The 113,202-nt window shown below is 65.4% G+C and carries 105 protein-coding genes (1 of these 105 only partly in view); 32 read left to right on the plus strand and 73 right to left on the minus strand.

Annotated elements, in window-relative coordinates; all coding sequences use genetic code 11:
* Window positions 1–236: 236 nt before the first annotated feature.
* The 6 genes from AC3A6F_RS23055 to AC3A6F_RS23080 form a co-directional block, all read right to left on the minus strand.
* Window positions 237–3,059 (minus strand): ATP-binding protein, encoded by a 2,823-nt coding sequence (locus AC3A6F_RS23055; protein ID WP_487685534.1) that lies wholly within the window; start codon window positions 3,057–3,059, stop codon window positions 237–239.
* Between the two features lie 8 nt (window positions 3,060–3,067).
* Window positions 3,068–3,799, minus strand: coding sequence for a hypothetical protein (locus tag AC3A6F_RS23060; protein WP_487685537.1), 732 nt, complete (start codon window positions 3,797–3,799; stop codon window positions 3,068–3,070).
* Window positions 3,796–5,172 (minus strand): hypothetical protein, encoded by a 1,377-nt coding sequence (locus AC3A6F_RS23065; RefSeq protein ID WP_487685540.1) that lies wholly within the window; start codon window positions 5,170–5,172, stop codon window positions 3,796–3,798. Before AC3A6F_RS23065 ends, AC3A6F_RS23060 begins: the two co-directional genes overlap by 4 nt.
* A gap of 188 nt (window positions 5,173–5,360) precedes the next feature.
* Entirely contained in the window at window positions 5,361–6,131 is a 771-nt protein-coding gene (locus AC3A6F_RS23070) for a DUF3108 domain-containing protein (protein ID WP_487685543.1), read from the minus strand.
* A gap of 1 nt (window position 6,132) precedes the next feature.
* Window positions 6,133–7,266, minus strand: a complete 1,134-nt coding sequence (locus AC3A6F_RS23075) for a DUF3108 domain-containing protein (protein WP_487685546.1) — start codon at window positions 7,264–7,266, stop codon at window positions 6,133–6,135.
* A gap of 86 nt (window positions 7,267–7,352) precedes the next feature.
* Window positions 7,353–8,093 carry an SDR family NAD(P)-dependent oxidoreductase gene (locus AC3A6F_RS23080; protein ID WP_320475256.1) on the minus strand — a complete coding sequence of 247 codons (741 nt, stop codon included), beginning with the start codon at window positions 8,091–8,093 and terminating at the stop codon, window positions 7,353–7,355.
* Window positions 8,094–8,238: 145 nt separating this feature from the next.
* On the opposite strand from AC3A6F_RS23080, the gene AC3A6F_RS23085 reads away from it, so the two are divergent.
* Entirely contained in the window at window positions 8,239–8,898 is a 660-nt protein-coding gene (locus AC3A6F_RS23085) for a TetR/AcrR family transcriptional regulator (RefSeq protein ID WP_487685550.1), read from the plus strand.
* Between the two features lie 13 nt (window positions 8,899–8,911).
* Here AC3A6F_RS23085 and AC3A6F_RS23090 read toward each other — a convergent pair whose 3' ends face one another.
* Window positions 8,912–10,441: a GMC oxidoreductase gene (locus tag AC3A6F_RS23090; protein WP_487685553.1), complete on the minus strand. Its 1,530-nt coding sequence runs from the start codon at window positions 10,439–10,441 to the stop codon at window positions 8,912–8,914.
* Window positions 10,442–10,653: 212 nt separating this feature from the next.
* Between AC3A6F_RS23090 and AC3A6F_RS23095 the strand changes: the two genes are divergently transcribed.
* Together AC3A6F_RS23095 and AC3A6F_RS23100 are read left to right on the plus strand one after the other, a co-directional pair.
* Window positions 10,654–11,385, plus strand: a complete 732-nt coding sequence (locus AC3A6F_RS23095) for a PhaM family polyhydroxyalkanoate granule multifunctional regulatory protein (RefSeq protein ID WP_487685556.1) — start codon at window positions 10,654–10,656, stop codon at window positions 11,383–11,385.
* Window positions 11,386–11,486: 101 nt separating this feature from the next.
* The gene (locus tag AC3A6F_RS23100) at window positions 11,487–14,681 is read left to right on the plus strand and encodes a patatin-like phospholipase family protein (RefSeq protein ID WP_487685559.1); all 3,195 of its coding nucleotides are present in this window, start codon (window positions 11,487–11,489) and stop codon (window positions 14,679–14,681) included.
* A gap of 1 nt (window position 14,682) precedes the next feature.
* On the opposite strand, the gene AC3A6F_RS23105 is transcribed toward AC3A6F_RS23100, so the two are convergent.
* Together AC3A6F_RS23105 and AC3A6F_RS23110 are read right to left on the minus strand one after the other, a co-directional pair.
* The gene (locus tag AC3A6F_RS23105) at window positions 14,683–16,065 is read right to left on the minus strand and encodes an MFS transporter (protein ID WP_487685562.1); all 1,383 of its coding nucleotides are present in this window, start codon (window positions 16,063–16,065) and stop codon (window positions 14,683–14,685) included.
* Between the two features lie 7 nt (window positions 16,066–16,072).
* Window positions 16,073–17,086 carry a LacI family DNA-binding transcriptional regulator gene (locus AC3A6F_RS23110; RefSeq protein ID WP_487685565.1) on the minus strand — a complete coding sequence of 338 codons (1,014 nt, stop codon included), beginning with the start codon at window positions 17,084–17,086 and terminating at the stop codon, window positions 16,073–16,075.
* Window positions 17,087–17,391: 305 nt separating this feature from the next.
* Between AC3A6F_RS23110 and AC3A6F_RS23115 the strand changes: the two genes are divergently transcribed.
* The 6 genes from AC3A6F_RS23115 to AC3A6F_RS23140 all read left to right on the plus strand — a co-directional run bounded on the left by AC3A6F_RS23115 (window position 17,392) and on the right by AC3A6F_RS23140 (window position 27,790).
* On the plus strand, window positions 17,392–20,277 hold the full coding sequence (locus AC3A6F_RS23115; RefSeq protein WP_487685568.1) for a TonB-dependent receptor: 2,886 nt from the start codon (window positions 17,392–17,394) through the stop codon (window positions 20,275–20,277).
* 5 nt (window positions 20,278–20,282) lie between these two features.
* Window positions 20,283–21,617: a BNR repeat-containing protein gene (locus AC3A6F_RS23120; protein WP_487685571.1), complete on the plus strand. Its 1,335-nt coding sequence runs from the start codon at window positions 20,283–20,285 to the stop codon at window positions 21,615–21,617.
* Between the two features lie 8 nt (window positions 21,618–21,625).
* Window positions 21,626–22,783 (plus strand): glycoside hydrolase family 88/105 protein, encoded by a 1,158-nt coding sequence (locus tag AC3A6F_RS23125; RefSeq protein ID WP_487685573.1) that lies wholly within the window; start codon window positions 21,626–21,628, stop codon window positions 22,781–22,783.
* The gene (locus AC3A6F_RS23130; RefSeq protein ID WP_487685576.1) at window positions 22,780–25,140 is read left to right on the plus strand and encodes a beta-galactosidase; all 2,361 of its coding nucleotides are present in this window, start codon (window positions 22,780–22,782) and stop codon (window positions 25,138–25,140) included. Before AC3A6F_RS23125 ends, AC3A6F_RS23130 begins: the two co-directional genes overlap by 4 nt.
* A 27-nt stretch (window positions 25,141–25,167) precedes the next feature.
* Window positions 25,168–26,424, plus strand: coding sequence for a DUF2264 domain-containing protein (locus tag AC3A6F_RS23135; protein ID WP_487685578.1), 1,257 nt, complete (start codon window positions 25,168–25,170; stop codon window positions 26,422–26,424).
* A 103-nt stretch (window positions 26,425–26,527) separates the two neighbouring features.
* Complete coding sequence (locus AC3A6F_RS23140) at window positions 26,528–27,790, plus strand: EAL domain-containing protein (protein WP_487685581.1); 1,263 nt, start codon at window positions 26,528–26,530, stop codon at window positions 27,788–27,790.
* On the opposite strand, the gene AC3A6F_RS23145 is transcribed toward AC3A6F_RS23140, so the two are convergent.
* The 7 genes from AC3A6F_RS23145 to soxR form a co-directional block, all read right to left on the minus strand.
* On the minus strand, window positions 27,699–28,283 hold the full coding sequence (locus AC3A6F_RS23145; RefSeq protein WP_487685584.1) for a hypothetical protein: 585 nt from the start codon (window positions 28,281–28,283) through the stop codon (window positions 27,699–27,701). The genes AC3A6F_RS23140 and AC3A6F_RS23145 overlap by 92 nt on opposite strands.
* Before the next feature lie 71 nt (window positions 28,284–28,354).
* Window positions 28,355–30,145, minus strand: coding sequence for a tetratricopeptide repeat protein (locus AC3A6F_RS23150; protein ID WP_487685587.1), 1,791 nt, complete (start codon window positions 30,143–30,145; stop codon window positions 28,355–28,357).
* Window positions 30,142–30,843 (minus strand): sensor histidine kinase, encoded by a 702-nt coding sequence (locus AC3A6F_RS23155; protein WP_487685590.1) that lies wholly within the window; start codon window positions 30,841–30,843, stop codon window positions 30,142–30,144. Before AC3A6F_RS23155 ends, AC3A6F_RS23150 begins: the two co-directional genes overlap by 4 nt.
* Window positions 30,844–30,954: 111 nt before the next feature.
* Complete coding sequence (mnmC1, locus tag AC3A6F_RS23160) at window positions 30,955–32,625, minus strand: FAD-dependent 5-carboxymethylaminomethyl-2-thiouridine(34) oxidoreductase MnmC1 (RefSeq protein ID WP_487685593.1); 1,671 nt, start codon at window positions 32,623–32,625, stop codon at window positions 30,955–30,957.
* A gap of 3 nt (window positions 32,626–32,628) precedes the next feature.
* Entirely contained in the window at window positions 32,629–33,195 is a 567-nt protein-coding gene (locus AC3A6F_RS23165; RefSeq protein WP_487685596.1) for a DNA-3-methyladenine glycosylase I, read from the minus strand.
* The gene (locus AC3A6F_RS23170) at window positions 33,192–33,455 is read right to left on the minus strand and encodes an antitoxin Xre/MbcA/ParS toxin-binding domain-containing protein (protein ID WP_487685599.1); all 264 of its coding nucleotides are present in this window, start codon (window positions 33,453–33,455) and stop codon (window positions 33,192–33,194) included. Before AC3A6F_RS23170 ends, AC3A6F_RS23165 begins: the two co-directional genes overlap by 4 nt.
* A complete protein-coding gene (soxR, locus tag AC3A6F_RS23175; RefSeq protein WP_487685602.1) occupies window positions 33,452–33,952 on the minus strand; it encodes a redox-sensitive transcriptional activator SoxR in 501 nt (166 codons plus the stop codon). Before soxR ends, AC3A6F_RS23170 begins: the two co-directional genes overlap by 4 nt.
* A gap of 69 nt (window positions 33,953–34,021) precedes the next feature.
* On the opposite strand from soxR, the gene AC3A6F_RS23180 reads away from it, so the two are divergent.
* Window positions 34,022–34,432: an antibiotic biosynthesis monooxygenase family protein gene (locus tag AC3A6F_RS23180; protein WP_487685605.1), complete on the plus strand. Its 411-nt coding sequence runs from the start codon at window positions 34,022–34,024 to the stop codon at window positions 34,430–34,432.
* 13 nt (window positions 34,433–34,445) lie between these two features.
* Here the strand turns inward: AC3A6F_RS23180 and AC3A6F_RS23185 are convergent, their stop codons facing one another.
* On the minus strand, window positions 34,446–35,786 hold the full coding sequence (locus tag AC3A6F_RS23185) for an MFS transporter (protein ID WP_487685608.1): 1,341 nt from the start codon (window positions 35,784–35,786) through the stop codon (window positions 34,446–34,448).
* A 151-nt stretch (window positions 35,787–35,937) separates the two neighbouring features.
* Between AC3A6F_RS23185 and AC3A6F_RS23190 the strand changes: the two genes are divergently transcribed.
* On the plus strand, window positions 35,938–38,067 hold the full coding sequence (locus AC3A6F_RS23190) for a sensor histidine kinase (RefSeq protein ID WP_487685611.1): 2,130 nt from the start codon (window positions 35,938–35,940) through the stop codon (window positions 38,065–38,067).
* A gap of 10 nt (window positions 38,068–38,077) precedes the next feature.
* Entirely contained in the window at window positions 38,078–38,677 is a 600-nt protein-coding gene (locus AC3A6F_RS23195; protein ID WP_320475233.1) for a response regulator transcription factor, read from the plus strand.
* A gap of 18 nt (window positions 38,678–38,695) precedes the next feature.
* On the opposite strand, the gene pdxR is transcribed toward AC3A6F_RS23195, so the two are convergent.
* On the minus strand, window positions 38,696–40,234 hold the full coding sequence (gene pdxR, locus AC3A6F_RS23200) for a MocR-like pyridoxine biosynthesis transcription factor PdxR (RefSeq protein WP_487685614.1): 1,539 nt from the start codon (window positions 40,232–40,234) through the stop codon (window positions 38,696–38,698).
* A 74-nt stretch (window positions 40,235–40,308) separates the two neighbouring features.
* Here pdxR and AC3A6F_RS23205 point away from each other — a divergent pair, with 74 nt between their 5' ends.
* Window positions 40,309–40,857, plus strand: coding sequence for an FMN-binding negative transcriptional regulator (locus tag AC3A6F_RS23205; protein ID WP_487685617.1), 549 nt, complete (start codon window positions 40,309–40,311; stop codon window positions 40,855–40,857).
* A 21-nt stretch (window positions 40,858–40,878) separates the two neighbouring features.
* Here the strand turns inward: AC3A6F_RS23205 and AC3A6F_RS23210 are convergent, their stop codons facing one another.
* The 3 genes from AC3A6F_RS23210 to AC3A6F_RS23220 all read right to left on the minus strand — a co-directional run bounded on the left by AC3A6F_RS23210 (window position 40,879) and on the right by AC3A6F_RS23220 (window position 44,045).
* Complete coding sequence (locus AC3A6F_RS23210; RefSeq protein ID WP_487685620.1) at window positions 40,879–41,523, minus strand: DUF4142 domain-containing protein; 645 nt, start codon at window positions 41,521–41,523, stop codon at window positions 40,879–40,881.
* A gap of 125 nt (window positions 41,524–41,648) precedes the next feature.
* On the minus strand, window positions 41,649–43,310 hold the full coding sequence (locus tag AC3A6F_RS23215) for an acid phosphatase (RefSeq protein ID WP_487685623.1): 1,662 nt from the start codon (window positions 43,308–43,310) through the stop codon (window positions 41,649–41,651).
* A 264-nt stretch (window positions 43,311–43,574) separates the two neighbouring features.
* Window positions 43,575–44,045, minus strand: a complete 471-nt coding sequence (locus tag AC3A6F_RS23220) for a GyrI-like domain-containing protein (RefSeq protein ID WP_487685626.1) — start codon at window positions 44,043–44,045, stop codon at window positions 43,575–43,577.
* Between the two features lie 103 nt (window positions 44,046–44,148).
* On the opposite strand from AC3A6F_RS23220, the gene AC3A6F_RS23225 reads away from it, so the two are divergent.
* Both AC3A6F_RS23225 and AC3A6F_RS23230 read left to right on the plus strand, forming a co-directional pair.
* Window positions 44,149–44,736: an O-methyltransferase gene (locus AC3A6F_RS23225; protein ID WP_487685629.1), complete on the plus strand. Its 588-nt coding sequence runs from the start codon at window positions 44,149–44,151 to the stop codon at window positions 44,734–44,736.
* A 109-nt stretch (window positions 44,737–44,845) separates the two neighbouring features.
* Window positions 44,846–45,475, plus strand: coding sequence for a head GIN domain-containing protein (locus AC3A6F_RS23230; protein ID WP_487685631.1), 630 nt, complete (start codon window positions 44,846–44,848; stop codon window positions 45,473–45,475).
* 8 nt (window positions 45,476–45,483) lie between these two features.
* On the opposite strand, the gene AC3A6F_RS23235 is transcribed toward AC3A6F_RS23230, so the two are convergent.
* The 8 genes from AC3A6F_RS23235 to AC3A6F_RS23270 all read right to left on the minus strand — a co-directional run bounded on the left by AC3A6F_RS23235 (window position 45,484) and on the right by AC3A6F_RS23270 (window position 53,112).
* A complete protein-coding gene (locus AC3A6F_RS23235; RefSeq protein ID WP_487685634.1) occupies window positions 45,484–45,810 on the minus strand; it encodes a DUF4326 domain-containing protein in 327 nt (108 codons plus the stop codon).
* A 48-nt stretch (window positions 45,811–45,858) separates the two neighbouring features.
* Window positions 45,859–46,179 (minus strand): ArsR/SmtB family transcription factor, encoded by a 321-nt coding sequence (locus AC3A6F_RS23240; protein WP_109345315.1) that lies wholly within the window; start codon window positions 46,177–46,179, stop codon window positions 45,859–45,861.
* Window positions 46,180–46,310: 131 nt separating this feature from the next.
* Window positions 46,311–46,460 (minus strand): cytochrome bd-I oxidase subunit CydX, encoded by a 150-nt coding sequence (gene cydX / locus AC3A6F_RS23245; RefSeq protein ID WP_487685638.1) that lies wholly within the window; start codon window positions 46,458–46,460, stop codon window positions 46,311–46,313.
* A 23-nt stretch (window positions 46,461–46,483) separates the two neighbouring features.
* Window positions 46,484–47,641 (minus strand): cytochrome d ubiquinol oxidase subunit II, encoded by a 1,158-nt coding sequence (gene cydB / locus AC3A6F_RS23250; RefSeq protein WP_487685641.1) that lies wholly within the window; start codon window positions 47,639–47,641, stop codon window positions 46,484–46,486.
* 4 nt (window positions 47,642–47,645) lie between these two features.
* Window positions 47,646–49,256: a cytochrome ubiquinol oxidase subunit I gene (locus AC3A6F_RS23255; protein WP_487685644.1), complete on the minus strand. Its 1,611-nt coding sequence runs from the start codon at window positions 49,254–49,256 to the stop codon at window positions 47,646–47,648.
* Window positions 49,257–49,294: 38 nt separating this feature from the next.
* Complete coding sequence (locus AC3A6F_RS23260; protein WP_487685647.1) at window positions 49,295–50,971, minus strand: amino acid ABC transporter ATP-binding/permease protein; 1,677 nt, start codon at window positions 50,969–50,971, stop codon at window positions 49,295–49,297.
* Window positions 50,968–52,653 carry a thiol reductant ABC exporter subunit CydD gene (gene cydD, locus AC3A6F_RS23265; RefSeq protein ID WP_487685650.1) on the minus strand — a complete coding sequence of 562 codons (1,686 nt, stop codon included), beginning with the start codon at window positions 52,651–52,653 and terminating at the stop codon, window positions 50,968–50,970. Before cydD ends, AC3A6F_RS23260 begins: the two co-directional genes overlap by 4 nt.
* 63 nt (window positions 52,654–52,716) lie before the next feature.
* Window positions 52,717–53,112: a DUF2946 family protein gene (locus tag AC3A6F_RS23270; protein WP_487685653.1), complete on the minus strand. Its 396-nt coding sequence runs from the start codon at window positions 53,110–53,112 to the stop codon at window positions 52,717–52,719.
* Between the two features lie 259 nt (window positions 53,113–53,371).
* Between AC3A6F_RS23270 and AC3A6F_RS23275 the strand changes: the two genes are divergently transcribed.
* Window positions 53,372–53,935: a GbsR/MarR family transcriptional regulator gene (locus AC3A6F_RS23275; protein WP_487685655.1), complete on the plus strand. Its 564-nt coding sequence runs from the start codon at window positions 53,372–53,374 to the stop codon at window positions 53,933–53,935.
* Between the two features lie 84 nt (window positions 53,936–54,019).
* Entirely contained in the window at window positions 54,020–54,592 is a 573-nt protein-coding gene (locus AC3A6F_RS23280) for a hypothetical protein (protein ID WP_487685658.1), read from the plus strand.
* Window positions 54,593–54,755: 163 nt separating this feature from the next.
* Here the strand turns inward: AC3A6F_RS23280 and AC3A6F_RS23285 are convergent, their stop codons facing one another.
* The 3 genes from AC3A6F_RS23285 to AC3A6F_RS23295 are packed head-to-tail and all read right to left on the minus strand — an operon-like array spanning window position 54,756 to window position 56,714.
* The gene (locus tag AC3A6F_RS23285; protein WP_487685867.1) at window positions 54,756–55,313 is read right to left on the minus strand and encodes an RNA-guided endonuclease InsQ/TnpB family protein; all 558 of its coding nucleotides are present in this window, start codon (window positions 55,311–55,313) and stop codon (window positions 54,756–54,758) included.
* Window positions 55,223–56,104 (minus strand): RNA-guided endonuclease InsQ/TnpB family protein, encoded by an 882-nt coding sequence (locus AC3A6F_RS23290; protein ID WP_487685661.1) that lies wholly within the window; start codon window positions 56,102–56,104, stop codon window positions 55,223–55,225. The genes AC3A6F_RS23285 and AC3A6F_RS23290 overlap by 91 nt, the downstream gene beginning before the upstream one ends.
* Complete coding sequence (locus AC3A6F_RS23295; protein ID WP_487685664.1) at window positions 56,076–56,714, minus strand: IS607 family transposase; 639 nt, start codon at window positions 56,712–56,714, stop codon at window positions 56,076–56,078. The genes AC3A6F_RS23290 and AC3A6F_RS23295 overlap by 29 nt, the downstream gene beginning before the upstream one ends.
* A gap of 69 nt (window positions 56,715–56,783) precedes the next feature.
* Between AC3A6F_RS23295 and AC3A6F_RS23300 the strand changes: the two genes are divergently transcribed.
* On the plus strand, window positions 56,784–57,635 hold the full coding sequence (locus AC3A6F_RS23300) for a LysR family transcriptional regulator (protein ID WP_487685870.1): 852 nt from the start codon (window positions 56,784–56,786) through the stop codon (window positions 57,633–57,635).
* Window positions 57,636–57,644: 9 nt separating this feature from the next.
* Here AC3A6F_RS23300 and AC3A6F_RS23305 read toward each other — a convergent pair whose 3' ends face one another.
* The gene (locus tag AC3A6F_RS23305) at window positions 57,645–58,226 is read right to left on the minus strand and encodes a DUF6036 family nucleotidyltransferase (RefSeq protein WP_487685667.1); all 582 of its coding nucleotides are present in this window, start codon (window positions 58,224–58,226) and stop codon (window positions 57,645–57,647) included.
* Window positions 58,220–58,819 carry a hypothetical protein gene (locus AC3A6F_RS23310; protein WP_487685670.1) on the minus strand — a complete coding sequence of 200 codons (600 nt, stop codon included), beginning with the start codon at window positions 58,817–58,819 and terminating at the stop codon, window positions 58,220–58,222. Before AC3A6F_RS23310 ends, AC3A6F_RS23305 begins: the two co-directional genes overlap by 7 nt.
* Window positions 58,820–58,970: 151 nt before the next feature.
* On the opposite strand from AC3A6F_RS23310, the gene AC3A6F_RS23315 reads away from it, so the two are divergent.
* Window positions 58,971–59,522: a DUF1905 domain-containing protein gene (locus tag AC3A6F_RS23315; RefSeq protein WP_487685672.1), complete on the plus strand. Its 552-nt coding sequence runs from the start codon at window positions 58,971–58,973 to the stop codon at window positions 59,520–59,522.
* Here the strand turns inward: AC3A6F_RS23315 and AC3A6F_RS23320 are convergent.
* From AC3A6F_RS23320 to AC3A6F_RS23415, 20 genes are all read right to left on the minus strand, one after another.
* Window positions 59,519–60,103, minus strand: a complete 585-nt coding sequence (locus tag AC3A6F_RS23320; protein ID WP_487685675.1) for a hypothetical protein — start codon at window positions 60,101–60,103, stop codon at window positions 59,519–59,521. The genes AC3A6F_RS23315 and AC3A6F_RS23320 overlap by 4 nt on opposite strands.
* Window positions 60,104–60,197: 94 nt before the next feature.
* Window positions 60,198–60,704, minus strand: coding sequence for a hypothetical protein (locus AC3A6F_RS23325; protein ID WP_487685678.1), 507 nt, complete (start codon window positions 60,702–60,704; stop codon window positions 60,198–60,200).
* A 91-nt stretch (window positions 60,705–60,795) separates the two neighbouring features.
* On the minus strand, window positions 60,796–61,569 hold the full coding sequence (locus tag AC3A6F_RS23330; protein ID WP_487685681.1) for an enoyl-CoA hydratase: 774 nt from the start codon (window positions 61,567–61,569) through the stop codon (window positions 60,796–60,798).
* 150 nt (window positions 61,570–61,719) lie between these two features.
* Window positions 61,720–62,916 carry an acetyl-CoA C-acyltransferase gene (locus AC3A6F_RS23335; protein WP_487685684.1) on the minus strand — a complete coding sequence of 399 codons (1,197 nt, stop codon included), beginning with the start codon at window positions 62,914–62,916 and terminating at the stop codon, window positions 61,720–61,722.
* Between the two features lie 24 nt (window positions 62,917–62,940).
* The gene (locus AC3A6F_RS23340; protein ID WP_487685687.1) at window positions 62,941–65,337 is read right to left on the minus strand and encodes a 3-hydroxyacyl-CoA dehydrogenase/enoyl-CoA hydratase family protein; all 2,397 of its coding nucleotides are present in this window, start codon (window positions 65,335–65,337) and stop codon (window positions 62,941–62,943) included.
* 128 nt (window positions 65,338–65,465) lie between these two features.
* Window positions 65,466–67,256 carry an acyl-CoA dehydrogenase C-terminal domain-containing protein gene (locus tag AC3A6F_RS23345; RefSeq protein WP_147936671.1) on the minus strand — a complete coding sequence of 597 codons (1,791 nt, stop codon included), beginning with the start codon at window positions 67,254–67,256 and terminating at the stop codon, window positions 65,466–65,468.
* 47 nt (window positions 67,257–67,303) lie between these two features.
* Complete coding sequence (locus AC3A6F_RS23350; protein ID WP_320475208.1) at window positions 67,304–67,921, minus strand: TetR/AcrR family transcriptional regulator; 618 nt, start codon at window positions 67,919–67,921, stop codon at window positions 67,304–67,306.
* 267 nt (window positions 67,922–68,188) lie between these two features.
* Entirely contained in the window at window positions 68,189–68,572 is a 384-nt protein-coding gene (locus AC3A6F_RS23355; protein ID WP_487685691.1) for an RNA-binding S4 domain-containing protein, read from the minus strand.
* 18 nt (window positions 68,573–68,590) lie between these two features.
* Window positions 68,591–69,751 carry a cardiolipin synthase ClsB gene (clsB, locus tag AC3A6F_RS23360; protein ID WP_487685696.1) on the minus strand — a complete coding sequence of 387 codons (1,161 nt, stop codon included), beginning with the start codon at window positions 69,749–69,751 and terminating at the stop codon, window positions 68,591–68,593.
* Window positions 69,739–70,569, minus strand: coding sequence for an endonuclease/exonuclease/phosphatase family protein (locus tag AC3A6F_RS23365; protein WP_487685699.1), 831 nt, complete (start codon window positions 70,567–70,569; stop codon window positions 69,739–69,741). Before AC3A6F_RS23365 ends, clsB begins: the two co-directional genes overlap by 13 nt.
* A gap of 138 nt (window positions 70,570–70,707) precedes the next feature.
* A complete protein-coding gene (locus AC3A6F_RS23370; RefSeq protein ID WP_487685702.1) occupies window positions 70,708–70,917 on the minus strand; it encodes a hypothetical protein in 210 nt (69 codons plus the stop codon).
* A gap of 360 nt (window positions 70,918–71,277) precedes the next feature.
* On the minus strand, window positions 71,278–71,730 hold the full coding sequence (gene nudB / locus AC3A6F_RS23375; RefSeq protein WP_487685705.1) for a dihydroneopterin triphosphate diphosphatase: 453 nt from the start codon (window positions 71,728–71,730) through the stop codon (window positions 71,278–71,280).
* A 76-nt stretch (window positions 71,731–71,806) separates the two neighbouring features.
* Window positions 71,807–73,609, minus strand: coding sequence for an aspartate--tRNA ligase (gene aspS / locus AC3A6F_RS23380; protein ID WP_123069693.1), 1,803 nt, complete (start codon window positions 73,607–73,609; stop codon window positions 71,807–71,809).
* Between the two features lie 69 nt (window positions 73,610–73,678).
* The gene (locus AC3A6F_RS23385) at window positions 73,679–74,302 is read right to left on the minus strand and encodes a DUF502 domain-containing protein (protein WP_487685708.1); all 624 of its coding nucleotides are present in this window, start codon (window positions 74,300–74,302) and stop codon (window positions 73,679–73,681) included.
* A gap of 49 nt (window positions 74,303–74,351) precedes the next feature.
* Window positions 74,352–74,681 (minus strand): FmdB family zinc ribbon protein, encoded by a 330-nt coding sequence (locus AC3A6F_RS23390; RefSeq protein ID WP_487685711.1) that lies wholly within the window; start codon window positions 74,679–74,681, stop codon window positions 74,352–74,354.
* 402 nt (window positions 74,682–75,083) lie between these two features.
* Window positions 75,084–76,646: a ubiquinone biosynthesis regulatory protein kinase UbiB gene (gene ubiB, locus AC3A6F_RS23395; protein ID WP_487685713.1), complete on the minus strand. Its 1,563-nt coding sequence runs from the start codon at window positions 76,644–76,646 to the stop codon at window positions 75,084–75,086.
* On the minus strand, window positions 76,643–77,320 hold the full coding sequence (locus AC3A6F_RS23400) for a ubiquinone biosynthesis accessory factor UbiJ (protein WP_487685716.1): 678 nt from the start codon (window positions 77,318–77,320) through the stop codon (window positions 76,643–76,645). Before AC3A6F_RS23400 ends, ubiB begins: the two co-directional genes overlap by 4 nt.
* Before the next feature lie 130 nt (window positions 77,321–77,450).
* Entirely contained in the window at window positions 77,451–78,434 is a 984-nt protein-coding gene (locus AC3A6F_RS23405; protein WP_487685719.1) for a Tim44 domain-containing protein, read from the minus strand.
* A 22-nt stretch (window positions 78,435–78,456) separates the two neighbouring features.
* Window positions 78,457–79,191: a bifunctional demethylmenaquinone methyltransferase/2-methoxy-6-polyprenyl-1,4-benzoquinol methylase UbiE gene (ubiE, locus tag AC3A6F_RS23410; RefSeq protein WP_320475198.1), complete on the minus strand. Its 735-nt coding sequence runs from the start codon at window positions 79,189–79,191 to the stop codon at window positions 78,457–78,459.
* 49 nt (window positions 79,192–79,240) lie between these two features.
* Complete coding sequence (locus tag AC3A6F_RS23415) at window positions 79,241–80,209, minus strand: IS1595 family transposase (RefSeq protein ID WP_487685723.1); 969 nt, start codon at window positions 80,207–80,209, stop codon at window positions 79,241–79,243.
* 542 nt (window positions 80,210–80,751) lie between these two features.
* On the opposite strand from AC3A6F_RS23415, the gene AC3A6F_RS23420 reads away from it, so the two are divergent.
* From AC3A6F_RS23420 to AC3A6F_RS23450, 7 genes are all read left to right on the plus strand, one after another.
* Window positions 80,752–82,092 carry a sigma-54 dependent transcriptional regulator gene (locus AC3A6F_RS23420; protein WP_487685726.1) on the plus strand — a complete coding sequence of 447 codons (1,341 nt, stop codon included), beginning with the start codon at window positions 80,752–80,754 and terminating at the stop codon, window positions 82,090–82,092.
* A 378-nt stretch (window positions 82,093–82,470) separates the two neighbouring features.
* Window positions 82,471–84,696: a hypothetical protein gene (locus tag AC3A6F_RS23425; protein ID WP_487685729.1), complete on the plus strand. Its 2,226-nt coding sequence runs from the start codon at window positions 82,471–82,473 to the stop codon at window positions 84,694–84,696.
* Between the two features lie 103 nt (window positions 84,697–84,799).
* Window positions 84,800–85,201, plus strand: coding sequence for a hypothetical protein (locus tag AC3A6F_RS23430; RefSeq protein ID WP_123070777.1), 402 nt, complete (start codon window positions 84,800–84,802; stop codon window positions 85,199–85,201).
* A gap of 7 nt (window positions 85,202–85,208) precedes the next feature.
* Window positions 85,209–85,883: a C39 family peptidase gene (locus AC3A6F_RS23435; RefSeq protein WP_487685732.1), complete on the plus strand. Its 675-nt coding sequence runs from the start codon at window positions 85,209–85,211 to the stop codon at window positions 85,881–85,883.
* A 12-nt stretch (window positions 85,884–85,895) separates the two neighbouring features.
* Entirely contained in the window at window positions 85,896–86,411 is a 516-nt protein-coding gene (locus tag AC3A6F_RS23440) for a hypothetical protein (protein WP_487685735.1), read from the plus strand.
* A gap of 32 nt (window positions 86,412–86,443) precedes the next feature.
* Window positions 86,444–87,967: a hypothetical protein gene (locus tag AC3A6F_RS23445; protein WP_487685738.1), complete on the plus strand. Its 1,524-nt coding sequence runs from the start codon at window positions 86,444–86,446 to the stop codon at window positions 87,965–87,967.
* 193 nt (window positions 87,968–88,160) lie between these two features.
* Entirely contained in the window at window positions 88,161–88,367 is a 207-nt protein-coding gene (locus AC3A6F_RS23450; RefSeq protein ID WP_183554103.1) for a cold-shock protein, read from the plus strand.
* An 89-nt stretch (window positions 88,368–88,456) separates the two neighbouring features.
* On the opposite strand, the gene AC3A6F_RS23455 is transcribed toward AC3A6F_RS23450, so the two are convergent.
* The 6 genes from AC3A6F_RS23455 to AC3A6F_RS23480 all read right to left on the minus strand — a co-directional run bounded on the left by AC3A6F_RS23455 (window position 88,457) and on the right by AC3A6F_RS23480 (window position 95,228).
* The gene (locus AC3A6F_RS23455) at window positions 88,457–88,897 is read right to left on the minus strand and encodes a gamma-butyrobetaine hydroxylase family protein (protein ID WP_487685741.1); all 441 of its coding nucleotides are present in this window, start codon (window positions 88,895–88,897) and stop codon (window positions 88,457–88,459) included.
* A 19-nt stretch (window positions 88,898–88,916) separates the two neighbouring features.
* A complete protein-coding gene (locus AC3A6F_RS23460) occupies window positions 88,917–89,348 on the minus strand; it encodes an HIT family protein (protein ID WP_487685744.1) in 432 nt (143 codons plus the stop codon).
* Window positions 89,345–93,355: a DUF3683 domain-containing protein gene (locus AC3A6F_RS23465; RefSeq protein WP_487685747.1), complete on the minus strand. Its 4,011-nt coding sequence runs from the start codon at window positions 93,353–93,355 to the stop codon at window positions 89,345–89,347. Before AC3A6F_RS23465 ends, AC3A6F_RS23460 begins: the two co-directional genes overlap by 4 nt.
* A 198-nt stretch (window positions 93,356–93,553) precedes the next feature.
* Window positions 93,554–94,147: a flavin reductase family protein gene (locus tag AC3A6F_RS23470; protein ID WP_487685750.1), complete on the minus strand. Its 594-nt coding sequence runs from the start codon at window positions 94,145–94,147 to the stop codon at window positions 93,554–93,556.
* A gap of 225 nt (window positions 94,148–94,372) precedes the next feature.
* Window positions 94,373–94,681, minus strand: a complete 309-nt coding sequence (locus AC3A6F_RS23475; RefSeq protein ID WP_487685752.1) for a DUF1272 domain-containing protein — start codon at window positions 94,679–94,681, stop codon at window positions 94,373–94,375.
* Between the two features lie 43 nt (window positions 94,682–94,724).
* Window positions 94,725–95,228 (minus strand): YqaA family protein, encoded by a 504-nt coding sequence (locus tag AC3A6F_RS23480; RefSeq protein ID WP_005663301.1) that lies wholly within the window; start codon window positions 95,226–95,228, stop codon window positions 94,725–94,727.
* Between the two features lie 195 nt (window positions 95,229–95,423).
* On the opposite strand from AC3A6F_RS23480, the gene ilvA reads away from it, so the two are divergent.
* From ilvA to rapZ, 5 genes are all read left to right on the plus strand, one after another.
* Window positions 95,424–96,962 (plus strand): threonine ammonia-lyase, biosynthetic, encoded by a 1,539-nt coding sequence (ilvA, locus tag AC3A6F_RS23485; RefSeq protein WP_487685755.1) that lies wholly within the window; start codon window positions 95,424–95,426, stop codon window positions 96,960–96,962.
* Window positions 96,963–97,167: 205 nt separating this feature from the next.
* Window positions 97,168–97,995: an NADPH-dependent 7-cyano-7-deazaguanine reductase QueF gene (gene queF / locus AC3A6F_RS23490; protein ID WP_487685758.1), complete on the plus strand. Its 828-nt coding sequence runs from the start codon at window positions 97,168–97,170 to the stop codon at window positions 97,993–97,995.
* Between the two features lie 365 nt (window positions 97,996–98,360).
* A complete protein-coding gene (locus AC3A6F_RS23495) occupies window positions 98,361–98,843 on the plus strand; it encodes a PTS sugar transporter subunit IIA (RefSeq protein ID WP_109345354.1) in 483 nt (160 codons plus the stop codon).
* Window positions 98,844–98,906: 63 nt separating this feature from the next.
* The gene (gene hprK, locus AC3A6F_RS23500) at window positions 98,907–99,842 is read left to right on the plus strand and encodes an HPr(Ser) kinase/phosphatase (protein ID WP_005663306.1); all 936 of its coding nucleotides are present in this window, start codon (window positions 98,907–98,909) and stop codon (window positions 99,840–99,842) included.
* A gap of 80 nt (window positions 99,843–99,922) precedes the next feature.
* Entirely contained in the window at window positions 99,923–100,801 is an 879-nt protein-coding gene (gene rapZ, locus AC3A6F_RS23505) for an RNase adapter RapZ (RefSeq protein WP_487685763.1), read from the plus strand.
* A gap of 163 nt (window positions 100,802–100,964) precedes the next feature.
* Here the strand turns inward: rapZ and AC3A6F_RS23510 are convergent, their stop codons facing one another.
* From AC3A6F_RS23510 to AC3A6F_RS23550, 9 genes are all read right to left on the minus strand, one after another.
* Window positions 100,965–102,035: a DUF5694 domain-containing protein gene (locus AC3A6F_RS23510; RefSeq protein WP_487685766.1), complete on the minus strand. Its 1,071-nt coding sequence runs from the start codon at window positions 102,033–102,035 to the stop codon at window positions 100,965–100,967.
* A gap of 84 nt (window positions 102,036–102,119) precedes the next feature.
* On the minus strand, window positions 102,120–103,205 hold the full coding sequence (locus tag AC3A6F_RS23515) for an enoyl-CoA hydratase/isomerase family protein (protein WP_487685769.1): 1,086 nt from the start codon (window positions 103,203–103,205) through the stop codon (window positions 102,120–102,122).
* A 125-nt stretch (window positions 103,206–103,330) separates the two neighbouring features.
* Window positions 103,331–103,690, minus strand: a complete 360-nt coding sequence (hpf, locus tag AC3A6F_RS23520) for a ribosome hibernation-promoting factor, HPF/YfiA family (RefSeq protein ID WP_123068957.1) — start codon at window positions 103,688–103,690, stop codon at window positions 103,331–103,333.
* 75 nt (window positions 103,691–103,765) lie between these two features.
* Window positions 103,766–105,244, minus strand: coding sequence for an RNA polymerase factor sigma-54 (locus tag AC3A6F_RS23525; protein WP_487685772.1), 1,479 nt, complete (start codon window positions 105,242–105,244; stop codon window positions 103,766–103,768).
* Window positions 105,245–105,255: 11 nt separating this feature from the next.
* Complete coding sequence (gene lptB, locus AC3A6F_RS23530) at window positions 105,256–106,023, minus strand: LPS export ABC transporter ATP-binding protein (protein ID WP_320473403.1); 768 nt, start codon at window positions 106,021–106,023, stop codon at window positions 105,256–105,258.
* Window positions 106,020–106,568, minus strand: a complete 549-nt coding sequence (gene lptA, locus AC3A6F_RS23535; protein ID WP_487685776.1) for a lipopolysaccharide transport periplasmic protein LptA — start codon at window positions 106,566–106,568, stop codon at window positions 106,020–106,022. The genes lptB and lptA overlap by 4 nt, the downstream gene beginning before the upstream one ends.
* Before the next feature lie 41 nt (window positions 106,569–106,609).
* A complete protein-coding gene (gene lptC / locus AC3A6F_RS23540; RefSeq protein WP_487685779.1) occupies window positions 106,610–107,218 on the minus strand; it encodes an LPS export ABC transporter periplasmic protein LptC in 609 nt (202 codons plus the stop codon).
* Between the two features lie 11 nt (window positions 107,219–107,229).
* On the minus strand, window positions 107,230–107,781 hold the full coding sequence (locus tag AC3A6F_RS23545) for a KdsC family phosphatase (RefSeq protein WP_487685782.1): 552 nt from the start codon (window positions 107,779–107,781) through the stop codon (window positions 107,230–107,232).
* Complete coding sequence (locus AC3A6F_RS23550; RefSeq protein ID WP_487685783.1) at window positions 107,781–108,779, minus strand: KpsF/GutQ family sugar-phosphate isomerase; 999 nt, start codon at window positions 108,777–108,779, stop codon at window positions 107,781–107,783. Before AC3A6F_RS23550 ends, AC3A6F_RS23545 begins: the two co-directional genes overlap by 1 nt.
* A 156-nt stretch (window positions 108,780–108,935) precedes the next feature.
* Between AC3A6F_RS23550 and AC3A6F_RS23555 the strand changes: the two genes are divergently transcribed.
* Window positions 108,936–109,082: a hypothetical protein gene (locus tag AC3A6F_RS23555; protein ID WP_487685786.1), complete on the plus strand. Its 147-nt coding sequence runs from the start codon at window positions 108,936–108,938 to the stop codon at window positions 109,080–109,082.
* 175 nt (window positions 109,083–109,257) lie between these two features.
* Here AC3A6F_RS23555 and AC3A6F_RS23560 read toward each other — a convergent pair whose 3' ends face one another.
* From AC3A6F_RS23560 to AC3A6F_RS23575, 4 genes are all read right to left on the minus strand, one after another.
* Window positions 109,258–110,499: an RNA-guided endonuclease InsQ/TnpB family protein gene (locus tag AC3A6F_RS23560; RefSeq protein ID WP_487685788.1), complete on the minus strand. Its 1,242-nt coding sequence runs from the start codon at window positions 110,497–110,499 to the stop codon at window positions 109,258–109,260.
* Between the two features lie 281 nt (window positions 110,500–110,780).
* A complete protein-coding gene (locus tag AC3A6F_RS23565) occupies window positions 110,781–111,899 on the minus strand; it encodes a GGDEF domain-containing protein (protein ID WP_487685790.1) in 1,119 nt (372 codons plus the stop codon).
* 161 nt (window positions 111,900–112,060) lie between these two features.
* Window positions 112,061–112,906 carry an MOSC domain-containing protein gene (locus tag AC3A6F_RS23570; protein ID WP_487685793.1) on the minus strand — a complete coding sequence of 282 codons (846 nt, stop codon included), beginning with the start codon at window positions 112,904–112,906 and terminating at the stop codon, window positions 112,061–112,063.
* A gap of 98 nt (window positions 112,907–113,004) precedes the next feature.
* Window positions 113,005–113,202 carry the final stretch of a DEAD/DEAH box helicase gene (locus AC3A6F_RS23575; protein ID WP_487685795.1) on the minus strand. 2,901 nt of this gene lie beyond the right edge of the window, so 198 of the gene's 3,099 nt are visible here — the last part of the coding sequence; the start codon falls outside the window, past its right edge; the stop codon is at window positions 113,005–113,007.

The following is a 113,202-nucleotide window of genomic DNA, read 5'->3' on the forward strand; positions in this document are numbered from 1 at the left end:
TGAACTGCTTCGTGCGTTTAACCATCTACCCCTCGAAAGTGGACAATAGCTGTCCGACTTTCTTGTGGCAGTTCACTGCGCGGGAACGACGTTGTTTTGCGTGGCGGGCGGGATACGCGGCTATTTTGGACACGTACATAAGCACGTCCTTCCCGCGAAGGCGGGAACCCAAGTCCGTAGCCCACCACGAACGCGCTTAATGACGAAAAAGGGATCCACCACGGATCCCTTTTTCATTACGCGGCCTTCGCCTCGTCCTTCCTTCGCTGCAGCACGAAGATCGGCTGCGCCCACTGCATGTCCTTCTTCTTCTTGCTCGTGATGAGCGTGAGTTCCGAAGGATCGTAGACGTCGGTGTTGTGCGTCAGCGGCGTCGTCATCAGGTACTGGGCGTCGGTGTTCTTCAGGAACTCGCCGACCAGCTGGATGTTGCGAATGTCCAGGTGGGCGAACGGTTCGTCGATGAACACGAAGCCGCCCGAACCTTCTTCCGATTTCAACAGGCCGATCAGCAGCACCAGCGACTTCATCACCTGCTGGCCGCCCGAGGCTTCGCCGTCGTTCATCCCGATCTGGTCCTTGCCGTCGAACTTGAAGCGCACGTGCAGGCCGGCCTGGGACAGCTGCACATCGTCGTTCTCCAGCCGCACCGGGTCGGCCTGGACGTCGATGCCGGCCAGCGAACCCAGTTCGCGGATGTTCTTGGTATAGGTCTTGATCGTGTAGCGCAGGCGCTCGATATACGCCCCGCGCGCATTGCCGGTGGCCTCGATCGCGCGGTTGTTCTGGTAGCGGCGCTCTTCGGTCTCGCTCTGGCGGCTTTCCAGCTGCTCGTGCAGGCGCGCATACTGGTCGATCACGGTCGGATCCAGTTCCCAGTCCTCGCGCGCCAGCGAATGCTCGAGCGAACCGAGGCGCAGGTTGACCTGGTGCGCGTTCTGGTGCTTGGCCACCAGATCGCCGCGCCAGCTGGGGTTCTTCCAGGCGCCCGGCACCGCGCGCCAGCCGCGGCGCATCTCCAGCAGCGCCTTGGCGTGCTCGCTGCGCTGCTCGATCTGGCGGCGATGGTTCAGGCGCATGCCGGCTTCGGCTTCCGACAGCGCCATGCGGGCGTTCTGCCATACGGTGTCGGCGCGGGTGCGGTTCACCGTCGCGTTCTTGCTCAGGGTCTGCAGCTCGCCCAGGCGCGCGCCGACTTCCAGGCGCTCGGCCTTGAGCGGAGTGAGCGCGCGCACAGCTTCCTCGAATTCCTCCTGGCGCGCCGACAATTCCTTGGCGGCGTCGACGCCGGCGATGCGCGCCTTCAGGCCGCCCACTTCGGCGGCCAGCTTCGAGATCGCGAGGGTCAGCTCGTCTTCGCGCTTTTCCAGCGCCGGCATCAGCTTCTGGATTGCTTCCAGGCGCTGGGTCTTGCCCGCCGCGCCGAAGCGGTAACGCGAGGCCTCGACGAACAGCGAGCGGCCGCCGCGGCGTTCGCGGTGGTAGGCGTCCGGCGTGATCCATTCGTCCGAACGGCTCTTGAAGCCTTCGTCGACCGAGTCGACGCGCTCGATGCGTTCCAGCTGGTCGATCAGCCAGCCCGGCGCCTTGCCCGAGAAACGCACCACCGACAGCAGGCTGTCGTCCTTCACCACCGGCGCGTTGACGCAATCGGGCACGATGAAGTGGCGATAGCGCTCCTTCTCGGCCAGGCGGTAGGCCGCCGGCGCATCTTTCGCATTCTCCAGCAGCACCACCGAGGCATAGCCGCCCAGCACGCCCTCAACCGCGCCCTGCCACTTCGGATCGGTCACCTCGACGATGTCCGACAGCATGGCGTGGGCGATGCCCTCGTCGCGCAGCGCGCGGCGCATCAGGCGCTGCGCTTCCGGCTCCGGCATCGAGGTCTTGCCCTGCAGCGCGGAGATGGTCGCCATCTCGCCCGCGATCTTGCTCGCTACCCCCTCGCGCGCGCTCTTCTGGCGCGCCAGCTCGGCTTCTTTCTCCTCGAGCTGCTTGGCCACTTCGGCGATGTCTGCGCCGGCATCCGCCGACAGCTTTTGCAACCGGTCGCGCTGCTCGAGCAGGCTTTCCAGTGGCTTCAGGCGCGTGTTCACCTCGGACAGGCGCTTGGCCAGTTCGCCGGCTTCAAGCTCGAGTTCGGTTTCCTGCTTCTGCGCGTCGGTGAGCGCGCGCTGCTGCGCCGCCAGCTGGCTGCGCTTCTCGGCCAGTTGGCCGTCGGCCTGCACCAGCGGCTTCTTCGCCTCGCGCAGCATACGGCTGTTGCTGGCGGCCTTTTCGCGCGCCTCGTGGTACTGCAGCGCCGGCAGCACTTCTTCGTGCAGCTCGCGCTTTTCCTTGTTCAGGTCGGACCACTGGTGGTGGTTGGCCACGCGCAGGCGCAGCCCCTCGAGGTTGGTGCGCGAGGTCTCGAGTTCGGTCTCGAACCGTTTCAGCTCGACCTCGGTGTCGCGCTGGTGGCGCTTGGCTTCGTCGTAGGCGTCCAGCACTTCCTTGTCGCCGAAGACCTGGAACACCAGGTCCAGCAACTGGCGCGGCGCATATTCGCACAGTTTATCGGTCTCGCCCTGCTCCAGCGCGAGCACCTTCGACATCGCCGGCGACAGGCCGGCCGAGGCCAGGCGCTTGCGGTAATTCTCGACGCCCAGCCAGTCGGTGGCTTCGGTCACTTCCTCGATCTCGACGTTACCGGGTCGCATCAGGTACTGGCGCTTCCAGTCGCCGCCATTCTTCTGCACCTGGCAGAACAGGGTCACCTCGTCGTCCGAGAAGAAGCCCGAATGACGGAACGGCCGGTTCGACAGCTGGCGTCCGACCGGCTTGTTGTCGACCACGGCGCGCAGCCAGGCGCTTTGCTGGCCCGAGTGGCGCGCATAGTGTTTATACGTGCGGCCCATCGAGCAATCGAGGCCGAACAGAGTGCGCATCGCGTCGAGCAGCGTGGTCTTGCCCGAGCCGTTCTGGCCGGCGATCGTGATGATCTTGGCGTCCAGCGGGATGTTCTTGATCCGCTGCCAGTAATCCCAGTGGACCAGTTCGAGTGATTTAATGTGGAACATCGGCTATCTCAGTTCGGGGTATCGGTTGCATCGTCGGCCGCATCGGTAGACTCGACCGCGACCGCATCGTTGGCGGCTTCCGCGTCGACGGCCACCTTGCGCGGAGCGGCGGCCAGCGGCGCGCGCTTGAAGACTTCGGACAGCGCGCCGTTGATGATGCGCTCCTTGAGCACGTCGGTGTCCATCATCAGGTCCAGCAGCGGGCCTTCCAGGATCACGTCGCCGCGCCGTTCGATGAAGCCCAGCTTGGACAGCACGCCCAGGTTCATGTCCATGCGGGTCTTCTTGCCGAGTTTATCGCCGAAGTCCGACAGCAGCGCGGTGTACGAGATGCCGATCGACGCGTCTTCGGCGCGCGGGATCGGCGTGTCCTTCTCGAACATATCGTTCTGGTCGTCGTCCACCGTGGTGTGGGTTTCCTGGCGCTCGCGCTTGGGCAGGATGATCTGGGCCCACAACACCACCAGCAAGGCCACGCCGTCGCGGGTCAGGCCGAAGTTATTGTTCTGCCAGATGTCCTTGGCGCCGAAGATCTTCGGCTCGACGTTGCGGTGCAGGGCCACGGTCACGTGGTCGGCATACACGTTGTCGAGCAGTTTGAGGCCGGATTCGAGCAGGCGCTTGTCGACTTCGGCGCGGAACTGGTCGTCCGACAGCGCGCGCTTGACCATCTTGTCGTCGCGGCGCAGGGTCTGGTGCGTCAGCAGGCGCGCGATCAGGATTTGTGCATCGTCATTCATGTGGGCGTGCCGTCCGAAGGGAGATCTGGATTGATGGAGAGGGTCGCGATCGACATGGCCGCCACTTCGGGGTCGTCGAGTTCGATCAACTGGTCCTGGGCCTCGAAGGAGAGCGGCAGGCGCGCCAGGTCGGCGGTCGCGCCCTGCAGGCTGGCCTCGGACGCGTCGCCCAAGAGCGGCAGCAGCGAGGCGCGGTAGGACGCCAGCGCGAAGCTGGCCGGCAGCAGCGATTCATGCAGCTGCACCCGGCGCGGGCCGACTTCCGAGAATTCGGGGAAGTTGCCCAGGTTGGCGAAGTCGGCCAGCTTGTTGATCCAGTCGTTCAGCTCGACCATCATGGCCGGGTTGTCGTTGATCGTCAGCGGCGCGTCCTGGCCGCTCGGCAGGCCTTTCGGGCCGGTCGAGATCACGCGTTCGGCCAAGAGCTCGGTCTCGGCCACGTCGATCATCTCGGCCGGGGTACCGAACAGCGGCGTCACCGGGCGGTCGATCGCGCTTGATGCCAGGCTGGCCAGGTCTTCATGGGCCAGCAGCCAGCGCTTGACGTCGGTGGTCGACAGGCCGGACTGGCCCAGGTGCACGCGCTGGCGCTCGATCTGGTTCAGCGCGCGAGAGAACATGCCCTGCATATTGAGCAGCGCGCTCTGGGCCCGGCCGATGGCCTGGGCCGCTCGGTGCGTAGCGGAATCGGCCCGCTCGTCCGAGGTGATGGCGCGCAGGATGACGGAGCCCTTCTCCACCCAGTCGCAGGCCATATGCCACTTGGCCTGCGAGGTGCGCAGGCGAAATTCTGAGCCGGAGGCGATCGCGTCGCGGAATTCCTCGGTCAGCTCGATCAGGCGGCCCAGCAAATGCTTCAGCTGGTCGACGGTCACGCCGCCGACCGCCTGGGCGCCGGCCACCTGCGACAGCAGGAAGCCCATCTCGGCGTCGTCGTCTTCTGGCTTACCCAGCGCCAGCAGGGTCTCGAGCGCGGACAGGACGTTGCGCGCCAGCGGCGTGATGCGGTACACCGCGGCCGGGGCGTCCCAGGCCAGCAGGCCGTGGCCGCGCAGGCGGTTGAGCACCGTCTCCAGGCTCTCCGGAATCAGATAGGCCAGCTTCTGGTTGATGTCGGCGCGCGAAAACGCCGAGCTGGCGGTGTCGCCGGCCAGTTCGCGCAAGACGAGCAGGCGCACCAGCACGCCATCCTGGGTGCCGTGGAACAGGGCCGTGAAGGCCGACAGCATCGGCTGGGCACGCTTGAGGTGGAAGACCTGCTCGATTTCGTCGGGAGCGACGCCTTCCTGGAAGTGTGCTTGCAGCGGATCAAGTTCCGGCGCTATGGCCGGGGAGTCGGCAGCGAGGGCCGCGCCGGCAAGGGGATCGATCATCGTTGTTACCAGTCTCTCGTGCGCGGTCGAGACGGGCCTGCGCTGACAATATTGACAATATTGTCATGCACGTACTTACAGGCCCGACCGGCTTCGCGGGGGCGTCAGTATAACAGGCTGGACTGGGCGATTGATGATTGCCGGCCCCGACCGGGGGCCGGCAATTGCGGGAAAGACACAGATGTGACTTATGGTTTAGCAATACTCTTCAGCGTTTGTTCGATGGTTTCCTTGTCGCCTTCCGTGAAGCGGATCTTGACCGGATACCATTCGTGTTCCGGCGCCAGCCACACCTCGATGCTCTGGTCGCGGCTGCCCGGCAGCGCTTCGCGGCTGACCAGCACGGCATCGACCTGGCCCAGCCCCGTCTTGACCTTCTCGCGCTTGACCACCTTGAAGGTCCAGGCCTCGGCGCTGCTGCGGCCGGCCACGAAGAACGGCCATTCCGAACCCGGCTTGAACTTGTCGCCGGCGGCGCGCGCGACGGCCGCCAATTGCCAGGTGATCGACACACGGTCCTGTTCGCCGCCCTTGAGCGGGTAGGTCTTGTCGCCTTCCGAGAAACTCATGACTTTTTCGCCACGGTCGAAGGTGATCGAGGTCGGATCCTTGCGCATCCGCTTTTCGGAAAATTCCGCCGGGGCCAGACCAAACTCGTCGATGGCGCCCTGGCTGCGGTTGTCGAGCAGGGTGCCGAGGATGGCCACACGCGACTCGACCTGCAGGTCATATTTGCCGTCGCCGGCGCGCCAGGCGACGGTGGCGTCGCCCTTGAGCGACAGGCCGCGCTGGCGTGCGCTCAGGTCATACTGCAGGTCGGCCGATGGCGGCAATTCGAAGGCGCGCTTGATGGATGGATGCGCCGCAGCCGATGGATTTGCGGACTGGGCGGCGGTGCTGCCCAGGGCGAGTGCCAGCGTGCATGCGACGCCGGCTTTTCGAATGTTGTCTAGAAGCATATCAAAATCCTGAATGGTTCAAGACGATATTATTCACTGTTTGCGTGGTTACTGCTCCATTGGCCTCAGTATTGCGAATCCGCACTGGGTACCAGCCGTGTTGCGGGGCCAGCCAGATGTCGAGTGTCGACTTGTAGGAGCCGGGCTGCGGCGGGCGCGTCAGGTGCCAGGTTTGCAGCTTGCCGAGCCTGGTGTCGATCTCTTCCTGCCCCACCACATTGAACCGGTAAACGGCGGCGTCGCGGTCTTCGCCGACAAAGATGTCGATATCGCCGCTCAGTTGCTTGGGATCGCCGCGCGCGATCGCCGACAGCTGCAGCGGGACGCTGGCCTTGTCCTGGGCGCCGGGCACCAGCGGATAGGCCGCCTGCGACGCCGAAAAAGTCACTTTGTTCTCGCCCCAGTTGAAATGGGTGGCCGTGAGCGAACGGCCGCGCCGCTTTTCCGTCATCTTGATCGGCGCGAAGCCGGCGGCGGCCACCGCGCCCTCGCTGTGCAAGACCACCAGGTTGACCCGCGTAAATACCACCCGAATGCCGGCCTCGACCTGGATCTTGTAGGTATCGTCGTTCAGTTGCCAGGCCAACAAGGCCTCGCCCGACCATTCGGCGCCGTCCTTGTCGGTACGGGCGACGTCCAGCGTGATCGAGGCCGGGGGCGGCATGTCGACCTTGTAGCGGCGCATCTCGTGAACGACGGGGGCGGCCGGCTCGGCGGGCGCCGGCGCTTCCGGGGCTGGCGTTGGCGCCGGTGCAGCGGGTGGCGGCGCCGGCACGGGGGAAGCGGGCTCCCCGCCGCTTCCCCCGGCGACGCCATCGACCGCGCCGGGTTCCATCCCGACGGTGAAGCTGCCCGCCTGGGCCGGCATGCCAAGTTCGACCGGCAGAATCACGGGCAAGGGCAGCGGCGCCGCATCCGGCACCGGCAAGGGCGCGGGCGGTGGCGGTGCCGGCGGCGCGGCGGCCGGCAAGACTTGCGCCAGGATCGTCGCCGCCCCGCCTTCGCCCTGGCCCTGGCGCGGCAACTCCAGGTTAACGTCGAGCAGCACGCTCAGCACGATCCAGTGCAGCAATACGACCAGGGCGACCGGCAGCAGCCGGCGGCGACGCGGAAGTAAGAGTGGTGCGGATTGCATATCCGCTAGTGTAGCGCGAGCAAGGCCCGCGCTGCACGGCGCCTGGATCTTCCTTTCTTAGAACCTACCGGGATAGGTTCTTAAGGTCAGGTGATCGCCCCGCCGTCGACGGTGAGCACGGCGCCGGTGATCTGGCGCGCCGCCGGACTGGCCAGGAAGGCCACTGCCGCCGCCACGTCGCGCGGCTCGCCGAAGCGTCCCAGCGGGATCAGCGACTTCTGGAATTCGGCGAAGTCGCCATTGGCCGGGTTCATCTCGGTGTCGGTCGAACCCGGCTGCACCAGGTTGACGGTGATGTCGCGCGCGCCCAGTTCGCGCGCCAGGCCGCTGGTGAAGGTCTTGAGCGCGGCCTTGGTCAGGAAATACACGGTGGCCCCCTCGCCGACGATGCGGTCGGCGCCGGCTGAGCCGATATTGACGATGCGACCGCCCTGGCCCAGGTGCGGGATGGCCGCCTGCGCCGCCAGGATCGGACCGCGCACGTTCACGTCCAGCAGGGCGTCGATATCGTCCACGGCGATGTCGGCGATCGGCGCATAGCGGGCGATGGCGGCGTTATTGACCAGGATGTCCAGGCCACCCAGCGCCCGCGCCGCTTCGTCGACGGCGCGCCTGATCGCGGCCGGGTCGGCGCTGTCGGCCTGGATCGCGACCGCCTTGCGGCCGCGGCCTTCGATGGTGCGCACGACTTCCTGGGCCCGCTCGGCCGAACGCTCGTAGGTGATCGCCACGTCGGCGCCCTGTTCCGCCAGTTCGAGGGCGATCGCGGCGCCGATGCCGCGCGATGCGCCGGTGACGATGGCGCGTTTTCCTTGCAAGCTGCTCATGACATTTCCTTTATGTGTTGATCGATACAGAAATAGTAGATGGCCCGGCGGCGTGCTGTCAATTGATTTTTTAGTGATCGACACATATATTGTTAAACGACGTGCGGCGTTGTCCCGACCCGCAGCCGGACATATACTGTGCGCGATGCAAACGCCCGACCACCCTCTCCACGACGAAGCGGCTGCCCCAGCGCCGGCGACGCGCGCCCGCGGCCGGCCACGCGCCTTCGACCGCGAAGCCGCCTTATCGAAGGCGATGCGCCTGTTCTGGCAAAAGGGATATGAGGCCACTTCGCTCACCGACCTCACCGCCGCGATGGGCATCGCCTCGCCAAGCCTGTACGCGGCCTTCGGCTCCAAGGAGGCTTTGTTTGTCGAAGCCCTGAACCATTACGGCGCCACCTATGCCTGGGGCTGGAAGAACTTCCTCGATGCGGCGACCGCGCGCGACGCGGTCCAGGCATGGCTGATGGATTCCGCCGCCTTCCTGACCGGCGGCATCGAGGACGTTCCGCTCGGCTGCATGGCGACCCTGTCGGTGATCGGCGCCGCGGGCCACCCGGAATTGTGCGAACAGACGCGCACTGCGCGCGCCTCGCCGCGGGCGGTCGTCAGGAACCGCCTCGAGCAGGGCGCCGCGAACGGCGAGATTCCGGCCTCGGTCGACCTGGACGCCCTCGCCCGCTTCGTGCACATTGTCCAGAACGGGATGTCGCTCCACGCGCGCGACGGCGCCAGCCGCGCCGAACTGGAGGCGGCGGTCCAGGTGGCCATGCGCAGCTGGGACGCCCTGGTCGCAGGCTAGCGGCGCCGAGGATTTAACTCAATGCTGTCAAATGGCTGCCAAGACGGTGGCCCAGCGCGCAGATGGTCAGCGATGGATTGACGCTGCCGGCGGTCGGGAACACCGAACCGTCGCTCACCCACACGTTCTCGAAGCCGAATACCTTCAGGTTGGGGTCGACGACACCGTGTTGCGGCGTCCTCGCCATGCGCGCCGTGCCGAGGTGGTGGGCGGCCGAGGCACAGGTATCGCGCCAGCCCGTCATCGGGTCGGCCCGGCAACCGCTTACCTCGCCATGCCCGCGAAAGCCGGCCATCAGCAGCTCGTGATACTGCGTAAACATCTCGATGTCCTGCCTGGAGAGCTGCCAGTGCACGCGCGCGATCGGCATGCCGTAGCGGTCGCGCCCGTGCTCGGAGAGGCTGACCTGGCTGTCCGGGTTCGGCAGTTGTTCCGTCATGAAGAACAGGTCGCCGTGGTGCGAGCGCAGTCCCAGCGGCAGCTTCTGGTGCGCGATGCGCCACAGGATGTAGGGATGGCGCACCAGCGAGGCCACATGCGACAGGCCGATGTCGCGCGGCCCGCGCACGCCGAGAAAGGACATCACCGCCTTGTTCGGCACCGGACGCCGGTTGATGCCCTTGCGGATGAACATGGCATGGTTGGGCAGGCGGTGCGCCTGCTGGAATTCGCTGCTGAGCATGAGCCCCGGGAAGACCTGGATGTCTTCCTTGCTTGCCCTGGCGCGCGCTTTCGGCTTGCCGGCCAGCGGCTGGCGGAACGTGACTTGCGACAGGTAGCCGGCGGGATGGTCGATCAGATTGCGCCCGAGCCACCAGGACGGCTGCTGCGCCATGCCATCCTGGCCGAGCGAATTGAGCAAGAGGCGCGGCGTCTCGAGCGCGCCCGCCGCGATCACGAAGCGGTTCGCCCTGACTTCGAAGCGCTGCGCGCCGCTGCCCACGACAAGGGCGTGTGTACGTCCATGCCGTTGCCGCAGCTGCAGTGCGGTGCTGTTGTACACGCAGCGCGCCATGCCGTTGCGGCACCATTCGCGCAAGACCGGCTTGCCCCTGAACGGCGGCGACCGGTAGCGGTAAGCCTTGGAAGCGAGCATATTGGCCATGCCCAGCGCCATGCCGCCGTGGTGGGCGGCCGATTCCTGCGGCATGTCCTGGCCGCCGCACAGGAAGTCCAGCGCCACCGCATACCAGGGATCGAGATCGCCGCGCGTGATGGCCCAGCCGCTGTGGGGAATCCAGGGGCGCTCGAGAAAATCCTCGTCGTCGAGCGGCGCGCACACGCCATGCCAGAACGCGGTGCCGCCGCCCACTTCGAGCCCGCGGCTGGTCGAGATGCCGAAAGGGCGGCCGACGCTTTCGATGCGCACCGAAGGCGCATCGCGGCGCGACGCCGTGATCGGCCCGGTTTCGATGAACAGCACGTCGCGGCCGGCGCGCACCAGGGGATGGGCGGCGGAAATCGCCCCCATGCCGGTGCCGACGATGCAGATGTCGGCCTGGAGTGTCGTGTCTGGTGCTAACTGCCGGCCATCGATGAGCATCGGATTCACCACGGAAAGTTGATTACCAAAAGGCAATTTTGTGCAGCGCAACTTTTCCATCGTAACGTAAAGACGATATTTGCTCAATAGACAATATTCTCGATAGTCGAGCCAGCCTTGGTGCCAGCGCAAACTCTGCCCGGTCCCATTCGCTGCATGGCCTGCAAAGACGTAATCTGCTACGCTTGCCGCACAAACAACGGAGACCGCTCATGCTGAATCAGCCCATGCCTGGAATGACCGACACGCTCGAATTCGTCAAGAACCTGTGGGGCGGCATGAACATCCCCGGCGCCATGCCCGGGATGGGCGGCATGCCCATGCCGGGCGCCGGCCTGTCGGTGGAAGACCTGGACAAGAAGATCGCCGACCTGAAGGCGGTCGAGTCCTGGCTCAACCTCAACCTGGGCATGCTGCGCGGCTCGATCCAGGCGTTGGAGATTCAGCGCGGCACCCTGGCCACGCTCAAGGCGATGGGCGACAGCATGGCCCAGGCCATGAGCCAGACCGGCGCCGCCAGCGACGCCGCCATCGCGCCGTTCGCGCAATTCTTCACCCAGGCGGCGCAGGCCGCCGCGCCAGCCGCCGCCAGGCCCGCGGACAGCGCCGCGCCACCGCCGGCGCCATCCGCGGCCGCGCCCGACACCCCGGCTCCGCCACCAGGCACCGAGGCATCGGCCGCGGCCATGCCGGCCGCCGTCGCCTGGTGGAATCTATTGCAGGACCAGTTCCGCCAGGCCGTGGCCAGCGCCATGCCGCCAGACAACGCCAATCCCGACAAGGCCGGCGGCTCGCCGCCCGACGGCGGTGGCGACAACCCCGCAGCCGGCGCCGCTGCTTCCGCCAAGCCATCCGCCGCAGGCCAATCCACCAACGCCCAGAACGCCAACGGCACTCCGGCCCCGGGCCGGCGCAGCACGCGCGGCAAGACCGACAAGGCCTGACGCTTGATCCAAACGGTGGCGCTCGCCTCCAAACCGTGCTGAACTGACACGGCGGCCCGGCCTGCCCGGCCCGGCCGCTTCCCCGTCCAGCCGGAGGAGCCATGCTGCCGAGCGACCTGACCCACCTGACGCCGTCGCAGGTCGACGACCTGCGGCGCAAGCTCGCCGCCGCCGGCTGCGATCCGCCACCCGGCGCGCGCACCGTGGCCGAACTACGGGACGCCTTCTCCCTGCTGCGCAAGCGCCACGGCCTGGCGCCGTCGGACAAGATCGACGGCGACCTGCTGCGCTGCCTCGACACAGCCGCCGGCCATCTGTTCGGCGAAGTGCTGCGCGACGAACTCGACATGCTGCGCCCAGAGGCGACAGACGCGCGCGGCGCCGCGCTCGACGCCGCCCTGCCGCCCGAGCGCGAGCGCCTGTTGCAGCGCGCCCACGGCGGCATGCTGGTCGGCCTGGCCCTGTCCGGCGGCGGCGTGCGCAGCGCCACCTTCAGCCTGGGCGCCCTGCAGGCGCTGGCGCGCTGCGGCCTGCTGCGCCACATCGACTACCTGTCCACCGTGTCCGGCGGCGGCTTTGTCGGCGGCTGGTTGTCGAAATGCCTGCATGCCAACGGCGGCGACATCGGCAAGGTGGAAGCCATGCTGGCGCCGCAGGCCGGCAACGGGGAGGCGCCCGAGCTGCGCTTCCTGCGCCAGTACAGCAACTACCTGTCGCCGCAGGGCGGCATGTTCAGCGCCGACACCTGGACCCTGGTCGGCACCTATGTGCGCAACACGGGCCTGAACCTGGCCATGCTGGTGGCCTGGATGTGCGCCCTGTTGCTGCTGCCGCGCTTTGCCGTCTGGGCCGTGCACCGCGTGGTCGCACCGGGCGGGCCATGGATGCACCTGGCCGACATCGCCTGGATCGTCGGCGTGCTGCTGTTCCTGTTCGCCGTGTTCTGCATCGCGCTGTCGATCTCGAGCAAGCCGGAAAGCTCGCGCGGGATGCGCCGCTTTCCGCTGTCGCAGGGCGCGGTCCTGTGGTGCATCAACCTGCCCCTGCTGCTGGCGGGCTTCCTCGGCAGCCTGGGGCTATGGCGCCACGGCGGGGCGGCGCCGTCGACCTTCTTCCCAAGCCAGCTCGAAGGCCGCTGGCACTGGCTGCTGGCCCCGGGCCTGGTGTATTTCATCGTCTGGGCCTGCGGCTGGTACCTGGCCCACGATCGCTCCAGTCCCTACCGCCGCACCGGCTATACAGTGTGCGCCGCCGGCGCCGCCAGCGTGCTGCTGGTGCTGCTGGAAGCCGGCCGCGCCTTCGCCCCCGGGATCCTGGCGCTGCTGCGGGTCGACGCCGCCCGCTTGTCGCTGCTGCTGTGCGCGGCGGTCGGCCTGCTGCTGGTGCTGGCCGGCTGGCTGGCCATCTACACGCGGCTGCACGCCGACCCGCCGCTGCGCGACCTCACCCGCGCCGAACTGGGCGAAGGCCTGTCGCACTTCCTGTGCGCGATGGGCGCGCTCACCCTCGGCACCCTGCTGCTGCTGGGCGGGATGGCGGTGCTGCCCGATCCCGCCGGCCAGCGCGTGCTGAACGACGCGATCGCGCTCGCCACCTTCGGCATGCCGCTCATGATGGTGCTGTTCGCCGCCACCATGACCCTGATGATCGGCCTGGTCGGCCGCCTGTACAGCGACGCCAGCCGCGAATGGTGGAGCCGGCAAGGCGCCTGGACCGCGATCTTCGCCCTCCTGTGGTTGACCGTGTACGCCACCTGCTTTTACATTCCTCCCTTGTTGCACTGGGCCTGGCTGACCTACGAGCCGTGGTCGAACCTGGGCACCCTGCTCGGCTGGCTGGCGATGACCGCCTTCGGACTCAAGGCCGGCAGCAGCATGTCGACCGGCGCGCGAGGCGCCCCGGACCCGAAGCTCGAACTGGTCGCGCGGCTGGCGCCCTATGTGTTCACGGTCGGGATCTTCGCCCTCTTGAGCAGCCTGGTGCAGGCCACGGTGGCGCTGCCGAAGGTCGCCTGTCCCAAGTCCGAGCTGACGTGCGTGCTGCGCGCCCATGCCGACGCCACCCTGGCCACGGACGGCGCGACCCTGCTGCTGGCCTTCGGCGCCTTCCTGGGCGCGGCCCTGCTGCTCGGCTGGCGGGTCGACATCAACAAGTTCTCGCTGTATATGCTGTACCGCAACCGGGTGGTGCGGGCCTGGTTCGGCGCCGGCAACCGCACGCGCCAGCCGCATCCCTTCACCGGCTTCGACCCCAACGACGACATGCTGCTGGCCGAGCTGCGCTACGGGCGGCCTTACCCGATCGTGAACACCGCGCTGAACCTGGTCAGCGGCGCCGAGCTGGCCTGGCAGACGCGGCGCACCGCCTCGTTCGCCTTCACGCCGCGCTGGTGCGGTTATGAGCAAGCCAGCGCGGTGCCCGGCAGCGCGGGCGCGCCAGCGGGCTGCTACCGGCCGACCGAGCAGTATGCTTCGCGCTCCGGCGTCGGCCTGGACGACGACGCCGGCGTGCGGCTCGGGATGGCGGTGGCCTTGTCCGGCGCCGCCGCCAGCCCGAATATGGGCGCGCACTCGTCGCCGCCGCTGAACTTCCTGATGACGATGTTCAACGTGCGCCTGGGGCGCTGGTGCCCGAATCCCGCGCGCCGCGCCTGGACCAGCGCCTCGCCGCCGATCGGCCTGTTCAGCCTCTTGTCGGAGCTATTCGGCCAGCTCGATGCCGACGCGGCCTACGTCCACCTGACCGACGGCGGCCACTTCGACAACCTCGGCATCTACGAGCTGGTGCGGCGCCGCTGCCGGCTGGTGATCGCGGTCGACGTCGGCAGCGATCGTTATCTTGCGTTCGAAGACCTGGGCAATGCGATCCGGCGCTGCGCCACCGACCTGCACGTGCGCATCGACCTCGATGTCTCGCGCCTGGCGGCCGACGGCGACAAGGGCATGTGCGGCGCCAGCTGTGCGGCCGGCAGCATCCGCTACAGCCTGGCCGACCGCGGCGCAGCCGACGGCGTGCTCCTGTACGTCAAGCCGGCCATCGTCGGCACCGAGAACGCCGACCTGCTCAACTACCGCAAGCTCCATCCCGACTATCCGCACGAAAGCATCGCCGACCAGTGGTTCGACGAAGCCCAGTTCGAGAGCTACCGCGCGTTGGGCGACCACATCGTCGACTGCGCGCTGAACGAGGCGGCGCGCGCCACCATGGGCGCCAACGGTGAGCAGGATATCGGGGCGCTGTGCGCGCAGCTGCTGCAGCGGCATGGACCGGGCGCGCGTGATCGCTTGGGCGCGTGAGTCAGCCCGCCGATGTTGGTTCCTGCAGCGGTGCGCCTGCCGGCGCCGTATGCGCCGTCAGCACCCGCCCGAGGCAGGCCAGCGCCAGCAGCGAGAACAGCGCGGCGCTGCCCAGGGTCAGGCGGTAATCGTGGCCCGAGTGGTCGAGCAAAGGCCCGATGCAGCTGGCCACCAGGATGTTGGCGAAGGCGACCAGGATGTCCTTGCTCGCGTTGTAGCGCACGAACTCCTCGCGCGGGAACAGCGCCAGCGGCATCGCCGCCGCGGCGGTGAAATAGGCGCCCGAGCAGATCACGTGGGCCACGTAGAACGGGCGGAAACTGGCCGCGCCGTCGACCAGCAGCCAGCCGCCCAGCGCGATCGCGAAGTACAGCGCCATCATGGCGGCGGCCACGCGCACCGCGCCGCGCCGGTCGACCAGCCAGCCGATGACGAAGGCGCTGGCGATCGACACCGCATAGGCCAGCGCGGTCAGCTCGCCCAGTTCCGCCTTCGACAGCCCCAGGTCGAGCGCATAGTGCAGCGAAAAGGTATTGAAGGGGACGAAGGTGACGGCGGCCAGCATGAAGGCGCCGAAGATCCACAGGTAGCGGCGCTGGGCGCAGCACAGGCGCAGCTGGGTGCGCGCCAGCGCCAGCCGTCCGCCCGCCGCTGCAGCGGCAGCGTCGTCACGCGCGACAGGCGCCGGCGGCGGGTAGTGCCCCTCGCGCACCATCAGGCACATGAGCGGTATCGTCAGGCCGAAGATCAGGGCGATGGCCACCAGGATCTCGGCCAGCCAGGCTTCGCTCAGCGCGAACAGCGTCATGTTGAAGCCGATCGCCACGCCCAGGCCGACGACCCGCACCGCGGCATAGAAGCGACCGGCCAGCCCGAACGGAATGACATCGGCCACCAGTCCGGCGAATAGCGCCATGGTGGTCATAGCGGCGGCGTCGAACACGGTCCAGAACAGGCAGAACAAGCCCAGTTCGAGCGCGGAGAGGCCCGGCGACCAGGCGCCCAGCAGCGCGTGCGCGCCGGCCGCGAATGCAGGCGCCAGGGCCACGCACAGCATGGCGGCGGTGGCCAGCGGCGCGCTGACTACCAGGTAAGGACGGCGCCGTCCCCAGCGGCTGCGGCTGCGGTCCGACCTCAACCCGATCGCCGGCACCACCAGCAGGCTGATAAGCGCCGGCACGGTCGACAGCAGCATGGCGACGGCGGTGTCCGAGGCGCCGTGGTTGCGCAGCACGACCAGCCCGATCGGGCCGGCCCAGCGCTCGCGCACCGCGATCCCGAGCGCCCCCACCAGCAGCCAACCGACCAGCACGCACAAGCCCCAGGCGCCATAGCGCAGCGTGCCGGCCTGCCAGCTTGCGCTCTCGAGGGCGGCGCGCCGCATCCTGGATCTACGTCGGCGCGGGGCCGGTCGAGTCGCGCACCACCAGCTCGGTGGCGAAGGCGATGCGCTCGGCACTGGGCGGGCGGCCTTCGATCATCTCGACCACCTCCTGCACCGCGCGCTCGGCCAGCGCCTCGTAGGGCTGGTGCATCGTGGTCAGGCGCGGGAACACGTGGCTGGCGGTCGAGATGTCGTCGAAGCCGACCACCGAGACGTCGGCCGGCACCTTCAGGCCGCGGCTGGCGACGGCGTCGATGGCGCCGAAGGCCATCTCGTCGTTGGCGGCGAAAATGGCGGTGGGCGGCGCCTCCAGCTCGAGCAGGCGGCGGGTGGCGGCAAAGCCCCCGGGCTGGTTGAAGGCGCCGTCCACCACCAGCGCCGCGTCGACGGCGATGCCGGCCGCCGCCAGGGCCTCGGCATAACCGCGTTCGCGCTCGGCGCTCTGGCCGGTGCGCTTGGTGCCGGCGATGAAGGCGATGCGGCGGTGGCCCAGACCGATCAGGTGCTCGACCGCGCGCCGCGCGCCGATGCGGTTTTCCAGCACGATGGTGGGCAGCGCCAGCTGGCGCGCATCGAAGAACACCAGCGCGCAATTGAGCTGCTGGCGCTCGACCACGTCCAGGAAACGGTCGTCGGCGGTCGGCATCAGCAGCAGCAGGCCGTCGCACAACTTGCTGAGCGTGGCGCAGGTGGTCATCCGGTCCGGGCTGTCGAAGCGATCGGCGTTGAACAGCAGCAGGTCGTAGTCGCGTTTTCTCGCCTGCTCGCCGATGGCGCGCACCAGCTCGTGCAGCACCACGGGGCCGTAGTTGTTCATGAACACGCCGATCAGCTTGCTCTTGTCGCCGCGCATCCGGCGCGCCAGCATGTCCGGCGTGTAGTTCAGCTGGGCCGCGGCCGCCATGATGCGCTCGCGCGCCGCGTCCGACACATAGCCGGTGCCGCGGATCGCGCGCGAGGCGGTGATCGGCGCGACGCCGGCCAGGCGGGCGACCTCGCTCAATTTGCTGGCTTTGGCCATGGGTCTCCTTCAATCGATCATGTTGTTGAGTGTTTGCAGTAACTCAACACTAACCTGTGGTTACGATACCACGTCGAGCTCGGCTAATTCCAGAGATTTTTCAGCAAAATCAGGCGCTTATCCTTCAGGTACGGCAGCTAACCCATCCTTGTTGAGTATTTACGAAGCACATGGTAACGTAACCATACGGTTGTCATATAAGAGCAGCGATGGTCGGCGACCGGTGCTTCATCTTCAGCCGCACGTGCCGAGCACGGCGGCCCGACATTACAAGCGAACCTCGAAGTTCGCGGTCAGGAGACACTATGCAGAAGAAGATTTTGGCCGCGGCGCTGCCGCTGGCTTTGGCCGCCGCATACATGACACCCGCGCTGGCACAGCAGGCGCCCACCACGCCCGACGCCACCACCTCGGACACCCCCGCCACCGCGGAACCACCACCGGCCGACAGCACGGCCGCGCCCACCACCGTGGTGGTCACGGGCTTTCGTTCCAGCCTGCAGAAGGCCCTCAACCTCAAGCAGCAGGCGATCGGCGTGCGCGATTCGATCGTCGCCGAGGACATCGGCAAATTCCCCGAGGCGAACGTGGCCGAATCGCTGCAGCGCGTTCCCGGCGTGATCCTGAACCGCGACGACAGTTCGGGCGAAGGCCAGCGCATCTCGATCCGCGGCCTGCCCACCGAGTATTCGGTGACGACCCTGAACGGCGCGCCGGTCAACACCACGTCCACCAGCACCATCGGCAGCGCCGCGCGCGGCTTCAACTACGACGTGTTCGCGTCCGAACTGTTCGGCCGGGTCGACTTCTACAAGTCGCCATTGGCCGAACTGACCGAGGGAGGCATGGGCGGCATCGTCGACCTGCAGACCCCGCGCCCGTTCGACAGTCCCAAGCGCACCATCCGCTACGCGGTCTCGGGCGCCTACAACACCAGCGCCAAGGAAGCCGATCCGACCGGCTTCGCGCTGTATTCGAACACCTGGGGTCCGTGGGGCTTCCTGGCCGGCGTGGCCCACTCGAAGGCGGTCAACAACCGCTCCGGCTTCGAAGCCACCGGCGGCTACAACAGTTCGGCCAACGGCAGCCGCAATCCCGTGCTGGGCAACTTCGCCCTGGCCCTCGACTACGACGACCCGCGCGCCAACCTGTCGGGCTACTCCCGCGAACAGATCGACAACGCGCTGCTGCCGCGCATCTACCGTTACTACGGCTCGCAGAACCGGCGCAGCCGCGACGGCCTGGTGAGCTCCCTGCAGTTCAAGCAGGGCGGCCTGAACCTGAGCCTGGACGGCCTGTACTCGCGCCTGGAGAACAGCCGCGACGAGCTCTATTACGGCCTCCTGATCCGCAACACCCGCACCACCAATCGCAACGCGCCGCCGGGAACCAACGGCCACAACGGCCTGGTGCCGATCGACGTGAAGATCGATCCCGGGTCGAACCTCCTGACCGGCACCTTCGGCAACACCTCGTACAGCAGCGGCGTGACCTATGGCGAAGACAAGACCGAGTTCGGCTACCTGGCGCTCAACGGCCGCTGGGAAGCACGCCCGGGGCTGGTGGTGACCGGCCAGGTGAGCGCCAACAACAGCAAGGCCACCAGCTATTCGGACACCCTGTCGGGCCAGATCTTCGGCGTCGACACGACCATCGACTATGGCGCCGACCACGTCTACCCGTCGATGTCCTCGCCGATCGACTACACCGACCCGGCCAATTTCAGCGGCTTCGACGTCACCACCGGGTGGACTCGCGAGCGCGACAAGGGCCGCCAGGCGCGCCTGGTGGTGGACTACGACTACGACCTGTTTGGCGGCTGGACCGGGCGCCTCAAGACCGGCCTGGTCTACGTCGACACCAGCAAGGACGTCGAAAAACGCAATGCCGGCGCCGCCATGAAGGCCAAGATGGTCGGCCTGGGCGACGCCAGCGTGCGCGCCAATATGGTCTCGGTGTTGCCGATCCCCGACCTGGACATGGGCCCCGGCTGGCCGAGCCGCTTCGGCACCTTCACCCGCGACTATGCGTTCTCGACCTACGATCCGGTCGCCTTCAACACGAGCGAAGCGTTCACGCCGGCGCAGAGCTTCGGCGCGGCCGAGAAGGTCAGCACCGGCTTCGTCCAGTCCGATTTCAAGGGCGACGTGCTGGGGCGCGAGCTGCGCCTGAACGCCGGCGTACGCTGGTCGCAGACGAAGCTCGACATCGACAACTTCAAGCGCAGCGGCAGCGGCAACACCTACCAGCCGAACAGCGAACAGGGCAAGTACACCAATGTGCTGCCGGCCGTCAGCGCGGCCTGGGACCTGAACGACGAGCTGATCTTCCGCACCTCGTGGGGCAAGACCATCAGCCGCGCCTCGCTGTCGATCATCGCGGCCCAGACCGTGATCCCGAACGCCTTCGACAATACTGCGACCGCCGGCAACCCGAACCTCAAGCCCCAGCAGTCGAAGAACTTCGACACCAGCCTGGAATGGTATTTCAAGCCGGGCAGCCTGCTGTCGGCGGCCTACTTCAAGAAGAAGCTGACCGACGCCACGGTGTCGACCACCACCAACACCACCTTCGGCGCGCTTGGCCTGCCCGACACCGCGCTCGGGGCGATCTTCCAGGACCCGAGCGGCCGGGTCGACCCGAACCTGCCGATGGTGCTGCGCACCTACAGCAACGCCGGCGAACAGACGCTCAAAGGCTACGAGCTGGCCTACCAGCAGGACTTCACCTTCCTGCCCGATCCGTTCAAGGGCTTCGGCGCGCTGGCCAGCTATACCCACATTGATCCCTTCAACAGCATGCGCTGGATCACCAAGGCCGGCAAGGAGATCGAGGTCAACTCGGTGCCCAAGTACGCCTACAGCGTCACCACCTACTATGAACGCGGCCCGCTCGCGATGCGCCTGTCCTACAACTACAAGGACCGCTCGCTGCATGGCGACAACCCTCGGAACAACGGCGACGACCTGATACGCTGGCGCGCCGCGCGCGGCTACCTGGACGGCACCATCAGCTACAAGCTGTCCGAGAACCTGGAGCTGCGCCTGGATGCGCTGAACCTGACCGACACCCTGAACTACGACTACTTCGAGGACGCCAACGGCCAGTACGGCAGCGGCAAGCACACGCGGATGGACTACGCGAAGTACGACGGGCGCACGTTCAAGATCGGCATCCGCGGCAAGCTGTGATGCGGATGACCGGCTTTATGTATCGCTGCAGCGGGATCGTGGCCGGCGCTGTCCTGCTGCATGGCTGCGCCGCTGGTCCCGCAGTTGGTCCAACCTTGAGCCAGGTCGGCCCCGGCTGGGCCGGCAACTCGGTCAACGCCGTGGTGTTTCGCAAGAACGCCCTGGCCAGCGACGGCGCGCACCAGTACATCGCCTACTACGATGGCGCCGGCCAGGTCGTGCTGGGCAAGCGCCGTCTCGGCGGCGACGCCTGGGAACTGCGCCAGACCGCATGGCGCGGCAATGTGCGCGACGCCCACAACGCGATCAGCATCATGGTCGATGGCGAAGGCGTGCTGCACATGGCCTGGGACCAGCACAACAACCCGCTGAACTATGCGCGCGGCGTCGCCCCCGGCAGCCTAAAATTGCAAAGGGCGCCGATGCTGGGGCGCGACGAAGCGTCGCTGTCGTATCCGGAGTTCTTCCGCATGCCGGATGGCGGCCTGCTGTTCCTGTACCGCGACGGCGGTTCGGGACGCGGCAACCTGGTCGCCAACCGCTACGATCCGGCCACCGGCTGGCGCCGCGCGGCCGACAATCTGATCAGCGGCGAGAGGCTGCGCAACGCCTACTGGCAGGCTGGCGTGGATGGCCTCGGCGTCATCCACCTGTCCTGGGTCTGGCGCGAATCGCCCGACGTCGCCAGCAACCACGACATGGCCTATGCGCGCTCGCGCGACGGCGGCGCGAGCTGGGAAGACAGCAACGGCAAGCCCTATTCGCTACCGATCACCGCCGCCAGCGCCGAGTACGCGGCGCGCATCCCGCAGAACAGCGACTTGATCAACCAGACCTCGATGGCCTTCGATGCCCGGGGCCGGCCCTATATCGCCAGCTACTGGAGGACAAAGGACAGCGCCGTGCCCCAGTACCGCGTGCTGTACCGGCGCGACGAAGGCTGGCGCCGGCTCGACCTGGACTTTCGCAAGACCGCCTTTTCGCTCGCCGGCATGGGCACCAAGGCGATCCCGATCGCGCGCCCGCAGCTGCTGATCGACCAGCGCGGCGCCAACCCATCCGGCCTCATCGTGTTTCGCGACAGCGAGCGCGGCGAACGCGTGTCGGTGGTGCGCATCCCCGGCTTCGACGCGCCGCGCTGGTCGGTGCACGACCTGACTGACAGCCCCGTCGGCGCCTGGGAACCGAGCTACGACACCGAGTTGTGGCGGCGCCAGGGCGAGCTGCACCTATACCTGCAGGCGGTGCGGCAAGTCGATGGCGAAGGGCTGGCCGACGTGCCGCCCTCCACCGTGCAGGTCTTGCAGTGGCGACCCGCAAGCGACACTCACATTCCATGAAAGACGACATGACGAGACGACTCTACCTCAAGCTTGCCCTGGCCACGCTGGTCACCCTCGCCGGCGGCTGCGCCAGCATTGGTGGTCAAGCGCCAACACGGGCCGACGTCCTGGCCGACCTGACCCGCGCCAACGATTACTGGCAACGCAACCACGCCCCGCAACAGTGGGCGTTCTGGGACGTCGCCGCCTACCACACCGGCAATATGGCGGCCTATGCGCTCACCCGCAACGAGGCTTACCGCGATTACTCGACCGCCTGGGCCGAGCACAATCGCTGGCGCGGTGCGGACTCGGATAAGCGGGCCGATTGGAAGTACAGCTACGGCGAAACCCAGGAATATGTCCTGTTCGGCGACTGGCAGACCTGCTTCCAGACCTATGTCGACCTGTACGAACTCGATGGCCGCAAGGACCCGCGCCGCATCGCCCGTGCGCGCGAGGTCATGGAATACCAGATGAGCACTTCCAACCGCGATTACTGGTGGTGGGCCGACGGCATCTATATGGTGATGCCCGCGATGACGAAGCTGTACAAGGCCACGGGCGAGCAGCGCTACCTCGACAAGCTGCAAGAGTACTTCACGTATGCCGACCAGCTGATGTACGATCCGGACGCGGGCCTGTACTACCGCGACGCCAAGTACATCTACCCCAAGCACAAGTCGGCCAACGGCGGCAAGGACTTCTGGGCGCGCGGCGATGGCTGGGTGTTCGCCGCCCTGGCCAAGACGCTGGCCGACCTGCCGCCCGATAATCCAAGCAGGCCCCTGCTGACCGAGCGCTTCCGCCGCATGGCGGCGGCCCTCAAGCCGCTGCAGCAGGACGATGGCTACTGGACCCGCAGCCTGCTCGACCCGGGCCATGCACCGGGCCCGGAGAGCAGCGGCACCGCCTTCTTCACCTATGCCTACGCCTGGGGCATCAACAACGGCTACCTCGACCGCGCCGCGTATGCGCCGACGGCCCTGCGCGGCTGGAGCTTCCTGAGCCGGGTCGCGCTGCAGGCCGATGGGCGAGTCGGCTACGTGCAGCCGATCGGCGAGCGCGCGATCCCCGGCCAGGTCGTGAACCAGGACTCGACCGCGCCCTTCGGCGTCGGCGCTTTCCTGCTGGCGGCGAGCGAGATCGCGAGTCTGGTCGATAACGCGGGAGGCAAGCGATGACGCCTACGCTGCCTCGCCGGCGCCTGCTGCAGGGCGCCGCAGCCAGTTCCGCGCTGGCGCTCTTGCCAGCTCAGATCCAGGCTGCCGCCTCGCCCCGCTTCACGATCGGCCGCGAAGACTTTCTGCTGGACGGCAAACCGCTGCAGATCCGCTGCGGCGAGATGCATTTTTCGCGCGTGCCGCGCGAGTACTGGGCGCACCGCCTCAAGACCATCAAGGCAATGGGCCTGAACAGCGTCTGCGCCTACCTGTTCTGGAATTACCATGAGTGGCGCGAAGGCCAGTTCGACTGGGCCGGCCAGCGCGATGCCGCCGAATTCTGCCGGCTGGCGCAGCAGGAAGGCCTGTGGGTGATCCTGCGCCCCGGCCCGTATGCCTGCGCCGAATGGGAGATGGGCGGCCTGCCATGGTGGCTGCTCAAGCAGCAGGGCGATGCCTTCCTGCGCTCCACCAGCGAGGCCTTCCTGGCGCCGTCGCGGCGCTGGCTGCGCGAGGTTGGCCGCGTGCTCGGTGGGCAGCAGGTGACGCGCGGCGGCCCGATCCTGATGGTGCAGGTCGAGAACGAGTATGGCTTCTACGGCGAGGACCTGGACTATATGCGCGCGCTGCGCCAGGCCGTGCTGGACGCCGGCTTCGACGTCCCGCTATTCCAGTGCAACCCGACCAATGCGGTGGCCAAGACCCACATCCCCGAGCTGTATTCGGTGGCGAACTTCGGCAGTAATCCCGAGGCCGGCTTCAAGGCGCTGGCCGAGGTGCAGCAAGGGCCGCTGATGTGCGGCGAATACTATTCCGGCTGGTTCGACACCTGGGGCGCGCCGCACCGCCGCGGCGGCGTCGAGAACGCCGTGGCCGACATCAAGACGATGCTGGCGGCGAACGGCTCGTTCAGCCTCTATATGGCGCACGGCGGCACGACCTTCGGCCTGTGGGGCGGCTGTGACCGGCCGTTCCGGCCCGACACCACCAGCTATGACTACGACGCCCCGATCAGCGAGGCCGGCTGGATCGGCGCCAAGTTCGAGGCCTACCGCGCCGCGATGACGCCGTTCCTGGCTCCAGGTGAGGCCTTGCCGCAGCCGCCGGCGCCGATGCCGGTGATGACGATCCCCGCCTTCGCCCTGAACGAAACCGCGCCATTGAGCGCAAGTCTGCCGGAGCGCACGATCCGCGACGCGTCGCCGCGCCCGATCGAAGAATACGACATTAGCCGCGGCATCGTCGCCTACCGAGTCACCTTGCCGGCCGGCCCGGCCGGGGTGCTGGCCGCCGCCAAGGTACGTGACCTGGCCTGGGTGCGGGTCGACGGCAAGCTGGTGGGCACGATGGACACGCGCCACCGCCGCTTCAAGGTATCGATCCCGGCGCGCAGCAAGCCGGCGACCGTCGAGATCCTGCTGTACACGATCGCGCGCGTGAACTTCGGGGTCGAGATCCACGACCGCAAGGGCATGCATGGCCCGGTCACCTTCACGCCCAACGGCGGCGAGGCCCAGGCGCTGGAAAACTGGGAGATCCGCGCCATCGACTTCGATGCCGAAGGCGTGCTGCCGCCGCTGGCGTTCAAGCGCGGCCGCAGCAAGGATGCGGCGTTCTGGCGCGGCAGCTTCGACACGAGCGCCACCCATGACACCTTCCTCGACATGTCGGGCTGGGGCCAGGGCATCGTCTGGATCAACGGCCGCTGCCTGGGCCGCTACTGGAGCATCGGGCCGACCCAGACCATGTACCTGCCGGGACCGTGGATCAGGCGCGGCCGCAACCAGGTGGTCGTGCTCGACCTGACCGGCCCGCGCGAGGCGCGCATCGCCGGCCTCGCCAAGCCGATCCTCGACCAGTTGCACCGCGAGCGCGACCTCGAACGCCCTCCCAGCAGCGTCAGGCTGCAGCTCGATGGCGTGCAGCCCGCGCACGAAGGCGCGTTCGCGCCCGGCTCCGCGACCCAGGACGTGCGCTTCGCGGCGCCGCTGCGGGCGCGCCAATTCTGCCTCGAGTCGCTCGACGCCTTCGACGGCAAGCCCTACGCCGCGGTGGCCGAACTGGCGCTGCTGGACAAGAGCGGCAAGACGATCGAGCAATCCGCCTGGACCATCGCCTGGGTCGACAGCGAAGAAGCGCACAAGGAAGATGGCGGCGCGCTCAATGCGATCAATGGCCAGAACAGCGACTACTGGCACACGGCCTACAGCGGCCCGGGCGCCGGCACGGCACACCCGCACCGGCTGGTGATCGACCTCGGCAAGGACGTCGAGGTGGCCGGCCTGCGCTACGTGCCGCGCCAGGGCAAGGACGACGTGACGGGCCGCATCCGCCGCTATCGCGCCTATGCCGGCGAGCGGCTGGCCGGCGAGCCCTGAATACTCACATAACGACAAGGAGACGCAATGCAAAGAAGGGATTTCATCGGCAGCCTGGCGGCAGGCGCCGCACTGGGCGGCCTGGCTGCGCCCGCGATGGCCGCGACCCCATCCACCGCGAGCGGTGGCGACCGCGCGTACACGGCCGGCCTGCTGCAAAAGATGGCCGAACCGGTGCTGTCGAATATGTCGCGCGGCGAACTGAAAAAGAACTTCAAGCTCGAGGTGAGCCCGAGCTCGGATGGACGCGACAACAACGTCGCCTACCTGGAAGCCTTCGGCCGGCTGATCGCCGGCGCGGCGCCGTGGCTGGCCTTGCCCGACGACGCCAGCGCCGAAGGCAAGACCCGTGCGCGCCTGCGCCAGATGGCCTTGCAGAGCTATGTGCATTCGGTCGACCCGAAAAGCCCCGATTATCTGACCTGGCGCGGCCACGGCCAGGCGCTGGTCGACTCGGCCTACTTCACCAATGCGCTGATGCGCGCGCCGAAAGCGCTGTGGGAGCCGCTCGACACGACCACCAAGCAACGCATCGTCGCCGAGATCAAGGGCCTGCGCCGGATCGAGCCGCCCTTCATCAACTGGCTGCTGTTCGCGGCGATGAACGAGGCCTGGCTGCTGTCGATCGGCGAGGAGGCCGATCCGCTGCGCACCAATGTCGCGATCCGCAAGGTCAACGAATGGTATGTGGGCGACGGCTGGATCAAGGACGGCGAATCGTTCCACTTCGATTACTACAGCTCCTTCGTGATGTACCCGATGCTGCTCGAGATCCTCGAGGTGCTCGAACGGCATGATGCGCCGTTCTGGAACGGCAAGCCGGCCGAGCTGCGCGCCCAGGCCCTGAAACGCACTCAGCGCTATTGCGAGCATCTGGAGCGCTTCATCTCGCCGCAAGGGACCTTCCCGCCGATCGGCCGCTCGCTGACCTACCGCAGCGCAGCCTTCCAGCCGCTGGCCCTGCTGGCCTGGCGCAAGCAGTTGCCGCCGACCCTGCCCGAGGGCCAGGTGCGCGCGGCGATGCAGGCGATGCACAAGGCCTTGTACACCGCCCCGGACAACTTCACCAGGGACGGCTATCTCACCATCGGCTTCGCCGGCCACCAGCCGGAGCTGGGCGACTGGTATTCCAACAGCGGCAGCATGTACATCGCCTCCGCCAGCTTCCTGGCGCTGGGCCTGCCGGCCGACGATTCCTACTGGACCAGCCCGGCCCAGGACTGGACCCAGAAAAAGGCCTTCAGCGGCGCCAGATTCCGCAAGGACTACCCGGTCGATTATTGAGGAAAGAGCGCAGCGTCCTCCCGCCGATGGCAGAAGGCGCAGCGCTTGACCGCCTGGCGGCTTCGGCGGATAACATCGATATGGAACGTCCACGGGAAATGCCATGTCGATCGTCAGTAGAGAGGAGATTGCCGGTGCGCTGCGTCGGCGGGAGTTCGTCCTGTACTACCAGCCCAAGATATCGCTGACCAGCAACCGCATCGTCGGCGCCGAGGCGCTGGTGCGCTGGCAGCGCCCCGACGGCACGCTGCTGCCGGCATCGGCCTTCATCGGCGCCATCGAGCGCGCCGGCCTGCTCAAGAGCCTGACCCGGCGGCTGCTGCCGCAACTGGTGCATGATCTGGTGCATGAGCTGGTCGACAGCGACCTGGCGCAGCAGCTCCAGGTGTCGTTCAACGTGTGCTCCTGCGACCTCGAAAACAGCACGCTGACAAGCATGATCCTCGACGCCATCGTGCGCGGCGGGCTGCCGCCGGCGGCGCTCGAACTCGAGATCACCGAGACGCAAGCGCTGCAGGCCGCGCCCTGCGTGCTGTACAACGTCCAGGCGCTGACCGAGGCCGGCGTCGGCCTGGCGATGGACGGCTATGGCATCGGCTACTCGAGCATCGATACGCTGAGCCAGTGGCCGTTCACGACGATCAAGCTGGACCAGGGCATCGTGGTGCGGATGCTCGACTCGCCCAAGAACGCGACCATCGTCCGTTCCTCGATCCGCCTCGGCCACGAACTCGGCCTGGAAGTGGTCGCGGAAGGCGTCGAAACGCTCGCGCAGCACGATTTTCTGGTGGAAGCCGGCTGCGGCGTGGCCCAGGGCTTTTTGATCAGCCGCGCCCTTCCCCTGGCGGGCTTCAAGGCATTCTGCGCCGCCGCCGGCAAGTGCCGCGGCCTGCCGGTCGGCCTGGTGCACATGGCGATCGTCGACCACGTGCAGTGGCGACGCCAATTGGCCAGCTTCGCGATCCGGCGCGCCGCCCTGCCACCCGATGCGCCGTTGCGCCAGTCGGCCGGCCACCCGACCCTGTGCGTCACCAAGTGCGCCCTCGGTCGCTGGTACCTGAGCGAAGGCCGCTATTTCGCGGGCACGCCCACCTACCACGCGCTCGATGCGCCGCACCGCAGGCTGCACGAGATCGGCGCCAGCATCGTCGAGCGCGTCCGGGCCGGCGCCGGCCAGGTCGACATCGCGCCCCTGATGCGCGAACTCAAGCAGGTGTCGCTGGTCCTGATCGGGCTGCTGGAAGATATCGAGGATGCCGGCTTCGAAAGCCTGTTCACGCCGGCGGCAACCACGCCCGCCAGCAGGCACCGAGCTGTTCCCGTAGTGCCGGTGGCAACGCCTGCGCCGCTGCACGAAAGGTCGTGACCTCGGGCGCCGCGGCATGGGTGCCGGATGCGATCGCGGCGTCCCACTGCACACCGTAGCGGGCAAACAGCGCGCCAAAGGCCGCGTGGTCGAAGCCATGCTGCGCCACCATCCGGTCGAGCGTACGAAAAGCCTCTTCCACCGCTCCGGGCCAGAGCGCCACGCCAACCACGGCTGGCCGCTCGCCGTACTGGGCGATGCGGTGGGCGGTTCCGGGAGTCACCAGCGCCGCCTGGCCCGCCCGCAAGACGGCATGCGCTCGAGCGCCGGCGCGCAAGGTCAGTTCTCCCGCCAGCGCGACCACCAGCTTGGATTCACGCGCATGCGACAAAGGAAAGTTCACTGCGCGCAGCGGCAAGGCGAAGCGCAGCGCCGTTCCCGCGCCGCCGATCTGCCGTTGCGGCACATCGATGTGCACCGGATAGCCGCCCGGGTACAGCAGCAACTGGTTTGCAGCGCTCGCGGCCATGATCGCCCCTGATGGAATGGTCATGCCATTCTAGAGGCGATCGGTCCCGGCGAAAACACCACCCTCGTCAACACAGTATTGCGCCGTACGGAATGTCAGGCCTTGGGCGCTGCAGCCTCTTTTTCTTGCGCAGGTTCGGCGGACGCCGGCTGTGGCTCCGGCTTCGGCTGCAAGGCACCCAGCTGCTCCATCAGCTGCGCGAAGCGCTGCTGGCCCGGCTGCAGCCGGTCGACGTGCTCCAGCACCTGCCGGGCTTCGAGCTCGAGCTCGGGCTCGTAGCCGCGCTGCTGCATGTGCGAGATCAGGATCTGCACCGCGTTGAACAGCACCCGGACGTTGTCCGGCAGCCGCTCGCGCGCCTTGCGCATCCATTTGACGGCGTCGGGCAGCTTGCCGGTCTTCCACAGCACCACGCCCTGGTTCATCAGGTCCACCGCCTCCTTGCGCGCGGTACGGATGATAAGCGCGCCCTCATCGGGCAGGCGCGCGCGGTCGAAGATCCTCTGCACCTCGTCCTGCAGCAGCGTGTTGTCGTGGTTGTTGCGGATGACGTGGGCCAGCACCTCGTTCGGCGTGCCCTTGACGCCGACCGCGAACAGCAGGGTCGCCATCTCGATGCAGATCGCGGTGCCGGGCCGCCCCGGATCGGCCTGCAGCATCCCATCGAGCTCGTCGCCGGCACGCCGCGCGTTCAGGTAATCGCCGCTCTCGTGATAGACGTGGCCTTCGGTGATCTTCGCGCGCAGCACGATGTGTTCGTGCTCGCTGCCGAATTCGCGCTGGGCCAGCAGCAGCAGCTGCAGCGCATCCTTGGTGTTGCCCTTCAGGCCGCACACGCGCGCCAGGCCCAGGTAATCGTCGGGCGCCTTGCGGATCGAATACTCGCCGATCACCAGGCATTTGCGGAAGGCCTTCTCGGCCATCGGCACATTCCCCAGGCGTAGCGCGGCCTGGCCCAGGTGGCGCTGGCGCGGCACCGAATTGGGCGACAGCTTGGCCGCGCGCTCGAGCACCGCGGCCGCCTCTTCGTGCTGGCCCATGCCCTGGTAGGCGCGGGCCAGCTGGTCGTAGGCGTCGATGTAGTGGCGGTTCTCGGCGATCACGGTCTGGAACATCTGGCGCGCCTGCTCGAAGTCGCCGTCGGCCATGCGGATCTTGCCCAGGCCCGCGCGCGCCCAATGGTATTCGCGCTGGGCCAGCACTTGCTCGTACACTTCGCGCGCGCGCGCCGGCTGGCCGCTTTGCTCCAGCATGCGCGCCTTCATGCGCAGCAGCTCGATCACGTGCACCCGGTTGGCGGCGATCTGCTCGTCGCACAGGCGCGCCGCGCGCAGGTAATCCTTTTCGATGAAGGCCTGGTCGATCAGGCGGAAGATCTGCTTGCGGCGCCACACGCGGTTCAGGCGCGTGAGCAGCACGCCTTCGGTGATCGGTTTCACCAGATAGGCGTCCGGCTGGTGCTCGGCCGCGCCCATCACCGATTCCACGCTCTTTTCGGCCGAGACCATCACGAACACCGACGACGGCATCAACAAATGGCGCAGGCGCGCTTCTTCCAGCACCTGCTGGCCATTCTTGCCCTCGCCCAGGTTGTAATCGCACAGCACCACGTCGTAGCGCAGCTTGTTGAGCAGTGCCATGGCCTCGCCGCCGCTGGACGCCTGGTCGATATTCCTGGCCCCCAGGCTGCGCAGGCTTTCGCGCAGCAGTTGGCGGATGCCGACGAAGTCGTCGACGATCAGGTAATGCTTGCTGGCCCAGTCGATCTCTTCCAGCACCTTGGGCTTTGCGACCACCGGCGGGGCGGCCGGCTTGGCGTCCGGTTTCGCATCCAGCTTGGCGTCCGGCTTTGCATCCGGTTTTGCAGGGGAGGCAGGCGTATTCATGGCAGGGTCAGGATGAAGCAGCCACCGCCGAGCGGGCCGCCGTTTTCGAGCCGCACCGCGCCGGACCGCTCGCGGTGGCGGTGCATGCGCGCCACCTCGCCCGAGAAGTACAAGCCCAGGCCTGCGCTATTGGTCAAAAAGTTGACGCCGCTGTCGCCGCTGCCCGGCGTGCCGGCAGCCAGCAGCGCGGGCGGAAAGCCCGCGCCATTGTCTTCGACTCGGATCTCGAGATCGCCGTCGACCTCACGCGCCGACAGGCGGATGCGGTCGCGCGTATAGTGCAGCGCGTTGTTGACGGCGTGCGACACCACGCCCACGATCAGGTCTTCGTCGACGTGGGCGATCAGTTCGGGATCGATGTCCAGTTCCAGGACCACACCGCGCGACTCGAGCAACACGCGCTCGAGCGCCACCACCTGCTCGACCAGCTGGCCTACCTCGAGCGGCTGGACGTCGAACGGATAACCAGGTTTGCCGACCTGCTTGTACAGGGCCAGCAGCTGCATCAGGTTGTCGTTCAGGCGGCGCGTCTGGTACAGCATCTGCGCCATTTGCGCATACGCCTTCTCGGTTTCGGGCGAGGCGCCGTCGAGCAGGCGTTCGAGCGTACCGGACAGGACGCTGATCGAGTTCTTCATGTCGTGCGCAGTGGACGCCAGGAACAGGAACAGCTCGGGCGAGTGGTGTGAATCTTCCATCCGGACAGGCCCTTTCGGCCAAAAGTTGCTACCAATAAATTATACCCGCAGGCATTGCAGAGTTTGGCCGCACATGCCAATTCCGCGCGCACGTTTGCGGCGGCGCAACGGTCAGGGACCGATATCCGCGGCGTTTGGCGCAGTTTCAGGGCTATGACGGCTGTTGCGCCGCGCGCGCAACACGAAACGGGCCGGATCGAGCGCATCGACCAGGGCCATCTCGAGCGGCAGCGGTTCGCCTTCCAGCTGGGCGGCCAGCAGCTCGGCCGCCAGCGGCGCCCAGATCAGGCCGCGCGAGGCATAGCCCAGCAAGCCGTAAAGGCCCGGATGGCGCGGCACGTCGCGCAACCTTTCGGTGGCGCCAGCGGCGGTGAAGTCCGGCAGACGGCCGACCAGCGGCAGGCGGTCTGGCGCCACACAGCGAAACCCCACCCGGCCCGCCAGCGGCGCGCCCTCGGCCGCCTGCGGATCGGACACCAGGCCGCGCAGCCGCGCCACGTTTTCTTGCTGGCTGGCGGCGCGCAATTGCGGATCGGCGTCCAGGTCATAGGTCGCGCCGGCGCAGGTGACGCCGTGGGCGGACGGCGTCAGATAGGCTTCGCGGCACAGCACCAGCGGCAGTTGCGGGGCGTGCTCCGGCGCCAGATGCGTTACCTGCCCGCGCATCGCCTGCAGCGGCAGCTCACGTGTCTGCACCATCTTGCGCGCGCCGGCGCCGCTGGCCAGCACCACGGTCGGCGCCTGGCCGATGACACTGCCATCGCCGCCACGCGCCTGCCATTCGTCGTCGCCCCGCTCCAGCTGCACATCGCCTGCGCCGAAGCGCCGCGTCAAGAGGTCGCCGCAGGACGCCAGCAGCGCCTCGCATACGCTGCCCGGCCGCGCCCAGCCACCTTGCGGAAAAAGCCAGCCGCCATCCGGCGCGGGCAGGCCGAGCAGCGCTTCGGCCTCCAGGGGTTCGAGCCAGCGCGCGAAATCGGGCGGCAGCTTGCCGTCGCCCGCAATCTGGCGCGACACGGCCGCGTGGCCGGCATCGCGCGCCAGCTGCAGCACGCCGCACCCGTCGCCGTCGAAGGCGCGGCCGACGCCGCCCAGTTGCTCCCACAGGCGCAGCGCGTACAGGTAGGCGGCGCGCGTCAGGCGGGTCGGGATATTGTCGTCGCGGGAGAGCAGCGGCATGAAGATGCCGGCCAGGTTGCCCGAGGCTTCCATCGCGACTTGCGGATGACGTTCGATCAGCGTGACCTGCCAACCGCGCGCGCACAGCCGCGCGGCCGCGGCGCAGCCGGCCACGCCGGCGCCCAGCACCAGCGCGCGCCGGTCCGGTTCTGGCGTCGACGGCAGCCGCGGCTTGCGGGTCGAGAAGGTCGCATCGTCGCCGTCGAAGGCGTATCCCTGGGCGCTCAGGGCCGCGCGCTGTTCGCTATCGAGGCCATGCGCTTCCAGCCGCGCGCCGAGCGCCGTCAGGCGCGCCAGCGGACGGACGAAGGCCGTGCCTTGCGCGCCGTGCAGACGGATGAAATCGGGGTGGGCGTTCAATTCGGCCAGCGCGGCCTCGAGCGGCGTGGACACCAGGTCGAGCGTGACGTTATTGTCGTCCTGCGGGATGCGGTGAAAGCCAGGCTGCAAGCTGCCGGCGAGCGCCACCACGTGCAGGTGCGCGGGCCGCTGTGGATCGGCGCGCCAGGCTTCGACCAGGGCGGCGAAGCGGCTGCCGTCGCCATGGTCGCTGTCGAAGACGGTGTAGCGCGTGCGGTCGCGCCAGTGGTCCTGCACATTCATCGTTCAGCGCCGTCTGCTGCGGCAGTGGCACTCGCGGTCATGGTCGTCCACCAGGCCGATGCCCTGCATATAGGCATAGACGATGGTCGAGCCGACAAACTTGAAGCCGCGCTTGGCGAGATCCTTGGAGATGCGGTCGGACAGCTCGGTGCGCGCCGGGCGGGCATGGTCCGGCCAGTCGTTGACGATCGGCTTGCCGTCAACGAAAGCCCACAGGTAGTCGTCGAGCGTCAGGCCCTGCTCGCGCAGCGCGAGATAGGCTTTGGCGTTGGTGATCGCGGCGGCGACCTTCAGGCGGTTGCGCACGATGCCGGGGTTGAGCAACAGCTCGGCCTTCTTGTCGTCATCGTAGGCGGCGATCTTTTCCGCATCCCAGCCGTCGAAGGCGGCGCGGTAGGTGTCGCGCTTGTTCAGGATGGTTTCCCACGACAGGCCGGCCTGCGCGCCTTCGAGGTTGAGCATCTCGAACAAAGTGTTCTCGTCGTGGCAGGGCACGCCCCACTCGTTGTCGTGGTAGGCGATGTAGCGCGGATTGGCCATATTGGCCCAGGAGCAGCGCTTGACCGTCATCGCATCGCTCCCTGTGTTGCGGTGCGCAGGCTGGCCAGGACGTCATCGGTGCGGCCCTCCGCCACCAGTTCGGCCGGCGTGCGTCCGTCCAATGCCTGCTGGGGCGCCTTCATCCAGGCGTCGGCGGCATCGTCGTTCCCGAGCACCTTGCGCACTTCATGCATGACGGCGTAATAGGCCTGCGCCTTGCGCGAATGGCCGTCGAAGCGCGCCTGGAGCGCGGCGATGGAGTCAGGGGAGAGGCGTTCAGGATCAGTCATGGCGTCGGCTTGCTGGTGGAGACCGCATCATACCCCGCCTCGGCCGGGCGATCGAGGAACGCCGCGCCGGCGCTGTCCTCGCCAAGCTTGTCGGCCGGGTTGCGCAGCGGGCAATCGGCGAGGGAAAGACAGCCACAGCCGATGCAGGTATCGAGTTCGTCGCGCAGGCGCTGCAGGCGCGCGATGCGCTCGTCGAGTTCCGCGCGCCAGCCGGCGCCGAGCACCCGCCACTCCTTTGCGCTGATCGTGCGGCCTTCCGGCAACCCGGCCAGGTTTTCCCGGATCGTCTCGAGCGGGATCCCGGTGCGCTGCGCCACCTTGATGATGGCGATGTGACGTAGCACCTCGCGCGCATACCGGCGCTGGTTGCCGTCGGTGCGCCAGCCCTTGATCAGGCCTTTCGATTCATAGAAATGGATGGTGGAGACCGCCACACCGCTGCGGCGCGCCACCTCGCCCACCGTGAGGGCCTTTTTGTCGGGATCGATCGTCGTCATTGCGCTTGACCTCAAGTTAAGTTGAGATTTTATACTTTTTCTCGCTCCCATCTCAATCAAGGAAAGAGTATGAGCAGGCAGATCGACGACATCCTCACGAGCAGGACGTCATCTACTCGCGATCGGAAGGGTTCGGCCGCGCGCCGACAGGATGTCATGCACGCGATTTACTTTAGATGGAAAGTGGCTCCTGGTCATGAGCGAGAGTTCGAGCACACCTGGCTGGAGCTCACCGAGCTGATACGCGATGAGCGCGGCGGTCTGGGGTCGCGCTTGCATCGGTGCACCGACGGCCACTATTTTGCGTATGCCCAATGGCCGTCCGAACTCTTCTGGGCTGCACAAGCCGAGCCTACTGCACGCATGGTCGAGCTACGAAACCAGATGCGTGAATTCGCTGAGCTTGTGGATGGGCCACTTCGGGGTGACGTCGTTGCCGACCGCCTGATATCGCTAGCTCCCGACTTAAGCCACCCTTAGTGTCTTTCCCAGCTCAATGCCCGCGCAACTCCGCATCGATCTTCGAATGCGCCGCCGTATCACGCATGCACCAGCACACGATCAAGGTGCAGGCAATCACGCCGGTGACATACCAGTAGAACCCCGATTCCAGATTCACCGACTTGAACCACAGCCCGATGTACTCGGCCGTTCCACCAAAGATCGACACCGCGAACGCATAAGGCACGCCGACGCCGGTGGCGCGGATCGAGGCCGGGAACATCTCGGCCTTCACCAGCGCGTTGATCGAGGTGTAGCCCGAGACGATGATCCACGCGCAGGCGATCAGGCCAAACGCTTCCCACGGGCCGCTGGCGTGGCGGATGGCCGTCAGCAGGGGCACGGTGAAGATCGTGCCGAGCAGCGCGAAGCCCACCAGCAGCGGGCGACGACCGATGCGGTCCGACAGCGCGCCGTACAGCGGTTGCAGGCACATGGCGAACAGCAGCGAGGCGGCCGAGACGGCGGTCGTTTGCGAGTCGGTCAGGCCGACCGACAGGCGCAGGAACTTCTGCATGTAGACGGTGTAGACGTAGAACGCCAGGGTGCCGCCCATGGTCAGGCCGACCACCAGCAGCACTTCCTTCGGGTGCTGGGCCAGCTGCCTCAGGCCGCCCATCGGCTTGGCTTTCTTGCGCGCCGATTCGAACGACTGCGTCTCTGGCATATCGTGACGCATCATCAGCGCAATCAGGGCCAGCAGCGCGCCGCAGACGAAGGGAATGCGCCAGCCCCAGTCACGCAGCTGGGCGTCGCTGAGCAGGAAATGCTGCAGCACCAGCAGCAGCACCAGGGCCAGCAACTGGCCGCCGATCAGGGTCACGTACTGGAAGCTGGCGTAGAAGCCGCGTCGCTTCGAGTCCGCCATCTCCGACAGGTACGTCGCGCTGGCGCCGTATTCACCGCCCAGGCTCAGGCCTTGCAGCAGGCGCGCCAGCAGCAGGATGCAGGGCGACAGGATGCCGGCCGTGGCATAGGTCGGCGCGCAGGCGATCAGCAGCGAGCCGGCGCACATCAGCAGCACCGACGCCATCAGGGCCACCTTGCGGCCGTGGCGGTCGCCCAGGTGGCCGAACAGGATGCCGCCGATCGGGCGCACGAAAAAGCCCAGGGCGAAGATGCCGGCGGTCGACATCATCTGGGCCGTGGGATCCTGGGCCGGGAAGAAGGAACCCGCGAAGTACAGGGCGAAGGCCGCGTAGCAGTAGAAGTCGAACCACTCGACCAGGTTGCCGGCCGAGCCGACGAAGATGGCGCGCAGGCGCGCGCCGGAAATGGGTTCGGCGGCCTGCGGCTTCGTGCCGGCGACCGGATTGCTGATGGTTGTTGTCATGGTGTCTCCTCGATCAGAGATCCCATTGTCGGCACCGGTAGAGGCCGGCACATCCGCAATATTGGCGCGGCCTCCTCCGTAAAAATACGGAGGAGGCCGCGCCAAGCCCAAGCAGCTGGTATTGTTGGCTATTTTGGCCAGGGACTATTCGATGTCATCCTTGTTCAAACGACATCTCTGGCGCAAGCTGCTCGCCGTGGCGGGCGCGCTGGCCCTGATCTTCGCCGCCGGCTGGTTCGCCGAGCAGCGCGAGCTGCAGGCCAAGATGGAGGCGCTGCACCAGGCGACGGCGGCGCACGTGCTGGGCCTGCGCGGCCTGGTGGAAAAGCACGACTTTTTGCCGCATGCGGCGGCGCGCCATCCCGACGTGCACCACCTGCTGCAGGCGCCCCGTGACGCCGCGCTGCAGTCGCGCGTGAATGCCTATTTCGCCGACCTGCAGACGACCACCGGCGCCACCGCGCTGTTCCTGATCGATCGCGCGGGCCTGACCATCGCCTCCAGCAACTGGAACCTGCCATCGAGCTTCATCGGCGAATCCTACCGCCAGCGCCCTTATTTCGAGGACGCGGTGGAGGGCCGCCGCGGGCTGTTCTTCGGCCTGGGCCTGACCACCGGCCAGGCCGGCCTGTTCATCGCGGAGCCCGTGCGCGAGGGGAACGATGTGACCGGCGTCATGGTCGTCAAGATCAGCCTCGATCCGCTGGAACGGACGTGGCGCGAGGGCGCCAACCCGGTGGTCCTCAGGGACAGCCGCGGCGTCGTGTTCCTGAGCGGCGTGTCCGAGTGGCTGTTCAAGAGCGTCGGGCCGGTGTCCGCGCTGGACGCGGCCTGGATCGCGGACCACGGCCAGTACGGCGCGCGGCGCCGCTTCGACGTCCTGCCGTGGACGATCCGGGTGCGCGACGACGTGCCGGGCTTCGTCCTCAGGACCAGCACCGGCGGAAAGACGCGCGACTACCTTGCACTGGATACGCCGCTGCCCGGCCTGGGCTGGACCCTGACGGTCCTCGAGGACATGCGCGAGGTGCGCGAGGCGCGGCGCCTGGCGCTCGCGCTGGGCACGCTGGCGATGGCCCTGTCGCTGCTCGGCGTGCTGTACTGGCGCCTGCGCGAGCGGCGCTATGCCGAGCAGCAGTCGGCCCGGCTCGAGCTCGAGCACCGGGTCGAAGAACGCACCCGCGACCTCCAGCAGGAATACGCCTTCCGCAAGGCGATGGAGGACTCCCTGCTGGTCGGCATGCGTGCGCGCGACCCGGAGGGCAAGATCATCTACGTCAACCCCGCCTTCTGCGCCATGGTCGGCTACACCCCGGATGAATTGCTCGGCTGCCGGCCGCCCTACCCCTACTGGCATCCGGACGACCTGGAAAAGCAGGCCCGGGATAGCGACGACGCCCTGCAGGGCCGCGCCGCGCCGCACGGCTTCGAATCGCGCATCCGCCACAAGGACGGACACGACGTGCTCACCATGGTGTACACCGCGCCCCTGATCGACGCCGACGGCGTGCACCGCGGGTGGATGAGTTCGATCGTGGACATCACGGCGCAAAAGCAGGCCGAGGCGCGCCAGCGCGACCAGGAACTGCGCCTGCAGCGCAGCGCGCGCCTGGCCAGCGCCGGCGAGATGGCCTCGACGCTGGCCCACGAGCTCAATCAACCCCTGATGGCGCTGTCCAATTTCGCGATCGCCTCGCGCGCCCTCGCCGCCAGGGGCGAAGCCGCCATGCTGACCGGCGCGCTCGACGACATCGTCGAGCAATCGCGGCGCGCCAGCGAGATCGTCAAGCGGGTGCGCGCCATGATCAACCCGCAGCGCGCCGACTACGCCACCCTCGTCATCGGCGCCGTGATCGACCATGTCGAAGCGCTGCTCAGGCCCGAGCTCAACGGCCAGGGAGTGCTGCTGCGCGTGATGCTGGAAGACCCCGCCGTGAAGGTGCGCGGCGACCAGGTCCTGCTCGAGCAGGTGCTGGTCAACCTGATTCACAACGCGGCGCAGGCCATGCACGACCAGCCGCGCCATCGGCGCCGCATCGTGCTGGCGACGTGCCGGGTCGCGCAGGGTGTGCGGATCGCGGTCAGCGACCAGGGGCCGGGCATCCCGCCCGAGCAGCTCGACCAGATCTTCGCCCCCTTCTTCACCACCAAGCGCGACGGCCTTGGCCTGGGCCTGAACATCTGCCGCACCATCGTCGAAGCCCATGGCGGCGCGATGACGGTCGCGAATGATGCGGATGGCGGCGCCACGTTTTCATTCATCCTGCCCATCGTTCATTGAAAGCAGCACCATGAAAGATTCACCACTGACCCTCTACGTCGTCGACGACGACGAAGCCCTGCGCCGCTCGATGCTGCTCCTGCTGTTCTCGCAGGGTCTGGCGGTGCAGGCCTTCGACTCCGGCGAAGCCTTCCTCGAGGCGGTCGACCCAAGCCAGCCGGGATGCGTGATCCTCGACCTGCGCATGGGCGGCATGAGCGGCCTGGCCGTGTTCGAGCGCCTGCGCTCCGAGCACAGTCCGCTCGTGACGGTATTCCTGTCCGGGCATGGCGACATCCCCATGGCCCTCGAGGCGGTGCGCAGCGGCGCCTGGGACTGGGTGGGCAAGCCGGACACCCAGCAGTTGCTGGACAAGCTGCCCGACGCCATCATGGAGGCCCGCGCGCGTGGCCACGCGAGCCGGCTGTGGGAAGAACTGACGCCGCGCGAGCGCGAAGTCGCGCGCCTGGTCGGTCTGGGGCAGCCCAACAAGGAGATCGCGCGGGTGCTGGTGCCACCCTGCGGCCCGCGCTCGGTCGAGACGCACCGCGCCAACATCTTTCATAAGCTGGGATGCGCCAACGACAACGAGCTCGGGAGGTGGCTGGCGGCCTACCCCTGGCTTCGATAGGCGCTTATTTACAGGCGCTCAGTTGCGCGGCCACTGGCCCTCGATCACCCGCGCCAGCGCCTCGACGCCCTTCCGGATCGCCTCTGGCTTGACCGCCGAAAAGCCGAGCAGCAGGCCTGGCGCTACCGCGCAGGCGGGCGTGGCGGCGGCGTTCGCGTAATACCCGAGCGGCCGCAGCTCGATACCGGCCTCCAGGGCCGCCTGCGCAACGCGCGCCTCATCCGGGATGCGCCCCTTGCGGTCCGGCCTGAAATGCGTGCACAGGTCGAGTCCCACGTCGGCCGGCCCGCAGGCGAGGCGCTCGCCGAGCCGGTGTTCCAGCGCCGCCATCAGGGCCGCGCGCCGTTCGGCATAGGCCTCGCGCGTGCGCCGGATATGGCGCATGAAGTGGCCATCGGCGATAAAGTCCGCCAGCACCGCCTGCGGCAGCATGGCGTGGTGCATGTCCACCACCGCCTTGGCGCGCGCCAGCGGCTCGGCCAGCGCCGGCGGCGCCACCACATAGCCCAGGCGCAGCGCCGGGAACAACACCTTCGACAGGGTGCCGACGTAGATCACGCATCCCGCGCGGTCCAGGCTTTGCAGCGAGGCCAGCGGCGGCCCGGTGTAGCGGTATTCGCTGTCGTAGTCGTCCTCGATCACCCAGGCGCGCTTGGCCGCGGCCCAGCGCAACAGTTCCAGCCGGCGCGCCAGGCTCATGGTCGCGCCCAGCGGTAGCTGATGCGACGGCGTCGCGAACACCAGGCGCGCATCGGGATAGTGGCGCGCGCCATAGGCCACGTCCATGCCCTCGCTCGTCACCGGCACGGTGCGGATGCGCGCGCCGGCCACCAGCATCGGCGCGCAGGCGCCCTGGTAGCCGGGCGACTCGACCCAGACTTCGTCGCCCGGCGCCAGCAGCAGCTGCGTGAGCAGGTACAGCGCCTGCTGCGAGCCCGAGGTGATGACGATCTGCTCCGGCGTGCAGACCACGCCGCGCGAGGCGCGCAGGTAGGCGCACAGCAGCTCGCGCAAGGGGGTGTAGCCATTGGCGGGCCCATAGCCAAGGTAAGGACCTCGCAGTGCATGGCGCAGGTGGCGCGCTTCGAGCTTGCGCCACAGGTCGAAGGGGAACAGGTCCAGGCCCGGCATGCTGGGGCGGAAGGCGCGCACCGGGCCCTCGTAGAGACGCCGCGTCCCCATGGCCTCCGCCAGCACCGCACCGCGCTCCGGCAGCGCGCGCAGCAGTCCCGGCGCTGCCGGCGCCTGGCGCGCCAGCGGCAGGGCTTCGTCGACGAAGGTGCCCTGCCCCACGCCGCCGCGCAGATAGCCTTCGCTGGTGAGCTGGTCGTAGGCCGCCAGCACGGTCTGGCGCGACACGCCGAGCTGCCGGCACAGGTCGCGCGTGGCCGGCAGGCGCGCACCCGGCGCCAGCGCGCCGTGCAGGATCGCCTCTTTCAGGCGGGCGTACAGCTGGCGAAACAGTGGCGCATCGCTGCTGCGGTCGAGCGACGCGCCGGCGATCAGGTCATGGACGTGCATGGCGGATGGCGAAGAATTGGTACGCCCATCTTCCATGGAATTGGCTATTTCAGCAAGCCAAAGCACAGTCTACGATCAGGGTCTCGATCTTCATCCAGGAGGATGTCCAGATGTACTGCCCTGCCCGTTTCATGCAATCCGAATCTGCCCCGATGCACGCCCTGGTCGCCGACCATCCGCTGGGCATGCTGGTCACGCAGCGCGACGGCATGCCCGACGCCGATCACTTGCCGTTCGAGTTGCTGCTTGATGAAGGCGTGCTGCGCGGCCACGTGGCGCGCGGCAATCCGGTATGGCGACGTGCGGGGCAGCGGGTGCTGGTGGTGTTTCGCGGGCCGTCCGGCTATGCGACGCCGGACCGGATCGAAAAAGCAGAAAATGGCGGCCGGGTGGTGCCGACCTGGACTTATAACGTGGTGCACGTGCACGGCACGCTGCGTGCGATCGACGATCGGGACTGGCTGCGCGCGCTGGTCGAGCGCCAGACCGACCGCCAGGAAGCGGCGCTGCCGGATCCGTGGTCGGTCGACGATGCGCCGCCCGATTACACGACCAAGCTGCTGGCCGCCATCGTCGGCATCGAGATCGCGATCGACCGCATCGAGGGAAAGTGGAAAAGCGAGCCGCCGCCGCGGGTGGCAACGGCCCAGCTCGCTTGAGAACTGCTTAGTGAGAACTGTTTAGTGGCTGGAACCGGTATGGCCAGCAGCGCCGGTGCTGCCGGTGCTGCTGGACTTGCCCTGCGCCAGTTGCTCGGCATGCTTGAGGTGCTCCTGAACGACCGGGATCGTCTTGTCGACCTGGCCCTTGACGTCAGCATCCTTGGCGCCTTTCGACGCCTTTTGCAGCTTGGCCAGGGTTTCCTTGTGCGCACCGACGCCGCCCTGCTTGACATAGGCCTTGTCGAAAGCGTCGCCCGACAGTTTCTCGAGCTTGGCCGACATGGCCTTGTGCTTGGCGTCGAGCTCGGTCGGCAGCGTCACGCTTTTCGATTGGGCAAGGGTCTGCACCTCGGTCAGCGCCTTGCCGTGATCGTCGACCATTTTTTGCGCGAAGGCTTTTACTTCGGCGTTCTGGCTCTTGCTTTGCGCCAGCTTGCCCATTTCAACCTCAGCCATATTCGACATCGCCATATCGGTGATCGCCTTGCGGTCGGCGCTGTTCAGCTTGGCGTCGCTGCTGGCGGTGGCCGACGTCGCGCTGCTGCCCGACTGCTGGCCGGCCTGGCTGGATTCGCCGGTCTGCGCCTGCGCGCCGACTGCACCGAACATGGCGGCGGCAACCGATACCGCCAGCAGGCGCTTGATCATGGGTTTTTTTTGCATTTCGCTCTCCGTTGAAATAGTTGGATGAGCCGAGTGTAGTCCCGTCTGTTCAAGGCTAGCGCGCGTTAGCCGACAAGCAATTTCGAGCAAAAAAGCCAGCCCGGACAGGCTGGCTTTTTTGCCGATCAGCGGAAGCTGAGCGTTGCCGTCAGGTCGCCCGGCCCACGTGCGCCGCGCGCTTCGAAAGCGGCGTTGCGGGTAGCCAGGCCCTCGAGCAGCGGCAGGCCGTGCAGGCGCGTGATGAAGCGCAGGATCGAGGTCGTGTCGTAGAAATTGTGGTCGACCGCGCCGCGCTTGGCGTGCGGCGACACCACGATCGCCGGGATGCGCGAGCCCGGGCCCCAGCGGTCGCCTTGCGGCGGCGCTACATGGTCCCACCAGCCGCCGTTCTCGTCGAAGGTGATCACCACCACCATGTCTTTCCACTGCGGCGATTTCTTCAGGTGCTCGATGATATTGGCCACGTGGGCGTCGCCCGACTCGATGTCCGAGTAACCGGCGTGCAGGTTCAGGTTGCCTTGCGGCTTGTAGAAGGCAACCGCCGGCAGCTTGCCGGCGACGATGTCGGCGATAAACTTGTTGGAGATCGGGCTGTCGCCCAGGCCACCGTCGCGCAGGTGGTCCGCGCGTTCTTTCGTGCCCGGCGCAAACTGCTTGAAGTAATTGAAGGGCTGGTGGTGGTACTGGAAGTTCGGCCGCTCGCCGGCGCCGCGGCCGTCCAGTGCCGCCTGCATGCCGCCGCCATACCAGGCCCAGCTCACGCCCTTCTTCGACAGCAGGTCGCCGATCGTGTCATAGGTCTGCGGCGGCAGGGTCGACCCATCCGCTGGATCGGCGTGCAGCGGGTCGCCGTCGAAGGCCGGACGCACCCAGCTCGGTTGATAGGGGGGCGCCATCGTGTTGACGGCATAGCCGTCGGGCGTCATCGCGCCGTTGCGCACGAACTTCGGCTTGCCTTCGAGCGCCGAGGCCGGCGAATCGGGGGCCAGCGTCAGGCGCACGCCCTGCGGACCGTCGTCCAGCACGGCGATCTTGTTCTTCGCCGCTGTTTCGGAGGCATTGAAGTATTCGGGCACACGGCCGCTGATCAGGAACTGGTGGTTCAGGTAGGAGCCGCCAAACGCCGCCATGAAGAAGTTGTCGCACAGGGTGAACTCGCGCGCGATCTGGTACAGGCCCAGGTTTTTTGCCGTCTCGCCGTAATACCCCATCACCATGCCGCCGGCATCGGACCAGGCGGCAAAGCCGTCGTTACGGCCGCCATTGATCTGCATCTGGTTGTGGTAGAACTGGTGCACCAGGTCGCGCGTGATGACGCCTTCCGGCAGCGGCTTGCCCTCCACGTCCGTCAGCTTGTACGGCGCGTTCGGCAGGTTGGCCGACTGGGCTTCGGTAGTGATGTAGTCCTTGCCGCCGATGTTCTGGCGGCCCGGCACCACGCCGCCCCAGGCCTTGGGCAAGGTTGGCAAGATCGAACCATCGCGGTCGCGCTGCTGGACGCTGGTTACCGGCACGCTCGCCAGCGGCACGGCCAGGCCGGGGAAGTCGGCGAACAGGTTGTTGAAGCTGCGGTTTTCCAGGTAGATCACGACCACGTTCTTGACGCGGGCACGCAGCTTGGCGTCGAGCGAGCCCTTGGCGGCAGGCTTTGCCGCGGCTGCCTGGCTCACACCGGGCAGGGTGGCGGCGGCGCCGACCGCAGCCGCGGCCTGGAAGATGCGCCTGCGCGCCGGATTGTCTGGCTGGATGGACGCCTCGGGTCCGTGGGTTTGATCTTGATCTTGCACGTATCGCTCCTCTTGCTGTCGGCCCTGGCGGCCGCAAAGGAAATATTATGCGCGCAATTTACAAATGGAAACAATCAGGAGCAAATAAAGTGTGCTGCGTCAAAGAGGCGTCACATTTCGAGGGCACAATGCAAGTGCTCCTAGGGAAGGGCACTTGGCGGTGCAAACCGCCCTACCGGCGCCGGCGGTCGGGAAACATACCGGCACCAATTCCTCTAATGCAGGCCTACATGTGTGGGCCTGCATTTTTTCTTGCTTCCCGCTTTAGCCGTATAGCGGAATCAGGATGTCGTAGGCATTGTCTGGCCGCGCATCGTCGTCGACCGTCGGCGTATAGCGGCGGTCGTAGCGCTGCAGGCGGATGCCGTCCTCGTCTTCTTCCATGCCCAGTTGCTCCATGGTCGCGATGCCGGTCACAGTGCTGGCCTGGGCGTGCACCATGGGCCCGCGATGGGTCATCAGGGCGTAACGGCGTGCAGGGATCCGGATGGCGATCATGCCGGGAGGAAGGTTGTTGAGGTCTGCGACTTCGACGGCGATACATTCGAGTTTCATGCCGCCATATTGCGGCATGCGTACGCCATAGTGCAGACCATCGGTCTCGCCGAGTTCGGCCTCGCGGGCAAGGAAGGATTTCCAGATCTCTGGCAACTCCGTTTCCAGAACCGAGGCGGGCCCTGCGACAGGCAGCCCGGCGAGCTTCATTTCAGGTAGTGTAACGGTTGAGATGTGCATGATAGTGGCTTGCTTATGGACGAAAAGATTATAGCCTTATCTCTTCGACAATATTAGCGCCCACGCAATCGTGCGGATCGATTCTCGTGTCAAAAGGAGAACAATGTTGCCTACCTCACTCAAAGCATTGCTGAAAGAGCTCGAAACCTTCGGCATCAACCATGACGCGGCGCCCGATAACCGCACGCGCCGCCTGCTCAACATCACCCACGACACCGGCGAATTCCTGGCGGTGCTGGTGCGCGCCATGGGCGCCCGCCGCGTCCTCGAGATCGGCACCTCGAACGGCTATTCCACCTTGTGGCTGGCCGAGGCCGCGCAAGGCATCAACGGCAGCGTCACGACGGTCGAGCTGTCGGCCGGGAAGGTCGCGCTGGCCCGCGAGAATTTTGCGCGCGCGTGTTTACAGGATCGCATCGTGCAGGTCGAAGGCCAGGCGGCCGACTTCCTGGCCAGCAGCGCCGACGAATCGTTCGACCTGCTCTTCCTGGACTCCGAGCGCAGCGCCTATCTCGGCTGGCTGCCGCAGATCGAACGCATCCTGCGTCCGGGCGGGCTGGTGGTGGTCGACAACGCCACTTCGCACGCCCAGGAACTGGCGCCCTTCATGCAGGCGCTGCGCTGCGCGTCCGGCTGGAGCACCAGCCTGGTCCCGGTCGGCAAGGGCGAGTTCCTGGCGACGAAGCATTGATTCCGAGCCCCGTGCAGTTCAGGCACGGTTTTGTGCAGTCCATCGCACGGGGCGCGCAAGGCAAGGACGCGCTCCCTAGAATGGTTTCATCAACTTACCGGAGACCACCATGAAACGCGCCGCCATCGCCGCCCTTCTCGCCCTTGCCTCCCTGTCGGCCCAGGCCGCCGACCAGGTGCGCAACGTCACGCCGTTCAAGACCATCGATGCGCGCGGCCCGGTCAGCCTGGTGGTCGAGGTGGGCAAGGCCCATTCGGTGCGGATCGAGGGCAACCAGAAATTCATCGACCGCGTTACGACCGAAGTCGTGAACGGCGAGCTGCGCCTGGGCTTCGAAGACAAAAACAGGAACAACGTCAATATCAAGGATGGCGAGCGGGTGGTCGTCACGATGCCCGAACTCGCCAGCTTCCGCGGCGAAGGCGCCGGCTTGATGGTGCTCAATAACGTTCGCGGCGATAACTTCGATGTCAACTACCGCGGCGCCGGCAGCCTGCAGATGAGCGGCCGCGTGGGCCACCTGCGACTGAATGCCGAGGGCGTGGGCGAGGTCGTCGCCAAGGACCTGGTTGCGCAGGATGCCGACGTCACCTTCCGCGGCATCGGGGAAGTGTCGGTGCATGCCAAGAACCGGCTCAATGCCAGCGTGCAGGGCCTGGGCAACCTGACCTATTACGGCCAGCCGCGTTCGGTCAGCCGCTCGGTGTCGGGCATCGGCAACGTCACTGCCGCCAAGTAACGCCAACCCTACCGATTAACCCGGTCGAGCAACACTTGCGCATGACAAGGCCCGTCGAGCCGGCACCAGCAGGCCAGATGATGCCCGCGCAGGATGCTCTGTGCCTCTTGCGCCAGCTGGCGGCCTTCGGGATCGTCGTCCAGCCAGCGGCGGTAGGCCGCCACTGCCTCTTCCACCGTGGGCATCGCCACGTAGCGCCCGACCGGCGTGCCCGGCGCCACGTCGGGCAGCACCGAGAATGGATTACCCCAGCGGCCCGGGCGCGCCACCGAAATCGTGTTCGGCGGCATGCGCCAGCCCTTCTTGCGACTCAATTGCACGCGGTGTGGCGTCATTGGCTTTCCTCATGATTGGCTGTGCGCCGGCGCATCCGGCACAAGCCATCATACCGGGGCCAGGCGCTCCTGCATCGACTGCGCGCCAGCGCTGCCGCAAGTGGAAGCGAGGAACTCCATCAGGCGCTGCAGGGTCTCCAGGCGCGCCGCATAGATGATGTAGCGGCCCTGCTGGCGCGGCGACACCAGGCCGGCGTGGGTCAGCTCCTTGAGGTGGAACGACAGCGACGACGCGGGCATTTCAAGGGCGGCGGCGATATTGCTGGCGGACTGACCCTGGGGACCGGCCTGCACCAGCAGGCGGAAGGCGGCGAAGCGCGATTCCTGGGCGAGCGCGGAAAGTGCCGCGATGGCGAGATTGGTTTGCATGCGAACAGTACTCTTTCGAATCAAGGGCCAGCGCATCGATGCTGGAGCCACGGTTCGAATACTGTCGAAAGACTTTGACATGGTGATGACAAAACGCGCGCCGGAGCCAACGCCCCGGCGCGCGCGAGCCGTCAGGCGCGCTTGCGCAGCGATTCCTGCACCGGCTGCACCGACAGTTCCTTCTGCTTGGCCGCATCGTCCATCAGCTCATACCACATCGCGTTCAGCACGCCGAACGCCGCTGCCAGCGGCAGTCCCAACAACCAGGCGAAATACCACATGATGGTGTCCTTTCTTTCTTCGATTAGTAGGCGTGGCCCTTGCCATCGCGGATTTCAGTGGGATTCACCTTGCCCCACAAGACCTTGTAGACCCAGCTGGTGTACATGATGATCAGCGGCAGGAAGATGCAGGCGCAGACCAGCATGATGAACAGGGTCAGGTGGCTCGACGAGGAATCCCACACCGTCAGGCTGGCCTGCGGCTGGATCGACGACGGCAGGATGAAGGGGAACATCGAGGCGCCCACGCTCAGCACGATGCCGGCGACCGACAGGCTCGAGGTCAGCATCGCCACGCCTTCCTTGCGCTTGACCAGCGCCATCCAGGTCAGCAGCGCGCCGACGATGCCGGCGCCTGGGGCCAGCAGGGTCCATGGATGGGCCGCATAGTTGGCGAACCAGGTGCCGGCGACGCCGGCCTGCACGGTCTTGAACAGCGGGTTCGATGGACCGGTCGTCACCAGCTCGCTCGTAATGCGATAGCCGTCGACCACATTCCACAACAGCGCGCCGGCCACGGCGTACAGCGCCACGGTGGCGAGTGCCGCGCGGATGCCCCAGGTGCGGGCGCGGCTGGCCACCAGGCCATCGGTCTTGAGCACCAGCCAGGCCGCGCCATGCATCACCAGCATCGCCACCGACACCAGGCCGCACAGCAGCGCGAACGGATTCAGAAGCCCGAAGAAGCCGCCCTCATAAAAGATCTGCATATCGGATTCGATGCGGAACGGCACGCCCTGCAGCACATTGCCCATGGCGACGCCAAAGATCAGCGCCGGCACGAATCCCCCGACGAACAGCGCCCAGTCCCAGGCCGCGCGCCATTGGGTGCTGTCACGCTTGCTGCGGTATTTGAAACCGACTGGGCGCAGTATCAGTGCCAGCAGCACGGCCGCCATGGCGAGATAAAAGCCCGAGAACGAGACCGCGTACAGCTGCGGCCAGGCGGCGAAGATGGCGCCGCCGCCCAGCACCAGCCAGACCTGGTTGCCTTCCCATACGGGGCCGACGGTATTGATGACGACCCGCCGTTCGAGGTCGGTCTTGGCCACGAAAGGCAGCAGGGTGCCGGTGCCGAGGTCGAAGCCGTCGGTGACGGCGAAGGCCACCAGCAGGACGCCCAGCAGCACCCACCAGATGACACGCAGGGTGTCGTAATCGAGATGCATATGAAGAACCATGTCGTTACTCCGCAGTGATCATTGGCGCAGTGCGCATTGCCGGCGTGGCGCCGACCAGGGGGCTGTGGGTGCCCGGCGAGTGCTCGACTTCATCCTCGGGCCCCTTGCGGATGGCCCCCAGCATCAGCTTCATCTCGACCACGATCAGGATCGAGTACAGCACCACGAAGCCGATCAGGGTGGCCAGCACGGTCTGAATGCCGATGTTCGACACCGCGACCGCGGTCGGCAGCACGCCTTCGACGGCCCATGGCTGGCGACCCAGTTCGGCCACGATCCAGCCGGCTTCGGCGGCGACCCACGGCAGCGGGATCGACCACACGGCGACCTTCAGCAGCCATGGATACGCGTCCAGGCGACGGCGCGCCGACAGCCAGAAGAACACCGCGGTGAGCACGATGAAATACAGCCCCAGGCCGACCATGATGCGGAACGACCAGAACAGCGGCGCCACTTGCGGCACGGTGTCGTTCGCGGCCTGCTGGATCTGGGCCTCGGTGGCCTGGCGCGGATCGTCGACATAGCGCTTGAGCAGCAGCGCATAGCCCAGCACCTTGCTGTTCTCTTCGAACCTGGCCTGCAGCTCGGCCGGCACGGGGCCCTTGCCGCCGAGGGCGCGGATCTGCTCCAGCGCGTCGTAGGCCAGGATGCCCTGGCGCACGCGCACCTCGGCCAGCTTGACCAGGTCGTTGATGCCCGGGATCTCGCTGGAGATCGAACGGGTGCCGATCAGCCCCATCACCCAGGGAATGTGGATGGCGTAATGGGTTTCGCGCGCCGCCTGGTCAGGAAAGCCCACCGCGGTGAAGGCGGCCGGCGCCGGCTGCGTGTCCCACATGGCTTCGACCGCGGCCAGCTTCATGTGCTGGTGCTCGGTGGCCAGGTAGCCGCTTTCGTCGCCCAGCACCACCACCGACAGCGAGGCGGCCAGGCCGAACGAGGCGGCTACCGTCATCGAGCGCTTGGCCAGTTCGATGTGACGGCCCTTGAGCAAATACCAGGCCGAGATGCCGAGCACGAACAGCGCCGCGATCACGTAGCCTGCCGACACGGTGTGCACGAACTTGGCCTGCGCCACCGGATTGGCCAGCACCGCGCCGAAGTCCGACACCTCCATGCGCATGGTCTGCGGATTGAGCGACGCGCCGACCGGGTTCTGCATCCAGCCGTTGGCGATCAGGATCCACAGCGCCGAGAAGTTGGTGCCGATGGCGGTCAGCCAGGTCACCATCAGGTGCTGGCGCTTCGACAGCCTGTCCCAGCCGAAGAAGAACAGACCCACGAAGGTCGCTTCGAGGAAGAACGCCATCAGGCCTTCGATGGCCAGCGGCGCGCCGAACACGTCGCCGACGTAGTGGCTGTAGTAGCTCCAGTTCATCCCGAACTGGAACTCCATCACCAGGCCGGTGGACACGCCGATGGCGAAGTTAATCCCGAACAGCACGCCCCAGAACTTGGTCATCTGGCGCCAGATCGGGCGGCCGGTCATCACGTACACGGTTTCCATGATGGCGATGACCATCGACAGCCCCAGTGTCAGGGGAACGAACAAAAAGTGGTACAGCGCCGTGAGGGCGAACTGTAGTCGGGAGAGCCCGACGACGTCGAGATCCATGGTGAATCCTTTCTTATTGATGAATCGATGGTGGTGTTCTAGTCGTGACGCAGCGCCAGCAGCGCCGCGTCGAATCCTCGTGTCCCGCGCCGGTGGTCCGCGACCAGGCGGCCCGCCCGCATCACCAGCAGGCGATCGGCCAGCCGGGCCTCGCGCGCCAGGTGGGTGGCCACCAGCACGGTGCGGCCGTGGGCATGCCGGGCCAGGCGTTCCAGCACGTCGGCGGCGGTGGCGGCGTCGAGCGCCTCGGTCGGCTCGTCCAGCAGCCAGAAGCTGGCCCGGCGCAGCAGCAGCCGCGCCAGCGCCAGGCGCCGCGACTGTCCGCCGGACAGGCCCAGGCCGCCCTCGCCCAGCGGTGTATCGAGGCCGCGCGCCAGTTGGCGCACGTCGGCCTCGAGGCCGGCGGCGCGCAGCGCTTCCCACAGCTGCTCGTCGCCCGCCAGCGGATCGGCCAGGCGCAGGTTGTCGCGCAGGCTGTCCTGGAACAGTTCGGTGCGCTGGGTCAGCCAGGTGGCGGGCAGCGCCCTCACCTGCCCCGCATGCAACGCCAGTTCGCCGGCGACCAGGCCGAGCAAGGTCGACTTGCCGGCGCCGCTGCCGCCGACCACGGCAACCCGCTCGCCGCGCGCGATGCGCAGGCTGACCTCGTGCAGCGCGGCGCCCTCGCGGCCCGGATGCACGACGCTGGTGTCGCACAGCAGCAGCGCCTCATCCTCGCCAGGCGCGCCGACGGCCACGCCGTTATCCGCGTCTGGGCGCAGGCGCGGGCCCACGCGGCGCGCCGCCAGCCAGCTGCGGCCGGCCTCGATGGCGCCGCGGCGTATGGCGGCGAACGGTTCCAGCGCGGCCAGCGCGATCAGCAAGGCCAGCGCCGCCAACGGTGCCCCCACTCCCAGCGCGGCGACCGCCAGCAAGGTCGCCGCCACTGTGACGTGGCCGCCCACCGCATACGTCCAGCCGGCGCCCGTCTCGAGCCGGTGCAGGGCGTCGTCGGCAAGCGCCAGCTTGCCGTCGGTCTGCGCCAGGCGCGCGCACTGGGCCGGCAGGCGCCCGGCCATGGCAAGATCGGTCTGGCCGGCCACCAGGTCGATCGCCTGGGACCGCAGCCGCTCCAGCGCGCGAGCGCGGCGCAGCGCCAGCGGGCGGGCCAGGCGGGCCACGACGACGGTCACACCCCAGCCGAAGGCCAGCAGCCAGGCGAACATCGCCAGCCCCAGGCGCCAGTCGAGATTGGCCAGCACCACGCCGGCCAGCAGCGCTGCACCGAGGGCGGCGATGGCCGGCACGATCAGGCGCAGGTAAATCGATTCGAGCGCGTCGATGTCGCCGGTCAGGCGGTACAGCAGGCGCGCGGGGCGGCGCAGCAAGGCGCGCGCGGCCTGCGGGCCGGCCCAGCCGCGAAACAGCCGTTCGCGCAGCGCGGCCAGCACGCCGAGCGTCGCGTCATGGGTCACCATGCGCTCGGCGTAGCGGCCGAAGGTTCGACCCAGCGCCAGCAGACGAATCGCGGCGCTCGGCACGAAGACGTTGAACATGACCATGCCGCCGGCCAGGCCGGCCAGCGCGGTGGCGGTGATGAACCAGCCCGAGGTGCCCAAGAGCGCCATCCCGGCCAGCACCACCAGCGTGGAGAGGAAGGCGCCAAGCGCCATGCGGCGTCCTCCCGTTTTCAGGAACAGGGCAAGCACCGCTTGCAGGTCGTGACGGGATTTCATGCTGCGCTCCGTTTGGTGAAAGGTTCGCCGAGGCGCACCACGCGTCCCAGGCGCGCGGCCAGGGTCAGGTCGTGGGTGGCGACGATCAGGGTGCGGCCCCGGGCCAGTTCCACCAGCGCGTCGATCACGCCGGCGGCGGTGTCGCGGTCGAGGTGGGCGGTGGGTTCGTCGGCCAGCAGCAGGCCGGCATGCGGCGCGCACACCGCGCGCGCCAGCGCCAGGCGTACCAGCTCGCCGCCCGACAGGCCGAGACCGCCCTCGCCCAGGCTGTCGCCCGGCGTCGCGTGACCCACCTGACCCAGGCCGGCGCGGCGCACGGCGGCGCCAACCGCCGCGCTGTCGATGCCGTCGCGCTCGAGGGACACATTGCCGCGCACCGAGCCCGAAAACACGTGCGGCTTCTGGCCGATCCAGGCCATGCGAGCGCGCAGGTCGGCGGCCGACTGTTCGCCCTGCGGCACGCCGCCGATGCGCACCCCGCCGCCGCTGGCCGGCGCCAGGCCCGCGATGACCGACAGCAGCGTGGTCTTGCCGCTGCCGCTGGGGCCGACCAGGGCCACGTGCTCTCCGGCGCGGATGGTCAGGTCCTCGCCATCGAACAGCGGCGCTTCGCCGGGATGCTGGAACACCAGGCCGTCGATATCGACCGAAGGCGCCACCGGCGCGGGGCCGGTACGCAGCGTGCACTGCGGCGCCAGCGCACCCGGCAGCGCCAGGCCGGCGTGCTGGAGCTGTTCCAGCTCCTTCAGCGCCGCCTCGCCCGCGGCCTTGTCGTGCCACACGGCCGCCAGTTCACGCAGCGGCTCGAAGAAGGCCGGCGCCAGCAGCAGGATGAACAGGCCTTCGGCCAGCGTCAGGCGCACGCCCCAGCTGCCAGGGCCGATCTCGCCCAGCAAGTGAAAGCCCACATAGACGGCGACCAGCGCCACGCCCAGCGCCGAGAACAGTTCCAGCGCGGTGGAAGACAGGAAGGCGATGCGCAGCACGCGCATGGTGCTGGCGCGCACGCTTTCGGCGCTGGCGCGCACCCGCTGCGCGGTGAGGTCCACGGCGCCAAGGGCGCGCAGGGTCGACAGGCCGCGCAGGCGATCGAGCAAAAAGCCGCTCATGCCGCCGATGACCTGCAACTGCGCTTCGCTGGCCGCCTTGGCGCGCCAGCCGATGACGGCCATGAAGACCGGGATCAGGGGCGCGGCCACGACCAGGATCAGGGCTGCGGTCCATGAGAAATAGAAAACGACGAGCGCGATCGCGGGCGGCACCAGCATCGTGCGCATGCGCGCCGGCTGGTAGCGCAACAGCCAGGGCAGCACGGCTTCGGCCTGCTCGGCCAATGCGCTGGCGGCGCGGCCGCTGGCCAGGCGTTCGCGATCCAGCGGCGAGCGCGATGCCAGGGCCTGTGCCGCGTCGCCGCGCAGCTGGGCCAGGTGCAGGCGCGAGGCCGCGAACAGGCGGCGCGCGCCCCAGGCTTCGCTGCTGGCGCGCAGCACGCCCAGCGCCAGGAAGGCACAGGCCGGCGCCAGCATGTCCGCCAGGCCGGCGCCATTGGCCAGTCGCTGCACGGCATGGGCCAGCAGGGCTGCCTGCGGAATCCACAGCAGCGCCGCCGCGCTCATCACGAAGGTGGCGCTGCGGGTGGAACGGACGTGCGTGGCCGGGCCACGGCCTTGGCGGCGAAGCATGGTGGTTCTCCAGACGGTTTTTTTTTGGGGGGGGGCCGCGGCTGGCCGCGGGTTGACACCGGGTCAGGCGGCCGGTGGCGGCGCCCTGCTGCGGTGGTCGGTGCGGAAGGTCGAAGCAGGCCGCAGCGCCGGCCCGTGCGGGCGCAGGGTGCGTTCGAGCGGGGTGTCCAGCAGCACCAGGCTGCCCGGAGGATGAGCGACGATGGCCAGGTCGTACTGCAGGTTGTACTTGGATACGCAGGCCGGGCAATGCATGCCGGGGTGGGCGGCCTTGTCGCCGGCGTCACTGCCAGTATCGAGATCGAGCGCCACCAGCCTGGTGCCAGCCGACATGCAGACTCCGATCCAGGTCTTGCCCTGGTGCGCCGGGTGCGAGGCCAGTGAAGGAGCAAGCATGCCCCACAGGATCGCGAGGGTGGCGAGCCAGAGGATGATGGAGCGGTTGCGTTGCGCGTTCATGGTGTTCAGTCCAGCGGTGAAGCCGATGCCTTGATCTACGTTATCTTTAACTTAGGCCAAACTTTCTAAACATTCTGAATTTTCAGAAGTTAGTGAAATTATGCACTGAAACTTCAAGTTTGTCTGAAAAGGAGAGTGACTTGGTCGGGAATTACTCATGTATTAACAGTTCGCCGCACCACGATGGTGAGCCAGTCCGTGTGCGTGTCTGAGGACCGTGGGATAATCCACCTTTCAAAAGCATCGAAAAGTTCTCAACATGACGCCACTCGTCCAAACCTTTGTCAGTCACTTCGGTGAAATGGGCAGCCGCTGGGGCATCAACCGCACGGTGGGGCAGATCTACGCCCTGCTCTTCGTCACCGAGGAACAGCTGCACGCCGACGACATCGGCGAAAAGCTCGGCATTTCACGCTCCAACGTCAGCATCGGCCTCAAGGAACTGCAGTCCTGGGGCCTGGTGCGCCTGTCGCGCATCCCCGGCGACCGGCGCGAATATTTCACCTCGCTCGGCGACGTCTGGGAAATCTTCCGCGTGGTCGCGGCCGAACGCCGCCGCCGCGAAGTGGCGCCGACCCTGTCAGTGCTGCGCGAGTCGCTGCTGGCCACCGCCAAGAGCCCCGAAGACCAGTTCGCGCAGGAGCGCATGCGCGAGATGCATGAGCTGGTCGACCTGGCCAATAACTGGTTCGACGACCTGCAGCGCCTGTCGCCCGAATCGATGTCGCAGCTGATGAAGATGGGTTCCAAGGTGCAGAAGCTGCTGTCGGCCAAGGACCGCCTGTTCGGCGCCGCGGCCAGCAAGGACAACAAGGAAGACTGATGTCGTGAGTGCGGCTTCATAGCCGTGCTCGCCGCTTTCGCATGACGGGCTAGACTGGGGTTTTGATTGCCAGGCTATCCATTCATGAACATCGTCTGTATCGCCTGGGGCTCGCTGCTGTGGAAGCCCCAGGGTTTGAAGCTGGCTTCAGGCTGGCATCCCGGCGGTCCGCCGCTTCCCCTCGAATTCGCGCGCCAGAGCGACGACAGTCCCGAGCTGGCGCTGGTGCTGTGCGAAAGCGCGCGCCTGGCGCCGACCTACTGGGCCTATGTCGCCACCGGCGATCTGGACGAAGCCCGCGCCATGGTGAGCGCACGCGAGAAGATTGCGCCGGAGCGGCCCGAATGGATCGGCAGCATCCCTGCCCGCGACGGCGCGCGCGAAGATCCGCGCATTGCAGCATGGCTGCGCGCCAGGCGCATCGACGCCGCGGTCTGGACCGCCGTGCCGCCCAAGTTCGACGGCGAGAATGGCCGCGTGCCGACGGCCGACGAAGCCGTTCGATGGCTGGACAGCCGCAGCGGCGAACAGCGCGCGGCCGCCGAAGACTATATCCGCCGCACGCCGGCCCATATCGACACCTGCAACCGGCGCGCCATCCAGGCGCGGCTGGGCTGGAGGCCGCTGCGCGAGGCGCACGTCACGCAGGCGCGCTGACGTGGTTTTGGTGCAGCGCCGCGCAGCGCCGCCAGGCGTCAGAACAGCGCCGATGTCAGCGCGATGAACGCCACGCCCACCCCGGTTGGCAGCGACAGAACGATGATCGAGCAGAGCAAGCCTCCAGCACGGCGGGAGCGTTTTTCGTATCCATCGTTGCCTGCTATCGAAAAGGTGCGCACACGTGCACACCGTTCTCTTCCTGCCCCGAGCCGTCCTGTTGACCGTGCTCGTACCTGACAGGCGTGACTTTCCCGCCTGCCGCCGGAACCGCTCCAGCAGCAGTGCCATACGTTGCCGTACGACTCGCCTCGGGTAGCGCCGTTCGCGCCACGAGGGCGCCGGTGGCGAGCCGTTGTAGATTGATTGCGGCGTTCACATCACGGTCGTGACGGCCTCCGCAGGCGCAAGTCCAGTGACGCTCACCGAGTTTCAACCCGGTGTAATGCACGCTGCATGTCGAACACAGTTTACTGGACGGATACCAGCGATCGGCCAGCACCAGGATCGTGTCGTAACGTTGCGACTTGTACTGGAGCTGACGTCGGATCTCGTAAAATCCAATGTCAGCGATCGCCCGCGCCAGCCGATGGTTGGCCAGCATGCCGCTCACGTTCAAGTCCTCGATCGCTATCGCTTGGTTTTCGCGGCACAGTCGAGTCGTGAGCTTATGGATGAAGTCGGTGCGTACATGAGTGATGCGCGCATGCAGGCGCGCCAGTGCACGCGCATCCTTTTTCGGTTGCGTGAAACCGGCAAGCGCACACCTTTCGGGATCGCGCCCGTGATCCCTGCACTGGCCTTCGCGGCTTTCAGCTTGCGTGCATGGCGCCGCGAACGGATGCGCAGGCGCCGCTGGCTTGCACGTAGTGGCCGTGGGGCCGCGATCTTCTCGCCATTGGACAGAACGGCCGCAGCGCTCACGCCAAGATCGACCCCGACCACACCATCGCCCTGGCGCTGCAGGCGGGCCAGCTGCTCCGGCAGCTTGACCTGCACGGCCAGATACCAATGGTCGGCTTCGCGCGATACGCAGGCGCCCATGATCTTGCCGGGGAACCGCAGGAGCTCGGCGAGCAAAATCTCTCCAATCCTTGGCAGGACGGCGCACTCGCCCTCAAAATGAATCTTATCGTTGGCAATATAAAACGAGTCGCGGCAGCGGCCTTTCTTTTTGAAAGTCGGTGGATAGGCTTTCTTGCCGAATTGCCGTTGTTCGTAGTACCGGCGCCAAGCCCGCTCCAGGTACGCGAAAGGCTGTGCATGCGCATCGCGGTGGATTGTTCGCAGCCACGGTCTGCCTTCGGCATCGAGCCAGTCTGGATGGGCATACTTGATCCCATTGAACTGCTTTTTCAGTTTCATGGCATCTGGCCGCTGGCCCAGCGCGATTTGCCGCTGCCACTCGGCCACCGCCCAGTTCCAGACCTTGCGCGCCGTCCCCGCCGCTCGCGCGAAATAGTCGCGTTGCTCAGGCGTGGCTTCAAGCCGGATGCGATGTGACAGCAGCATTGCGCGCGTCCTTATTCAATGCAACATCCAACTGGCGGCGATAGTTGCGCAGTCCATCTAAACGACTTGAGAAGCAATGCACGATGGTCATCATGTCTTGCACCATTTCCTGTTCAGGGGACATGCGCTCCTGGTTCAGTACAAGCAGCTCGCAGCCATGTTCGTGCGCGATGTGTTCGAACCAATCGTACCCGAAGCGCGTCAAGCGATCCCGGTGCGCCAGCAGCAGGGTGCGGACCTCGCCTCGCCCGATCGCGTCGGTCAGGTCGAGCAAACGCGGGCGCTTGAAATTGAGCCCGCCGCCGATCTCTTCGATGAACTCGACATTTGCCAACCCACGGGCTGTGCAAAATTCTTCAAGAACCCGGCGCTGATTGCGCAAATCAGGCTTTTGCGCAGCGCTGGACACCCTACAGTACGCGATGATCCGGTACGGAGCCGGGCGTGACTGCAATCCGATCCGCTCAGCAATCTGCGTTTCGCTGTAGAGGCGTAGGCCAGTTGGGCTACGCGCTAAGGGAGAGAACGTGCCACAACGATCCCAGCGTTGCAACGTCTTGGGTGTCACACCAAGCCGGCGCGCCGCCGCTCCGGTCTTCAGCATTTCCATGGTGTTCTCTCATGTACGCTTAAGTAGATTCAGACACCAGAATTGTGACTAGAGTTCCGCTCCCACGTCCTGCGCGAAGGGTCGCCGTCAGGCGCTGCCCGCGTGCTGAGCATGGCCAAGCCGACGGTCGGGCGTCATGTCGCGGCGCTCGAAGACGCGCTGGGACTGGTGCTGTTCACGCGGTCGCCGACCGGTTTTCTGCCGACCAAAGCCGCGCTCGCACTGCAGGCGCACGCCTACGCAATGGAGAGCATGGCCGCCACGCTGGAGCGGACGGCCAGCGGTTTCGGTCACGGCGTGCGGGGCACCGTCAGGGTCAGCGTGAGCGAGGTGATCGGTGTCGAGGTGATGCCGGCCGTTATCGCGACATTACGCGAACGTTATCCCGAATTGAAGATCGAACTGGTCGTGGTCAACCAGGTACAGAATCTGCTGCATCGCGAGGCCGATATCGCCGTGCGCGTCTCGCGCCCCAGGCAAGAGCAGCTCATCGCGCGTCGTACCGGCATCATCGAGTGGGGCCTGCATGCAGGCAGCGGCTACCTGGCGCGCTGCGGTGGACCTGCCAGCCTCGCCGACCTGGCCAGCCATACGTTGATCGGCTACGACTGCGGCACGCCGTTCATCCGCGAAGCGCTGCGGCATTGGCCACAGTTCCAGCATGCCAATCTCGCGCTACGCACCGACAACGACCTGGCGCAACTGGCCCTGATCCGCGCCGATGCCGGCATCGGCATCTGCCAGGTCGCGCTGGCGCGAGGCGAGCCGCGCCTGGTGCGCATCCTGCCCGGCGAATTGTCGATAGCGCTCGAGACCTGGGTGACGATGCACGAGGACCTGCGCCAGAATACCGGCTGCCGCGTGACGTTCGACGCGATCGCCAGCGCAATGTCGTCGTTCGCGTCCCAGGGAATCGCTTGACTCGGATACTCAGGCGTCTGTCAGGCTACGACCTGTCGAACCGTCCCGCCGGGCCATCGCCACAACCTCGCGCAGATTCATGCGCAAGTAATCCGTATTACCGATATATCCTCCGAGCGCTTCCTCTGCACGTTTCTCGATCTCTTGAGCAGAGATATGAAAACGACGAATCATATTCTGGATGTCTTCTTTATCCGGGTCGGACAATCTGGCGATCTTGCTGACAATGAGGTCGAGAGGACTCAGCACATAGACTCTCATCATGTCCGTCCCAATCGGCACCGGCACGGCATCTTGCTGGTAGTCCTCATGCATTAATGCGAAAGTACTGTTGTAGCTGGCATCCAGGTACAGCATATTGCCCTCCTTCGTCTCGACAACCAGGTCGACAGGCAACAGGATTCGCTTTGAAAACTCGGCGTCGACGTCCGTGGTAGTCCGCGCGGCCGTGTACAAATGAATCGCCATTCCGCCGGCAATGAGCATCGTCAGCGGCTCACGCAAATTCAATCGTTGTTCAAGTTCGACGATCAGCGATCGCAGTCCGTTCGCCAGATCGGTGTGGGTTGCAAACTCGATTGGTTTCACCATGACCGCACGCCATCCATGCGCTTCTCGAGAAGACTGCGCAAACGAGGCATATCGCGGACCAGGCCATCCTTGACTACATCAGGAAACGGCCGTGGCACGGTGTGCGCCTGGTAGTGAAACTGACGTGCCGCGGAGTCGAGAAAATCAGCGGCTACCCGGTGTCTTGTCTTGAGTAACTGTGCCGACAATCGGTAGACGTCGGCCTCCCGCCCCGATTTCGGCAATCTGCGCATTGCCACTGCATCGGCAAGCGAATTGACCAGATCGGCTTCAGTTTCCCTGTTCCATACGATGCTCTCTTTCCCAACAATCTGCGAAAGGCGATCGTCCACGGGTACCTGGCGAAGCGCCATGGCGACACCGCCCCGGTCGAGCACACCCCACGATGTGATTCGATAGACCGGACCGTTCTTGTCGATCCCAACAAAAAACTGTTGCTGCGCGAGCTCGATAGCGCGCAATACCTCGGCGCGTGTGCATTCCAGTGCTTGTGCGGTGTAATGCAATGTGGCGCGTGCGCCGAGTTTCTCCAGCGTGACGAGTACCAGCAAACACCTTCTGAAATCGTGCTTTGGAAAATCCTTGTAGCGCACAATCACCTCCACTAACGCACCTCAAGCCAGTATAGTCCGTTAATTGATACAGTCAAGGTATGAGTTCTTGGCTGGTCAGCAGGCGATGCGTTGACAGCGACTGAATTTGCTTTCTACACTCCACTGATCGTCGAGCCAACGAGGGGCAGGAATGAAAGCTGCTATTGCCGAGTCAAGCTTCGAAGCTGCGCTATGCCGCCCCGCCGAGGTACAGGAAAACGATCGCTGGGCCTTCGTCGTCCTGCCGAAACCGGTCAGCGAGGTATTCCCGCGGCGCGGCAGGACAAGCATGCAAGGCACACTCAACGGCCACCCATTCCAGGCCACGCTGGAGCCCGACGGCCAATTGAGTCACTGGTTCAAGGTGCCGGCCACGCTGATGACCGAGGCAGGTGTGGCGATCGGGGATACCGTCACGTTCGACGTTGCCCCAGCACCGAGCGAGCAGGAACCACTGGTCCCGCCCGAGTTGGACGAGGTACTCGACACATCGCCGCCAGCCAGGGCGACCTGGCACGCCACCACCACCATCGCCCGCATCGACTGGGTCCACTGGATCGAATCGGCCAGGCAGGCCAAGACCCGTGCCAGCCGGGTCGCCGACGCCGGCGACATGCTGGCGGCCGGCAAGAAGCGGGTCTGTTGTTTCGACCCGTCGGGTTTTTACAGCAAGAGCCTCAAGCCACCGCGTGAGGCGTCTTAGTCCGCCGGGATGCCGTCCTTCTGCCATTGATCGAAGCCGGCCTGCACCGCAGCCAGGGTTTTCTGGCTGATTTCGGGCAAGCTGCCCCCCAGCATGTCCTGCGCTTGCTGGAAGCCTTTTTCGACTGCAGCGCGAATGGCGTCCATTTTGGATGGATCGGCGCCGATCATTGCCTTGGCAAAACCCAGGATGCGCTCGGAAGTCTTCTCCACGCTCAATTCGCCGCCATCCGCGATGGCCGCCCTGGCCGCTTCGATGGTTTCGGGATCCGCCTGCAGTTGCTGCTCTCCGCTCACCACCTTGGCGAAGTTGAGACCCTGCTGCTCGACCAGTGGGCGGATCAGGTCCATGACTTGCTGGGCCTTGCGGTCGGATTCCTCGATCATGCCGGCAAGCTCAGACTGGGTCACCTTGCCGCCTTTGCTGCCATAGGTCAGCGGCTCGGCCTGTCGTCCGCTCAGGGTCACTTTGTCCTGGGCCGGGGTGTCCGTCTCTTGTCGTGCTTCGGCAGCTGTGGGTTTTACCCTGGCCGCAGGGAGGGTCGCTCCCTGCGGGCCGACGCTGGAGATGCTCAGGCTCATGTCCGCTTCCCTATTCGTTGATCATATCGACAATATCGGAAGGCCCGAACAAAACTTAAGGAAATACTGCTTGAGGCATCGCATGCGGCGATTGCTAACCCATGGCGGCAGACCGCTTTCGCCATGAATTGTTGGCCATGACCATGTGCGGACCCAGGCGCCGGTGGATGAACCACTCCAGCAACTCCGGAAAGAGCGACAACAGTTCATCCACGACAGCAGCAGCCGGACGGGGCGTTTGTCGAAGCACGACGCGATGAAAAAATGAACGGTCCTGACAGAACCAGGATCTTGTCGTAGAACCTTTCCCTGGTTGCAAGCGGCCGGACGATGACCCCATGTACGACAATACCTTTTCGGGCGCTATCTGCTCGCCAAAATGAATCACACCACCTGATGGGCAATGCCCGAAATTTACGACGAAGCGTGGGCTACCGGACTTCTCCCATTGAATGTCGAATACATCGACACCTTCAGCAGTGATGCGACGGAAGTCGATGCTGAAAGGGCTGGAAGTCCTATCGATCTCAAAATTTTGATCGGCAGCGAACGGATAGAAACGCTTCTTCAATTCCCTGCGCAGCGCTGTAGTGTTACCCATGGCTCATCTTTGCCTGTTTGAATCAAGCACCTTGCTCGAACACGTCGACGAAGCTTTCACCATCACGCAGTCGGCCCCTCTTCAAGACAGATCAATCGAACTTGCTGAAATCGGGCTTGCGCTTCTCGAAGAAGGCGGTGAACGCCTCCTTCGCTTCGGCGCCGGTCAGCATGGCGCTGAAACGCTCGTTCTCGGCCGCGATCGTCTCTTTCACCAGCGTGCCGCGCGCGCGCTTCATCAGCGCCTTGGTGGTGCGGATCGATGCGGGCGGCAGCTTGGCCAGCTTGGCGGCCTGGCCTTGCGCGAAGAACAGCAGTTCGGCATCCGGCAGCACACGGGCCACGATGCCCATCTCCAGCGCTTCCTGGGCCACGAACGGCTCGCCCAGCAGCAGCTTCTCGGCGGCGCGGGTATAGCCCGCCGATTGGGCCACCAGCAGCGACGAGGCGAACTCCGGGCACAGGCCGAGCTGGGTGAACGGCATCGAAAACCTGGCGTTGTCTGCGGCGTAGACCAGGTCGCAGTGCATCAAGAGCGTGGTGCCGATGCCGACCGCCGCGCCGGCCACGGCCGCCACCACTGGTTTCGTCGCGCCTTCGAGCGCCGTCATGAACTGGAATACGGGACGCTCGGCCGTCATCGCGCCTTCGCCGACGTTGTTCAGGAAGTCGTCGAGGTCGTTCCCGGCGGTGAAGATCTCGGGTTGGCCGGTGATCAGGATGGCGCGCACCGCGGCGTCCTGTTCGGCCTCGCGCAGCGCGTCGGCCATGGCCTGGTACATCGCGCCGGTGATCGCGTTCTTGCGTTCGACGCGGTTGAATTCGATGGTGAGGATGCCGTCGGCTTTGGTGAGGCGGATGCTCATGGTGTTGTCTCCAGAATTGTTCATGGGCCGATTGGACGCGTGGGCGGGAGACCCGCCCACCCCACGTCACGCTCGCGGCATTGACGTACGGTGCTTGGATTTCCCGCCCACGCTTGAAATGCGGCGGCGCTGCCACGCGCCGCCATGTCTTTAGACGCGCTCGATGATGCCCGCGGCGCCCATGCCGGCGCCGACGCACATCGTCACCATGCCGTACTTCAGGTTGTTACGGCGCAGTGCATGCACGACGGTCGCAGCGCGGATCGCGCCGGTGGCGCCCAGCGGGTGGCCCAGGGCGATCGCGCCGCCCATCGGGTTGACCTTGCTGGTGTCCAGGCCCAGGTCGCGGATCACGGCCAGCGCCTGGGCGGCGAAGGCTTCGTTCAGCTCGATCCAGTCCAGCTGGTCTTGCGTGATGCCGGCGGCGGCCAGCGCGGCGGGGATCGCCACCTTCGGGCCGATGCCCATGATTTCCGGCGGCACGCCGCGCACGGCGAACGAGGAGAACTTGGCCAGCGGGGTCAGGTTGTGCTCCTTCAGGATCTTTTCGCTGACGACGATCAGCGCACCGGCGCCGTCCGACATCTGCGACGAGGTCGCGGCGGTGACCGAACCCTTGGCCGCGAACACGGGCTTGAGCTTGGCCATGCCTTCCGGGCTGGCGTCGGCGCGCGGGCCTTCGTCGCTGTCGACCAGGCGTTTCTTGACGCTGATCTCGCCGGTCGCCAGGTTCGGCGTGCGGGTGATGATCTCGACCGGGGTGATCTCGTCCTTGAAGTAGCCGGCCTGCTGGGCGGCGATGGCGCGGCGGTGCGATTCCAGGCCGAAGGCGTCCTGGTCTTCGCGCGAGATCTTCCACTGGTTGGCCACGTTCTCGGCGGTCAGGCCCATGCCGTAGGCCAGGCCCACGTTCTCGTCCCTGAACGTCTCCATGTTAATGGAGGGATGGTGGCCCATCATCGGCACCATCGACATCGATTCGACGCCGCCGGCGATCATTACGTCGGCTTCGCCCACGCGGATGCGGTCGGCCGCCATCGCCAGGGCGGTGATGCCCGAGGCGCAGTAGCGGTTGACGGTGACGCCGCCCACGGTATTCGGCAGCCCGGCCAGCACGACGGCGTTACGCGCCACGTTGAAGCCCTGCTCGGCTTCCGGGAACGAGCAGCCGATGATGGCGTCGACGATCAGGGCCGGGTCCAGGTTCGGCACGGCGGCCATGGCGCCGCGGATGGCGTGCACCAGCAGGTCGTCCGGGCGGGTCTTGTTGAACATGCCGCGCGGCGCCTTGCCGATCGGGGTACGGGTCGCTGCGACGATGTATGCGTCTTGAAGTTGTTTGCTCATGTCAGTGTCCTGTTCTGTCGGCGCTTAGTTGCGGACTGGCTTACCGGTCTGCATCATGCCCATGATGCGTTCCTGGGTCTTCGGATTGTTCAGCAGGGCCACGAAGGCACGGCGTTCCAGGTCGAGGATCCACTGTTCGCTCACCACGCTGCCCTGGTCGATGTCGCCACCGGTGACGATTTCGGCGATGGTGTCGCCCAGGTGGTAGTCATAGGCCGAGATGAAGCCGCCGTCGCGCATATTGACCATCTGGCCGCGGATGGTGCCCCAGCCGTAACGGCCGGTGACCGGGAAGGTGCGGCGCGCCGGGGCGCGGTAACCGGCGTCGGACATGGCGCGCGCGGTGGTCTTCGCCACGTGCAGCAGTTCATACGCGTTGAAGACGATGACGTCGTCTTCCTTCAGGTAACCCATGGCCTTGGCTTCCAGCGCCGACTTCGACACTTGCGCGGTGGCCGCGTTCATGAAGCCGTTCTTCAGGAATTGCAGGATGTCGTTGCCCTTGGCTTCATTGGCCGCACGCAGCGCCGCTTCCTTCAGGCCGCCGCCGGCCGGCACCAGGCCCACGCCCACTTCGACCAGGCCGATATACGACTCGATCGAGGCCACGCGCTTGGACGCATGCAGCGCCAGCTCGCAGCCGCCGCCCAGCGCCAGGCCGGCCACGGCCGCGACGACCGGGATGTTCGAATACTTCATCGCCATGAAGGTGTCCTGCAGCTCGCGCACGATCGGCTCCATCGCCTTCGCGCCGCCGGCCATGAAGGCCGGCAGGGCCGATTGCAGGTCGGCGCCGGCCGAGAACGCGCCGCCTTCGGCCGCGTCGGTATTCCAGATCACGATGCCCTTGAAGCCTTGCTCGGCTTCCTTCAGCGCGCGCTGGATGCCCTTGATGACGCCATCGCCGATGACGTGCATCTTGGTCTTGAGCGAGATGACCAGGATCTCGTCGTCCGAGTGCCACAGGCGCACCGAGTCGTCTTCGAACACGGTGGTGCCGGCAGTTTTTGCGTCCAGCGTGGTCGAGCCGACCACCGGCGCGCGGAACTGCTGGCGCTTGTAGACCGGCAGGTCCGACAGCGGCACGTAGGCGTTCCTGGTGGCCGAGTACGAACCTTCAGGAGTGTGCACGCCCTTCTCTGCCACGGTGCCTTCGAACACCCAGGCCGGCAGCGGCGCATCGGAGAGGGCCTTGCCCGCTTCGATGTCTTCCTTCACCCACTGCGCGATCTGGGTCCAGCCGGCGGCTTGCCAGGTCTCGAACGGACCGACGCTCCAGCCGAAGCCCCAGCGCATCGCGAAGTCGATGTCGCGCGCATTGTCGGCGATGGTATCGAGGTGGAAGGCGATGTAGTGGAAGGCGTCGCGGAAGATCGCCCACAGGAATTGCGCCTGCGGATTGGTCGAATCGCGCATGGCCTTGAACTTCTTGACCGGGTCTTTTTCTTTCAGGATCCGGCCGACGATGTCGGCGGCTTTCGCGCCGCCGGCGACGTATTCACCGGTGGCGAAGTCCAGGCGCTGGATCTCCTTGCCGACCTTCTTGTAGAAGCCGGCGCCGGTCTTCTGGCCCAGCGCGCCCTTCTCGATCAGCTTGGCCAGGATGTCCGGCGTCTTGTAGACATTGAAGAACGGATCGTCCTTCAAATTATCTTGCATGGTCTTGATCACATGGCCCATGGTGTCCAGGCCGACCACGTCCGCGGTGCGGAAGGTGCCCGACTTGGCGCGACCGAGCTTGGCGCCGGTCAGGTCATCGACCACGTCCACCGACAGGCCGAACTTCTCGGCTTCGACGATGGTGGCCAGCATGCCGAAGATGCCGACGCGGTTGGCGATGAAGTTCGGCGTGTCTTTCGCGCGCACGACGCCCTTGCCCAGGGTCGAGGTCAGGAAGGTTTCGAGCTGGTCCAGGATTTCAGGGCGGGTGCCGGTCGTCGGGATCAGTTCCACCAAGTGCATATAACGCGGCGGGTTGAAGAAGTGCACGCCGCAGAAGCGCGCCTTCAGTTCGCTGTCGAAGCCTTCGGCCAGCTTGTTGATCGACAGGCCCGAGGTGTTCGAGGCGAAGATCGCATGCGGCGCGATGTGCGGCGCGACCTTGGCGTACAGGTCGTGTTTCCAGTCCATGCGCTCGGCGATGGCTTCGATGATCAGGTCGCAGCCGGCCAGCACGTCGAGGTTGTCCTCGTAGTTGGCCACTTCGATCAGGGCCGCGTCGTCCTTGTTGCCCAGCGGGGCCGGCGACAGTTTTTTCAGATTCTCGATGGCGCGCAGGACGATGCCATTTTTAGCACCCTCCTTGGCCGGCAGGTCGAACAGCACGACCGGCACCTTGGCGTTCACGCAGTGCGCAGCGATCTGCGCACCCATCACGCCGGCGCCCAGCACGGCGACTTTCTTGACGATGAAATTGGACATGTGTATTCCTTATTCCTTGGTTGGCTCGTCGTTCCCGCGGAGGCGGGAACCCAAGTTCTTAGTTCTGTGGCAGCGCTAGCAAACTTAGGTTCCCGCCTGCGCGGGAACGACGGTGCGACGTGTAGTGGTTAGAACAGCTCAGCATCCAGCGCCGTCAGATTCGCGGCGCCCGAACGTGCCTGACGAATCAGCATCGCGGTTTCCGGATACAGGCGGGCGAAGTAGAAGCGGATCGTCGCCAGCTTGGCTTCGTAGAACTTGTCGCCCGAATCGAGCTTGGCCAGGGCGATCTTGGCCTGTTGCGCGAACAGGTAGCTGTACACCAGGTGTCCGGCCACGCGCAGGTAAGGCACGGCGGCGGCGCCCACTTCGTCCGGGTTCTGGAAGGCCTTCATGCCGATTTCCATCGTCAGCTTGGTGACCTTGTCACCCAGCTCGCCCAGTGGCGTCACGAACTCGGACAGTTGCTCGTCCAGGCCGTTGTCTTCCACGAACGTCTTGATCTTCTCGCCGAACTTGCGCAGTTTGGCACCGTTGTCCATCAGGATCTTGCGGCCCAACAGATCCAGCGACTGGATGGTGTTGGTGCCTTCGTAGATCATATTGATGCGGGCGTCGCGCACGTACTGCTCCATGCCCCATTCGGCGATGTAGCCGTGGCCGCCGTACACCTGCATCGCTTCCGAGGTCGCGATCCAGCCGTTGTCGGTGATGAATGCCTTGATGATCGGGGTCAGCAGGGCCACTTCGTCGGCCGCTTCCTTGCGCACGTCTTCGTCGGTGTGGTTCAGCTCACGGTCGATCTGCAGCGCGACGTACGACGAGAAAGCGCGCGCGCCTTCGGCATAGGCTTTCGCCGTGAGCAGCATGCGGCGCACGTCCGGGTGCACAATGATCGGGTCGGCTGGTTTATCCGGCGCCTTCGGGCCCGACAGGCTGCGCATCTGGATGCGGTCCTTGGCATAAGCCAGCGCGTTCTGGTAGGCGACTTCGGTCAGGCCCAGCGACTGCATGCCCACGCCCAGGCGGGCCGCGTTCATGAACACGAACATCGCCTGCAGGCCCTTGTGCGGCTGGCCGATCAGGGTGCCGCGCGCGCTGTCCAGGTTCATCTGGCAGGTCGAGTTGCCGTGGATGCCCATTTTTTCTTCGATGGCGCCGCAGGCGATGCCATTGCGTTCGCCCAGCGAGCCGTCTTCTTGTGGCAGGAACTTCGGCACCAGGAACAGCGAGATGCCTTTCGAGCCTTCCGGGGCGTCCGGCAGGCGCGCCAGCACCAGGTGGATGATGTTCTCGGAGATGTCGTGTTCGCCGGCCGAGATGAAGATCTTGGAGCCGGTGATCAGGTAGGTGCCATCCGCCTGCGGCTCGGCTTTCGAACGCAAGAGGCCCAGGTCGGTGCCGCAGTGCGCTTCGGTCAGGCACATGGTGCCGGTCCACTCGCCCGAGACCAGTTTTGGCAGGTACAGGCGTTTCTGGTCGTCGGTGCCGTGCTCCAGCAGGCACTCGTAGGCGCCGTGCGACAGGCCGGGATACATCGACCAGGCCTGGTTCGACGAATTGAGCATCTCGTAGAACGAGTTGTTCAGGGTGATCGGCAGGCCCTGGCCGCCGTATTCAGGATCGCACGCCAGCGCCGCCCAGCCGCCTTCGACGTACTGTTTATACGCTTCCTTGAAGCCCTTCGGGGTCGTGACGGTTTTATCTGCGGCGTTGAAATGGCAGCCTTCGCGGTCGCCCGAGTGGTTCAGCGGGAACAGCACCTCTTGCGTGAACTTCGCGCCTTCTTCGAGCACCTGGTTGATGATGTCGGCATCGATCTCCGAGTACTTCGGCAGACTCTTGAATTCTTCGGTGACGTTGAGGAATTCATGCAGAACGAACTGCATATCCCGGATTGGCGCGACGTACTGACCCATGGTTATCTCCTGAACAAGGGTAAAGATGTTGGACGTGGCAGGCGGCTTCAAGCCGCCTGATGGTCTTGCGGTAGTTGGGGATTGCGGTAATTCTCGACCAGGCGCTCGAAGGCGGCCCGCGCGCGTTCGACCGCGCCCGGGTTGCGCAGGAAGCGCGCATCGTGGTGCAGGGCCAGGATCAGGCCGTGCATCTCGAATACCAGCTGCTCGGGGTCCAGGTCGCGGCGCAGATGGCCGATCTCGACCGCCTGCTGCACGCTGCGCAGCAGCGCTTCCTGCCAGGCGCGCACCATCGACACCAGCTGCTCGCGGATCGGGCCCTCGCGGTCGTCGTATTCGACCGCGCCGCTGATATAGATGCAGCCCGATGCGATCTCGACCGAGACGCGCTTGACCCAGCGCGTGTACATCGCCACCAGGCGCGGCAGGCCGCGCGCTTCGGTGATGCTCGGGAAAAAGACCTCTTGCTCGAAACGGTGGTGATAGAGCTTGACCACCTCGAGCTGCAGGTCTTCGCGTGAGCCGAAGTGGGCGAATACACCCGATTTGCTCATGCTCATCCGGTCGGCCAACAGGCCGATGGTCAAGCCTTCGAGGCCATTGCGGCTGGCGAGCTCGAGCGCGACGTCGAGAATTGCGGCTCGCGTCTGTTCGCCCTTGCGCATGAATTTTGCTGAAGTACTGATGGCTGCCCCTGAATCGAAAAAAATCCGAACGCTCGTACTATTATCTATCAGCCGAGGAATGTCAAACGGGAACTTAGAGGTGGCGTTCTATTGATGCAAGACAACGATCGGTGCCGGGAGATAGCACAGTGAGGCGCTTCCATCCGCTACCGCAGGTGACGAATGGAAGTTTGTTGTTTCAGCCATAAAGGTACAGCATTTTGGCAGATCGGGATATCCCGTTGACGGGGGGGCATTGCGCCGTCGTCACTCCTCGCCGACGCGCTCCATCGCGCGCCGGTCGCGCTTGGTCGGCCGGCCCTTGATCTCCATGCTCGGCTCGGGGTACAGGCGGCGCGCCGCCTTGTCGTTCTCGCGCCGCGCGATGCTCTCGTCGGTCTCGAAATACAGGGTGCGCGCCACCGGCGCCGGGCCGCGCGCGCCAGAGATTGCGGCCACGATCACTTCCCAGCGATCGGAACCGTTGTCGATCAGGATCTTGTCATTCATCTTGACGGCGCGCGCCGGCTTGACCGGCTCCCCGCCAATGCGCACCCGGCCGCGCTCCACCGCGTCCTGGGCCAGCGAGCGGGTCTTGAAGAAGCGCGCCGCCCACAGCCATTTGTCGATTCGTACGTTCTCTTTTTCCATTTTCTCTTTCCAGTAACCCTAGGTATAGCCGAACGTAACCACCCGCATCACCAGCTTGTAGGCCATATACGCCAAGCCATAGGTGGCGCGGCGCAGCCAGCCGGTGTGGGCGAATTCCTGCGGGCAGACCTCCTTGCCATCAGCAATGCCGCGCTCGATGTGAGCGCGCATGGTGGCGGCGAACACCGGATCGCTCACCACCACATTGGCCTCCTGGTTCAGGAACAGCGACAGGCCATCGCAGTTGCTGGAACCGACCGTGGCCCAGTCGTCGTCGACCACCGCCACCTTGGCATGCAGCTGGGTCTTGCGGTATTCGACCACCCGCACGCCGTCGGCCAGCAGCTTGGGATAGAAGGAATGCGCGACCGCATCCTGGATCTTGAACTCTCCCACCCCGATCAGGAGCGTCACCTGCACGCCGCGCCGCGCGGCATGCGCCAGCGCCTTGCGGAACTTGCGGCCCGGCGCGAAGTATGGCGTCGCCAGCAGCACGCTGTGGCGCGCATGCCCCAGCGCTTGCAGGTAGGCTTTCTGGATCGTGGTCCGGTTTCTCAGGTTGTCACGCACCACAAATGCGGCCCGGGCCGGGCTTTCGCAAGAGGGAATGGGTTGATTGCGCATCTCGCGGAACAACTGGAGGCGCTTGCGCAGCCGCAGGCGGCCGCTGCGGGCCCACTGGACTTGCGCCTCGTGATGGATCTGGGCCACCAGCGGCCCGCGCACGCGCACCGAGAAATCCCAGCGCGGCGCCGGCAGGCGATGGCCGTCGGCGTGGTCGCACAGCCAGTCGTCGTTGACGTTGATGCCGCCCACGAAAGCGACTTCGCGGTCGATCACGGCGATCTTGCGGTGCGAACGGGCGATGCCGCGCCGGCACCAGGGATTGAAGACGCGGTACTGGGCGCCGGCTTCCAGGAGCGTGGGGCCAAGCCGGCCGCAGCAGCGGTGGCCGGTGCCGAACCAGTCGACCAGCACCCTCACCTTCACACCGCGTCGCGCGGCGCGCGCCAGGGCGTCGCGCACGGCGGCGCCGGTCTCGTCCTCAGCGAAGATATATGTCTCGAACAAGACCTCGTGCTGGGCGGCGTCGAGCGCTTCGATCAGCGCCGGGAAGAAAGCAATGCCGCTCTGCAGCAGCGCGATGTCATTGTTGTCGACAAAGGTCAGACTGCGCATGGCCCTTGTGTAAGTTCGAGCTCGGCCACGATCGGCGCGTGATCGGACAGCTTGGCCCACAAGGGACCATGCATCACCTTGGCGTTATTGACCTTGAAGCCGCGCACATAGATGCGATCGAGCCTGAACCACGGCAGCATGGCCGGGAAGGTGCGGGCCGGCGCCAGGCGCGGCTGGCGGCCGGCCCAGCTGCGCACCATATCGCCCATCGGCGAGCGCGGCCCCAGTTCGTCGAATACTTCCTTGACGCCCAGGGCGTTGCGCAGCTTGTCGCTGAGGGTGTTGCGCCAGTCGTTGAAGTCGCCGGCGATGATCACCGGCTCGTCAGGTTTCGCAGAAGCATTGACAGCCTCGATCAGCGAGGCGGTCTGGCGGCCACGGCTGCCCTCGAACAGGCCCAGGTGGACCACATAGCAGTGCACGCGGCATTCGGGCGCGCCCAGGATGCAGTGCAGGATGCCGCGCTGCTCGTAGGCATGGTCGGAGACGTCGTGGTTGTGCGAATTCTCGATCGGCCAGCAGCTCAGCAGCGCATTGCCGTGGTGGCCGTGGTCATAGACCGCATTCATCCCATAGGCGGTGTGGTGGGCGTCCGGAGCGAAGTAATCGTACTGGGCCGTCTCGGGCCAGTGACGATGGCCGCGGTCTTGATTGCCGAAGCGCGCCTGGAAGCGGTCGTGCCGCCCTTGCACCTCTTGCAGGAAGACGACGTTGGCGTCGAATTCGGCGATGGCTTTCTTGAGCGCGATCACGCGTGGCGTGCTGCGGAGGGACGAAACGCCCTTATGAATGTTGTAGGTGGCTACACGGATTTTCATGGGAACATTCTACCCGGATCGGACCGCCGTTCTCGTGAAACGGGCCCAATCGTGCGCTTCACCGCGTGGGGCTGGAGCGCGGAGCGCGGCGGTCGGCCAGATGCCGTCGCGCTCTTACTGAATCTGACAATCTGATATTCAGGCAAGCGCCAGCGCCGTGTCGTACACAGCTTCATGCCCCGACACGATCATGCGGCGCGGACGACGTTCTTGCACGCCCGGCTTTTCCTGGCGCGGCGCCAGCGGACCGCTCAGGCGCAGGCCGTCGAAGAGGTCGATATAGATGCAGTCGTCCCCTAGGGTAATTGCCTTAACTTTCTTGTCGCTATTCAGTTCGAGGTTATCCATTTTATCTCCCAGAATCATCCACTTAAAAGTTGCACATCAAAAATTCACCATGGGTGAACCGTTGACCTTAGTCGACGCAAATACAGCTGTCAAACGTTGATCCTTTTGTGCAAATGCAATACTGCAAAATTTCCTCCTGTTATGAAAAGAACAAATCAACTGTAATCAAATGTATTTTCATAGGGGAGATTGCGTTTGATCGACCTCATATGCGCGGCGACGCACAGACCATTTTTTGGAAAAAGTACCTACGTACTTTTGTTAAAAAACGTCATTTTATTGCGTAGGCATGCCACATTTCAATGCTGATTTTCGGAAAATAAACTGCTTTAAGGCAATTTTGTTTGCTGTTCGCAATTTTTAATCGATTTTGCGGGGAAGTTGCAGGATGGCTTCGGCGTTGGACGACGAGAAGCAGCGGTCCGCCGCTTCCAGATGCGGCAGCCAGGCATGGCGCAGGTGTTCGCGCGGGCTGAGGAGGATGGGGATGTCGCGCGGCACGCAGACCGAGAACACGTGCTCGGTATTGTGGGTCACGCCGGAGGCGTAGCGGTGACGCCAGACGGGATAGATTTCGTAGACGTTCGAGAGCTGCCAGTCGCGCAGGCGGATGCGTTCGCCATCGGCCACGATGCCGGTCTCTTCGAACAGTTCACGCGCAGCGGTGGTCGCCAAAGGTTCGTCGGGCGCGTCGAGCGAGCCGGTGACCGATTGCCAGAAGCCCGGCCGGTCGGCGCGCTCGAGCACCAGCACTTCCATATCGGAAGTGTGGATCACGACCAGGACCGATTCCGGGATCTTGTAGGGTTTCATGGCTTGGGATGGCGCGGGCGGCCATCCACGCGTCACTTGGACGCGTGGACGGCGCAGCCGTCCACCCTACGCGCTGTTAGGCGACTTTAGGCTCGTTACGCAGACGAATATGCAGTTCCTTGAGCTGCTTCTCGTCGACTTCCGACGGCGCGTTGGTCAGCAGGCACTGCGCGCGCTGGGTTTTCGGGAAGGCGATCACGTCGCGGATCGATTCGGAGCCGGTCATCAGCGTGATCAGGCGATCCAGGCCGAAGGCCAGGCCACCATGCGGCGGCGCGCCGTACTGCAGCGCGTCGAGCAGGAAGCCGAACTTCAGCTGCGCTTCTTCGGCATCGATCTTCAGCGCGCGGAACACCTTGCTCTGGACTTCTTCGCGGTGGATACGGATCGAACCGCCGCCCAGTTCCCAGCCGTTCAGGACCATGTCGTAGGCCTTGGCGATGCAGGCGCCAGGGTTGGTCTCGAGCATGTCTTCATGGCCGTCCTTCGGTGCGGTGAACGGGTGATGGGTCGCGGTCCAGCGGTCGCCGTCTTCGTCGTATTCGAACATCGGGAAGTCGATCACCCACAGCGGCGCCCAGACGTCGTCGAACAGGCCGGCCTTCTTGCCGAATTCCGAGTGGCCGATCTTGACGCGCAGCGCGCCGATGGCGTCGTTGACGACCTTGGCCTTGTCGGCGCCGAAGAAGATCAGGTCGCCGTCTTGCGCGCCCGTCAGTTCCAGGATCTGGGCCAGGACTTCGTCCGACAGGTTCTTGACGATCGGCGACTGCAGGCCGTCACGGCCTTTCGCCTTCTCGTTGACCTTGATGTAGGCCAGGCCCTTGGCGCCGTAGATCGCGACGAACTGGGTGTAGGCGTCGATCTCCGAACGCGGCATCGACCCGCCCTGCGGCACGCGCATGCCGACCACGCGGCCGTTCGGCATGTTTGCCGCGCTGTTGAACACCTTGAACTCGACCGACTTCATCAGTTCGGTCAGTTCGGTGAACTGCAGCTTGACGCGCATGTCCGGCTTGTCCGAACCATAGGTGCCCATGGCGGTGGCGAAGTCCATCACCGGGAACGGGTTCGGCAGCTCGATGCCGGTGGTGTTGCGGAACACGACGCGCATCATCTCTTCGAACAGGTCGCGGATCTCCTGTTCGGTCAGGAACGAGGTCTCGCAGTCGATCTGGGTGAATTCAGGCTGGCGGTCGGCGCGCAGGTCTTCGTCGCGGAAGCACTTGGTGATCTGGTAGTAGCGGTCGAAGTTGGCGACCATCAAGAGCTGCTTGAAAAGCTGCGGCGACTGCGGCAGCGCGAAGAAGTTGCCGGCGTTGACGCGCGACGGCACCAGGTAGTCGCGCGCGCCTTCCGGGGTCGACTTGGTCAGCATCGGGGTTTCGATGTCGATGAAGCCCAGGTTGTCCAGGTACTTGCGCACTTCCATCGAGACTTTATAACGCAGCTTCAGGTTGTGCTGCATCTGGCCGCGGCGCAGGTCGAGCACGCGGTGGGTCAGGCGGGTGGTTTCCGACAGGTTGTCGTCGTCCAGCTGGAACGGCACCGGCACCGAGGCGTTGAGCACTTCGACTTCGCTGGCGTTGATTTCGATCTTGCCCGACTTCAGGTTGTTGTTGACCGTGCCTTCGAGGCGGTTGGTCACGGTGCCGACGATGCGCAGGCAGTACTCGTTGCGCACGTGTTCGGCGGCCTTGAAGACGGCGGCATTGTCCGGATGGCAGACCACCTGCACCAGGCCTTCGCGGTCGCGCAGGTCGATGAAGATCACACCGCCGTGGTCACGGCGGCGGTGCACCCAGCCGCACAGGCTGACGGTTTGGCCCAGCAGTTCCTCGGTCACGAGGCCGCAGTAGTTGGTACGCATGGTGGACATAGTTTTCGTTCCAGGTTGGTTGATTGCTCGCGCCGCCATCGAAGGCGGCCACTATTCGTTGATTCGGTATTACTTGATCGCCGTGGCCGGCGCGCCGGTCGTTGTGTCGACCGGCGCGACCACGCCCATCGAGACGATGTACTTCAATGCCGCATCGACCGTCATGTCCAGCTCTTTCACGCGACTGCGTTCCATCATCAGGAAAAAGCCGGAGGTCGGGTTCGGGGTGGTCGGTACGTAGACGCTGACGTAGTCGCCGCCCAGGTGCGCCGCCACTTCGCCTCCCGGCGCGCCGGTAAGGAAAGCGATGGTGTACGAATCGGCATGCGGATACGGCACCAGCACCGCCTGGCGGAAGGCATTGCCCGACGGCGAGAACAGCGTGTCCGACACCTGCTTGACGCTGCCGTACAGCGAGCTGACCACGGGCACCCGCTTGAGCAGGCGTTCGCCCAGGCGCACGATGTACTTACCGACCAGGTTGTTGGTCAAGAGGCCGGTCAGGAACACGATCGCCAGGGTCAGCACCGCGCCGAAACCCGGCACGTCCATGCCGAACATGCTGCGTGGTTGCCAGGCGTCGGGCACGAACAGCAGCGACTGGTCCAGCGTGCTGATGATCAGGTTCAGCACCCAGGCCGTGATGACCAGGGGGACCAGGACCAGCAGGCCGGTGATGAAATATTTGCGCATCGGATTCCCGTTATTCTTGTTGGCGTGCGGCGTCAAAGCCGCGCCCGGATCAGGTGCCGCCCTTGTCGCCGCCGGACGTGCCCGGCGTGGCAGGGGCCGCTGGGGCCGCTGCCGGAGTACTGGCCTCGGTCGACGCCGCCGGCGTGGCTGGGGCCGCACCATTGGCATTGCTGGCCGTGCCGGTGGCCGGTGGCGTGCCGCCACGGAAATCGGTCACGTACCAGCCGCTGCCCTTGAGCTGGAAGCCGGCAGCGGTCACTTGTTTCTTGAAGGACGGCTTGGCACAGGACGGGCAGACGGTCAGGACCGGATCCGAAATCTTTTGCAGTACATCTTTGGTAAAACCGCATTCTTCGCAGCGGTAGGCGTAAATCGGCATGCTGTGTGCTCCGCAAAAATCTTCAAAACCCTGAATTATATAGCTTTTACACGGGGATTAACCGGTTGCGACCTGCCCCGGCTGGCACAGACACGGCGAATGGGCAAGCGCGCACGAAAGGATGTTGTTTTTCACCATCGTCAACAGGTGTTTCGTTTGCTCAAGGGTGGCGCAGATGTTTTAATACGGCCTGCTTCACCGAATGTTGGTGGCAGGAAATTTCTGTCACTCACCGTTGAGAAGAAACAGAAGACTGCGCGATGCCTGCATCAGTGCGGTCCGTACAAGAACACTAGCTTGCCAAGCCCGCTTATGCGGGCTTTTTTCTTTTTGGGCTGAGGTTCCGCGAACGTTGGTTGAACGCGTGGACGGCGTGGACGGCTCTGCCTTCCACGCGTCCAATCACAGCAAATACAGCGCCACCAGCCCCACCCCGAACCCCGCCGCCATGCAGGTCAGGAAGGCCAGCATGCGATTGGTGCGGCGCTGTTCGAGCAGCAACATGGCCAGCATGTCGCTACTGCCGCCATGCGGGTGCGTCATCTGCCCTTTCGATTCGCGCTCGAGCACCTGGAATACCAGGCGCGGCAACTGCGGGAAGATCTGGGCGTAGCGCGGCGCTTCGGCGCGCAGGCGCTCGGTCAGGCCTTTCCAGCCGACCTGTTCCGTCATCCAGCGCTCGAGGTGCGGCCTGGCGGTCTTCCACAGGTCCAGGTCGGGATCGAGCTGGCGGCCCAGCCCTTCGATATTGAGCAGGGTCTTTTGCAGCAGCACGAGCTGCGGCTGCACCTCGACGTTGAAGCGGCGCGAGGTCTGGAACAGGCGCAGCAGCACCTGGCCGAACGAGATGTCTTTCAGCGGGCGGTCGAAGATCGGTTCGCAGCAGGCGCGCACCGCGGCCTCCAGCTCGTCCACGCGGGTGGTCGAAGGCGCCCAGCCCGATTCGATATGGGCCTCGGCCACGCGCTTGTAGTCGCGGCGGAAGAAAGCCAGGAAGTTCTGCGACAGGTAATCCTTGTCGAAATCGTTCAGGGTGCCGACGATGCCGAAGTCCAGCGCGATATAGCGGCCCAGGGTCTCCGGCGCGGTCGACACCAGGATGTTCCCCGGGTGCATATCGGCGTGGAAGAAGCCGTCACGGAACACCTGGGTGAAGAAAATCTCCACGCCGTCGCTCGACAGCTTCTTGAGATCGACGCCGGCGGCGGCCAGGCGGTCGATCTGCGAGATCGGGATGCCATACATGCGCTCCATCACGATCACGCTGCTCGAGCAGTAGTCCCAGTACATCTCGGGCACCATCAGCAAGTCGGAACCGGCGAAGTTGCGGCGCAGCTGGCTGGCATTGGCGGCCTCGCGCATCAGGTCCAGCTCGTCGTGCAGGTATTTGTCGAACTCGGCCACGACCTCGCGCGGCTTCAGGCGCCGTGCCTCGGCCCACACGCGCTCGATCAGGCTGGCCGCCAGGCGCATCAGGGCCATGTCTTCGTCGATCAGCTTCTTCATGCCGGGACGCAGCACCTTGACCGCGACCTCCTTGCCATCCTTCAGCTGGGCGAAGTGGACCTGGGCGATCGAGGCCGAGGCCACCGGCTCGCGGTCGAAGCGGGCAAACAATTGGTCGGGATGGGCGCCCAGCGAGCGCGTGATCTGGGCCACCGCCAGGTCGGAACCGAAGGGCGGCACGCGGTCTTGCAGCAGCGCCAGCTCGTCGGCGATATCGGGCGGCACCAGGTCGCGCCGGGTCGACAGCACCTGGCCGAACTTCACGAAGATCGGTCCTAGTTCTTCCAGCGCCTGGCGCAGGCGTATCGCGCGCGGCGAGGTGATCGTGCGCCAGAAGAAGAAGGTGTTCATCAGGCGCGCGGTGCGCGGGGCATTGATGCTGGTGACGGCGATCTCGTCCAGGCCGTACTTGGTGAAGACGGTGAGGATGCGCAGCAGGCGCAGGAATTTCAATATCATCGACGATCCGGGTGGTGGTCTGCGCGGGTAGGAATGATGGAGGATGTGGCGGCGTCCAGCTGGGCCAGCTTTTGCTCGAGCCGCGCGATGCGCTTGGCCGTGCGCTCGACGTCGTCGCGCAGGCGCACCACGTCGGCGGCGAACGCTTCGCGCTGCACCGGCCGCACCAGCACCGGCCTTTCCTCGGCCAGGAACTCGGCCAGGTTCTCGGCCAGGCGCCGCGTCGCCTCGGTCGCGCCGCCGGCGGTGCGGCGCGCGGTCTTGACCAGGCGATGGGCGCCCAGCGGCCCCACTACCCGCTCGAGGTCGTGCTCGGCATCCCAGCGCAGGCCGTTGGCCAGCTGCGAGATCACATTGGCGAACTCGGCGTCGCCCTCGATCTTCACGTACGACAGCGCGCGCGTGCGATCCTGGGCGATCAGCGGCAGGTCGGCCGGTTTGACGCGGATCGTGACGCTGGCTGCGCCTTCCGTCTTGCCGGCTTCGAGCAGGCCATCGCGCCCGACCAGCATGTGCAGGCGGGCCAGGCCGGCGTCGATGCAGGCGTCCTTGCCGGCATGGCGCATGAGCAAGGCCCTGGCCCAGGCTTCCTGGGCCAGCAAGTGGTTGATCGCGGCGACCGCGGGCAGCGTGAGAGCGTGCTGAGGCGACAGTGAGGAAAGACTAGGAAACATGGAAAGGACGACCCTCAAAAAACAAAACCGCCCGGGTTGATGCGGGCGGTTTTGATCTTACCAGTTTGCCGGGCGCAAACCCGGTGACACGGAATGTTTATCGAAAAATAATTCCGCCAAAACTAAACGCTTAGTTCGTCTGCTGGATACCGGCCAGCACCCAACCGCCCGAGCCCGACAGCGGCTTCGACATATTCCAGACTTCGACGAACGGTTCCGGCAGCGCGTCCTTGGCGCTACGGATCATGGCGTTGAACTGCACGCTCGCCAGGTAGTCGGTCGCGGTCTTCTCGATGCCCAGCAGCTGGGCGTCGATGTTGACGACGTCGGTGTAGTCGGCCACGCCGCCGCGTTCCTGGATCTGCATCTTCAGTTCGGCGAACACTTCGGGCGCGGTGAATTCGCGCAGGTCGTCGGTGTCACCGCGATCCCAGGCCGCCTGCATGCGGATGAAGGACGATTTCGCATGGCGCAGGAAGCTTTCGCTGTCGAAGTCGCCCGGCACGCCCCATTGCTGGTAAGTGGTCGCGGCGGCAGCGCCACCAAAGCCGGCTGCGCTGCCCTTATCCAGGCCTACATTGCCCTGGAAAGCGGCAGGCTGATTGCGCAGGCCGGAACCGATCTCGGGCGTGGCGCTCGAACCGGCGGCGGGCGGCTGGAAGCCACCGAAACCGCCCGCGGTCGCCGCGACCGGATTGGCCGGGGTGTCCTTGCGGCGCACCATGCGCACGATGAACATGATCACCAGGCCGACCAGCGCGACCATCAGGATGGTCGAGATGATGCTGGCCAGTGCGCCGCCGATGCCCAGGTGCGACAGCAGCGCGCCCAGGCCCAGGCCCAGCAGTGCGCCGCCAAGGATATTGCGCATCATGCTAGGTTTTTTGGCGGCGGCAGCCGCACCCGCGGCGCCTGCGCCGGCGGCAGCCGGCGCCGCCGAATTAGGCGTCTGGCGCTGCATGTTCTGGGCTGGCGCCGGGGCCGGGCCCTGCTGCTGTACGGACTGCGATTGCCGTCCGATCGAGCGCTTGCCGCCCATTGGTCGGGCGAAGGCGTCCGCCACCATCGCGAACGCGGTGACTGCCAACATCGTCGTGACCAGGAATTTTTTCATCGTCTCCGTCCTTAGAATGAAACTACAGTTTGATACCGGTGTGCAATGCGGCCACACCCGCCGTCAGGTTGAAATACTGGACCCGCTCCAGTCCTGCGTCTTGCATCATCCCCTTCAGGGTGTCCTGGTCGGGATGCATGCGGATCGATTCGGCCAGGTAGCGATAGCTCTCGGCATCGCCGGCGATCTTCTGGCCCAACCACGGTAGCACCGAGAACGAATACACGTCGTACGGTTTCTGCAGCGGCGCGATCACTTTCGAGAATTCCAGCACCAGCAGCTTGCCGCCCGGCTTGAGCACCCGGCGCATCTCGGCCAGGGCCTGGTCTTTATGCGTCATATTGCGCAGCCCGAAGGCGACGCTGACCCGGTCGAAATAATTGTCCGGGAACGGCAATTTTTCGGCGTTACACAACATGGTTGGGGTGACAAGCCCTTTATTCAATAGACGATCGCGCCCGACGCGCAGCATCGACTCGTTGATGTCGGTGAGCCAGACCTCGCCGGTCTTGCCCGCCTGCTTCGCGAACGCCTTGGCCAGGTCGCCGGTGCCGCCGGCGATGTCGAGCACCTTGAAGCCGGGACGCACGCCGGCCTGGGCGATCGTGAACATCTTCCAGGCGCGGTGCAGGCCGGCCGACATCAAGTCGTTCATGACGTCGTACTTCGAGGCGACCGAGTGGAAAACCTTGGCGACTTCCTGGACCTTCTGGTCCTCGGCGACAGTCTTGTAGCCGAAGTGAGTGGTATTGGTCATATGTGCGAAACGGTTGGGTGTTGCCGCATTATACAAGGCGCTGTCCTCGTTACCTGTTGATGACCCCGACTGCCATACGCAGCAATTGCTCGACGGATGTAACCCTCCCGCCATCGAGCGCCCAATGCCAGCCCAGGTAGTTGGGGAGCCAGCGCGACGCCACACCATGGAAACGCGCCAGCCATTCCTTGAAGCGCCGGTGATAGGCGTTCACGTTCTGCACATGGATGGCGCCTTCGACGCCATTGCGGACGCGTTCGCCGGCGCTGAGATTGACGGCCTGGTGCGCAATGCCATGGGCACGGGCGAAGGCCGGATAGGCGGCGTTGGCATCGGTGACCAGCAGCGCCTGCGGATCGAGTTTCGGCAGCAGGTGCCTGACCAGTTGGGCCACCTTCAGGGCGCCGCGACCGGTCACGGCGTCGATGGTTTGCCCGCTGCGGTCGCGCGCCACCAGAATGCAGTCGAGGTGATGCGAAATCCCACGCAGGGCGGCCCTGCCGCCGCGCTTGCGGGGCTTGCGATCGAGCTTGCGTGAACCCTTCTGCGATTCGAGCAGGAACATCTCGTCGGCCTCGACGACGCCGACCAGGCGCTCGGGCCGGTCGTCCTTGACCCGGTCGAGAAAGCGATGGCGCCAGCGAAACGTGGTGTTGGAGTGCACGCCGAGCCGCTTGGCCGCAGAGCGGACCGTGCGCGAATCGAGCACCGCGTCGAGATAATCGAGCCACTTGCCCTTGTGCCTGAGCCGCGCCAGCGGCGTGCCGGTCAGGTCGTTGAAGGTGCGGCCGCATGCGCAACAGCGAAAGCGTTGCAGGTCGTTGGCCTGGCCATGGCGGTGGCAACGCTCGCAGCCGCAATCCGGGCAGCACCGCCCCTTTGACCGTATCTCGCCAATGAGGGCGACCACCCGATCGAGCCCGGCGGCCGGATGCAGGGCGGCGAGTACCTGCTGACGCTGCGGCTGGTTCAGCAACGCTAGCTGGGCGAACAGCTTCTCAAACTTCGGCGCATTCATCGTGCGCTCCCGATCGATGGCGACCGAAATTGGACCGCGGGTCAGCTCAGCAGTTCAATGCTCATCCATATCTAACGATGACAGCGCCTTATACAAGCAGGCCGACAGTGGACCGCCTCATTGGCGATCGGGTCGCCGCACCGGCCCGACCGGGGCCATTTGCTGCGCCATGGCATAAATTAAGTGCCCTTGTTGGACAGGCACAACGCTTGCAGCGCTAACAAGTCGCTCAGCAGCGACAGATTGTCGGGAGAGCCCTTCCCGGCCACAGATGGGGCCGGTAAGATCGATAGCAGGTCACCAACAATATTTCCGACCCTGCTATGCAAAAAAGTAAACAATACATTCACCATTGCACATGTCATTAAGCTTCTATTAATGTTTGTGCGCCATGGGGATGGCATTTAAGGTTTAATGGAACAATACTTTTCGCGTCAGCAATCCGCAGCGAGGGATTAGTTGCCGCATGGATGCGTAAGGCGCGCCGCGCCCGAACTCACAACAACGAAGCTGGCGAAGCTCCAGTGATAACGAGGGCAACGGTGTCTGTAAAACGTCTCTTATGCATTTCGGGTGAAGGCAGCGCGCACGCGCGCGCCTGCCACGGCGAACTACCCGGCTGGGATGTGTGCGTGGTCGAGAACATCGCCGCGGCGCGCAAGGTCTTGTCGCAGCAGCACTACGGCGTTGGCCTGCTGCTCGACCGCAGCGACGGCGCCGGCGACGCCGAGATCGAACGCTTCGTGCGCCAGCACCACCACACGCGCTGGATCGGCGTCTTCGATGCGCCGCGCCTCGACCAGCCGGCGCTGCGCGAGCTGATCGCCGCCCACCTGGTCGATTTCCATACGCGTCCGGTCGACGCGCTGCGGCTGCGGCATTCGCTCGGCCACGCCCACGGCATGGCGACGCTGGCCAAGACCACCCCGCCGCACAGGCGCCAGGCGTCGGAGCGGGCCAGCCACATCGACGGCGCCTCGCGCGCCATCGTGCGCCTGCGCGCCCACATCGACAAGATCGCCGCGATCGATGCGCCAGTGCTGATCTCGGGCGAAAGCGGCAGCGGCAAGGAACTCGCGGCCCAGGAAGTCCACCTGCGCTCGCAGCGCGCCAGCGGTCCCTTCATCGCCATCAATTGCGCGGCGGTGGCGCCGGCCCTGATCCATTCCGAACTGTTCGGCCACGAGCGCGGCGCTTTCACCGGCGCCACCCGCGACAAGCAGGGTCTGCTCGAGGCGGCGTCCGGCGGCAGCATCTTTCTGGACGAGATCGGCGACCTGCCGCTCGACCTGCAGGCCAGCCTGCTGCGCTTTTTGCAGGAGCGCGTCATTTACCGTGTCGGCGGCACGCGCACCATCGCGGTCGATGCACGCGTGATCACCGCCACCCACGTCAACCTGCCGCAGGCCGTGGCCGAGGGTCGCTTCCGCGAAGACTTGTACTACCGCCTCAGCGTGTTCCCGATCCGGGTGCCGCCGCTGCGCGAACGCAAGGAAGACTTGCCGCTGCTGACCGACCTCATCTTTAACAAGTATGCGGCCGAACGCAGCCCGCAGCTCAAGGGCGTGAGCCGCGAAGCGCTGCTGGCGATGGCGCGCTATGAGTGGCCGGGCAATGTGCGCGAACTCATCAACCGGGTGCGGCGCGCCATGGTGCTGGCCGAACAGCGGCTGATCATGCCGGAAGACCTGGACCTGCCCAGCGCCGGACCGATCTGCCCGGTGAAGGAAGGCCTCGGCAACTCGCGCCTCTCGGCTGAGCGTGTCGCCATCGGCGAAAGCCTGGCGCGCAGCGGCAACAACATAAGCCAAGCCGCGCGTGACCTGGGTGTCTCGCGCATGACGCTGTATCGCCTGATGGCCAAGCACGCGATTTCTCCGTAAGTCCCCGCCCTTCCCTGCCGTCGGCCTCTTCCTACGGCGTCTTCCCTTGATTTGACAGGCTTTTTCCACCAGCGCGCTTGCCACACAGCAGCGCGTTGCGGAACGCCGTTCACTCTGCACAGCCCACCTTCGGTGACATTTTGATACAGTTTCATGGACTTTTTGTTCACCTTGTCACGGGCCTGAGACACTTTGTTCTTTAGCTATTGTTCCGCTTCATTTTCCTCCTTAATCCCACCGGAACTCATCAAAATAGTCCTACAGAATCAAGGACTTGAAAAAAGCGCATTCATCTGGCATGGGAACTGCTAATAGACGGTTGGACCGGGCGTCATGGGACCCCGGGAATTCAACTCAGTGACAATTAGGGGAGCAACAATGAAGCGCACTATCCTGGCAACCGCGATCGCCCTGGCATTCAGCATGGCTCACGCACAAGAAAATTCCGTCAACGACGTCCGCGGCGGCAACACCCAGACTTCGTCGGTGAGCACGAACACCGATAACAGCACTGTCACTGATACCCGCAACAGCGGCAACACCTCGACCAACTCGTCGACCAACACCGACAGCTCGAACAGCAACAACCAGGCAACGAACACGAATACCTCGACCAGCACCAACAACAGCCAGGCCAACAGCAACAACCAGGCGACCAACACGAACACGAATACGAACACCAACACCGACAACAGCCAGGCCAACAACAGCAGCACCAACACCTCGGACAGCAACAACCAGTCGACCAGCACCAACACGACGACCAACACCAACAACAGCCAGGCCAACAACAATAGCCAGCAAAACAACAACAGCCAGCAGAACGACAACAGCACGACCAACAACAACAACCAGGTGGACCGTTCGGACAACCGTACCGCGACCAACACCAACACGAACACCCAGTCTGACACCCGCACCAACACCACGACGATCGACAGCAACGACACGATCACGTCGACCACCACCAACGACAGCAGCCAGGACAGCTCGGGCCAGAACAACAGCTCGGGTGACGCGCGCGCGGCAGCCGCCGGCGCCGCGGCCGCCAACAACGGTGGCAGCGCCAACTCGTCGGTCGCCAACTCGTTCAACACCTCGTCGGCCAACGCCGTCAGCTCGCTGACCGGCACCGTGTCGGGCAATAACATCAGCAACATCGGCAACACCGCTGCGAACACCGGCGGCGCCAACGGCGCGGCCGGCACCGGCTCGACCGGCGGCACCGGCTACGGCGGCTCGACCTCGGCCACCGGCGCTGCCGGCGGCTCGGCTTCGGGCGCGGCGGGCGCGGCTGGCGGCGCAGGCGGCTACGCTGCTGCCGGCACCGCATCGACCGGCGCTTCGACCGTCGGCAACGCAGCTGGCGGCGCAGGCGGCGCGAGCGGCGCGGCTGACTCGGTCGGCGGCGCGGGCGCAGCTGGCGCGACCGGCGGCTATGCTGCCGGCGGCAACGGCGCGGCTGGCGGCGTGGGCACCGGCGGCGCAGGCGCCTCGGGCGGCGCGGCCAACGGCGGCAACGGCGCGGCTGGCGGCGCAGCCACCGGCGGCGCAGGCGGCTCGACCGGCTCGCTGGCTGGCGGCAACGGCGGCGCGAACGGCGCCATCGGCACCGGCGCCGGCGGCGCGGGCGGCGCAGGTGAATCCAACGGCGGCGCGGGCGCTGCAGGCGGCCTGGGCGGAGCAGGCGGCACCGGCGGCGCATCGTCGGGCTCGACCCTGACCGCATCGAACGGCGCCAGCGGCGGCGGTGCGTCGATCGGCGACGCGACGGCTTCCTCGGGCGCCGGCGGCATGCCAGGCTCGGAAACCGCAGGCGGCGCCAGCGGCGCAGCCGGCAACACCGGCGGCACCTCGACCGCAGGCAGCCCAACCAGCGGCGCCAGCTCGGGCACCGCGGGTGACTCGATGGCCGGCACCGGCGGCGCAGGCGCGGCAGGCGGCGCAGGCGGCTCGGGCGCGGCCGGCACCAACACTTCGGGCGCCGGCGCAGCAGGCGGCGCGGCCACCGGCGGCACCGCAGGTTCGGGCGCGGCACTGGCAGGCACCGGCGGCGCCGGCGCCACCGGCACCGCAGGCACGGGCGGTTCGGGCGCGGCTGGCACGGCAGGCGCAGGCGGTAACGGCGCCACCGGCACCGGCGGCGCAGGCGGCGCGGGCCAGGGCGGCACGGCAGGCAGCGGCGGCATGGGCGGTTCGGGCGCTGAAGCGACCGCATCGACCGGCACCGGCGGCGCGGGCGGCTCGTCGACCGGCGGCTCGGCCACCGGCGGCTCGGCCACCTCGGGCGACGCGACCTCGGGCGCCGGCGGCGCAGGCGGCGCGGGCGGCTCGAGCACCGGCGGCGCTGGCGGCTCGACCGGCGAAATGGTTGCCGGCGCAGGCACCGGCGGCTTCGGCGGCGCTGGCACCGGCGGCAACGGCGGCACCAACAACGTGACCGCGGGTTCGTTCGACATGTCGAACTCGATGAGCAACATCGCCCAGTCGGCAGCCGGTATCTCGATCATCAGCCAGAACAACGGCTTCTCGTCGCTGATCCAGCAAAGCGTCAACGTTCAGTCGAACATGAACGTCGGCGGCACGACCCCAAGCGGCCAGTAATCACGAGGTCTCTAGCAGCAACCGCGCGGGCGACCGGCACCACCGGCCGCCCGCGTCCCCCGCCACGTGGCTCCCCGCGTGGCGGCTTTTCGAGCGAGGCATCATGAAACGGATTACCCAGATCGGCTCTCTCCTGCTGGCGGCCTGCATGGCGCTGCCGGTGGCGGCACAGGTTTCGGAACCGGCGAAGCTGCCGGTAGTGGTGGGCTTCCTGTCGAAGGTGGATGTCGCACCGAGCCGGGAAGACGACTTCACCAAGGGCTGGGGCAAGACGACCGGCGCCGAGGAACTGGGCGGCCTGCGTGGCGGCGCCGATATCGTGACCACCGAGGCGACGCTCGGCGGCACGGTCGGCAACAACACGGCCACCAATGTGACCACGGGCTTTAACGTCATCGACAACGGCTCGTTCGCGAATTCCTCGGGCTTGCCTGTCGTGATCCAGAACTCCGGCGCGAACGTCCTGATCCAGAACGCGACCGTCATCAACCTGCAACTGCAATAGGAAGAGAATGAAGCACGGGATCTTCCTCGCCGCCCTGTGCGGCACCCTGCTGGCGCCGGCTCCGGCGCCAGCACTCGAACTGGCGGTGGTCGGGCGCGTCAACGTGCCCGTCACCAGCCTCAAGGACATCAAATTCCAGCGCACCACGCGCCAGCAGTACGACTACAGTTGCGGCGCCGCCGCCTTGTCGACCCTGCTGTCGCACCACTATGGCACCCCGACGCCGGAGCAGGACGTGTTCCAGGAGATGTACGAAAAAGGGGACAAGACCAAGATTCACAAGGAAGGCTTTTCGCTGCTCGACATGCAGCGCTTCCTGGCCGCGCGCGGCTTTCGCGCCGACGGCTTCAAGCTGCCGATCGAAAAACTGATCGCCGAAAAGCTGCCGGCCATCGTGCTGATCACCGACCGCGGCTTCAACCACTTCGTCGTCGTCAAGGGCTTCGAGGATGGCCGCATCCTGATTGGCGACCCGTCCACCGGCAACCGTGTCGTGAGCATGGAGCGCTTCCAGGAAATCTGGCGCAACAAGATCCTGTTCGTGATCCACAGCCACAAGGACGGCATCGCCTTCAACAATCCGGGCGACTGGCGCGGCGCGCCGCGTGCCCCGTTGGGCACCGGCATGCACCAGGACCAACTAAGCGCCTCGCTGCCGAAGTTCGGCCCGGGCGATTTTTGACAAGGATGTGATATGCGCTGGCCCACCTTTACCTTTCACCGCATCGCCCTGCTGGCCGCCCTGTGCGCCGCGGGCGCTGCGATGCCGCTTGTGCAAGCCGCCGGCCCGGGCGGCTTCGGCGCGCCCGTCAATGCTGCGGAACTCGACACCATGCGCGGCGGCTTCGAGATCGCGGGCGGCCTGTCGCTGTCGCTCGGCATCGAACGCGTGGTGTCGGTCAACGGCGAAATCCTGGCGCGCACCAATATCGCCATTCCCGACCTGGCCGCGATGACCGGCGACCAGGCGCGCCTGGCCCAGAATGCCCTGGGCGCGGCCCAGCTGATCCAGATCGGCGGCAACAACTTTGCTGCGGCCGACCTCAACCTGCCCAACGGCGCCACCTTGCTGCAAAACACACTCAATGGGCAAGACATCCGCACTGCCACGACCATCACATCGACCGTGAACAGCATGTCCCTGCTAAAAGACATGAATTTCCAGAGCACGATTCGTGACGCGGTAGTACGTTCCCCGGGAACACTGTAGCATTGCAATATTGTTAATAATTGGAGACCTGGATGTATTCACACGTCGCGCGGCTTGGCGCCGCCGGCCTGGCGGCCGCCCTCCTGGCGCCGCCCGTGCTCGCTCAACAACCTGCCTCCGAAGCCGGCAAGCAGGACCGACAGACCGAACTGTCCCAACTCAAGGACGAACTGGCCGAACAGCGGGCGATGGTGAACCGTCTGATGCTCGAACTCCAGGCGCAGCGCGAACAATTGCAAAGCATGCAGGCCCAGGGCGCCCCGGGCATGGCCACCGCCCCGGCGCTGGCGGCGCGCGAGCGCATCGTGGAAGAAACCACTCCGCTGTCGGGCGCGCCGTTCGCCATCCCGACGGCGCTGGCCGACGGCGTGCTGCTGTCGCAGCAGCGCGGCACCGGCATGTCGATGCAGGCGCCGGTGGCCCAGTCGCCGGTGCTGCCGCCGGCCGAAAGCGGCGTGGCGGCCCCGCTGCCGCCGCAGCCGCGCCCCAACCAGCCCACCCTGCCGGCCCCCGGTCCGGCGCAGGCGCAGACCCAGAGGCCGGCCCAGCAGCAGGGACAACAGCCGCAGACGGCGCAGAACAATCAGGAACCGAACCGCCCGCCCGAAGTCGCGCCGATCGGCGACCAGCCGGGCGTGCTGACCCAGCGCGGCACCTATGTGCTCGAGCCGTCGGTGCAGTACGGCTACTCGTCGAGCAACCGTGTGGCCCTGGTCGGCTACACCGTGATTCCGGCGATCCTGATCGGCCTGGTCGACGTGCGCGAAATCAAGCGCAACACCTTCACCACGGCGATCACCGGCCGCACCGGCATCAACAACCGGATGGAAGTCGAGGTCAAGGTGCCCTATGTCTACCGCTCGGACGCCACCGTCAGCCGCGAGCTGTTCACCGGCACCGCGGTCGAGCGCGTGTTCGACACCTCCGGCAAGGGCCTGGGCGACATCGAAGTCGCCGGCCGCTACCAGCTCAATAACGGCGGCCCGGACCAGGGCTACTACATCGCCGGCCTGCGCTACAAGAGCCGCACCGGGCGCGACCCGTTCGAGGTCGTGACCGATTGCGACCAGCGCTGCATCGGCGAGAACGTGACCGGCACCGGCCTGCCGCTGGACCTGCCGACCGGCTCCGGCTTCCATTCGCTGCAAGGCACCCTCACCTGGCTGTATCCATCCGACCCGGCCGTCTTCTTCGGCAACCTGAGCTATGTGCACAACTTCAAGCGCGAGGACGTGACGCGCCTGGTGCGCAACGGCGTGCGCGAGCCGCTGGGCGAGCTGGAACCGGGCTATGTGCTCGGCTTTAACTTCGGCATGGGCCTGGCGCTCAATGACAAGGCCTCGCTCAGCCTGGGCTACGACCACAGCACCATCGCGCGCATGAAGCAGAACGGCCAGCCGGTAGCCGGCTCGGTGCGCACCCAGCTCGGCACCCTGCTGCTGGGCTACTCCTACCGCCTGAGCCCGAAGCGCACGCTGAACATCGCGGTGGGCGCCGGCGTGACCCGCGACACCCCGGACGTCACCCTCACGCTGCGGGTGCCGATGACGTTCTGATCGGCGGCAAGGGCTCGTAGACATGCGGTCTGGATGACTTGTGGTAAATACGTACACGATTGAAAAAACTTGCTTCCGTTTTAAGAAATTGTCCTTATAATCAGATTTGCAATGTAGAGCGTGGCCCTGGTTTTTGTCCTAGGTACGCAAACAGGGCATCAACGCAAAACAACTTATATTTGAGGGAATTAACATGGCTACTGGTATTGTCAAATGGTTCAACGACGCTAAAGGTTTCGGCTTCATCACTCCTGATGGTGGCGGCGAAGATCTGTTTGCACACTTCTCGGCGATCAACGCCAACGGCTTCAAGTCGCTGCAAGAAAACCAGCGCGTGACCTTCGACGTCACCACCGGTCCTAAAGGCAAGCAAGCGTCGAACATCCAGCCACAGGCTTGATGTCGCGCTAGCCCGCCAAGGCGGGCTACAAAAACAAAGAGCACATCCGCGGATGTGCTCTTTTGTTTTGGTGACGCAAACCGCGTCGTTTATTTGCAGCCGCAACCGCCCGAGCCGCAACCGCCGCCACCCGACTTGGCCGGCGCCGATCCCGGCAGCATGCTGCCCGGCGCGCGGCCGGTTTCTTCGTCGAAGCCGGCCGCCTGCAGGCGCGCCACGTACTGCTTCCACAGCGACTCCTGGCTGCGGCCCAGTTCGTACAGGTAGTCCCAGCTGAAGATGCCGGTGTCGTGGCCGTCCGAGAAGGTCGGCTTGATCGCGTAGTTGCCGACCTGCTCGACGTCGGCGATGCCGATTTCGCGCTTGCCGACTTGCAGCACTTCCTGGCCCGGGCCGTGGCCCTTCACTTCGGCCGACGGCGAGTACACGCGCATCAGCTCGAACGGGATCGAATAGGCGCTGCCGTCGTCATAGGCGATGTCGAGCACGCGCGATTTCTGGTGGACGGTCAGTTCGGTTGGATTAGGCATGGATCTTCTCTATTTCTGTTCAGTTGAAACGGCGCGCGATCGCGGCGCCCAGTTGTTCGGCCAGCGCGCGGCGCGCGGCCAGGATATCCGAAGGCGTCTCACGCACCGCCTGGGCCCAGACGGGCGCCGGGAAATGCGCATCGTCCGCATAGCGCGGAATGATATGCCAGTGCAGGTGCGGCACCACATTGCCCAGACTGGCCACATTGACCTTCAGCGGCTGCATCACGTCGCGCACCGCCTGCTCGACCAGGAACACGGCCTCGTTCACCAGCAGCCGGTCTTCACGGGAAAGATCGCTCATCTCGCGCACGTGGTCGTGCCAGATCACGCGGCAAAAGCCCGGGTAGCTGGCGTCGTCGACGACGATGACGCTGAACTTGTCGCCGGCCCAGGCCACAGGCACGGACAGGTTGCACAGCTCGCAGCCGGGTTCGCGCAGCGCCGTCACACCAGCACCCTTTCGATGCCGCCGTTATTGGCGCGCGCCACGTACTCGGGCAACCAGTTCTCGCCCAGCAGGTGCTTCGCGATCTCGACCACGATGTAGTCGGCGGTGGTGCCCGAATCGTCGTTGTAACGCGAGAGGCCCTGCAGGCAGGACGGACAGCTGGTCAGGATCTTGACGTCGCCGGTGAAGCCGTCGGTGCGCAGCTTGTCGGCCCCCTTGACCATCTCGACTTCCTTGCGCGAGCGCACCTGGGTCGAGATGTCGGGACGGCTCACGGCGAAGGTGCCCGACTCGCCGCAGCAGCGGTCGTTCTTCTCGATCTTGACGTCGTCATGCGTGGAGACCAGCGCATTGACCGTCTTCACCGAATCCTGCAGCTTCATCGGATTGTGGCAAGGCTCGTGGTACATATAGCGGGTGCCGTTCACGCCTTCGAGCCTGACGCCCTTTTCTAATAAGTACTCATGGATGTCCATGATGCGGCAGCCCGGGAAGATCTTCTCGAATTCATAGGTCGCCAGCTGGTCGTAGCAGGTGCCGCAGGAGACCAGCACCGTCTTGATGTCGAGGTAGTTCAGCGTGTTGGCCATGCGGTGGAACAGCACGCGGTTATCCGTCATCATCTTGTCGGCCTTGTCGTACTGGCCGGCGCCGCGCTGCGGATAGCCGCAGCACAGGTAGCCCGGCGGCAGCACGGTCTGCACGCCGACTTCCCACAGCATGGCTTGCGTGGCCAGGCCCACCTGCGAGAACAGGCGCTCGGAGCCGCAGCCCGGGAAGTAGAACACGGCCTCGGTGTCGGCGTTGGTCTTCTTGGGGTTGCGGATGATCGGGACGATCTTGTCGTCCTCGATGTCGAGCAGCGCGCGCGCCGTTTTCTTGGGCAGGTTGCCCGGCATCTTCTTGTTGATGAAGTGGATCACCTGCTCGCGCACGGGCGCCTTGCCGACCGTCGGCGGCGGCGCGGCGGTCTGCGGCCTGGACAGGCCCTTGAGCAGGCGGTTGCCGATGCGCTGGGCCTTGAAACCGAAATCGATCATCACCTTGCGCGTGGCGTTGATGGTGGTCGGGTCGGTCGCGTTCAGGAAGAACATGGCCGCGCGGTTGGCCGGCTTGAAGCTGCGCTTGTCCATCTTGCGCAGCAGGTTACGCATATTCATCGACACGTCGCCGAAGTCGATGTTGACCGGACAGGGCGTGACGCATTTGTGGCACACGGTGCAGTGGTCCGAGACGTCCTCGAACTCTTCCCAGTGGCGCAGCGAGACGCCGCGGCGGGTCTGTTCCTCGTACAGGAAGGCTTCGATCAGCGCCGAGGTGGCGAGAATCTTGTCGCGCGGCGAATACAGCAGGTTCGCCTGCGGCACGTGGGTCGTGCACACAGGTTTACACTTGCCGCAGCGCAGGCAGTCCTTGATGCTGTTGGCGATCTCGCCGATATCGCTCTGCTGCATGATCAGCGATTCATGGCCCATCAGGCCGAACGACGGCGTGTAGGCATTGCGCAGGTCGGCGTGGGCGCCTTCCAGGTTGAGCAGCTTGCCCTTGTTGAAACGGCCTTCCGGATCGACGCGCACCTTGTAGTCGCGGAAGTCCTGGATTTCTTCGTCGGTCAGGAACTCCAGCTTGGTGATGCCGATGCCGTGCTCGCCCGAGATCACGCCGTCCAGCGAACGCGCCAGCTTCATGATGCGCTCGACCGCCTTGTGCGCATCCTGCAGCATGGCGTAGTCGTCCGAGTTCACCGGCAGGTTGGTATGGACGTTGCCGTCGCCCGCGTGCATGTGCAGGGCGACGAACACGCGCGAACGCAGCACGCGCTTGTGGATCGCGACCGCTTCGTCGAGGATGCACTGGTAGGCGGCGCCGTTGAAGATCTGGCGCAGCGGCGCGCGCACTTCGGCCTTCCACGAGACGCGCACGGTATGGTCCTGCACCGCGTCGAACAGGCGCGCATCGGGCTGGATCGCCAGGCGCTGCAGGATCGCTTCGTTCAAATGATCGAGGCCCAGGGTCTGCAGCTGCTCGCGCACGTCACCCAGCGGCGCATCGAGATTGGCCAGGATGAAGGTCCAGCGCTTGTCGACCAGGTCGACCAGGGCGCGCGCCTGCAGCGGACGGTCGCCCATGATCTCGTCGCGGTCGACCCCGTCGCCGCTGGCGTCGTCGCTCTTGGCCAGCGGCAGGTGGTCGCTGGCGAGGTAGGCGCGCAGCTGGTCCACCAGCTGCAGCTTGTTCTTGATCGACAGCTCGACGTTGATGCGCTCGATGCCGTCGGTGTACTCGCCCATCCGGTTCAGGGGAATGACCACGTCTTCATTGATCTTGAAGGCGTTGGTATGGCGCGCGATGGCCGCAGTGCGGGCGCGATCGAGCCAGAACTTCTTGCGCGCTTCGGGGCTGACGGCGACGAAGCCCTCGCCCACGCGGGTATTGGCCAGCCGCACGACTTCGGAAGCGGCCAGCGCCACCGCGTTCTCGTCGTCGCCGACGATGTCGCCGAACAGCGCCATCTTGGGCAGCACGCCGCGCTTGGACTTGGTGGCGTAGCCGACCGCACGCAGGTAGCGCTCGTCGAGGTGTTCCAGGCCCGCCAGGCGCAGCGTGGAAAACGCCGGGTCGCCGTTCTTCGGCAGGCTGTCCAGGTAATCCTTGATCTCGACGATCGACGGGATCGCGTCGCGCGCCTGGCCGAAGAATTCCAGCGCCACCGTGCGGGTGAACTTGGGCATCTTGTGCAGGATCCAGCGGCCCGACGTGATTAGGCCGTCGGTGCCCTCTTTCTGGATGCCCGGCAGGCCGGCCAGGAATTTGTCGGTGACGTCCTTGCCCAGGCCTTCCTTGCGGAAGCGCTTGCCCTCGATGGTCAGGGTCTCGGTGCGGAACGGTGCGCCCTTCGGCGCGCCCTTGACGGAAGGATGCGTCCATTCGAGCAGGAATTCGGCCGTCGGCGCGTCGTGGATCTTGCCCAGGTTGTGGTTGATGCGGGTGACGTCGAGCCAGTCGCCATTCGGGTCGACCATGCGCCACGAGGCCAGGTTGTCGAGCGCCGTGCCCCACAACACGGCCTTCTTGCCGCCCGCGTTCATCGCGATATTGCCGCCCACGCAGGACGCGTGGGCCGAGGTCGGGTCGACCGCGAACACGAAGCCGGCCTTTTCGGCCGCCTGCGACACCCGCTGCGTGACGACGCCGGCATAGGTATGGATGGTCGCGTATTCGCGCCCCAGGCCGGGCATGGCCGTCATCTCGACCTCGCCGATGCCGATCAGCTTTTCGGTATTGATCACGGCCGACATCGGCGTGAGCGGGATCGCGCCGCCGGTGTAGCCGGTGCCGCCGCCGCGCGGGATGATGGTCAATCCGAGCTCGATGCAGCCCTTGACCAGGCCGGCCATCTCGTCTTCGCTGTCCGGCACCAGCACCAGGAAGGGATACTCGACGCGCCAGTCGGTGGCGTCGGTCACGTGCGAGGTGCGGTGCATGCCGTCGAAGCGGATATTGCGCTTGTCGGTGTAGGCGCCCAGCACCTTGGTGGCGCGCTTGCGCAGGTCGTAGGTCTCGGCGAATTCGCGGCCGAAGTCGTCCACGGCGCGGCGCGCGGCAGCCAGCAGTTGCTCCACGGCGGCGCTGCGGGTGGCCACCATATCCGGGTCGCCGCCATCTTGCGCATCGACCGTGGTGCGGCGCTTGTCGACTTCGCCCAGGCGGTGGTGCAGCGCTTCGATCAGCTTGGCCCGGCGCTTCGGGTTGTCCAGCATGTCGTCCTGCAGATAGGGATTGCGGCGCACGACCCAGATATCGCCCAGCACCTCGTACAGCATGCGCGCCGAGCGGCCGGTCTGGCGCGCGCCGCGCAGGCTGTCGAGCAACGCCCACGATGACTCACCGAGCAGGCGGATCACGATTTCGCGGTCCGAGAACGAGGTGTAGTTATAAGGGATCTCGCGCAGGCGCGCGGGTGCGTTATCGGCAAGCAGGGTATGGATGTGTGCGGGGGCGTTCATGAATTCTGGTCGACGATCGGACAGGCCCGAAGGACGTTCATTCTAGCTTATTGCGATGCACCACGCTCGGCTAATGCCCGCAGCGCCATCCCGGGCCACACAACAAAATGTCTATACTAATTTGAAAGACCAAACTTAATTTGCTTGCAAGCCTGCCTATGCATCATTCGTCATGCGGCATGACCCGATCGGCATATGTCATCCGGCGTTGTTGGACGGTTCCGGCAACTGCGCGCTCGCCTCGAAGGCCTCGCCAAGCTCGAAGAAATGCCCGCCCGCGACGTAGTGGATGCTCTTCGGTCCCCCTTCGGTCGTGACCCAATGGCCCTCTCGGAACACGGCCGGATCGGCCCAGGCGGCGACCACCTCGCCGAGGAACAGGTCATAGGTGTCCTGGATGTGCGGCTCGGGCAGCAGCCGGCATTCGAGCCAGGCCAGGCAGCCGTCCAGCAGCGGCGCGCCGGTTTGCTCGCCAGTCCAGTAGCCGGCGCCGAAGGCGGCGAACTTGTCGACCTCGCGGCCGCTGGTCGAGCCGACCTGCAAGGTCAGTTGCGCCAGCTCGCGCGACGGCACCATCAGGGCGAACTCGCCGGATGCCTCGACCATCCCGCGCGTGAGCGTGCTCTTGTCGAGCACCACCGCGACCTTGGGCGGTGCGAAGTCAAGCGGCATCGACCAGGCGGCGGCCATCACGTTGATCGCTTCGCCATGGCGTGCGGAGACCAGCACGGTGGGGCCGTGGTTCATCAGGCGATAGGCTTTGTCCAGGGGGACGGGAAGGCGGTCGGTCATGCGCGAATCCTGGGGCTGCGTCGAAACGCCCATTATGAACCGCCTCCTGCGAACATGCAGGATGCTAGTGTCCTGAATTGAAAATTCGTTGAATTAATACGGCGAGAATTGGCCCGATACTGCGTCGCAAATGCGCGCAAGGCCACACGGCCTTGCTGTGCTTTGCTCCTTGCCTCGAACCGATTTCGCCGCATTAATTATTCAACGAACTTCCAACTCAGGACACTAGCGATCCGACGGCGCGATGTCGTTGATGGCAGCGGCAAACCGCGCATGCGCGGCCGGGTCCACGGGCCGCAGCTTCGGCTCGGTGCGCGCCGGATCGTTGCCCAGATAATTCCCGTTCTTCCAGTCGCGCGCGGGCCTGACCGGCCGCGGCACGAAGCCGCCACCGCAGTTCGGACAGACGTTCAGCAAGACGCCGTCGACGCAGGCGGCGCAGAACGTGCACTCGTAGGAGCAGATACGCGCCTCGGTCGAGGCGGGCGGCAAGGCCACATTGCAGTGTTCGCAGTTCGGTCGCAGTTCGAGCATCGGCTTCTTCCTGATGACCCGGCCGCTGTCGGAAAGGAAATACTCAGCCGGTGATACGGGTCAGCATATCACCGAGATTGGTCCAGAAACTATCCGGGATGTACAGCAGCGCCAGCGTCATGGTCAGATAGCGCGCGAACTTGCCGATCGCCATATACATCACGCTGGGCCAGAACGGCAAGTGCAGCCAGCCGGCCAGCGTGCACAGCGGGTCGCCGATGCCTGGCAGCCACGACAGCAGCATGGTCTTGGCCCCGTAACGCTTGAGCCAGCCGAACCAGCGGCTCTGGCGCTCTTTCGCGAACGCGACCTTGGCGCGGTAGCCGAGGAAGTAATCGAAGGCGCCACCCAGGGTATTGCCGAGCGTCCCTACCAGGATTGCCGGCCAGAACATGTCGGGATTGGCCTTGATCACGGCGAACACGGCCGGCTCGGAGCCGAGCGGCAGCAAGGTAGCGGAGACGAAACTGACGATGAAGATCGAGGTCAGCCCGACGGTCGGTGCAGCCAGGAAGTCAAGCAGCCATTGGACAGCGGATTCGATCATGCGGGCTTAGGCGATGGCCTAGTGGTGACAATAAGGCTCCATTATAATGATCCGGTACTTTCGTCACGACACGATACGACGAGCCTGTCACCCAGCCCGTCATATCGACCTTTGCGCCACGGTCACCCACCCTAGCGGAACAGTTCGCGTCGTCCGTCCCGCCGGCCCAGCCTGCATGACTTTTGCAATCCGACCATGACTACCGACTACCTCAGAAAAATCCTGACCGCCCGCGTCTACGACGTCGCCGAACAGACGCCGCTCGACCTCGCCCCGACCCTGTCCCAGCGCATGGGCAACCGCATTTATTTCAAGCGCGAGGACATGCAGAGCGTGTTCAGCTTCAAGCTGCGCGGCGCCTACAACAAGATGGCGAACCTCACGCCAGAGCAGCTCAAGCGCGGCGTGATCTGCGCCTCGGCCGGCAACCACGCCCAGGGCGTGGCGCTGTCGGCCTGCCGCCTGGGCTGCCGCGCGCTGATCGTGATGCCGACCACGACCCCGCAAGTCAAGATCGACGCGGTCAAGGCGCGCGGCGGCGCCAGCGTCGAAATCGTGCTGCATGGCGACTCCTATACCGACGCCTACAACCACGCGCTGCTGCTGGAAAAAGAGCAACGCCTGACCTTCGTGCACCCCTTCGACGATCCTGACGTGATCGCCGGCCAGGGCACGATCGGCATGGAAATCCTGCGCCAGCTGTCGAGCCCGATCCACGCGATTTTTGTGGCCATCGGCGGCGGCGGCCTCATCGCCGGCATCGGCGCCTATGTGAAGCAGATCCGTCCCGACATCAAGATCATCGGCGTGCAGACCCTGGATTCGGACGCGATGGCGCGCAGCCTGAAAGCCGGTCAGCGCGTCACCCTGACCGACGTCGGCCTGTTCTCGGACGGCACCGCGGTGCGCCTGGTGGGCGAGGAAACCTTCCGCATCGCCCAGCAAGTGGTCGACGAAATCATCCTGGTCGATACCGACGCCATCTGCGCCGCGATCCAGGATGTGTTCCAGGATACGCGCAGCATCCTCGAGCCGGCCGGCGCGCTGGCGGTGGCCGGCGCCAAGGCCTATATCGAGCGCTCGCAGATGAACCGCGAGCCGATCAGGAACGAGACGCTGGTGGCGGTGGCCTGCGGCGCCAATATGAACTTCGACCGCCTGCGCTTCGTGGCCGAGCGCGCCGAGCTGGGCGAATCGCGCGAAGCGGTCTTCGCCGTAACCGTGCCCGAGCAGCGCGGCAGCTTCCGCCGTTTCTGCGCGCTGGTCGGCCCGCGCAACGTCACCGAATTCAATTACCGCATCAGCCATGAAAGCGAGGCCCATGTGTTCGTCGGCGTGCAGGTGGGCAATCGCAGCGAATCCGGCCTGCTGGCGCGCACCTTCGAGGAACACGGCTACAAAACGCTCGATCTGACCTACGATGAGCTGGCCAAGCTGCATATCCGCCACCTGGTGGGCGGGAAAAGTTCACTTGCGCATGATGAATTGCTGTATCGTTTCGAGTTCCCTGAACGGCCGGGTGCGCTCATGCGCTTCCTGGACAGCATGGCGCCGAACTGGAATATCTCGTTGTTCCACTACCGCAACCAGGGTGGTGACGTGGGGCGTATCCTGGTCGGGCTGCAAGTGCCGCAGGCCGAGATGGATGAGTTCCGGCATTTCCTGGCCTCGCTCGGTTACCGCTACTGGGACGAGAGCGGGAATCCCGTCTATAAATTGTTTTTGGGGGCGTAGGCCCCACCTGTTGAACAGAGTCTGCGCCGTTCCACCGTTAGCCTCGACAGCGTCGTTCCCGCGAAGGCGGGAACCCAAGTGTGCATGCAATGCCGCGAAGTTCGATCTCGCCAGCGACTCATCGAACTTGGGTTCCCGCCTTCGCGGGAACGACGTTCTGGCGCTGATGGTCTTATGCCACGGCGCAGAATGACCGACCTTATTTATGAATACCCCTGACCAATCGCCACTTGGCAAATCTTCCGCCTACCAGAGCCAGTATGCCCCCGAGCTGCTGTTCCCGATCCCGCGCCAGCAAAAGCGCGAGGAATTGGGCCTGTCGGGCACGCTTCCCTTCTTCGGGGTCGACATCTGGAATGCCTATGAACTGTCGTGGCTGAACATGCGCGGCAAGCCGCAGGTCGCGATCGCGACCGTGACGGCGCCCGCCGATTCGCCGAACATCGTCGAATCGAAATCGTTCAAGCTCTACCTGAATTCGTTCAACCAGACCCGCCTCGCCGGCCCCGAGGCCCTGCTGGCCCTGCTGCGCGACGACCTGTCGAACGGCTTCGGCGCGCCGGTCCACGTCACCCTGACCAGCCCGGAACAATTCGGCGCAATCAGGATGGGCGAACTGGAAGGCACGCTGCTCGACCGCCTCGATATCGAGGTCGACGATTACTCGCCGGCCCCGCAGTTGCTCAAGGCCAACCACGAGGACGCGCCGGTGGAAGAAACCCTGGTGTCGCACCTGCTCAAGTCCAATTGCCTGGTCACGGGCCAACCGGACTGGGGCACGGTGCAGATCCGCTACGTCGGCCCGCAAATCGACCAGGAAGGCTTGCTGAAATACCTGATCGGCTTCCGCGAGCACAACGAGTTCCACGAGCAGTGTGTGGAGCGCATCTTCATGGACGTGCTGCGCCGATGCCAGCCGAGCAAGCTGGCCGTGTATGCGCGCTACACGCGGCGCGGCGGCCTGGACATCAATCCATGGCGGGCCAATTTCAGCACCGCCAAACCCGGCAATCTGCGTGGCGCGCGCCAGTAAACATCCAATTTCTGTCAGGATATTGCCCGCACGCCTGTGCGTTTTAGGCGACAGCCATGCGCCGTGCATGGCATCACCTTTTGCTATACGATACTGAACCCCTGCCTTGTTTTTAGGCAGGACTTCGAGCAATCATCGGTAAACAGGACGACCGGCATACGATTGCTGGCCTCAATAGCTGATTCGTTGAGGAAATTGCGTGACCATGTTGATGTGAATCAACTTACCGCTTATCCCGTTTCGACGGGTATCGTGCGGCCGTTCGGCGAGAAGGCCAAACTGTCGCGAAATCGAGTGTCTCAGGCCCCAAACAGGCCTATAATCCCGTGCTCGCAAGCACTCCACGCGTGCATCGCACCCACGTTATGACGAATCTAAGCAAAATCCTCTCGCTCGAGAACGTGCAACTCGACATCGAAGTGTCGAGCAAAAAACGGGCTTTCGAGCAAGCCGGCCTGATCTTCGAGAACAACTGCGGCATCGCCCGCTCGATCGTGTCGGACAACCTGTTCGCACGCGAACGCCTGGGCTCGACCGGTCTGGGGCACGGCGTCGCCGTCCCGCACGGCCGCATCAAGGGCAGCAAGAGCCTCAAGTCTCCGCTGGCCGCCTTCGTGCGCCTGAAGGAGCCGATTCCCTTCGAGTCGCCCGATGGCCAGCCGGTGAGCTTGCTGTTCTTCCTGCTGATCCCGGATCACGTCACCCAGCAGCACCTCGAGATCCTGTCCGAGATCGCCGAGCTGTTCTCCGACGAGTCAGTGCGCACCGCCCTGGCGACCGATCCCGATCCGAAATCGGTGCATGACCGCATTATCAACTGGCAACCCAGCCTGCAGGCTCTGGGTTAAACTGAGCGTCTGCTGAACGCGGCAATCACGCCGCGCTGCTTTTTTGCGACGACGACAATGCCCATGCTGCAGTCTCCGCTGACCATCCAACGGCTGTACGACGACAACCGCGACAGCCTGCAACTGGGCTGGTTCGCGGGCTTTCCTGGCGGTGAACGCCAGATCGCCGGCGACGCCGCCTCGGCCGCCGACCAGGTCGGCCACCTGAACTTGATCCACCCGGGCCGGATCCAGGTGTTCGGCCACCAGGAACTCGACTACTACCACCGCCTCAAGGCCAATTCGCGCAGCCATGTGGTTGGCGAACTGATCGGCGGCGGCCCGCCCGCGCTGATCATCGCGCAAGGCCTCGAAACCCCGCCCGACATCCTCGCCATCTGCGACGAACAGAACATCCCCCTGTTCTCGACCCCGCTGCCGGCGGCGCAGGTGATCGACTTCCTGCGCGTCTACCTGTCCAAGAAGCTCGCCCAGCGCGTGATCATGCATGGCGTGTTCATGGACGTGCTGGGCGTGGGCGTGCTGATCACGGGCGACTCGGGCCTGGGCAAGAGCGAACTGGGCCTGGAACTGATCTCGCGCTCGCACGGCCTGGTGGCCGACGACGCCGTGGAATTCTCGCGCATCGCGCCGAACATGATCGAGGGCCGCTGCCCGCCGCTATTGCAGAATTTGCTGGAGGTGCGCGGCCTGGGCCTGCTGGACATCAAGGCGATCTTCGGCGAGACGGCGGTGCGGCGCAAGATGCGCCTGAAGCTGATCGTGCACCTGGTCAAGCGCGGCGCGCTGGACGAAGAGGTCGAGCGCCTGCCCTTCCACTTCCCCACCGAGGACGTGCTGGGCCTGCCGATCCGCAAGGTCGTCATCCCTGTTGCGGCCGGCCGCAATATCGCGGTGCTACTCGAGGCCGCGGTGCGCAACACGATCCTGCAACTGCGCGGCATCGACACGCTGCAGGAGTTCATGGAGCGCCAGCGCCAGGCGATGAGCGCGGACTAGGCAACCGCGAAGCGACGGCCGAACCGCTGTCGATGGCCCGGCGGCGTGCCATCGGGTGAAGGTTGCGGTATCATCGCCGCATGCACATCGTCCTCATCACCGGCATCTCGGGCTCGGGCAAGTCCGTGGCCCTGAATGTCCTCGAAGACGCGGGTTACTACTGCGTCGACAACCTGCCGCCGGCCCTGCTGCCGGCCCTCGTCAATACGGTCAATGAAACCGGCACCGGCAAGATGGCGGTCGCGGTCGACGCGCGCAGCGCCGAATCGCTGGTCGAACTGCCGGTGAGCGTGCGCCGCATGCGCGAGGATGGCCATGCGGTCAAGGTCATGTTCCTGACCTCGAGCACCCATTCGCTGGTCGCGCGTTTTTCCGAAACGCGGCGCAGCCACCCGCTGTCGCACGAACTGCGACCCGGCGAGAATCCGGCCTCGCGCCGCACCCTGATCGAATGCATCGCCGAAGAGCGCGAGCGCCTGTCGTCGATCGAGAACCTGGGCCATGTGATCGACACCTCGGAACTCTCGGCCAATAAGCTGCGCGCCTGGATCAAGGAGCTGGCCGAAGTCGACCATGCGCCGCTGACGCTGTTCTTCGAATCCTTCGCGTTCAAGGTCGGCGTGCCGCTCGACGCCGACTTCGTGTTCGACGTGCGCGCGATCCCGAACCCGTATTACGACCTGGCCCTGCGGCCACTCACCGGCAAGGACCAGCCGGTGATCGACTTCCTCGACGCCCAGCCGAGTGCGATCGAGATGCTGGCCGACATCCGCACCTTCGTGGCCAAGTGGCTGCCTTCGTTCAAGACCGACAACCGCAGCTACCTGACGGTGGCGGTCGGCTGCACCGGCGGCCAGCACCGCTCGGTGTACATGGCCGAACACCTCGGCGCCTATTTTGGCGCCACCGAACGGGTGATCGTGCGGCATCGGGAGCAGCCGAAGAATCCAACGGCGTGATTGCTTAGCGAACGCTGGCACGTCGTTCCCGCGCAGGCGGGAACCCAAGTGTGCACGCGTTATCACTGCACCCGACGCAGCCACTACGCCAAAGACTTGGATTCCCGCCTGCGCGGGAATGACGGTGCATAACGTGGTGGTGTATGGTCACGTCAACGATGAATCACCGCAGCACCGCCGCCGTATCCACCACCCGCACATCATGCATCTGGTGCAGATACGCCTCCAGATAGCCCTTGTGCGAAGCACCGACGATGACCAAGAGCCGCGTGCCCGGCATGACGCCCACCACGTCGCGGATGTTCGCCGCCATGCGCAGGTTGCGCGTTTCCCAGTAGCCGACGTAGCCACGACCGAAGCGCTGGGGTGATGGTTCATTCAGCGCCGCGCCGAAGTCGATCTCGAAGGTCGCGGCGACATGGGCGGGCAAGTTATAGGCGCGGTACATCGCCAGCAGGCCTTCCGCACTGCCCACGCCCGCGTCGAGGATCTCGTCGTCCTTCTTGCGCTTCGCATTGGCCGGGTTGTCCCAGGCCTTCATGATCGCCTCGCCGGCCGCCTTGCGGTCGGCGTAAGGACGGGATGCCGTCTGGTCGTCCATGGCGTACACGCGCTCATGCCCCAGCCGGGCCGCCAGCCGTGCCGCGATCATCACGCTTTCGTTGGGACTGGCTTCGAGCTCCTGTAGCTGCGCGACCAGGGCGGCGTCCAGGCCGTCGCCGGCGCGGCGCTCCCCGGCCGGCAAGCGGAACCACTGGACCACCGCCGATGCAGGCTCCCCGCCGGCCAGGAGCACGGCCGCCAGGCGGCGTCGCTGGGCCGCCGACGGCGCCGCCGGCCACTCGCTCAGCATCTTGTCCAATTCTGCCGTCGCTTGCTGGACATCCAGCCCGGTCGCGGCCTTCGCCGCCGCGGTATCCCGGCAATAGGTCTTGACCGTCTCCGCATACCGCGCCGGGTGGCGGCGCATGAAATCGCACTGCGGCCCCGAGCGGTCCTCGACCGCGATCGCCTGCGGCTTCCAGGCCGCGAGCCGTTCGTTCAGCGGGGCCAGGCTCGACGCCTGGAAGGTCTTGGGTAAATGCGCCAGGTGAGGCGAGCCAAGCACCATGATCTCGTTGACCGGTCCTGTCGTGGGACCCTTGAGCCGGCTCGGATCGAAGGCGGGCTGGTAGTCTTGCGCGGCGGCGCTGCCGCATAAAGTCATCGAGATCAGCAGGGCACACAGGCGCATCGGTCTTCCTTTCAAATCATGAGGACCCGATGTTCACACCCCGTCGCTACGCTGTCACGCAAAAATGGATATGCACGCAGCGGATTATGCGAGATGCCTGAGCGGATGCGCATGCTCTGGCCACACCGGCGCGAAGAAGCGCGCCACCATCTCTGGGGTGACCTCGGCAAGCGATGGTGGATTCCATTGTGGCGCATTGTCCTTGTCGATCACCAGTGCGCGTATGCCTTCCAGCACTTCGCCATGCTCGAAATTGCGCCGCACCAGCGAGCGTTCCATGCGCAGGCAGTCGGCCACGTCGAGCGCGGCGCCGCGCGCCAGCAGCTCGTGGGTCACGCACATCAACAGGGGCGAACGCTGGCGCATGGCGGCCAGCGCCTTGTGTGCGAACGGTGTTGCGTCGCCTTCGAGCGATCCCATGATCGCAGCCACCGACGCCGCGCCGAAATGCGCATCGATGCTCTTGCGCCGGACCTGCAATTCGCTTGCCCCCGCCATCGCAGCAAACGGCGCCGCGAAGGCGCGGATCGCCGCCGGCAAGCCGGCGCCTTGCGTGGACGCGATCAATGCCTGCAGGGCCGGCAGCTCGTCGCTTGGCACGAACACGTCGGCCAGCCCGATATACAGCGCGTCGGCGGCGCCGATCGTCAGCCCGGTCAGGCCCAGGTAGTTGCCGAGCTGTCCCGGCGCATGCGACAGGAAGTGGCTGCCGCCGACGTCGGGGAACAGGCCGATGTTCACCTCGGGCATGGCCATTTTCGTGCGCTCGGTCACGATGCGCAGGCCGCAGTCCGGGCCGCCCTGGGCGATGCCCATGCCGCCGCCCATCACGACGCCATCCATGATGGCGATGTAAGGCTTCGGATAAAAATGGATCAGGTGGTTCAGCGCGTATTCTTCGGTGAAGAAATCCTCGAGCAGCGCGCTGCCGCCCATCGGCCCCGCATGCCCGACCTCATGGAAGAAACGGATGTCGCCGCCCGCGCACAAGGCCTTCTCGCTGCTGCTGGTCAGTACGACCGCTTCGACCTGCCCGTCATGCCGCCAGGCGCGCAGCACGTCGGTCAGCGCGCGCACCATCTCGAGCGACAGCGAATTGAGCGCCTTCGGGCGGTCCAGGGTAATGATGCCGGTGCGGTTGGCGATGCGGGTCAGGACGTGGTCGGTCATGGCGTAATCCGTAATGGAGAGACATGCATTTTACCGAACACATAGATGCGCGTAATACCGGGGAGGCTGGATGCAAAAAGGGCGTCCCCTCAGACGCCCTTAGCTAGTGTGAGCCCTGCGCCTGATCAGGCGACAGCAGCGTCTTCGCCGCCGTTATCCGGCATGCGTTTGATCGACGTACGGCTATGGTCTTTCAGTTGCTGCTTGTGTTTGAGGATCTGTCGGTCCAGCTTATCCATCAGCGTATCGATCGCGGCGTACAGGTCTTGTGCGACGCTGGCCACGTGCAGGGTCTTTCCCGACACCTGGACGTTGATCTCTGCTTTTTGCCTTTTTTCTTTTTCAGTGAGGTTGTCGACGGCTAGGAAGACGTGGGTGTCGATCACCTGGTCGAAATGGCGAATGATGCGCTCGAGCTTATTCTGAACGTATTCACGGATGGCGGGGGTTACTTCGAGATGATGGCCACTGATTGTGAGGTTCATACACACTCCTTTGAAAATTTTGCACCGTGTGGACCACATCGACGCGACAAGGCACGATGTCTGTGGACGGCGCAGTTACAAGGACTTGCGGAGGCTTACAGGGGGTATCTTGAGGGCTTCACGGTATTTTGCAACCGTGCGGCGCGCGATGACCATGCCTTGTTCCCCGAGCATCTCCGCGATCTTGCTATCGGATAAAGGGTTCCTAGGGTCTTCTGCTCCTGTCAATTGTGCAATGAGCGCACGGATTGCCGTCGAGGATGCTTCGCCTCCCGCCTCGGTGGCAACGTGGCTGCCGAAGAAATACTTCAACTCAAACATGCCGTGCGGGGTCAGCATGTATTTCTGCGTTGTGACACGAGAAATTGTGCTCTCGTGTAGGCCTAGTGTATCAGCTATCTCACGTAAAACAAGGGGCCGCATGGCAACCGCGCCATGGGAGAAAAAGTTGCGCTGGCGCTCGACGATCGCCTCCGCCACGCGCAGGATGGTGTCGAAACGCTGGCGCATATTCTTGATGAGCCACTTCGCTTCCTGCAGCTGCGCGCCCATCTGCGCCTCGCTCTTGCCCTGCTTGAGGAGGCTCGCGTACAGGCTGTTTACGCGCAGGCGCGGCATCACGTCCGGATTCAATGTGACAGCCCAGCCGCTCTTGGAACGGCGCACGATCACGTCAGGCACCACGTAGTCCGACACGTTCGAGGCGAACGCCGCGCCCGGATGCGGATTGCATTGGCGCACCACGGCCTGCACCTCGCGCAAGTCTTCGTCGTCGCAGTCGAGCGCTTTTTTCAGCTTGCTGTATTCGCGCTGGGCGAACCAGCTCAGGTAACCCTCGACGATGGTCAGGGCCATGCGCCGCGTGACCATCGGCACACCCGGCATGCGCCGGATCTGCAGCGCCAGGCACTCGGCCGCGCTGCGCGCGCCGACGCCCACCGGGTCCATGCTCTGCACCAGCGCAAGCGCGCAGCGCAGCTCGTCGATCTCGATGTCGAGTTCTTCGGGCAGCCGCGCATGGATCTCGTCGAGCGGTTCTTCGAGGTAGCCGTTGTCGTCCAGCGCATCGATCACCAGCTCGGCCAGCGCACGGTCGCGCGCCGACAGGGTGGCTTCGCGCACCTGTTCCATCAGGTGTTCGCGCAGGGTGATGGCGCAGGCTTCCAGCTGCGGGCGGCCGTCCTCGTCCTCGCCACCGCCGCCTGAAGATGATCCTCCGCCTTCGCCCCAGTCGGCGTCGCTGCGCTCGCCCTCGGCGCCGCCCTCGAAACCCTCGCCTTCCTTGGCCACAGCCCCATCCCCTTCGGCCTGCTGGCCGGGCGCCGGCGGCGCCTCGCCGATGGCCGGTGCGTTGTTGATGGCGCCATCGGCCAGCAAACGCACCGATCGGTCGAGCGGATCGTCGAGCCGCTCGAGCAAGGGGTTATCGCCCAGTATCTGCTCGATCTCCTGGTGCAGCTCGAGCGTCGACAGTTGCAGCAACCGGATCGACTGCTGCAGTTGCGGCGTAAGCGCGAGGTGCTGCGAAGTGCGAAGTTGCAGGGACTGTTTCATCTAGGCGTGGCTCACATGCGGAAGTGTTCACCCAGGTACACGCGGCGCACCGACTCGTCCGCGATGATGTCGTCAGGGCGGCCGGAGGCAAGCACCGCGCCCTGGTTGATGATGTAGGCGCGGTCACAGATGCCGAGCGTCTCGCGCACGTTGTGGTCGGTGATCAGGACACCGATCCGGCGCTCCTTCAGGAAGCGCACGATGCGCTGGATCTCGATCACGGCGATCGGGTCGACGCCGGCGAACGGTTCGTCGAGCAGCACGAAGCGCGGATTGGTCGCCAGCGCGCGCGCGATCTCCACGCGGCGGCGTTCGCCGCCCGACAGCGACAGCGCCGGATTCTCGCGCAGCTTCTCGATCTGCAGGTCGGCCAGCAAGGTGTCGAGGCGCTCGTTGATCTGGTCTTTCGACAGCGGCTTGCCGTTGTCCTTCTGCAGCTCGAGCACGGCGCGGATGTTATCTTCCACCGTCAGCTTGCGAAATACCGAGGCCTCTTGCGGCAGGTAGGACAGGCCCAATACGGCGCGGCGGTGGATCGGCAGGCTGGTGATGTCGGTGCCGTTGATGTCGATCGACCCGGCGTCCGACGGCACCAGGCCGACGATCATGTAGAACGAGGTCGTCTTGCCGGCGCCGTTCGGGCCCAGCAAGCCGACCACTTCACCGCATTCGACCTGCAGCGACACGTCGCGCACCACCAGGCGCTTGCCATAGCTTTTCTGCAGGCCTTTGACGACCAGGGTGCTGCAATCGCCCAGATCCATCGGAATCGCCGTCATTGGGCGGCTCCCGCAGGCGTACGTTTCGGCGACAGGATCAGGGTGCCGCGGCCGCCCCCAACCTTGCTCTGGCCGCTGACATCGTTGCGCACGGTGGCCACTTCCTTGCGGCTGTCATACGAGATGAAAGGGCCGGTGACCTGGTTGCTCAGTTGATCGTTTTCCAGTTCCTTGATGAGGGCATTCGAGTACAGGCGCACCAGCTCGGCGCGCTCGTCGTACTCGATGCGCTCGGCCTGGCCCTCGACCCACAGGTTGGGACCGCCGTCGCGCTTCTGGCGGAACGTAGTGAGCTTGCCGTTGTTGGCGGTGAGTGTCACCGTCATATAGCCTTCGGGCGTTTCCCTGACCACGGCGCGGTCGGCCTTGAGCAACAGCGTACCGCGGGTGAGAATCACGTTACCGGTAAGGGTGCGCACGCCGTTGACCCCGTCGAGATCGGCGGAATCGTATTCGACCTGCGCGGGCTTGAGCGAGTCGGCACGTTCGGCGGCTGCCGTCAGCGACAGCAGGGAAAGGAGTACGGCGGCAAATAATTTTTTCATGATAAGGAATGCTGGTCCTGGGTTATCACGCGGCGCAGGGCTTACTGGCGCGGTCGTGGCGGATAGACGATCTGGCCGCGGCTGGACATGTGCACTTGCTGGGTGGCGTTGTTGGCGACCATGCCGGTGCCTTTCACGCTCGAAGCCCCAAGCTTCAGGTCAACCGGGAGGTCGGTCTTGACGATCTCTTCGTCGGGGAGCACGGTCAGCGCCTGGCTACGCAAGTGCAACGACTCGCTCTGCGCCGTCTTCGGGCGCTGCAGGTCGACGTCGCCCATCAGTTCGACCCGGTGCTCTTCGTGGAACACCTGGGCTTTCTTGGCGACCACCGTCATTGGCGGGCGGCCCGGCTCGACGCCGCGCAGCAGCGGCTGGTCGACGTGCGAGACGTCGCCGAGCGGGATGTGGGCCAGGTGCTTGCCCGACAACACATAGCTCGGCTGGCCATTCTCGGTCATGCGCACGAACGAGAAATTCTCGACGATGTAGTCCGGTTCGTCCGGCGGCCCGCCCAGCTGGGCGTCGATGTCGGACGCCTGCATCAGTTGCAGCAGCCAGAAGCTGCCGAAGGCGAAGAAGGTGCCGATCACGATCATCGCCAGGAGATTCCAGCGATGCGCGGTACGCTTGTTTTGGACGATGGTGGCCATGGTGCGTGGCCTCAGGCGAAGTACGGCGCGAGCGCCTGCTCGTAGGTGCCCTGGGCGCGCATCACGAGATCGCACACTTCGCGCACCGCGCCGCGGCCGCCGCCATTTTTGGTGACGTAGTGCGCGCGGTGCTGCACCTCGGGGTGGCCGGACGGCACCGCGACGGCGAAGCCGACGCGCGCGAACAGCGGCAGGTCGATCACGTCGTCGCCGATGTAGCCGCACTGCTCGGCCGTGAAGCCGGTGGCCTCGAGCAGCTTGGCGAAGCCGATGCGCTTGTCGTGGATGCCCTGGTGGACGTGCGAGATGCCGAGATCGGCCGCGCGCTTGACAACGATCGGCGACAGGCGCGCACTGATGATCGCGGTCTGGACGCCGGTCTTGTTCAACAGCTGGATGCCCAGGCCGTCGAGCACGTTGAAGGTCTTGGTGACTTCGCCTTCCGGGCCGTAGGTCAGGCTGCCGTCGGTCAGCACGCCGTCGACGTCGAAGATCATGACCTTAATGCGGGCCGCACGTTCCATGTGCGCCAGCGGAGTAATGGAGGGAATGAATTCACTCATCAGATCACCTTGGCGCGGGTCAGGTCGTGGATGTGCAGCGCGCCGACCAGGCGGTCGTCGTCATCGACCACCAGCATCTGGTTGATGCGGAATTCTTCCATCACGGCGACGGCGTCGACCGCCAGCTGCTCGGGGCGCACGCGGCGCGGGTTGGCGTGCATCACGTCGCGGATCTGGATGTCCGAGAAGTCGTGCATGCGTTCGATCACGCGGCGCAAGTCGCCGTCGGTGAACACGCCGACCGGACGGCCTTCGGCGTCGACGATGGCGGTCATGCCGAGGCCCTTGCGGGTGACTTCGAGCAGCGCTTCGACCAGCGAGGTTTCGGGGCTCACGCTCGGCACCGCGTCGCCGCTGCGCATCACGTCGCGCACATGGGTCAGGAGGCGCCGGCCCAGCGCGCCGCCCGGATGCGACAGCGCGAAGTCCTGTTCGCGGAAGCCGCGCGCGTCGAGCAGCGCCACGGCCAGCGCATCGCCCATGGCGAGGGTCACGGTGGTGCTGGTGGTCGGCGCCAGGTTGAGTGGGCAGGCTTCCTTGTCCACTGCGATGTCCAGGTGCACGTCGGCCAGCTTGGCCAGGCGCGAGGCTGGTTTACCGGTCATGGCGATCACGCGCGCGCCCAGGCGCTTCACGGCGGGCAGGATGTCGAGGATCTCGGACGATTCGCCCGAATTGGAAATCGCGATCACGACGTCATTTTTGGTGACCATGCCCAGGTCGCCGTGCGCGGCCTCGCCCGGGTGCATGAAGAAGGCCGGGGTGCCGGTGGACGCCAGGGTGGCGGCGATCTTGCGGCCGATGTGGCCCGACTTGCCCATCCCGGACACGACCACGCGGCCGTCGCAGGCCATGATCAGCTGCGCGGCGTTCACGAAACTGTCGTCGTCGCCCAGGCGCGCCTGCAGCGCGCGGATGGCGTCCGCTTCGATCGACAGCGTTTCGCGACCCAGTTCCAGCACGCGCCGGGCCAGGGTTTCGTCAAAACTTTTCGGCATTATTTTTTCATCGGTTACACTCATTTTGGAAGTATAAACGAATTGGGAAAGCAAAAAACTTGCCAGTCGTAACAAACGATAACAAGCGCACGCCGCACCACACTCGGCGTTTGCCATAAGATCAACAATTTCACTGCTTATCCCTGTAGCGCACCAATGCACTCCGGCCTCGAACTCACCCTCCTCCTGCTGGGCTGCGCCGTCCTGTGCGTGGTGCTTATTCTCGGGGTCGTGTTCCTGATGCTCTCGATCGAACAGCCGCGTTCGATGCGCCGCATTGTGTTCGGGCTACGCTTGGCCTAGGTAGTATCGACGATCGTGGCGGCCATGGCGATCGGGCCACTGGAGACCTGGGCGCTGCCTAGATCATCGAGCAGGCCGACCGGTCGCTGGCCCTCGGCGCTTTCGTAGCCGGCATGCTGCTCTGTGTTGCGCCGGTCAAGCACCAGGTGGAAGAAGACTTGACATCCTCCCCGCCCTAAAGGGCAGGAATTCCTACGGCGCCGCGCGCTCTTCTGCGGGTCGCTTCGGTGGGTTCCTGCTTCCTCGAGCGGCCTGGCTGCACCGGCTCTCCACAGGCTAAGACGCGATGTCCTCGCGCTAGAACGTTGATCGCTCCGACTACATCAGCGTGATTTTCGTAGCCGCAATCGACGCACAGGAATAACGCCCGAGTCTGCCGATTGTCTTTCGAGACGTGACCGCAGCACGGGCAAGTCTGGCTAGTATGATGCGGCGGCACGGCCAGCAATACGCCGCCGCACCACGCCATCTTGTAGTCGAGCTGCCGCTGGAATTCGCCCCATCCCTGATCGAGAATGGCACGGTTCAGCCCACTTTTTTGGCTGACCTTCTTCCCTGGCTGTTCGATCGTGCCCTTGGAAGACCTGGACATATCCTGGACTTGCAAATCCTCAATGCAGACGAGCGCGTGGTTTTTGCTGATCGTCGTCGTGGCTTTATGCAGGAAATCTTTCCGCGCGTTGGCGATGTGGGTGTGAATCTTCCGAACGCGGGCTTTCGCCTTCTTCCAGTTATTGCTGAATTTGACCTTGCGGCTAATGCTGCGCTGATAGCGTGCCAGGCGCGGTTGATGTTTCTTGAAGCTGTTTAGCGGGACGACGAAGGTGCCATTGCTCATTGTGGCGAACCGGGCGATACCGACATCGATGCCGATGTCCGTCGTCGACGTGGGCAGCGGCTGTTCGATTTCGCGTAGCGTTTGAATCGACGCAAACCACTTTCCACCTGACTGGCTGACGGTGACGTTGCGCACTTCGCCCAGCACCTCACGACTGTTGCGGTAGCGTAGCCACCCGAGCTTGGGCACGAAAATGCAGTTGTTTGCCTGGTCGAGCTTGATCTGCTTCGGATCAGGGTAGCGGAAGCTCTCGCTGACGCCTTTGCGCTTGAATCGGGGGAAGTCGGCCCGCTTCTCGAAAAAATTCTTGTACGCCGTGTCCAAATTCTTCAAGGCCTGTTGCAATGGGTGGCAAGGCGCGTCTTTCAGCCACGGCGTTTCCGCACTATTGCGCCACTTGGTCAAGTGCTTCGCCATGGCGACGTAGCTGATGTACTTGTTTCCAGCTTCGTGATTTTCTTTTTGCATCGCCAACGCCCTGTTATAGACGAACCGGCACGATCCGGCGTAGCGGCGCATATCACGCGCCTGCTCGCCATTGGGCATCAGTTCATACTTATAGGCTTGTACACGTTGCATGCTTCGATTGTCGTTGGTCTAAAAGCAGTGATAACGACATACATCAATGAAGACACTGTGTTTTCCTGATGTACCTACACGCGGCCCTCGTAACAAAATGTCGCCGCGACGTCTTCACAATATGGACGTCTTGAACGCGGCCGGCCCTCCGAAGTGGGACCTGAGGCGCTGGAGAGCAGCCTGATGCTGGCGGCGGGCGATGTGGTGGCGGTGCGCGGAGATGGAGAGGCGGTCAGCCGGGCCGAGGTCAGGTTGTATGATCCTGGCCGGGCCCCGTTTACTTACGCGAACGTGACGACCTTGTTGCGGCCACCGGCCTTGGCCTGGTACAGCGCCGCATCTGCCGATGCCACCAGTTCTTGCGCCACACCTTCGATTGCGTTGTCGCGCGCAAAATCGGATAGCGCAGCGACGCCGATCGACACCGTCACATCGACCCGCTCGCCAGCTCCCAGACTCACCGGCTCGGCGGCGATGCTGGCGCGGATGCGCTGGGCGACCATGCTCGCGCTTTCCAGGTCGGCGTCGATCAGCAGCACCACGAATTCTTCGCCACCGAAGCGGCCCAGCGCATCCGACATGCGCAGCTCGGCCTTGATGCGGCCGCAGACCTCGCGCAGGACGTCGTCGCCGCCCTGGTGGCCGACCGTGTCGTTGACACGCTTGAAGTGGTCGATGTCGATGTACATGCAGGACAGGCGGTAGCCCTGGCGCCGCGCGCGCGCGATCTCTTCGAGCAGGCGGCGGTCCATGTAGCGGCGGTTGTAGACACCGGTGAGCGAATCGGTAAGGCCGATGTACTTCAGCATCTCGTTGCTGATCACGTTTTCGAGGCAGATCGCGATGATCGAGCCCATGTGCTCGACGAAGTCGGTGCCCAGGTTGGGCGTGAAGCGGGCCGGGTCGGCGCTGCCCAGGTTCAGGCTGCCGATCAGGCGCGTATTGCGCAGCAGCGGCACCAGGGCCACGCTCTGCAGGCCGGCGGGCGGATGCGGGAACACGGCGCAGTGCTGCGACGGCGCATACGGGCCCAGGATCGGACGCGGACGGCGCTCGGGCGACATGTCGAAGCCCAGCTCAACCGCATGCTCGCAGAACATCAGGTTGGGGAACTGCTCGAAATCGACGCCCAGGCGGTGCATGACGGTATAGATGTCGGCATCCGGGTCGACCAGCGACAAGGTGACGGTGTCCAGCTCCGAGATCACCGGCAGCGTGCGGAAGATCGTGCCGACCAGTTCCGGAAAGCTGCCTGCGCCCACGATCTGCAAGTCGAAAGCCTGGTGGCGGCACATGATTTCGTGGTTGCGTTCGGCCTGCTCGAGCAGGTACGCCATGCGCGCGCGCAAGGTCTCGTTTTCCGCCATCAATTCTCGCGTCGACGCGCTCGGCTCATGCATGGAGCATTCCTTTCAGCAATAACCGTAACATTACGCCATCCACTCTTGCTTGGATATGAAAAACCGCCTGTCGGCATCGCGGAAGATGCGGGAATAGGCGATTTTGCGACACTGTTGCGGTGCCGCCGGTGTTCGACCTGCTGTCGTACTTACCGTCGTACTTAGAAAGCGAGCTCGGCGTTTAGTTCCTGGCCCACGCGCAAAATGCGGCCGATGCCGTCCTCGACGATGACGTTCATGCCCAGCGTAACGGCGCCGTCCATACGGGCGTTGGCACGGTAGGTTTGCAGGATGTCGAGCGGGTCGGGGCCGGGGATGCCGGTGGCCTGGTCGACCGACGGGATCGGGCAGCGGGCGCAGGGTTTGACCGGGCGCAGTTTGATTTCGTCAAAGGAGAACTCGGCGACGAAGTCTTCTTCAAAAGCGTCGATGCCGTCCACGACCATATTGGGACGGAAGCGGTTCATGGGCAGCGCGGCGCGGCCGGCCTTTGTCAGCTTTGCGTTCAGGTCGTCGAGCGAGGACTGGCCGATCAGGAGGATCGGGTAGCCGTCCGAGAAGCGGGCCGCGGCGGGCAGGCCGCCAGTCCACGGACTGATCTTCGGACGCACGACGTCGGGACGGAAGCGCACCAGCCGGCATGGAGCGCCGACGGCGTCCGCGAACCAGGCGGAGGCATCGTCGCCGCAGTCGGCGGCCAGGACGTGGTCGTCCCAGATGAGCACTTCGATCGCCGGCGCCTCGAGGTCGTGCGCCAGCGGCAGGCGGATTGGCGCCATGCCGGGGGCCTCGACCACCAGAACATCCCCTTCGACGCGCGGCGCGATGGTCGCCATGCGCGGGTATTCGCGCTGGGTCAGGAACAGGCCCTCTCTCGTTACCACCATCCATTCGCGGTCGTGCACGCCGTCTGCCGACAGGCCGTCGAGGGCGAGCGTCACTTCAGGCACGGACAGGCCGGCGCAGGACTTGATCGGATAAAGGAGAAGTTCGGTGACGGTGGCCATGCTGCGATCGGGATGGTAAGAAGCCAACAGTATGGCAGCAATCGGGGCCGCTGGCACCATCCCGAAGGGCGGATTCGATGGAATCCGCCCTGCCCCTGCTAGCCCTCGACCGTCTCGCGGCTGCGTTCCACCAGATACGTCGCCAGCAGGCCTGACGGCAGCGCGGTGCGGTTGGCATCGAACACCTTGCGGTTGCCGATGACGATGAAGCTGTCCCTGGCGCGCGATACCGCGACGTTGAGCATGTTCGGCTTCTGGTCGAAGAAGGCGCCACCATTGAAACTCTCGCCATAGGT

The sequence above is a fragment of the Massilia sp. Soil_C_3 genome (assembly GCF_057657035.1).

Coding starts and splice junctions, on each gene's coding strand:
- AC3A6F_RS23055 (WP_487685534.1), bottom strand. CDS start 3,059: ATGTTCCACATTAAATCACTCGAACTGGTCCACTGGGATTACTGGCAG.
- AC3A6F_RS23060 (WP_487685537.1), bottom strand. CDS start 3,799: ATGAATGACGATGCACAAATCCTGATCGCGCGCCTGCTGACGCACCAG.
- AC3A6F_RS23065 (WP_487685540.1), bottom strand. CDS start 5,172: ATGATCGATCCCCTTGCCGGCGCGGCCCTCGCTGCCGACTCCCCGGCC.
- AC3A6F_RS23070 (WP_487685543.1), bottom strand. CDS start 6,131: ATGCTTCTAGACAACATTCGAAAAGCCGGCGTCGCATGCACGCTGGCA.
- AC3A6F_RS23075 (WP_487685546.1), bottom strand. CDS start 7,266: ATGCAATCCGCACCACTCTTACTTCCGCGTCGCCGCCGGCTGCTGCCG.
- AC3A6F_RS23080 (WP_320475256.1), bottom strand. CDS start 8,093: ATGAGCAGCTTGCAAGGAAAACGCGCCATCGTCACCGGCGCATCGCGC.
- AC3A6F_RS23085 (WP_487685550.1), top strand. CDS start 8,239: ATGCAAACGCCCGACCACCCTCTCCACGACGAAGCGGCTGCCCCAGCG.
- AC3A6F_RS23090 (WP_487685553.1), bottom strand. CDS start 10,441: ATGCTCATCGATGGCCGGCAGTTAGCACCAGACACGACACTCCAGGCC.
- AC3A6F_RS23095 (WP_487685556.1), top strand. CDS start 10,654: ATGCTGAATCAGCCCATGCCTGGAATGACCGACACGCTCGAATTCGTC.
- AC3A6F_RS23100 (WP_487685559.1), top strand. CDS start 11,487: ATGCTGCCGAGCGACCTGACCCACCTGACGCCGTCGCAGGTCGACGAC.
- AC3A6F_RS23105 (WP_487685562.1), bottom strand. CDS start 16,065: ATGCGGCGCGCCGCCCTCGAGAGCGCAAGCTGGCAGGCCGGCACGCTG.
- AC3A6F_RS23110 (WP_487685565.1), bottom strand. CDS start 17,086: ATGGCCAAAGCCAGCAAATTGAGCGAGGTCGCCCGCCTGGCCGGCGTC.
- AC3A6F_RS23115 (WP_487685568.1), top strand. CDS start 17,392: ATGCAGAAGAAGATTTTGGCCGCGGCGCTGCCGCTGGCTTTGGCCGCC.
- AC3A6F_RS23120 (WP_487685571.1), top strand. CDS start 20,283: ATGACCGGCTTTATGTATCGCTGCAGCGGGATCGTGGCCGGCGCTGTC.
- AC3A6F_RS23125 (WP_487685573.1), top strand. CDS start 21,626: ATGACGAGACGACTCTACCTCAAGCTTGCCCTGGCCACGCTGGTCACC.
- AC3A6F_RS23130 (WP_487685576.1), top strand. CDS start 22,780: ATGACGCCTACGCTGCCTCGCCGGCGCCTGCTGCAGGGCGCCGCAGCC.
- AC3A6F_RS23135 (WP_487685578.1), top strand. CDS start 25,168: ATGCAAAGAAGGGATTTCATCGGCAGCCTGGCGGCAGGCGCCGCACTG.
- AC3A6F_RS23140 (WP_487685581.1), top strand. CDS start 26,528: ATGTCGATCGTCAGTAGAGAGGAGATTGCCGGTGCGCTGCGTCGGCGG.
- AC3A6F_RS23145 (WP_487685584.1), bottom strand. CDS start 28,283: ATGACCATTCCATCAGGGGCGATCATGGCCGCGAGCGCTGCAAACCAG.
- AC3A6F_RS23150 (WP_487685587.1), bottom strand. CDS start 30,145: ATGAATACGCCTGCCTCCCCTGCAAAACCGGATGCAAAGCCGGACGCC.
- AC3A6F_RS23155 (WP_487685590.1), bottom strand. CDS start 30,843: ATGGAAGATTCACACCACTCGCCCGAGCTGTTCCTGTTCCTGGCGTCC.
- mnmC1 (WP_487685593.1), bottom strand. CDS start 32,625: ATGAATGTGCAGGACCACTGGCGCGACCGCACGCGCTACACCGTCTTC.
- AC3A6F_RS23165 (WP_487685596.1), bottom strand. CDS start 33,195: ATGACGGTCAAGCGCTGCTCCTGGGCCAATATGGCCAATCCGCGCTAC.
- AC3A6F_RS23170 (WP_487685599.1), bottom strand. CDS start 33,455: ATGACTGATCCTGAACGCCTCTCCCCTGACTCCATCGCCGCGCTCCAG.
- soxR (WP_487685602.1), bottom strand. CDS start 33,952: ATGACGACGATCGATCCCGACAAAAAGGCCCTCACGGTGGGCGAGGTG.
- AC3A6F_RS23180 (WP_487685605.1), top strand. CDS start 34,022: ATGAGCAGGCAGATCGACGACATCCTCACGAGCAGGACGTCATCTACT.
- AC3A6F_RS23185 (WP_487685608.1), bottom strand. CDS start 35,786: ATGACAACAACCATCAGCAATCCGGTCGCCGGCACGAAGCCGCAGGCC.
- AC3A6F_RS23190 (WP_487685611.1), top strand. CDS start 35,938: ATGTCATCCTTGTTCAAACGACATCTCTGGCGCAAGCTGCTCGCCGTG.
- AC3A6F_RS23195 (WP_320475233.1), top strand. CDS start 38,078: ATGAAAGATTCACCACTGACCCTCTACGTCGTCGACGACGACGAAGCC.
- pdxR (WP_487685614.1), bottom strand. CDS start 40,234: ATGGAAGATGGGCGTACCAATTCTTCGCCATCCGCCATGCACGTCCAT.
- AC3A6F_RS23205 (WP_487685617.1), top strand. CDS start 40,309: ATGTACTGCCCTGCCCGTTTCATGCAATCCGAATCTGCCCCGATGCAC.
- AC3A6F_RS23210 (WP_487685620.1), bottom strand. CDS start 41,523: ATGCAAAAAAAACCCATGATCAAGCGCCTGCTGGCGGTATCGGTTGCC.
- AC3A6F_RS23220 (WP_487685626.1), bottom strand. CDS start 44,045: ATGCACATCTCAACCGTTACACTACCTGAAATGAAGCTCGCCGGGCTG.
- AC3A6F_RS23225 (WP_487685629.1), top strand. CDS start 44,149: ATGTTGCCTACCTCACTCAAAGCATTGCTGAAAGAGCTCGAAACCTTC.
- AC3A6F_RS23230 (WP_487685631.1), top strand. CDS start 44,846: ATGAAACGCGCCGCCATCGCCGCCCTTCTCGCCCTTGCCTCCCTGTCG.
- AC3A6F_RS23235 (WP_487685634.1), bottom strand. CDS start 45,810: ATGACGCCACACCGCGTGCAATTGAGTCGCAAGAAGGGCTGGCGCATG.
- AC3A6F_RS23240 (WP_109345315.1), bottom strand. CDS start 46,179: ATGCAAACCAATCTCGCCATCGCGGCACTTTCCGCGCTCGCCCAGGAA.
- cydX (WP_487685638.1), bottom strand. CDS start 46,460: ATGTGGTATTTCGCCTGGTTGTTGGGACTGCCGCTGGCAGCGGCGTTC.
- cydB (WP_487685641.1), bottom strand. CDS start 47,641: ATGGTTCTTCATATGCATCTCGATTACGACACCCTGCGTGTCATCTGG.
- AC3A6F_RS23255 (WP_487685644.1), bottom strand. CDS start 49,256: ATGGATCTCGACGTCGTCGGGCTCTCCCGACTACAGTTCGCCCTCACG.
- AC3A6F_RS23260 (WP_487685647.1), bottom strand. CDS start 50,971: ATGAAATCCCGTCACGACCTGCAAGCGGTGCTTGCCCTGTTCCTGAAA.
- cydD (WP_487685650.1), bottom strand. CDS start 52,653: ATGCTTCGCCGCCAAGGCCGTGGCCCGGCCACGCACGTCCGTTCCACC.
- AC3A6F_RS23270 (WP_487685653.1), bottom strand. CDS start 53,112: ATGAACGCGCAACGCAACCGCTCCATCATCCTCTGGCTCGCCACCCTC.
- AC3A6F_RS23275 (WP_487685655.1), top strand. CDS start 53,372: ATGACGCCACTCGTCCAAACCTTTGTCAGTCACTTCGGTGAAATGGGC.
- AC3A6F_RS23280 (WP_487685658.1), top strand. CDS start 54,020: ATGAACATCGTCTGTATCGCCTGGGGCTCGCTGCTGTGGAAGCCCCAG.
- AC3A6F_RS23290 (WP_487685661.1), bottom strand. CDS start 56,104: ATGCTGCTGTCACATCGCATCCGGCTTGAAGCCACGCCTGAGCAACGC.
- AC3A6F_RS23295 (WP_487685664.1), bottom strand. CDS start 56,714: ATGGAAATGCTGAAGACCGGAGCGGCGGCGCGCCGGCTTGGTGTGACA.
- AC3A6F_RS23305 (WP_487685667.1), bottom strand. CDS start 58,226: ATGGTGAAACCAATCGAGTTTGCAACCCACACCGATCTGGCGAACGGA.
- AC3A6F_RS23315 (WP_487685672.1), top strand. CDS start 58,971: ATGAAAGCTGCTATTGCCGAGTCAAGCTTCGAAGCTGCGCTATGCCGC.
- AC3A6F_RS23320 (WP_487685675.1), bottom strand. CDS start 60,103: ATGAGCCTGAGCATCTCCAGCGTCGGCCCGCAGGGAGCGACCCTCCCT.
- AC3A6F_RS23325 (WP_487685678.1), bottom strand. CDS start 60,704: ATGGGTAACACTACAGCGCTGCGCAGGGAATTGAAGAAGCGTTTCTAT.
- AC3A6F_RS23330 (WP_487685681.1), bottom strand. CDS start 61,569: ATGAGCATCCGCCTCACCAAAGCCGACGGCATCCTCACCATCGAATTC.
- AC3A6F_RS23335 (WP_487685684.1), bottom strand. CDS start 62,916: ATGAGCAAACAACTTCAAGACGCATACATCGTCGCAGCGACCCGTACC.
- AC3A6F_RS23340 (WP_487685687.1), bottom strand. CDS start 65,337: ATGTCCAATTTCATCGTCAAGAAAGTCGCCGTGCTGGGCGCCGGCGTG.
- AC3A6F_RS23345 (WP_147936671.1), bottom strand. CDS start 67,256: ATGGGTCAGTACGTCGCGCCAATCCGGGATATGCAGTTCGTTCTGCAT.
- AC3A6F_RS23350 (WP_320475208.1), bottom strand. CDS start 67,921: ATGCGCAAGGGCGAACAGACGCGAGCCGCAATTCTCGACGTCGCGCTC.
- AC3A6F_RS23355 (WP_487685691.1), bottom strand. CDS start 68,572: ATGGAAAAAGAGAACGTACGAATCGACAAATGGCTGTGGGCGGCGCGC.
- clsB (WP_487685696.1), bottom strand. CDS start 69,751: ATGCGCAGTCTGACCTTTGTCGACAACAATGACATCGCGCTGCTGCAG.
- AC3A6F_RS23365 (WP_487685699.1), bottom strand. CDS start 70,569: ATGAAAATCCGTGTAGCCACCTACAACATTCATAAGGGCGTTTCGTCC.
- AC3A6F_RS23370 (WP_487685702.1), bottom strand. CDS start 70,917: ATGGATAACCTCGAACTGAATAGCGACAAGAAAGTTAAGGCAATTACC.
- nudB (WP_487685705.1), bottom strand. CDS start 71,730: ATGAAACCCTACAAGATCCCGGAATCGGTCCTGGTCGTGATCCACACT.
- aspS (WP_123069693.1), bottom strand. CDS start 73,609: ATGTCCACCATGCGTACCAACTACTGCGGCCTCGTGACCGAGGAACTG.
- AC3A6F_RS23385 (WP_487685708.1), bottom strand. CDS start 74,302: ATGCGCAAATATTTCATCACCGGCCTGCTGGTCCTGGTCCCCCTGGTC.
- AC3A6F_RS23390 (WP_487685711.1), bottom strand. CDS start 74,681: ATGCCGATTTACGCCTACCGCTGCGAAGAATGCGGTTTTACCAAAGAT.
- ubiB (WP_487685713.1), bottom strand. CDS start 76,646: ATGATATTGAAATTCCTGCGCCTGCTGCGCATCCTCACCGTCTTCACC.
- AC3A6F_RS23400 (WP_487685716.1), bottom strand. CDS start 77,320: ATGTTTCCTAGTCTTTCCTCACTGTCGCCTCAGCACGCTCTCACGCTG.
- AC3A6F_RS23405 (WP_487685719.1), bottom strand. CDS start 78,434: ATGAAAAAATTCCTGGTCACGACGATGTTGGCAGTCACCGCGTTCGCG.
- ubiE (WP_320475198.1), bottom strand. CDS start 79,191: ATGACCAATACCACTCACTTCGGCTACAAGACTGTCGCCGAGGACCAG.
- AC3A6F_RS23415 (WP_487685723.1), bottom strand. CDS start 80,209: ATGAATGCGCCGAAGTTTGAGAAGCTGTTCGCCCAGCTAGCGTTGCTG.
- AC3A6F_RS23425 (WP_487685729.1), top strand. CDS start 82,471: ATGAAGCGCACTATCCTGGCAACCGCGATCGCCCTGGCATTCAGCATG.
- AC3A6F_RS23430 (WP_123070777.1), top strand. CDS start 84,800: ATGAAACGGATTACCCAGATCGGCTCTCTCCTGCTGGCGGCCTGCATG.
- AC3A6F_RS23435 (WP_487685732.1), top strand. CDS start 85,209: ATGAAGCACGGGATCTTCCTCGCCGCCCTGTGCGGCACCCTGCTGGCG.
- AC3A6F_RS23440 (WP_487685735.1), top strand. CDS start 85,896: ATGCGCTGGCCCACCTTTACCTTTCACCGCATCGCCCTGCTGGCCGCC.
- AC3A6F_RS23445 (WP_487685738.1), top strand. CDS start 86,444: ATGTATTCACACGTCGCGCGGCTTGGCGCCGCCGGCCTGGCGGCCGCC.
- AC3A6F_RS23450 (WP_183554103.1), top strand. CDS start 88,161: ATGGCTACTGGTATTGTCAAATGGTTCAACGACGCTAAAGGTTTCGGC.
- AC3A6F_RS23455 (WP_487685741.1), bottom strand. CDS start 88,897: ATGCCTAATCCAACCGAACTGACCGTCCACCAGAAATCGCGCGTGCTC.
- AC3A6F_RS23465 (WP_487685747.1), bottom strand. CDS start 93,355: ATGAACGCCCCCGCACACATCCATACCCTGCTTGCCGATAACGCACCC.
- AC3A6F_RS23470 (WP_487685750.1), bottom strand. CDS start 94,147: ATGACCGACCGCCTTCCCGTCCCCCTGGACAAAGCCTATCGCCTGATG.
- AC3A6F_RS23475 (WP_487685752.1), bottom strand. CDS start 94,681: ATGCTCGAACTGCGACCGAACTGCGAACACTGCAATGTGGCCTTGCCG.
- AC3A6F_RS23480 (WP_005663301.1), bottom strand. CDS start 95,228: ATGATCGAATCCGCTGTCCAATGGCTGCTTGACTTCCTGGCTGCACCG.
- ilvA (WP_487685755.1), top strand. CDS start 95,424: ATGACTACCGACTACCTCAGAAAAATCCTGACCGCCCGCGTCTACGAC.
- queF (WP_487685758.1), top strand. CDS start 97,168: ATGAATACCCCTGACCAATCGCCACTTGGCAAATCTTCCGCCTACCAG.
- AC3A6F_RS23495 (WP_109345354.1), top strand. CDS start 98,361: ATGACGAATCTAAGCAAAATCCTCTCGCTCGAGAACGTGCAACTCGAC.
- hprK (WP_005663306.1), top strand. CDS start 98,907: ATGCTGCAGTCTCCGCTGACCATCCAACGGCTGTACGACGACAACCGC.
- rapZ (WP_487685763.1), top strand. CDS start 99,923: ATGCACATCGTCCTCATCACCGGCATCTCGGGCTCGGGCAAGTCCGTG.
- AC3A6F_RS23510 (WP_487685766.1), bottom strand. CDS start 102,035: ATGCGCCTGTGTGCCCTGCTGATCTCGATGACTTTATGCGGCAGCGCC.
- AC3A6F_RS23515 (WP_487685769.1), bottom strand. CDS start 103,205: ATGACCGACCACGTCCTGACCCGCATCGCCAACCGCACCGGCATCATT.
- hpf (WP_123068957.1), bottom strand. CDS start 103,690: ATGAACCTCACAATCAGTGGCCATCATCTCGAAGTAACCCCCGCCATC.
- AC3A6F_RS23525 (WP_487685772.1), bottom strand. CDS start 105,244: ATGAAACAGTCCCTGCAACTTCGCACTTCGCAGCACCTCGCGCTTACG.
- lptB (WP_320473403.1), bottom strand. CDS start 106,023: ATGACGGCGATTCCGATGGATCTGGGCGATTGCAGCACCCTGGTCGTC.
- lptA (WP_487685776.1), bottom strand. CDS start 106,568: ATGAAAAAATTATTTGCCGCCGTACTCCTTTCCCTGCTGTCGCTGACG.
- lptC (WP_487685779.1), bottom strand. CDS start 107,218: ATGGCCACCATCGTCCAAAACAAGCGTACCGCGCATCGCTGGAATCTC.
- AC3A6F_RS23545 (WP_487685782.1), bottom strand. CDS start 107,781: ATGAGTGAATTCATTCCCTCCATTACTCCGCTGGCGCACATGGAACGT.
- AC3A6F_RS23550 (WP_487685783.1), bottom strand. CDS start 108,779: ATGCCGAAAAGTTTTGACGAAACCCTGGCCCGGCGCGTGCTGGAACTG.
- AC3A6F_RS23555 (WP_487685786.1), top strand. CDS start 108,936: ATGCACTCCGGCCTCGAACTCACCCTCCTCCTGCTGGGCTGCGCCGTC.
- AC3A6F_RS23560 (WP_487685788.1), bottom strand. CDS start 110,499: ATGCAACGTGTACAAGCCTATAAGTATGAACTGATGCCCAATGGCGAG.
- AC3A6F_RS23565 (WP_487685790.1), bottom strand. CDS start 111,899: ATGCATGAGCCGAGCGCGTCGACGCGAGAATTGATGGCGGAAAACGAG.
- AC3A6F_RS23570 (WP_487685793.1), bottom strand. CDS start 112,906: ATGGCCACCGTCACCGAACTTCTCCTTTATCCGATCAAGTCCTGCGCC.